The following is a 111004-nucleotide window of genomic DNA, read 5'->3' as shown; positions in this document are numbered from 1 at the left end:
GATACAGGCGGCTACGAGCGGGCCAGGGCCATTTGCAGACGTGACCATCTCAAGCCTGACATGGTGCACACCACCGGCACTGCCCCCCACACGCGCATCCAGATTTGGATCAAGCTCGACCAGCCGATCGCTGAGATTGCCAAGCTGGAGAAGACGACCACCGCGCTACGCGACCTCTTCGACGGCGACAAGGTGCAGAATGGGGATCGCATCATGCGCATCCCGGGAGCATTCAACTATCCCTCGCCGGAGAAGGTCAACAACGGCTATGCCGTCGAACTGACGACGCTGCACATCAACGCTACGGCGCCTTCCTATTCGGCGGAGAGATTGTGCGCCCTGCACCGAGCGGACCCGAAGTCGGCGGCCTCTGGCGCTGGCAAGAGTGACTCTGCTGGCGGGGGGCAGACTGATAACCACTTTGACCCCTTCCAGCGTTACGCGGACGAGCAGATGCGGGAAGCCGGCCGCCTGACCGATGGCGACATGCGAGCCCTGCTTGAGAAGCACCAGAATGGCAATGGAGAGGGCTGGCACAATGATCTGCTCGCCGTCACCTGGGAACTCCTCGTGCGCGGGTATGACCCGTTTGGCATTCAGATGATCATCGGCAGTGCCTGCAAGAAGGGGTTTGATGACCCCGACATCGGGCGGCTCGTCAACAAAAGGTGGGACGAGTTCCAGGCGCAGAGGCGGGAGGCGGACCGCAGCGAGGCTGAAGAGCGCACGGTCAACGCGTCGGTGCAGCAGAAGCGCTCCTCGATCATCGCGACGCCCTATGGCTGGACTGCACCGGAGGCAATCCCGCCGCGTGAGTTTCTCTATGGACGCAGGCTCATCCGCAAGTATGTGACCGCAACCATCGCGCCGGGCGGCGTTGGGAAAACCGCTTTGGAGGTTACCGAGGTTCTGTCGATGGTATCGGGCACGGCGCTGCTGGGGGTCCAGACTCCGCAGATGCGGGTCTGGCTCTGGAGCCTGGAGGACCCGCGCGAAGAAATGGCGCGCCGTATCCAGGCCACCGCCAAGCATTACAATCTGACGGCCGAGAATATCGGAGATCGCCTGTTCCTCGACAGCGGCCGGGAGCAGCCATTGGTGATTGCTGAGATGCAGCGCAATGGAGTGGTCATCTACCGCCCACTTGTCGACGCCCTGATTGCCCAGCTCAAGGCACGCGCGATTGATGTCCTGATCATCGACCCTTCGTCAGTTGCCATCGCGTGACTGAGAATGACAACAACGCCATTGACGCCGTCACGAAAGAGTGGGCTCGCGTCGCCGATGCCGCCAACTGCGCGGTCGAGTTGGTCCATCATGTTCGCAAGGGAGAACAGGAGATCACGGTCGAAAGCGCGCGCGGTGGCGGGTCGTTTGGCGACGCCTGCCGCATGGTGCGGGTGATCAATCGCATGACGGAGCAGCAGGCAAAGGACTCCGGCACCGACAACCGTCGTCTCTACTTTCGCACCTACCTGGACAAGAACAACCTCGCGCCACCCGCCGACAAGAGTGACTGGTACAAGCTGGCATCCGTCGACCTCGGCAATGGCCCCCTCGGCGATGCCGGTGGAGATAGCATCGGCGTGGTGACGAAGTGGAATTGGCCCGATGCGACCCAGGGATTGACGGGCCGCGACTTCGAGCTGGTTGCCGCCGCAATTCGGGCGGGCAACTGGCGGGCTGATCCTCAAGCCAAGCAGTGGGTGGGGCGGGCAATCGCCAAGGCGCTCGGATACGACCTCGACAACAAGGCTGAGAAGGCCGCGGTCCGCCAGCTCATCGAGTACTGGATCAAAGCGGGGTCGCTGGTCGTGGTCGATGGAGAGACCGACAAGCGGGAGATCAAGAAGTTCGTCAGACTGGCGGAGATGGTCGAGTGAGACAACTTGTTCCTGATCTGCCGCAAATCATCATTGGAGAGTGAAGGATGGCAATCCCCAACGTCGTCGCGTTGAAGCAAGTGGTCGCGCAGCGCGAGACTGCTCCGCTCAAGGATGTCGCGAAGGCGATCAACATCAAGCTGCGGCTTGCAGACCAGAACGACAACGACGCGCGCAACCACCGCATCGAGGCGGGCGAGATGCTCGTCACGCTGCGCCAACGCGTCGAAGCTGACGGTCAGGATTGGTGGAAGTTCGCTTCGGACTATTTCGACCGCGAGCGCAAAGAGCTTGAAAAGCTGATGACCTACGTGCCTGCGCACAAGGTCGCGAAGGCCGCGATTGCAGCGCATCCGCAGAAATCGGATCGCGCCATCGCGGAAGAGATCGGAGTCGATCATAAGACTGTCGCGAAAGCCCGCGCGCGAACTGGGGATCATTCCCCAGTTGAAAAGCGCATCGGCAAGGACGGCAAGGCGCGCAAGATGCCTGAGCCGAAGCAGCAGCATGCCAACCCGGCGCAGCCGGAGCCGCGCAAGCTGCCGAAGCCGCCGAAGATCGACATGAACGTCATCAAGCAGGCGGGCGCGTTCCACACCGAGCTGCTAAACTACACCCTGGAATTCTGCGAGCGCATCAAGTCATGGCACGCCGAACACCCTGTCGATGAAGAGAGCCACGGCTGTGTCGTGCAGGCGCTGGAGACGGCGTCAATGCGTCTGCAACTGATGGCCCAAGAAATCGATGATCGCTGATCCAAATCGCAACACAGAGAAACAGCGCCGGTGACGACACCAAATATCCGCTTTGACAAGCCGCCCCGCGCCGAACTGCCGAACCCGAGGTTCGGCACGAGTGGGGCAGTAGGGCACAAGCCTTGCCGAACCCCCACCCCCCTCTTGAGGGGTGGGGGTGGTGGTAAGGCGCGGAGATCGAAAATAAGAGGTTCGGCAAAATCGGTCGGGTCCTTGGGAATGGCCCGCCGATGCGGGTCGGGCGACAGCGCCCGGGCTGCCTAGCGATGGAACTTTCCAAGGGCAACAACGACGACAGATGGAGTTCAACGTGAAGCTGGTTTCCGCGTTCGGCGCGGCTGACATGCTGGAGCTTGACCGGCAAACAGTCCGCCGCGCCTTGCGTAAAGCCGCCCTGGACGCTCTCTTTGAGCAGTTCGACAACGGCTGCAAGGGCCTCGGCCGCTTGCCGGACTTGGAGGCCCGGCGCCGTGAGGCACGCCGGCTGATGGCGGTGCTGGTCGAGCTGGACACGGCCATGCGGGCCGACGCGCGCGCCCGTCGTGAGGACGAGCTGCGGGCTTCTTTGCGTTGCGACCAACACCTCCGGCTCGCAATGCGCAACTTCGAAGGGCCGTGTGAATGGAGCCAGGAAGAGTGCTGGGCCGTCCTGGCGGAGGAGGCGGAGCAATGACCGAGGAGCAAAAGGCGCTCGCCGCCGAACTTGATTGTCTCTCCGCCGACGCGGCTCGTCTCTCCGTCGACGCGGCTCGTCTTGCAGACTGCGTGCGGCGGCTCGGCAGGTCTGGCGATCCGATCGATGATCTGCGCGAGGGCCTCTTCTTGACAGTCGAGCAGGCCGCGACCGTTTGCACGGTCGCCGATCAGGCGATCTACAACTGGATTGATGTTGCGGCTCGGATGCGCCGTCCGATCGCCGAGAAACGCGCGAGGGTGTGGATCATCGATACGGCGCGGCTGCTCGCTTACGTTGAGAAGCATCGCGGCCGCTTGCCCGCGCGCGTGAAGGCCGAGAACCGACTGAAGGAATTCTGGCCGATTTGGTCGGGGCCGCAGGAGCTGCGCCGGATGTGAAAGAGCGTGCGGGCTGGCTGAGAGAGCCTGTGCAATCGGGTACCAAAATGCCTCTAATGGCGGCTCAACTATTTCTTGTAGCCGACGTAGTAGATGCCGATTTCGGCGCCCGAACTGTCCTTGATCGGTTCATACCCGGTCATGTAGGGCGTCCCCAGTATAGGCACCTCGCCGTAATAGCTTTTCCCCGCCTTCATCGCTTCAAGCGCCGGCCCGGCTAGAACGGTGCCAACTGCTCGGCCGCTTCCGTCGGGTTTGGGCACGCTTGTGGATACTCGGACGTATTCGCCTCCATCTTTGGCGAACAGCGTGGCGGTCATCCCTTTGCCGTCTTCTTTTCCAATCGCGTCGACGATGTCAAAGTGATTATTGATCTTAGTCGTGCCGAAATACAAGGCGGGGGCGTCTTTACCCCAACGGCTTCTCTCCCTTCGAGCTTGGGAGCTCCCAATTTCGCCGTCATGGCCCTCAATGTTTCCATCGATTTCGTCACTCTCGGATCATCCGCTTGGGCGTGCCCGGTGCTTGGCACTAGTGTGGACGTTGCAACAAGGCATGCGGCGGCCAAACTGGTGACGAGAAACGTTTTCCGATCCATCGTAACCTCCTGATATGAGATTTCGGAATGTCGCTTCACGCGTCCTCACGCGATGTGAGGGTTGTCTCGGTTTTCGACTGCGATGAGCAGACCAGAGATTACAGGTCTAGGAATTTGCCTGCCGACGGCATCATCACTGCCGCTGAAAACATGGGACGTCGGCGCGTCCTAATGGCAGCTCGCGAGAGAAGCTACACCACTTCTGCCTCAGTGCAAAGCGCTGTGAGTGTCGGCTGCAATGCCAGCTTCCAAGGACAAAGCGGACACCGCCTGTGTGAAGCTGAAGCGACAGCTTTAGAGCCCAATAATCCGCCGAGCCCACGCTCCGAAAATGCGAAAATGTGGAGGGCGCCACAGCAAACAGCTCGGGGCGTGGAGCGCACCACGCTCCGGCTCTACGCAAATCACATTGCGGCGGCATACACTTGCCGCATGAAAAATCCTTTCCGAAAATCTCCGATGACGCAACTCGAAACCACCGTCGTCTCGCTCACCACGCGCGGCGAACAGCTCGCCGCCAAGCGCGCCGCCGCGCAGGACGCCTTGGAGAAGGCGACCACCGCCCGCCAACAGACGCTTCTGTCGGGCGATCTCGATGATCAGCGCACTCTCGACAAGTTGCAGGGCGCGGTGGACACGGCGGCATCCGCGTTAGCGGGCATCGACGATGTGCTCGCCGTCCTGGCGCAACAGAAGGCGGAAGCCGAGCGCCAGCTCGCTGCCGAACGCGAGGGCATCGAGCGTGCTGCGGCGGCGGACAGGCTGCATAAGCAGGTCGCTGCGATTGAGACGGCGCTGCCGGACTATCTCGCGCAGTCGCGCGCGCTTGCGGACGCGCTGTCCGAGATCAGCCACTTTCATTTTGAGTCCCATCAGATGGCCGGCTTCCTCCAGAACACCATGGGCCAGATCGAAATTGCCGCGAACTTCGCGCTGGCAGAGCTGAAGAGCATGCCCGATGCGTCAGGCAGGGCCGGCAGGCGATCCCGTGCGAGCCGGCGACCGCGCCGGTCGTGGAAACCGAACCGGCGCCGGAGGCGACCCGGCCGGCGGCCATCACGCCCGCGGCCCGCGATCCCATTGCGTCGGCCGAATTCCAGGTGATTGACCGCAGCGCCGAGACGCGCACGCTCACGATCGAGGTGCAGCGCCTGTGACCAAGAAAGCCGCACCGCCCGATTGGGCTCCCCACGAGATCACGCATCGCGTTGACGGCTGGATCATCGACCCCGAAAATAAGGATCGCATCCCGGCCGCCGTTGCCGAGATGATCGCCCGCGCGATGCCGCAGCTCGGCGATGACACCGTCGCTGCGATCTACGTGCGCATGGTCGCGAGGCACAGGAAGGTGTTGGGCGATGTCTAAAGAGAACCCGGCCGAGGAAGGCAATGCGCAACCTGCGACTTCTCTCGGCGGGTCGGAGGCCGCTGCCGGCGTCGGAGGCACGACCGACAACGGCGGCGGCCTCGATGAGGAGATCGATGAATACGACGAACTCCTCGCTTCGCTCGGTCGCACTTACGACGAGGATGTGCGGATCGCGGTCCATGAAACGGGGCACGCCGTCTGTGCGCGCCTGCTCGGGCGTGAAGTTGGAGGCATGACCATGAACCCGAACCCGGTCCGTGGTTACGAGGGCTTGTGCTGGGGTGTCGGACATACCGAGGCGTTCGCGGAAGGTCGCGGGGATGCCTCCGACGTTCGGAAAGCCATTGCTCCGCTGATGCCCAAGGCCGGCGAGGATCACGGCTCGGTCGCTGATGTCTTTGCCAGCGTATATAATCAGTGCATCGAGCTGATGGCCGGCCGGGCTGCCGAAGCAATGCTGCTGAGCGACCGCGATCCTGAACCGCCGGCCGATGATCTGCGGCAGGCGCGTGAGCTGGCCCTGCTGTTCTGCAAGAGCGAGGAAGCGATCGAGACATTCATCGCGCATTGCGATGTCGCTGCGCGTGATTTGTTGTTGCCCTACGGCGATGTCGTGATCGTGCTGTCCACCGTGCTGCGCATCAAGCGCACGCTGGACGGCGTCGAGATCGATCGGATCATCTGGGATGTGGAGGCGCGTAAGGCGTTGGCGGCTGAGCACCGGCGGCGCGCAGACTGGCGTAAGGCGGAGGTGGAGGCCGAGCGGTTTCGTGCGCAATGTGTTCATATCGCTGCCGCAGCCTTGTCACGGTCTGCACCAGATCGGATGCGGTAATCGGCGACATCTGGATCGGAAGGCGCGGCGGACGTACCCGAGCCTGATGATCTTGAAGGCCCCGGCGTGGAGTACGTCGGGGCCATTTGTTTGGAATGACCGATCAAACCCATCTGCTCGCTATTGTTATTCGCTACGTCGGCGCTATCGTGCGCAAGCGGCGAAGCCGCGATAGCTACCAAGAGTAATTGAAGGGAGACTCGCATGAAATTCATCAGTAGCTGGTCTGTACCTCAAGGCACTTTCAATGCAGCGGTCGCGCGTTTCTTAGAAACTGGTGGTGCACCGCCCGAGGGTGTCAAATTGTTGGGGCGTTGGCATGGCATGGACGGTAAGGGATTTGCGATCTCTGAGTCGAATGATCCAAAGGCGATGTATGGTTGGGTCGCCCAATGGGCCGACCTACTCCCGCTGACCGTCACTCCCTGTCTGGAGGACGGAGACGCCGGCGAAGTCATGGCGTCGCTACCGAGGCGTTGACCTTCAATCTGAAATCACAGCCACCGCGGCCAATAGTGTGGCCGCGGCGGCATCCAATCCCTACGCTGCCCTCCACGACGAATGTCTGTTTATTAGGGTAGACCGGAAGAGACCGGCCGAGCACCAAAACGGCGCTTTTGACTGCGGTCATTCAGCCTGCGCGTCTCTGTCGCATGCTGCGGAGGTATTTTGGAACCAATACCTCGGTGGTGTGGTGTTTCTTGCGGACTCTTTGTGCGATATGTTTCTTTGCTCAAGCCAGCTGCTCATGCGTTCAGCACGATGTACAGCCATGGCCGAGGCCATCTCGCTAAGAAAGTAAGCTGCGCTCTTGTCTGGCAACAGGAAAGGGGCGCAGCTGTGCGCGTGTCACGCATGTAGTAGCCTCCGCAAAAAGCGGCCGTCGCGGCTTGAAGACTGCCGCTCGGTAGGAGGTGCCAATGACCCGCTTCAAAATAAGCCTACTCTCAACAGTGGAAACGGCTCTTGTTTGCGCAGTCCTCGCGGCCCTTGTGCCTGGAGCGGCTGGGGCACAAACTTCGGAAAAGAAGGGGACAACGCCTTATGTGACACATTTCATCTTCCGCCCGATCATGAGCATTGACATCCCCGGTCTTGGCACCGCCACCAACCTGGAAGCTGTCGGGACTACGCAAAACATGAAGGGAGAAAAGATGTTCGACAAGATGTCGGCACATTGCGCGGCGCTGAGCATTGCATCAGGCGATAAGAAATACATTGACGGAGCTTGCGTGCTGGCTGACAGCGACGGTGACAAAGTTTTCTCGACGTTTGATACTCGCGACGTCGACAAGTCGCAGCCAGAAATGAAGTGCGGCACGCATATCATCACCGGCGGTACCGGCAAGTACAAAGGCATAACTGGGACCGAGCCATTTGCATGCATAGCGATGCCGGCCCTCGCTGGCCCAGGTGGCTATACCGCGATGGATATCCCGCATAACACGGCGTGGGAGATCAAGTGACGGTAGGCGCGCTTCGCTCTCGTCTTCGCTTGTCGGTATGCTACGCGTGAATGCGGTCGCCCTGCGTTCACGACCGGATTGAAGATACTACGGACCTGGGAAGGATAAGCCGGCGGCAAAATCTGGCACAAGTTCGTCCTGTTGTTGTTTTGGTACCCCCTGGCGCGGTTGGCATAAGGCGAGACTTCCGCTTATGGCCCCAAGGCGAAGTAGTTCAATCGGCCGTTGAGGTCCGCTGTTAGTGCAGATCGGACTTGCCTTCAGGCGACCTCCTACCGACGCTTTTAGGGGGGCGTAGGCTGGCGATGCTGATCTTCCAGCAGCGCGGAAGCGAGCGCGAGCAAGCTCTGCCGGTCATAGCTCGCGCTCCATCGCTGGATGCTTGCGGTTCTTCACTTTGATCCAATAGCGACAGCGACCGCCCTCATAAGGACGGTCCCGCCGCTTGGACACCAGTCCCTCAAGCCCCATGTTGCAGGCCGCTCGAAACAGATCAGGCCCAAGCTCACCGCGTTCGAAGGGATTGACGAAAACGCCTTCAGGTCGGCGCGCCGTACGCATACGACGAAGACCGCCTGATTGAGACATGCGCGCGGGCACGGCGAGCTCTATGATGGCGTTGCGTGAAGGTCAGGCGGCCTGCTGATCGGCGGGCTTGTCGGCTTGGCGCAGGAGCTTCCATTCCCAGGGCAGCAGTTCGTGCAGACGCGACGCGGGAAGATCGGCGATACGGGCGAGGACGTCGGCGAGCCAGGCCTTGGGATCGACGTCGTTGAGGCGACAGGTCGTGATCATCGTCAGCATGATGGCGGCACGGTCGGCACCGCGCTGGCTGCCGGCGAAGGTCCAGTTGCGCCTTCCCAATGCGATGCCCCTCAATGCGCGCTCAGCACAATTGTTGGTCAAGCAGATCCTGCCATCGTCGAGGAAGCGGGCGAAGTCGTCCCAGCGCCTGAGCATGTAGTTCATAGGCTTCAGGACCTCGGAGGAGCGCGAGAGGGTTTCGCGCTCGCGGAGCAACCAGGCGTGCATGTCGTCGAGAAGTGGTTTGCTCCTCTCCTGGCGCACGGCACGCCGCTCGTCGGCGCTGCGGCCATTGATGGCGCGTTCGATCTCGAACAACGCATCGAGGCGTCTGACCGCCTCCAGTGCGATCGGGGAGATGGGTTTGCCCTTCTGGCCTTCCCGGGCGTTTTTCTCGATGTCGGCCAGCTCGAAGAAGCCCCGCCGCGCATGGGCCAGGCAAAACGCCGGTGTGATCGGCATCGCTTTCTTTTGCGGATCGAACAACGGCTCGAAGCCGCTGTAGCAATCCGCTTGCAGGATGCCGGCGAAGGCGGCCAGATGCTTCTGCGGGTGCTCACCTCGCCGGTCGCTCGAGGCGTAATAGACCGCCGCCGGCGGCGCAGGCCCGGCGAAGGGCCGGTCATCGCGCACATAAGTCCAGATCCGCCCGGTTGTGCACTTGCTCTTGGCCAGGATGCGGATGGTGGTGTCGTCGCCATGCAGGCGCTCGGCCGCGAGTACATGGCGCTCGATCAGGTGGAAGAGCGGCATCACGGCGAAGGTCCCGTGACCGACCTGATCGGCCAGGGTCGACAACGGCAAGTCGATCCCCTCGCACTTAAAGCGCGCACTCTGGCGATTGAGCGGGATATGCATACCGAACTTGTCGAACAGGATCGTCGCCAGCAATTGCGGGCCGATGAAGCCGCGCGGCGTGGCATGGAACGGCGCCGGCGGCTGGCTGATCTTCTCGCAATCGCGGCAGGTGAACTTCTCGCGTACCGTCTCGATGACCTTGAAGCAGCGCGGGATCTCCTCCAGCGTCTTGGTCACATCCTCACCGATCTTCGCCAGCCGCGATCCACCGCAGCAGGCGCAGCTCGTTGGAGCCTCAATGACGACGCGCTCGCGTTCGATGTCATCCGGCCATGGCTTGCGCACCGGCCGCTTGCGCGTGAAGGCGCGTACGCTCTGCGCCTTTGCCGCCGCGGCCTGCGCGGCGAGCTCATCCTCGCTCGCCGTGGTGACGAGTTCTTCAAGTTCCAATTCCAACTGCTCGATCAGCCGCGCCGTGCGCTCGGAACGCGGCCCGTACAGTTCGCGTTTGAGCTTCTCGATCCGCAGCTCGAGATGCGCGATCAGCGCCTCATTGTCCGACAGCTTCGCCCGCGCGTTGGCCGCTTCGGCTTGCCAATTGATGGCTTCGGCCTGTATCCGGCTGACCTTCGCCGCGGCCGCATCGCGTTCGACCTCGACCCTCAGCCGCGCGTCGCGTTCAGCCCGCAACGCCTCACGTTCGATCAACAGCGCCGCCTGGGCGCTGGCGAGATCCGAAGGAAGGTCATCCGGCTTCAAACTCATGAAGCCAGTGAATCAGATTTCCCGGTAGGTTCAATCGCAGAATGCTATCCAACTCGCGTTGGACGCAAAGTTTCTTGAGGATTCCGCCAGTCGATCCCAGATAGCAGGTAAGAAAGCTGCGCCGGAGAGATCGTCACGGCTTCACCGGCAGCCGAAGGCCAGATGAATCTTCCTCTTTCGAGTCTTTTTGTAAACAGGCACGCTCCCTGAGAATCGTGCCAGATGATTTTTATCAGATCTGAACGGCGCCCCCTGAAGCAAAACAAATGACCCCCCAGTGGGTCATGCTTCAAGACCTCCTGCACCTGCAAAGCCAGGCTCGGAAAGCCGCGCCGCATATCGGTATGGCCCGTCGCCAGCCATACCCGCACGCCAGAGGGGATCGGAATCATCGCAGCGCCTTCAACACCGCCGACACCAGCAAGGGCGGCGCCGACCCGCAAATCCTGATCCGTCCGCTCCCCGTCAATTCCACCACGATCACTTCACCGGACGGTGCCGCTTCCTTGATCGGCTCCGCTTCCATCGCCGCTTCCACAAAGCCCTGGTCAGCAAGGTCCTGGCGAAGCCGACGCCGCCAGGTGTAAATCAGCCCCGTTGAAATATCGTGATCCCGCGCAACCTGCGCCACACACGATCCCGGCGCAAAGGCCTCCGCAACGATCCGGCACCGCTCATCCTCGCTCCAACGCCGCCGGCGTTCCGGCCCCGTCAGCACCGAAATCTGACCCATCAATCGCTCTTAAGCTCGCTCTTAAACACGTGCTTATGAGTGCTCAATCCGCCTCTCAGAACAAGGCGGCCTTCATCGTGGGCGTACGGCGCGCCAGCAGGCGATCCAAGTTCGCCTTCCGCATCGACAAGGGGAGCATGCGGAGGTCGTCACCGCCTTCGGCGAGGATATCGAAGGCGCAGAACTGCACTTCGTGATCGTGCTTGCGCGAGTGCAGCGCGTTGAAATCTGAGACGCCATCGACGCCGAGCACGACCGCCTCGCCATCGAGCACGAATTGTCTCTGCCTGATCTTGCGCGCAGCCTCGACGATCCAGGGATAGCGGCGGGTCCAATTGTAACCGCCGCGCGTAATCAGGCGGACGCGGGCACCATCGTGCTCCAGGCGGAGGCGATAGCCGTCGTATTTCACTTCGTGGAGCCGGTCGGCACTGCTTGCACGCAAGCAGACCTAGTGGGCAGAAAAGGCCATGCCGCGCAGACCAGCATTCGCCTGCGGAATTTCGCTGGCCATCATGATTTGCGGGGCGCTACGGCTCCTGCTTATCAGCGAGTTCTCGTGCAGCCAAACTAAGCTCCAGCTCTCTGAGCTGCTCGATCAGCCGCTCTACAATCTGCTCGTAGTCAGATGGCGTCAGTGAATGCACGCCGCGCAACGTCAGTTGGTTCTGGAGGATCGTCGCCATCATGGCTTTAACGCTCATGGGGACCTCGACTGAAAACTGGATCGTCATAAAATCAATCTGAAGTAGATGCTAAAGATTGCGGACGCACAATGTCCGTAAGATTACGGACAACGGGAGGCGGCAAAAACTTTTGCGCCGCACACGCGTGCGTTTTCCCTCTCACCTGGCCCTATTCCGGTAACTCATCGCCGAACTAGGCGAGTTGCTCCGATGAAAGTCCGGCCGCACGTCAGCACCGCGCCCGCCGCACGCCGAGCAGACGAAGCGCGGCTCGATGTCCGACAGCCTCGCCTCATCGGGCCAGCGGTCGGCGCTCAGGGCCGCGAAATGGCTACAGTGGTAGTCGGCGCAATAGATCAAGACGCCGTGCACGCCCATCTGGCGCATGTCCTTGAAGGTGATCTTTTGGGGCCGCATGCGGCGTATCCAAGCGCCGCGCTCAGCCCGTTGCAAATTGTCAATCTCGGGGGCGCGATCGGCGCCGGGCTACTGGGCGTCGTGGGTGCGGAAAGGTCCGCTGTCGCGGGTAAACCGGACCTGCCATATGCGAGCGCCGAACCGCTGCTTTTGACCCGGACCTAACGGACGAGCGCTGCACATGTCCGCCCCCTGGCCCACATCACCAGTGCGCTTTCAGCACCGCGTCCACGGACGTCACTCCCGCAATCATTGAGCCGGCAATCGCGACCAGCGCGGGCACGCCGCGCGGTAATTCGAGGTTGGTCAGCGAGGCCATGAAGATCGCAGCCACGGGCAGGGCGATGACGAAGTAACGTCCTTGAACGCCCAAGACATGGGGCGAAGCGACAGGCGTGTAGGTGAGGAAAAAAATCAGATAAACCAACACAAAGTAGCTGAGGACGGCAAAGCCTGTCACGATCGCCACGCGCGCACGCGTTCCACCCAGCGCCAGTTTTTGCAGCGGGACAAGCAGGAGGAGGGCCGTGAGCACGATATAAGTCCAGGGCCGAAGCACAATGTCCTGCCAGCCCAGGATGCCAATGAGTTCCGGCCACAGCGGGGCGCCCCATTCGCGCAGAGCCGTCCATGTCGCCAGCGGGAAATGAAATGGATGCTCCCACATATAAGCGAGTTTCCACAACGGATCAAACTGCTCTACTGGATAGTCGTGTCCCTCGCGGACACGCCACGCCGCTACATCCGCTGAGACTCCGATCACCCACAGCGGCGAGAGGATAACGCCCGGCAGTACCACGATCGCAATGCTCTTCCACCGGCCAAGGAGCTCTCTAAGCCGGCCTGACATCAACTCCAACAGTACGAAAACAATCTGCGGCTGTTTGGCGAGTACACATAGCGTCATCCATAGCGAGCGCTCCCAGACTCGCCCGCCAGAGGGATTCAATGCGGCTCTGAAACAGAGCGCGGTGATCACCAGCGCATAGCTGAGCGCCGCACCGTCCGCACTAAGAACAACGCGGTTATAGAGCGATGCCGGCAGCATCGCGATCAACACGAACGCCCATGGGAGGGCCGGAGTGACCGCGATGGCGTAGGCTGTTAGCGCCGTGAAAACGACCAGGCCGAGGAAGCGCATCAGGAACAGCAGTTCGGGTAAATCGAGGCTGAGCAGACGTCCGATAGCTGCCGCCAGTATATAAGGAGCATAGGCGACCGGACTGTAGCCCTCTGTGCCGGCAAACGGCGCGAACACAGGCGTTTGTGCGGCCCCATCATCTCTCGCGCCGATGATGTTATGATACTCGGCCATGACCTGGCCGTAGCGGAATCCCACATCTCTATACCTGGCGAACCGTTCCCCTGAGTCCTTGAAGAAATGTAGCCGTTGGTAGAGCACGGGCTCCACAAAGATTCCCCTGCGGCCATTGATCTCGGTGACGGGCAGAGGCTCGCCTCGTGTGTACGAATAAATACGCAGAAAATGCGATATCTCGTCCGGCCCGCGTAGTGGCGGATTGACAACGATGATGGCCGATCCGAAGGAAAGCGAGAGCAAGGCAAAGACGATTGCCGGCCAACTCCCAAATCGCCTCCCGATGCGTGACAGCGCGCTCGGGGCGGCATCAGGCTCGTGCACGGAGGCGCCTTGCAGCATCTCATCACCCAATCATGAAATAGCGCGCTTCGAAATCCCGGCCGCCCGCCGAGATCGATAAGATCATCCGGGAGTTTACGGCGCAAAAGACGCTGGCGGCTGAACGGCGGCGGCCGCTGAGTGGCGCAAGGCCGAGCTGGCGGCCGAGCGCTTTCGAGCCCAATGTGTCACGACGATGGTTCGTCGTTCTCGGCGATCTCTCGCGGCGTCATGAGCGTGCGCTCAACGACGCCGAAGAAATGCGCCTCGATCAGGTCAATCATTGCCTTCAGCCTGAACCTGCGGCTTCTGCGCGCCCTGCACGTTCTGGCTCAGCGACGCCAGAGCGTTCTTCAGCTCGTCCGAAACGGATGCGATGCCGTTAACATCTTCGAAGCATTCAGAGACGCGCTCATTCGCCGATTTCGTGAACGGTTCGAAGCCGTCAGAGATGCGCGTTCCACCGCCAAGAACGATCGCAGCCGCGATTGGCACCAGCAGAAGAGCTGCGGCCCAGATGTCGATTTTCCGGTTGTCTTTGCCCTGCTGAAGGACGGGCGGTGGCTGCACGAGGTGGTTGTTCGCCATTGTCGTAGCTCTCGGCGATCAGTGCCTGCATGATGCCGATACTCGCGAACAAACGACAGGCCGCGCGACTGCTATTAAGGGGTAACCCAACGATTGCCCCTTTTCTTATCCCGCCAATCAGGGATGCGCATTCGCATCATCCGAACAGCCGCCAGGCGCGCCGCCTGCTCGGACGCACGCACGATACAGCCACGGCTCGAGGTAGCTGCCGCCCCACATCCCGCGTCCGGCATGCTCGGCATCGCGCTGGGCCGCAGCGTACTTGCCTTTGGAATACTGCGGCCAGTCGAGCGCAAGGCCGCTGCGGACCAGCCATTCCCCGAGGTCGGCATCGCCCACTGTACAGATCGCGACGGTCCGTCCGTATTGATCCATCGAGATCGGAATGCATGAGACCGGCCGTCTCCCGATGAAGGCGTCGAGATCGTTCGCGGATTTTGTGCCGCAGCGATACTGCAAGCTGTCCGCTCTCCGGCAGAGCTGGCTGCTCTCGGGCGAGTCAATGCCCCAGAGGCGAATGCGCGTGCCGTGAATTTCGAGCGTGTCGCCGTCGATGATGCTGGCTTGGCCGATTAAGTCGGCAGCCAATCCGGTGGCGATTGGAGCGAGCACCAAGAGAGAAGCAAGAGCTGCCAACGTTCGAAATCGTGCTAGAGAACGCGGATCACACACTGCAATAGAATGACCGTTTCACTCTTCGTAAAGGGCAAGTTATAGTAAATTGTGCTTTGATTTTCGTCGGTGAGCACAGGCGAACTGCGTTTTCGGTCCGCATCAATGTAGGATTTTGCCCTATCGCTTTGGTCTCCCAAACCCGAGAGGACAACGACGAGATATCTGGCCAAGTCGCGCCCGGTAGCGGAACGAGCTGCCGTCAGGTTTTGAATTACAACTTTTGCATCGTCATGGAACTGCAAGGCTGCAAAGTAGCGTCGGCGCTACCTCCACCGCTAGCCCCGGGATGTCAGGCTTGCTTGCAAGTTTTGTTTGCTGCCAAACGAATCCGCTGGCAGCGATCACTAGACCAAAAGCGATGAGATAATTTGGCGAAACAAATGACATCGGCTGCGCCCATATGACCATGCAAACGACCGCAAAGAGTCCCGACGACCAAAAGATTGATCTAGCAATCCAAGCATGCTCCGGGTTTGGCCATATCAGAGGGGCCACCCCAGCAGCGATCTGGACCGCGAATAGAAAGAGCGTAAGGAAGAGTGCGGTATCCATCGCTCGATCTTAGACGAAGGTTCGCGCGCGGCGCGAGGTGCGCTGATTGTTCATCCCCAGATTACCAAGGAGTTTACAGAATGCGGCGGTGCCTGCGCGCCAGGCGTCAATATTTTTCGGGCTAAGACGCCAACGCGGATCGGGACACAGACGAGGACACAACAGCCTCATCCTATTGAATTACCTTTGTTTTTGGCATGTATATTCTCCCTGCGCAGTGGCTTTACGGCTTATGTCGTGATCTCCCCGGGGAGCGATGCACTATTGCCCCCGTCGCCTTGCGGATGGCTGACGTGCGGACCCGGTCGGGCACACACATCACCGCAAGACTTGGCGCACAGACTCCGGGCGCCAGGACCACACGATTTTGCCGTACGCTGACAGCACCGGTCGTGTTCGCTCACGGAGTCACCCGCCCTGCAAACCACCTTCGCGCCGACGCCGCCCGCGTCCACCACGTCCCATCCCGCGTGTCGTGACGATCGCGATGCGCCCCTCGGCCGGGTTGGGATGGCCTCCTATACGATAATCCGAAGTTCTGATAAAGAGAATTCTTTTTGCCTGATGTCGTTGACCTTCACGTGGGGTATTTCGCCCGCCGGGCAGCGCAACAGATTGTGGGTCGCGCAATCGTTCCGCCGCAACGGCGCCACGAACCGGTCTCCCCTCGGCCCCAAAATGCGCTACGATGATCGCAGCGCGCCTCAAGTCGCGCAGATTCAAGGGTGAGGACACGATATGAGGATGACGATCGGAACGGCGATCGCCGGGGTGGCGGCGCTGGCGGTGGCTGGGATGGCGTTGACAGCGGCGTGGGCGCACGGGCCGACCCGGCAGAAGGTGCGGGAATCCATCGAGATCAACGCAGCCCCGGCCAAGGTGTGGGCGGCGATCGGCAATTTCCAGGACATCAACTGGCTTCCGCCCGTCACCAAGACCGAAGGCGAGAAAGGCAATGAGATCGGCGCCACGCGGCGGCTGACGTTGACGGGAGGCGCGACCGTCGACGAGGAGCTCTACAAGTTCGACGCCACCGCAATGACCTATTCCTACCGGATCACCGCCGTCGACGTGAAGGCGTTGCCGGTCACCAATTATTCCTCCACGCTCACGGTGGCGCCGAGCGCCGACGGCAAGGGCTCGACGCTGGAATGGGCCGGCGCGTTCTACCGTGGCTTTCCCAACAACGATCCGCCGCCGGAGCTGAGCGACGAGGCTGCGGTCAAGGCGGTGAAGGGACTTTATCAGGCCGGCCTCGAGGCGCTGAAGAAGAAGATCGAGAGTGGAAGCTGACCGTGCGGATCCTGGTTCTGGCGGCGCTCGCCGCCAGCATCGCGCACGCGTCCGCCGAAGAAGCGTTCGTCACCAACCAGCTCAGCGACGACCTGATGGTCGTGGACCTCGCCACCTTGCGCGCGGTCGCGACGGTTCCGATCGGCGGCAAACCGGCCGGCGTGGCCGTCACCGCGGACGGCCGCTTTGCCTATGTGACGAGCCCTGACGCCAAGTCCGTGACGGTGGTCGATGCCGCGCAGCGGCAGGTCGTCGGCCGGATCGAGGTCGGCGGCGGGCCGCTCGGCATTGCCGTCGCCCCGGATGGCAGGACGATCTATGTCGCGGACTGGTATGCGGCGGCGGTGCGGGTGATCGATGCGGCGACGCGCAGCGTCACAGCCAGCATCGCGGTCGGCGCCTCGCCGTCGGGGCTCGCGGTGACGCCGGACGGCCGGCTGCTGCTGTCGGCCGACCGCGACGACGACAGCGTCTCGGTGGTGGACACCGCGACGCGCGAGCGGACTGCGACGATCAAGGTCGGCACGCGTCCGTTCGGCGTCACCATCGATGCCGAAGGCGGGCGCGCCTACACCGCCAATGTCGGCTCCAACGACGTCTCCGTGATCGACATCGCCGAGGCGCGCGAGATCGGTCGCGTGGCGGTCGGCATGCGCCCCTATGCCGTGGCGCTGGCGCAAGGCCGCGGCTTCGTCACCGACCAATATGGCGGCACCGTCAGCGTGTTCGATCTCGCGACATTGAAGCCGGTGAAGCGCATCACCGTCGGCGACTATCCCGAAGGGATCGCCGCGACCGCGGACGGCAAGCGCATCATCGTGGCCAATTGGGAGAGCAACACGCTTGATATCATCGATGCGGTCGAGCTGAAGGTCGTGGGCGAGGTCAAGACCGGCGACGGCCCGCGCGCGTTCGGGGCGTTCTTGCGGCGGACGGAGTAGGGCATTATTTTCCCGTAGCCCGCATGAGCGAAGCGACATGCGGGAGCCGTTTCGTACGCTGACGCCCCGGATATCGCTGCGCTCATCCGGGCGACCGCATTCAGCCTATTTCGATCCGGCAAACGCCTTCAGCTTCAGGAAAAAGTCCTTCAGGATCGGGTTGCGATCCACGTAGGTCACGTAGCGGATCGCGTGCCGTCTGCGATCGATGCTCCACGTCATCTGCTCGGTCACGATCGGGGCCGGAATGATGACGCTCGGCGCCCAATCGGGATTGAGGAGCCAGCCGACGGGTGCCATGTCCCAGATTTCCTTCGCCCAACCCAGATGATCGGATGAATACTCCTTGAATCTCTGAGCGAGGAACGCGCCGATGCTGCCGTGCGGTTCGACGTAGCGCTCGATCTCCGGCACCGTGCTGTGAAGGTGCGAGGTGACGCCCTTGCACGGCACGAGAACGAGCGGCACGCCGCTGTCGAGCAGCACTTGCGCGCCGCCGACGTCCTGCTTGAGATTGAACTCGATCGTGTGCGGCCATTCGAGCGCATGGCCGCCAAGCCAGACCACCACGGTGCGGTCGATGATGTCGGGGGCCTTGAGAAGCGCCGAGGCGACGTTGCTGATGGCGCCGATGGCAACGACGTAGAGCGGATTGTCAGGGGAGCCTGCGCGCGCGCGGGCGACGAGGTCGTCTACGGCGGGTGCAGCCTGCGCCGTCTTGCCGCGGCCAACATAGTCGGTGACGCCGCGATGTACCAGGCCTTCGGCTGCGATATTCAGCCGCTCCAGCAGACGCAGGATTTCCTGATAGCTCAGCTCCATGCCGTGGCCGGGACCGTCCGCGCGTGTGTTGAAAAACGGTGCGGCATAGATCGCTTCGACGTCGAAGCGGTCCTTCGACAGCAGCATCTGGACGAGCGCAAACTGATCGTCGATCTCGTTGTAAGTATCAGTGTCCAGCACCACGCGCACCTTACCGACTGGCGGCTCCAGGAGTTTGAGGCGAGCTGTGTCCGTGAGTGTCATCACCGTCTCCCTGGGCCGGGCGTGTCGATTGCGGATCAGGCCTTGCGGAATCCGGCAAACGATGTCCGCAATCTCATCCATCTGCGTGAACATGTGATCAGGCGCAAGCGCCTGCAACGCCGCCGGTGCGGCATAGCCCCAACTGACAGCGCCGCAGGCAATGCCGACAGCCCGCGCCGCCTCGATGTCGCGGACCTCGTCGCCGATCGCGATGACCTCTGCCGGGGCCACGCCGGCGCGCCGGATCACGCGGCGGAATTTCGCTGGCTTACCGAACACCGAGGCGGCGCAGTCGAAATGCGAGAACAGAGCCGCTGCATCGCCGAGTTTTTCGCGTGCATTGGCCTCGCTGTCGGACGTCACCAGTGCCAATTGCACGCCGTGCTCGGCGAGTTCGCGCAGCATCGTCTCGACGCCGACAAACAGAGAGATCTCGGCCGCAGCCCCAGCCTTCAGTCGCCGCGCATGCTGCGCGATCGCCGGCAGCTTCCACAAGGGCACCTCGAGCTGGTTGAGGATCTCGCGGGTCGAGGCATGCCGCAGCCCCTCGACATCCTCATCCACGACACGGCGGAAGCCGAAGCGGTCGGCGACGCCGTTGATGGTGCGCAGGAACCACGGGAAGCTGTCGGCCAGCGTGCCGTCGAGGTCGAAGATGGCGAGGGAGTAGGGCATAAAAGGGGGAATTTGAGACCCACTGACAGACGAGCTTGATTATCCTATCGTCCGACAGCCTTCGAGGACAGCCATGCGGCACGAGCGGATTGAAATCAACCCGGCGATCATGGACGGCAAGCCTGTGATCCGCGGGACGCGTGTACCGGTTGAGCTGGTGCTGCGCGGGCTCGGCGCCGGTATGACAACCGAAGCCGTCATCTCGGAGCACCCGCGGCTCACGCCGGAAGACGTTCGTGCTGCACAGGCCTTTGCGGCCGACTATTTGGCCGACGAAGATATCATTTATCGTTGACGCGTGCGCTGGCTGGCGGACGAGTGCGTCACAGTATCTCTGGTTCGAGAGCTGCGCAGCGCTGGCCACGACGTGCTTTATATCGCCGAGTTTGCTGCCAGCCTGAGTGATGTGGAAGTCATCGCATTGGCATCCCGGGAAGCGCCTTCTTTTTACGGTCGACAAAGATTTCGGCGAGCTTGTTTTCCGTCGCGGGCAAGCCGTTCCGGGCCTGGTACTGCTGCGCATCGATCCGGAAAATGGGCAATTTGTGAGGGCGCGCTTGCTAGAGGCCGTGGACCAGTTCGGCCAGCAACTGTTCGGGCGTTATGTGGTGATTGACGAGGTCCGCTTCCGATCTCGCCCCTTGTAGCGCGTCAGATCACGCGCCGGAGGGGCGCGGCTCACCGCAACTTGCGCACGTGAACATTGATGTCGAGATCGATGTTGCTGACGCAGGTCTGAGTAGTTCGGTGAGAGCCGCCCTCGTGCCAGCGGCCAACGCGCGCGCGGGCATCACTGACATTGGCCAGCTTCAGGCATCGCCATTGTGGCAGTGGACCGCTGCTCTCACCGCCAAATTGCCAGGCCAGCACGGCTTCCTCACCGCTTTTGTTGGTCCCGATGATATGCGGGCAGAGCTCGCGATAGCGACTCTCATAGATGCAGGTCACCTGCTGCTCGGCAAGGATGGCGCTGCGAAAGAGCGTGTAGGTTCGGCTGGGCATCGCGGACGCTCACTCGCATGTTCTCCGAAAGCCCTCCGGGACGAGGCGGAGCGATCCTACTCCGCCGCCTCGCTCGCCGCACGCCCCCGCTTCGGCTTCCGCGCCTTCTTCAGCACCGGCTCCAGAAACTTGCCCGTATAGCTGCGCGGTGCCTTCGCGATGTCTTCCGGCGGGCCCCAGGCGACGATCTCGCCGCCGCCGTCGCCGCCTTCGGGGCCGAGGTCGATCACCCAGTCTGCCGTCTTGATGACTTCGAGATTGTGCTCGATGACGACGACGGTGTTGCCCTGCGCGACCAGCTCGTGCAGCACCTCCAGCAGCTTCTTGACGTCATGGAAGTGCAGGCCGGTGGTCGGTTCGTCCAGGATGTAGAGCGTGCGGCCGGTGGCGCGCTTTGACAGTTCCTTTGCCAGCTTGACGCGCTGGGCTTCGCCGCCGGACAGCGTGGTGGCCTGCTGGCCGACATGGATGTAGTCGAGCCCGACGCGGTGCAGGGTCTGGAAGGTCTCGCGCACGCGCGGCACCGCCTTGAAGAAGTCGGCGGCTTCCTCGACGGTCATGTCGAGCACATCGGCGATGCTCTTGCCCTTGAACAGCACCTCCAGCGTCTCGCGGTTGTAGCGCTTGCCCTTGCAGACGTCGCAGGTGACGTAGACGTCCGGCAAAAAGTGCATCTCAATCTTGATGACGCCGTCGCCCTGGCAGGCCTCGCAGCGGCCGCCCTTGACGTTGAAGGAGAAGCGGCCTGGCTCGTATCCGCGCGCCTTGGATTCGGGCAGGCCTGCAAACCACTCGCGGATCGGCGTGAAGGCGCCGGTATAGGTCGCAGGATTCGAGCGCGGGGTGCGGCCGATCGGCGACTGGTCGATGTCGATGATCTTGTCGATGTGCTCGAGGCCCTCGATGCGGTCATGCGGCGCGGCGCCCTCGCTTGCATTGTTGAGCTTGCGGGCGATCGCCTTGTAGACGGTGTCGATGAGCAGCGTCGACTTGCCGCCGCCGGAGACGCCGGTGACGCAGGTGAACAGGCCGAGCGGAATCTCGGCGGTGACATTCTTGAGATTATTGCCGCGCGCGTTCACCACCTTGATGGTGCGGCGATGGTTCGGCGGGCGCCGATCCGGCACCTCGACCTCGAGTTCGCCGGTGAGATATTTGCCGGTCAGCGATTTCGGATTGCGCATGATCTCGGCGGGCGTGCCCTCGGCGATGATGTGGCCGCCATGCATGCCGGCGCCGGGGCCGATGTCGAGGACGTAGTCAGCCAAACGGATCGCGTCCTCGTCATGCTCGACCACGATCACGGTGTTGCCGAGGTCGCGCAATCGCTTCAGCGTATCGAGCAGGCGGGCGTTGTCGCGCTGGTGCAGGCCGATCGAGGGTTCGTCCAGCACGTAGAGCACGCCTGTCAGGCCAGAGCCGATCTGCGAGGCCAGGCGAATGCGCTGGCTCTCGCCGCCACTCAGCGTGCCCGAGGAGCGCGACAGGGTCAGGTAGTTGAGGCCGACGTCGAGCAGGAACGAGAGTCGCTCGCGTATCTCCTTGAGGATGCGGCCGGCGATCTCGTTCTGCTGCGCGTTCAGCGCCTCCGGCACGGTCTCGAACCACGCGCCGGCGCCCTTGACTGAGAGCTCCGAGATATCACCGATATGCTTGCCGCCGATCTTGACGCAGAGCGCCTCGGGCTTCAGCCGAAAGCCCTTGCAGGCTTCGCAGGGCACGTCATGGAAATACTTGGCCAGCTCCTCGCGCGCCCACTCGCTCTCAGTCTCGCGATAGCGGCGGTTGATGTTGGTGATGACGCCCTCGAACGGCTTTTTGGTATCGTAGGAGCGGACGCCGTCCTCGTAGGAGAACTTGATCTCGTCCTCGCCGGAGCCATAGAGGATCGCGTCTTTCGTCTTCTTCGCGAGATCCTTCCACTTGGTGTCGAGCGTGAACTTGTAGTGCTTGCCGAGCGCGGTCAGCGTCTGCACATAGTAGGGCGATGACGATTTGGCCCAGGGCGCGATCGCGCCCTTGCGCAAAGTCACGTCCTTGTCCGGGATGACGAGATCCTCGTCGACATGCTGCTCGACGCCGAGGCCGCCGCAGGCGGGACAGGCGCCATAGGGATTGTTGAAGGAAAAGAGTCTGGGCTCGATCTCCGGAATGGTGAAGCCGGAAACCGGGCAGGCGAACTTTTCCGAGAACAGGATGCGCTCGGGTCCGCTCTTGTCGTGGATCTTCGCGGTCTTCTTTTTCTCTTCGGCAGGCGCCGCCGCCGGCGCGTCGGCGAATTCCACCACCGCCAGGCCCTCGGCGAGCTTCAGCGCGGTCTCAAAGCTTTCGGCAAGGCGCTGGCCGATATCGGGCCGCACCACGATGCGGTCGACGACGACGTCGATGTCGTGCGGGAATTTCTTGTCGAGCGTCGGCGCCTCCGCGAGCTCATGGAAGGTGCCGTCGATCTTGACGCGCTGAAAGCCCTTCTTGAGCCATTCGGCGAGCTCCTTCCTGTACTCGCCCTTGCGGCCGCGCACGACCGGGGCGAGCAGATAAAGGCGGGTGCTCTCGGGCAGCGCCAGCACGCGGTCGACCATTTGCGACACCGTCTGGCTCTCGATCGGCAGGCCCGTGGCCGGCGAATAGGGCACGCCGACGCGCGCCCACAACAGGCGCATGTAGTCGTAGATCTCGGTGACCGTGCCGACGGTGGAGCGCGGGTTCTTCGACGTCGTCTTCTGCTCAATCGAGATCGCCGGCGACAGGCCGTCGATCTGGTCGACGTCCGGCTTCTGCATCATCTCCAGGAACTGACGCGCATAGGCCGAAAGCGACTCGACGTAGCGGCGCTGGCCCTCGGCATAGATCGTGTCGAACGCGAGTGAGGATTTGCCGGAGCCGGACAGCCCGGTGAACACCACGAGCTTGTCGCGGGGAATCTCGACGTCGACGTTCTTGAGGTTGTGCTCGCGCGCGCCACGGATCGTAATTGCGCGCAGGCTGGAGCCCGCGTTCGGCTGTTGGCGCTTCGCCTTGATCACTTCATCCATCCTGGTGGTCCTCAAGGAATCCCAAAGGCGCGCGATCGCGCCAACGTAAAAGGCGCGCTTCGCCCGGAACCGGGATCGGCGCCGATGGGTATGTCAGCGAACGTAGGAAGAACGGGGACGGATTTCCAGTGCGAGTTGCGAATCGTCAACGGATTGTTGGTGCGCTGGCGGCATCTGGCAGCAGGAGGGGCTTGCGGAACGGCGCGGGAACGTGCCGTCAAAACAAAAAGGCCGGCGCGAGGCCGGCCTTTCGTAACGCGATAGCGTCGGAGACGAAGATCAGTACTTCGCGACGATCGGGCCGTTGAAGTGATAGTTCACGCCGACCTGCACGGTGTGGAAGTTGAGCGTGCCGGTGGGCAGGGCGCCCGAGAAATAGGTCTCGCCGCCGAGGCTGCGATAGAGGTACTCGCCCTTGACCGACCACTGCGGCGCGAAGAACGCTTCGACGCCGGCACCAACGGTCCAGCCGGAGTGCCACTTGCTGTCCGACGCGGTCACGCCGAGTGCGGAGAGGGTGATCTTGTTGTCGATCCAGGCGTAGCCGCCGGTGCCGTAGAACAGGACCTGATTGACGGCGTAGCCGATGCGGCCGCGCACGGTGCCCATCGCATCGGTCTTCGAGCTCGCCGTCGCGGTAACAACACCGAAGCCGGGGACAACGGTGGCGCCAGTCGCCGAAGCGCTGACGTCAGCCCAGGCGCCATCAGCCTCGAGGCCGAACACGACATTGCCGGTCTGCCAGTTGTAACCGGCGGTGCCGCCGACGAAGCCGCCCTTCATCTTCGGGTCGCCCGAACCGTTTTCCCAGGCGCCGCCTCCGACGATACCGAGGTAGAAGCCGGTCCAGTTGTAGACCGAGGCCACAGCCACCGGAGCCTTAGTGTAGGGGCGCGCCGCGAGATCGGCCGCCGAAGCGGGGGCGGCGAGAGCGAACAAACAGGCCGAAGCCAACAAAACCTTCTTCATTTCAACCTAATCCCAGTCCCAGTTTCTGTTGTTGCCTTCCGCGAGCGGAAAGACATCGGACGCTGTGGTCCAACTGATGTCGTATCTACACCAGTGAAGCCGCAAGTTGTGTACCCGAAAAGCCACAGCTAGCTTGAAAGGTAGCAGTGACTGGCCTATTGTCCCGCCTGTGCGCAGCAAAAAGGCCGGCGCGAGGCCGGCCTTTGATCTCCCAGTGATATCAGACGGATATCAGTATCTTGCGATCAACGGGCCGCCCCAGCGGTAGTTCACCCGGATGAGGCCGATATCGACGTCCTGGCCGATTCGATCGCTCCCGAACGCCACGCCCGCGGGCGTGGTGAAGCCGATCGTGCGATGGCCCAGGAAGATGTGATCGTACTCAACGCCCACCGACCAGTTCGGCGCGAAGCCGAATTCCAGACCGGCACCGACCGCCCCGCCCCAGCGAGTTTCACGTGCCGAAGCCAGCAGCGCGCCCGCGCCGGGCGTACCTGCGGCGGCATAGACGTCGTACTTGTCACCGACCACGGCGCCGCCGCCCTTCACAGCACGTTGTTCCAGGCGTAACCAACCTGACCAGTGATCAGGCCGAAAGAATCGATGCGAGAACGGTTGCGATCACCGGTGACCAGTGCGCTACCAGGGAAGAGGGTGCTCACGTTGTCGCCCCGGAAGTCGGCCCAGTTGCCTTGGCCTTCGAGGCCGAACACCCAGTTAGCCGACTGCCAGCGATAGCCGATCTGGCCGCCGACAGTGCCGCCTGTCGCGTTGTGACAGCCTTCGCCTACCAGAACGCCGGTCACCGGCGCAACGAAGTCCCAGCACTTGTGGCTCGACCCGCCGCCGCCGTTGATGCCGATGTAGAAGCCGCTCCAGTCATAGATGGTCGCGACCATCGGCGCCGGAGCCTTCGTGTAGGGACGCGCCGCCATATCCGCCGCGCTTGCGGGAGCCGACAGGCCCAACGCCACTGCACCGATTGCACCAAATAAAAGCTTATTCATTGCCAGTCTCCCCAGGTTCGTCCGCTTCTTGTTATCCCCGAAGCGGCTGATCAGGCGTGACGCCCATATGAATTAAGTCCAAGGCAACCGTAGCCCAAGCAATGGGCAGAGTCCGTCTCCGAAATGCAACACTCGCGGGGCAATGGAGGCGCCTCTAACTTGATGAATGTTAAGTAGTTTTCCTGCTTTGCGGGAACCCAAAAAGGTTCCACCGGGCACCTTGCATTTTCGCTGCGCATTTGTGCGTCCCGCCCGCAGATTCAGCGGCAGGACTTCCTAAGAACAAATCTGGAACAAAATTCAGGTCAATGCTATATTTGGGGATAACCTGAGGCGTAACGGCCTGATCGGCCCTCGCAAGCGTATAGGGTCGGCAACAGGGGGCCGAGGACCGCGGGCGCGCGGCCCGGCCTTGTGAGATTCAGTGGCATTCGGAGTGGAGAGCGGAGATGGCGGGAAGCGTCAACAAGGTCATTCTGGTTGGAAATCTCGGCAAGGATCCGGAAATCCGCCGCACCCAGGACGGGCGGCCGATTGCGAATTTGAGCATTGCCACCTCGGAGACCTGGCGCGACAAGGCGACCGGCGAGCGTAAGGAAAAGACCGAATGGCACCGCGTCGTGATCTTCAATGAAGGGCTCTGCAAGGTTGCCGAGCAGTATCTGAAGAAGGGCGCCAAGATTTACATCGAGGGCGCGCTCCAGACCCGCAAATGGACCGACCAGAGCGGTGTGGAGAAGTACTCCACCGAGGTGGTGCTTCAGGGCTTCAACTCGACCCTCACGATGCTCGATGGCCGTAGCGGCGGGGCAGGCGGCAACTTCGGCGACGAGCCGGGCGGCGATTTCGGCTCCTCTGGTCCCGTCAGCAGCGCGCCGCGCCGTCCCGTTGCCGCCGCCGGCGGTGGCCGCAACAGCGACATGGACGACGATATCCCGTTCTGAGAACGCGGATCGCACGACGAGGACGCGCCGGCTGGATGGGGCGGCGCTTCACACGTCGTGTCAGCAAATCTTGCTAGTCGGCAGGAAGGGCTCGGGATTTCCGGGCCCGCTTCATGTTTGGGTTGAGCTCGGATTACGTCACGGCAAACGGGCTCACTCGCCGCACAGTTTTCCACGTGTTACAGGCGGTTTTGGAAAGCCTGTTCCGGGCCCTTCCCAAGCGCTGCTCGTAAGGCCCTAAGTTATTGGAAAAATAAGCGGAAAAAGGACTTCCCGAGAGCCCGCAAGGGTGGTTATCAGGGGCCCGATGCGCTATATGATTCCCAGATAAAAACTCACCGGATTCCCCCTTGGCTGACGACGACAACAAGCCCGGCGACCAGCCGGCGCAACCCTCGGACATTCGCCCCGTCTCGATCTTCGAGGAGATGAAGAAGTCCTACCTCGATTACGCCATGAGCGTGATCGTGGCGCGTGCGTTGCCTGATGCCCGCGACGGACTGAAGCCGGTGCACCGCCGCATCCTGTACTCGATGCACGAGCAGGGCCACACGCCCGACAAGAAGTACGTGAAGTCCGCCCGCGTGGTCGGCGACGTCATCGGTAAGTATCATCCGCACGGCGACCAATCGATCTACGACGCCATGGTCCGCATGGCGCAGGACTTCTCGATGCGCGTGCCGTTGATCGACGGTCAGGGCAATTTCGGCTCGGTCGATGGCGATCCGCCTGCCGCTTATCGTTATACCGAAGCGCGACTGACCAAGTCGGCGCTGGCCCTGCTGGCCGATATCGACAAGGACACCGTCGATTTCCAGCCGAACTACGACAACAACGAGACAGAGCCGTCGGTTCTTCCGGCCAAATTCCCCAATCTCCTGGTCAACGGCGCCGGCGGCATCGCCGTCGGCATGGCCACGAACATTCCGCCGCACAATCTTGGCGAAGTCATCGATGCCTGCGTGGCGCTGATCGACAATCCCGCGCTCACCATCGACGAGCTGATCAACATCGTTCCCGGACCGGATTTTCCAACCGGCGGCATCATTCTCGGACGGGCGGGCATCCGCGCCGGCTACCATCTGGGCCGTGGCTCGGTCGTGATGCGCGGCAAGGTCACGATCGACACCATCCGCAAGGAGCGCGAGGCGCTCATCATCACCGAGATTCCGTACCAGGTGAACAAGGCGACGATGGTCGAGCGCATCGCCGAACTGGTCAAGGAGAAGAAGATCGAGGGCATCGCCGATCTGCGCGATGAATCCGACCGCGACGGCTTCCGCGTCGTCATCGAGCTGAAGCGCGACGCCGTGCCCGATGTGGTGCTGAACCAGCTCTACAGGTTCACGCCGCTGCAGACGAGCTTCGGTGTCAATATGGTGGCGCTCGACAGTGGTCGGCCGCGGATCATGCATCTGAAAGACTTGCTCGCCATCTTCGTCGACTTCCGTGAGCGGGTCGTCACGCGGCGGACCAAGTTCTTGTTGGGCAAGGCGCGCGACCGCGCGCATATTTTGGTCGGTCTCGCCATCGCCGTTGCCAATATCGACGAGATCATTCGCGTCATTCGTACCTCACCCGACCCGACCACCGCGCGCGACGCCCTGATGTCGCGCGACTGGGCGGCACGGGACGTCGAGGATATGCTGACGTTGATCGACGATCCTCGCCACCGCATCAGCGATGACGGCACCATCCGGCTGTCGATGGAGCAGGCCAGGGCCATTCTCGACCTGCGTCTTCAGCGCCTCACCGCGCTCGGCCGCGACGAAATCCGCGAAGAACTCGACAAGCTCGCCAGCGAGATCGGCGATTATCTCGACATCCTGCGCTCGCGCGCCCGCGTGCTGGACATCGTCAAGACCGAACTCGCCGAGGTGAAGGCCGAGTTCGCCACCCCGCGCCGCACCGTGATCATCGAGCAGGAGGGCGAGGTCGAGGACGAGGACCTGATCCAGCGCGAGGAAATGGTCGTCACCGTCTCGCACGCCGGTTACGTCAAGCGCGTGCCTCTGTCGGCTTATCGGGCCCAGCGCCGCGGCGGCAAGGGCCGCGCCGGCATGCAGACCCGCGACGAGGATTTTGTCAGCCGCCTGTTCGTCGCCTCCACGCACACGCCCATGCTGTTCTTCTCGTCGCGTGGCCAGGTCTACAAGGTGAAGGTCTGGCGCCTGCCGATGGCCGCGCCGAACGCGCGCGGCAAGGCGCTGATCAACATCCTGCCGCTGGAGCAGGGCGAGCGCATCACCACCATCATGCCGCTGCCGGAGGATGAATCGACCTGGGGCCAGCTCGACGTGATGTTCGCGACCACCGGCGGCAATGTCCGGCGCAACAAGCTGTCCGACTTCGTCGACGTCCGCCGCTCCGGCATCATCGCCATGAAGCTCGACGACAATGAAGCGATCGTCGACGTGCAGATCTGCACCGAACGCGACGACGTGCTGCTCACCGGCGCCGGCGGCCAGTGCATCCGCTTCCCCGTCACCGACGTGCGCGTGTTCACCGGGCGCACCTCGATGGGCGTGCGCGGTATTGCGCTTGCGGACGGCGACAAGGTGATTTCGCTGGCGATCCTGCGCCATGTCGAGACCACCTCGGACGAACGCTCGGCGTACCTGAAGATGCGCCGCGCGGTGGTGGGCGAGGCTGCGGCCGAGGAACCCGCCGCGGATGCCGAGGCCGAGGAGACCTCCGGCAGCTTCCAGCTCGCCCAGGAACGCTACATCGAGATGTCCGCGCATGAGCAGGTGGTGTTGACGGTGTCCGTCAACGGCTTCGGCAAGCGGACCTCGTCCTACGAGTACCGCACCACCGGCCGCGGCGGCAAAGGCATCGTCGCCATGAGCGTCAACAACCGCAACGGCAACCTTGTGGCGTCCTTCCCGGTGGAAGAAGCCGACCAGATCATGCTTGTCACCGACAAGGGCCAGCTGATCCGCTGTCCTGTCGAAGGCATCCGCATCGCCGGCCGCTCGACCCAGGGTGTGATCGTGTTCGATACCGCCGAGGACGAGCACGTCGTCTCGGTCGAGCACATCACGGAAGAGGCGGAGAGCAACGGCGCGAATGGGGAGTAGCGAGTGGCGAATAGGTAGGCTGCTCTATTCGCCATTCGCCATTCACCGTTCGCTAAACCGAAGTTTGCGCTTGGTTTGACCTGAAAGACGAATCCTTTCGGGCGGATGGGCGGAGAGTAGTTTGCAGTTTGTATCCATGTAACGGGGATTCCCAAATCAGTCGAGATGTGATTCGATTTGGGAATGTTCATCGAGACGATTCCCAATCGAGGCTCGCCGCCTGCGGTGCTGTTGCGGGAGGCGTATCGCGACGAGCATGGCCGCGCGCAGAAGCGGACCTTGGCCAATCTGAGCAAGCTGCCGGTGGATTTGATTGGCGGACTGAAGGCTCTGCTCAAGGGCGGCACGGTGATTGGCACCGGACCGGACGAGATTCAAATCGAGCGCTCACTGCCTCACGGCCATGTTGCAGCGGCGCTCGGGACGATCCGCAGAATTGCACTGGATCGGCTGATTTTAAGCACGACGAAGGATGAGGCATCGCGACGCCATTACGATCTGGTGGTAGCCATGATCGTTGATCGGTTGATTGCGCCACGCTCGAAGCTTGGCTTTGTACGGGCGGTGGATCAGGAGACGGCAATCTCCAGCCTCGGATCGGTTCTGCGCCTGGGCAAGGTGAAGGAGCGCGAGGCCTATGAGGCGCTCGATTGGCTGGTCGAGCGCCAGGCGCGGATCGAGACCGGCTTGGCGCGGCGACATCTCCAGGACGGCGTGCTGGTGCTCTACGACGTCAGCTCGTCCTACTTTGAGGGCCGCTGCTGTCCGCTGGCGCGCTATGGCCATAGCCGCGATCACCGGGGCGACCGGCCGCAGATTGTCTACGGGCTGCTCTGTACGCGTGAGGGGCTGCCGATTGCGGTTGAAGTCTTCGACGGCAACACGGCCGATCCGAAGACGCTGAGTTCTCAAGTCCAAAAGATCAAGGATCGCTTCGGGATCAGCCGTATGGTGTTGGTCGGGGATCGGGGAATGATCACCTCGGCACGCATCCGCGATGATCTCAAGCCGGCGGGCGTCGATTGGATCACCTGCCTGCGCGCGCCGGCGATCCAGGCTTTGGCGGCGGAGAACGGGCCGCTGCAGCTGTCGCTGTTCGATGACCGCGATCTCGCCGAAATCAGCGCCCCTGACCTGTTCCCAGGCGAGCGGCTGATCGTCTGTCGCAATCGCGATCTGGCAGCCGAACGAGCGCGCAAACGCGAGGATCTGCTGGCCGCGACCGAGCACGAACTTGCCCGCGTTCAAGCGCAGGTCCAGCGCAAACACTCTGCGTTGCGCAGTTCCGCCCAGATCGGCATCGCGGTTGGTGCGGTTTTGGACCGCAAGAAGATGGCCAAGCACTTCGACGTCGAAGTGGCCGATGGCTATCTCTCATGGCAGCGACGGATCGAGCAGATCGAGGAAGAGGCTCGCCTCGACGGCATCTACGTCATCCGAACCAGCATACCCGCTGGGCATCTCGACGCTGCAGAGGCGGTTCAGGCCTACAAGGACCTGTCGCGAGTCGAACGCAGCTTCCGGTCCATGAAAACCATCGATCTCGAAATACGGCCGATCCGCCACTGGACGGCACAGCACGTGCGGGCCCATGTCTTCCTGTGCATGCTGGCCTATCACGTCGAATGGCACCTGCGAGAAGCCTTGGCGCCGCTGTTGTTCCACGACACCGACCTTGAGGCCGCCCGGGGAGAACGGACCTCTCCCGTCGCCAAGACCGAACCATCTGAGGCGGCGAAGGCCAAGAAGGCAACAAAGCGATCAGCCGACGGCCATCACGTCATGAGCTTCGATGCGCTCATCGCCCATCTCGGCACGCTGGTCCGAAACACGATGCGCGTGCCCCTTCACACCAAGCATCGCTTCATGCTCCATTCCACACCAACCTCCGTCCAGGAGGCCGCGTTCAAGCTGCTCGATCTTGACCCGCTGCGTGTCCAGTAATTGAAAACACCGACCGTCAACTTATCGAGTCGGATCAATCCCTTGCACACTTCCCAAGCGAAAACTTCGGGCTAAATCTCCAGCTCGGTCCCGAACTCCACCACCTGCTTGGTCGGTACGCCGAAGAACGCAGCCGAGCGCTCGGCGTTGCGCTGGAGGAAGGCGAACAGGCTTTCTCGCCAGACCCACATGCCCGGCACATCCTCGCGCGGGATGATGGTCTCGCGGCCGACATAATAGGTGATGTCGGAGAGATCGATGCCGGGCAGCTTGCCCAGGCGGCAGGCGAGGGTCAGCCCGTCATAGATCGTCGGGTTCTGCATGAAGCCGTAATGCAGGACCACGCGGGTGATGCCGGGGATGATCTCGATCACCTCGGCGCGTTCCTCGTCGGTGATGTGCGGCGATTCCTCGATCAGGACCGTGACGAGGACGATACGCTCGTGCAGGACGTGGTTGTGCTTGACGAACTGCGTCAGCGCCAGCGGCACGCCTTTCGGCGCCGAGGCGAGGAACACCGCGGTCCCGGGCAGCCTCGCGCTGCATTTGTTGACTGCCGTCTCGATCAAATCCTCCTCAGGCTGGCGCAGCTTTCCACGCGCGGCCTCGACCAGCTTCACGCCGGCGCGCCAAGTCAGCATCAGGAAGGCGACGAGGGCGGCCAGCAGCAGCGGAAACCAGCCGCCTTCGAACAGCTTGATCGAATTGGCCGAGAAGAAGATCACGTCGATCACGAAGAAGAAGCCGTTGACGGCGACCACGAGCCACGGCGAATAGCCCCACTGGATCGCGACCAGCGCGGCAAGCAGCGTGGTGATCGCCATCAGCAGCGACACCGCGATGCCGTAGGCGCCGGCAAGCGCTTCCGAGGTGCCGAAGCTCAGGACCGCGCCGAGCGTTGCGGCGGCGAGCAGCCAGTTCACCAGCGGCACGTAGATCTGGCCGATCGCAGCGCTGGTGGTGTGGCGGATCTGCATGCGCGGCAGGAAGCCGAGCTGGATCGACTGCTGAGTTAGCGAGAACACGCCGGAGATGATCGCCTGCGAGGCGATCACGGTTGCGACCGCCGAGAAGGAGACCAGCAGGTAATGCAACGCGTCGGGGCAGAGTTGAAAGAAGGGATTCTCGATCATGCTGGGATCGGTGATCAGCAGCGCAGCCTGCCCAAAGTAGTTCAGCACCAGCGCGGGCAGGCAGACCGCGAACCAGGCCAGCCGGATCGGAAAGCGCCCGAAATGCCCCATGTCGGCATACATGGCCTCGCCGCCGGTCACCGCGAGGAAGGCCGCGCCGAGGATCGCGAAGGAGACGTGGAAATCCTGGTGGATCAGGAAGTCGAAGGCGTAGAGCGGGCTGAGCGCGACCAGCACCGCGGGCGCCTTGACGATGCCGTGGATGCCGAGCGCAGCGAGCACGATGAACCAGGCCATCATCACCGGCCCGAAGATGCGGCCGATGAAGCCGGTGCCCTGCTTCTGCATCATGAACAGCCCGACCAGGATGGCGATCGTCACGGGCACCACCGCCGGCGCAAGCGAAGGCGCGTCAACCTTGAGGCCTTCGATGGCGCTCAGCACCGAGATCGCAGGCGTGATCGCGCCATCGCCATAGAGCAGGGCGGCGCCGACGAGTCCGACGACCAGCAGGTGGGCGCGCCATGTGCCGGGCTGGGCATGGCGGGCGTGCAGCAGTGCCAGGAGCGCTACGATGCCGCCTTCGCCGCGGTTGTCCGCGCGCAGGATCAACAGCGCATATTTCAGTGAGATGATCAGGAGCAGCGCCCAGAGGATGAGAGATGCAATCCCCAGGACAGCTTCGGGAGCGAGAGTAGCCCCATGGGCGGCCGCCTTGGCGGCTTCCTTGAGGGCGTAGAGGGGGCTGGTGCCGATATCGCCATAGACCACCCCGAGGGCGCCCATGGTCATGGCAAGCGGCAGCGGATCAGGATGATGGCCGGAAGCGACTGCGGGCGTACTGGACAACGGCGACCCCCCAATGGGCTCGCGTCCGGCGGGCCATTCCGCGGGCGCGATCATCAGGCAGTCTGCGACGAGACGTCGCGAATATCCAAGAGATTTATATCCGGGTTTGTGTGACGCGAACCTTACAGACCCGACTACGGGGTGCGGTCGGCAGTCACGAGGCGAGCCTCGCGGATGTTGGCTTTGGTGCCGGCCTGGCGGAGGCACGATGCCTCAAAATTCGGCCAGGCCTGCTGCGAGCAGTCCTTGCCGATGGTGCGCATGTCGAGCCGGTCGGCCTTTGCGAGCGCCTGCGGCACGCTGGCTTCGACGGTTGGAGCAAACCCGGGCAGAAGGCTGAGTGCTGCGGCAACACACGCAGAGAGTGCGATCGCTGAAAGAGCCTTGATCATCGACGGTCCCCTGTGATGCGGCCGCTGCGCCTTGTGTGCGGCCCGTCATTCGTTGGGTGGATTAGTAACCATGGCCAGTTTCCGGACGTCTTCGCGGATACGGAAAATGGTTTCGTCCGCGATGGCTTTGTTTCGTGGCCACCCTCAGGACGAAACAAAGGCCGCCCCGCCGACAGCTCATCGGCTGATTTTTGAGCGGAACGGCCGGGAACCTGCCCGGCTTGCCGGGCCGGGCCGTCCGCGGTAGGAGGGAGCCATGCCGCGCATCGCCTTCTATCCAGGTTCCTTCGACCCCATCACCAACGGCCATCTGGACGTGGTCCGGCATGCCGTTCCGCTCTGTGACAGGTTGGTGGTCGCGATCGGGGTCCATCCCGGCAAGAAGCCATTGTTTTCGACCGATGAGCGCCTGAAGATGCTCCACGACGTCTGCGGGCCGGTGGCGGCAGCGGCCGGCTGCACCCTCGAGGCCACCACCTTTGACGACCTCTCCGTGACCGCCGCACGCAAGCATGGCGCGACCATCATGATTCGCGGTTTGCGCGACGGCACCGATCTCGACTACGAGATGCAGCTCGCCGGCATGAACGAGGCCATGGCGCCGGAGGTGCACACGGTCTTCCTGCCGGCCTCCCCCATGGTCCGCCCGATCACCGCCACACTGGTGCGCCAGATCGCAGCCATGGGCGGCGATATTTCGACGTTCGTGCCGCCGCTTGTCGCAGCACTGCTCAAGGCCAAATTCGCCGGATAACGGCGCACAACTTCATCTCACCTGATCCGGAGTTTTCATGATCCGCCGTCTCGCAATTCTTGCCACGATTTTTGCCGCGCTCGTCGGCGCGGTCCCGGCGGGCGCACAGACCCTGCCGGCGGGCCTCGACAAGGCCAATGCCATTGTCATCGACACCACCAAGGGCCGCATCGTCATCAAGCTGCGGACAGATCTTGCGCCCCAGCACGCCGAGCGCATCAAGCAGCTCGCGCGCGAGGGATATTACAACAACGTGCCGTTCCACCGCGTGATGGACGGCTTCATGGCGCAGACCGGCGACGGCCAGAACTTCAACGGCACCGGCGGCTCGAAATATCCGAACCTGAAGCAGGAATTCTCCAAGGTGCATTTCGCGCGCGACATCGTCGGCATGGCGCGGCGCGGCGACAGCGTCGATACCGCCAACTCGCAGTTCTTCATCATGTTCGCGGACGGCGGCAGCCTCGACAACCAATACACGGTGATTGGCGAGGTCGTGCAGGGCATGGACGTCGTCGACAAGCTGAAGAAGGCTCCTCCCGGCTCGGGCGGCGGCACCGTCACCGATCCCGACAAGATGGTGAAGGTGCAGGTCGCCTCCGACATCAAGTAGGAGAGGCGATGGCGCGTCGCGGCGACAGGCTCCTGGTAGCTGCCGCGGCGCTTTTCCTCGGCATCTCCGGCGCTGCCGCCGAGGACGCGAGGGTTAATACCATCCAGGAGATATTCCAGCATCTTCGCACCTGCTGGAAGCCGCCCCCGGCCGCCAGGGCCCGCCCCATCGACATCACCGTCGTCGTGAGCTTTAACCGGGCCGGAAACATTCTGGGCCATCCAAGGATTACCTATGAATCCGCGGAGGCCTCCGACGATGACCGGCTGCAATACCGGATCGCGGTGATGGAGGCATTGCAACGCTGCACGCCGATGCCATTTACCGATGCGATGGCCGGGGCCGCTGCGGGGCGTCCATTCGCGATCCAGTTTCGCAACCGGAAGACTTCACCCCCAACCGAAGAGAGACGAACATGAGCGCCACCGAAAACACCCTGATCCTCGAGACCACGCAGGGTCCCGTCACCATCGAGATGCGGCCCGACCTCGCCCCCGGCCACGTTGCTCGCATCAAGCAGCTCGTGCGCGAAGGCTTCTACGATGGCATCGTCTTTCACCGCGTCATTGAGGGCTTCATGGCGCAGACCGGCTGCCCGCACGGCACCGGCACCGGCGGCTCGGGCCAGAAGCTGAAGGCCGAGTTCAGCAAGGAGCCGCATGTGCGGGGCGTCACTTCGATGGCCCGTGCGGCGAGCCCTGATTCCGGCGACAGCCAGTTCTTCATCGTGTTCGACGACGCCCGCTTCCTCGACAACCAGTACACGGTGTGGGGCAAGGTCACCGAAGGCATGGAGAACGTCGACAAGATCAAGCGCGGCGAGCCGGTGCAGAACCCCGACAAGATCGTCAAGGCGCGGATGGCGGCGGACGCGGCGTAATTGCTGTCATGCCCCGCGAAGGCGGGGCATCCAGTAATCACCGGCTCTGATGACAACAAAGATCGTGAGTACTGGATCGCCCGCCCCAGTGCGCAAGTGCGCACAAGGCGGGCGATGACAGGTCCCGACTATGCGCACCGATCTCTTCGAATTCGATCTGCCGCCCGAGCGCATCGCATTGCGCCCGGCGCAGCCGCGCGACTCCGCGCGGATGCTGGTCGTGGAAGGCGGCGCGCTGCGCGATCAAACGATCTCCGACCTGTCGCAATGGCTGAAGGCGGGCGACCAGCTCGTCGTCAACGACACCAAGGTGATCGCGGCGCAGCTCAGGGGCCGCCGCATCGGCCGCGAGACTGAGCCGAAGATCGAGGCGACGCTGATCAAGCGCCTCGAGGGTTCGCGCTGGCAGGCGCTGGTGAAGCCTGCCAAGAAACTCGTCGCCGGCGACCGCATCCGCTTCGGCAACGAAGGCAAGGTCTGCCTGCTTGGCCATCTCGACGCCGAGGTCGAGGCCAAGGGCAGTGAAGGCGAGGTGACACTCTCATTTTCGTTTCACGGGCCGGCGCTCGACCAGGCGATTGCGGACCTCGGCAGTCCGCCGCTGCCGCCCTACATCGCCTCCAAGCGCACGCCGGACGACCAGGACCTCGCCGACTATCAGACCATGTTTGCGGCAGACGAAGGCGCCGTTGCCGCGCCGACCGCGGGCCTGCACTTCACCCCGGCGCTGGAGCAGGCGTTGCGCAACCGCGGCGTGGGCATCAACCGCGTCACGCTGCATGTCGGGGCAGGGACGTTTTTGCCGGTCAAGGCGGACGACACCGAAGGCCACAAGATGCACGCCGAGTGGGGGACGATCTCGGCCGACACGGCGGAGCGGCTGAACACCGCGCGCAAGAATGGCGGCCGCATCGTCGCCGTCGGCACCACGTCGCTGCGGGTCCTGGAAAGCGCCGCCGCCGAGGACGGCACCATCCAGCCGTTCGCGGCCGAGACGTCGATCTTCATCACCCCCGGCTATCGCTTCCGCGCCGTCGATGTTTTGCTGACCAATTTCCACCTGCCGCGCTCGACGCTGTTCATGCTGGTATCGGCGTTCTCCGGGCTGGAGACGATGAAGGCGGCCTACGCGCACGCGATCGCCGAAGGCTATCGGTTCTATTCGTACGGGGATGCGTGCCTATTGTTCCGGGCGAGGTGAATACCGGGTGGAACGCAGGTCGGTGTAGGCGCTGTTCCGGCTAGCCGCGATGTGATATGTTCATCGGTATCTTCTGAGATCGATTGATCCATGAACATCCGCTCTACCAAGGTCGACCAGCTTGCCCAACGTCTCTCCCGCCTGACAGGGGAGGATATCGAGACGGCCTTGGAACGCGCCATTGAGGAGCGGCTGTCCCGTCTGGAGCCTTCGGTGGCCCGCGATCGGAAGGCTACCCTCGACTCGTTTTTTGAGCGCGCCTTGCTCCTCCGCGTGCTGGACGCTCGGTCTTCCGATGAAATCGTCGAGTACGATCGCTTCGGGCTCCCGTCCTGATGGTCTTGGACACGTCGGCAATCATAGCGGCGATAACCAATGAGCCCGATGGTCCACGCTATCGCGCCGCAATGCGCGATGCCGACAATCTGCTGATCTCAGCCGTAGCAGTACTTGAAACCAGGATCGTTCTCTTCGCGCGGCTTGGACCACAAGCCGTTGAGCTTTTCGACGAATTGCTGCGGAGCACGACACTGGTCGTGGTGCCATTTGACGACGAAATGTCGAAAGGCGCGTTCGAGGCGTTTCGGCAGTACGGCAAGGGTAGCGGCCATCCCGCGCAGTTGAACATTGTTGATTGCGCCGTCTATGCGTTGGCCAAGTCGCGTTCGCAGCCGCTCCTCTTCAAGGGCGGCGACTTCGGCAGGACGGATATCGCGATCGCGCTGATCTGAAAAGAGGTGGGTTACGCTTCCATCTCTGCTCTTCGAGCTTCGGCGGATAAGTCGCAAACCCACCCCACGCACCTTCTTCGTTACGCCATCACCCGCTGCGGCAGCAGCTCCGCGATCTGCACCGCGTTCAGCGCTGCGCCCTTCAGCAGCTGATCCGCCGCCACGAACATCGAGATCGAATGGCCGCTAGCGTCGCTGAGGTCCTTGCGGATGCGGCCGACCAGGACGTCATCCTGGCCCGAGGCGTCGATCGGCATCGGGAAGTAATTCCTGGTGCGGTCGTCGACGACCTTGATGCCCGGTGCCTGCGCCATGATGGCACGGACCTGGTCCTCGCTGATCGTCTTCTCGCATTCGAAGGTGATGGCCTCGCAATGGGCGCGCAGCACCGGCACGCGGACGCAGGTGACGCCGATCGCGATCTTCTCGTCCTCGAAGATCTTGCGGGTTTCATTGATGACCTTGGTCTCTTCGTCGTTGTAGCCGGTCTCGGGATCGACCGCCGTGTTGTGGTTGAAGAGGTTGAAAGCGTAGGGGTGCGGCATCACCTTGGGCGTATAGACCTGCCCGTTGAGATTGGCGCGGGTGGATTCGACGAGCTCGTCCATCGCGGCAGCGCCGGCGCCGCTGGCGGCCTGGTAGGTCGAGATGATCACGCGCTTGATGCGGTTCTTCTGATGGATCGGCCACAGCGGCACCAGCGCCGTGATCGCGGCGCAGTTCGGGTTGGCGATGATGCCCTTGTGGTCGCGGATGCGGTTCGCGTTGATCTCGGGGATCACAAGCGGCACGTTCGGATCCATGCGGAAGGCGGAGGAGTTGTCGACGACGACGGCGCCCGCCTTGACCGCGATCGGGGCATACGTCTTCGAAATGCTGCCGCCGGCGGAGAACAGGGCGATGTCGACGCCATCGAAGGCGCGCTCGGTCAGTTCCTCGATGACGACGTCCTTGCCGCGGAACGATACTGTCTTGCCGGCCGAGCGGGCGCTGGCCAGAGCCTTGAGCTTGCCGACGCGAAAACCGCGCTTGTCCATGGTGGCGATGAACTCGGCGCCCACCGCACCGGTGACGCCGACAATCGCGACGACGGGATCGTTACTCACATTCTCCTCCATTGCATTTCAGTTGAGCATGATCTTGTCGGAAAACCGGATTCCACTTTTCCGGATCATGCTGTTGAGATTTAGACAACAAAAAAGCCCCGGACCATCGTGGGCGGGGCTTCGGTAGAGCTGATGCGTTTTAGTCGACGACTACGCGCGCACGCCTCCCCGGGCCCCGAAGGCCGTGATGGTTTTGCTCGTGCGTTTGGTGGTCGTGAACATGGCGGCGACTTATGCGGGAGAGTCTTACGCCCGTCAATGGCTTTTCGGCCGAATTGGGGTCGCTGCTATTTTGTCCGCGCCCCCGGCGGTTCGAGGATGACCTCCTTGAGATCGTCGCCGCTGATGACGACGATCGCGAAATTCAGCCGCCCGCGCTCGCGGACCAGTCCGCCGCTGATGGCCTTGCCGGACGCCGCATGCTCGGCGACGCGCACCGCATCGGCGAGGCGCTGCCGGATAGCACCGAGCGCTGCGAGATTGCTGCGATCGTCAAGGTCGAGCTCGGCCAGGGGCAGGGCGGCTTCCCCGCCGACGAGCTCGCCGGTCGAGGCGTTGATCGTGTGCCGCCAAAGGCGGTCGTTGTGCAGGGTTTTGACCCGGTAAACCGGCACGCCCGAGGCGCCGTCGAAGCTGACATCCGCGGTCGTGGCGCCGGCGTGCCGGGCCTCCGCAATCGCCATGGCCTGACGGATCGAGATGGTCGAGCTGCGGAAGCGCTCGATCTCGCGGCTGACGGCTTGGCGGTCGGCCTCGGCGTCACCATCTGTCTCGCCGTGAAGCGCGGTGGGTGTGCCGCCCGTCGCGACGATCGCCTGCGCTGGCGCTGCGATGAGCAGCCCCGACAAGGCGATCGCAATCAACTGCCAGGGGCGTGGTCGTGCTGCTTTCATACTCGAAACCCTCGGCCGGCGAGTGTGCCGGATGATCGTAAAGAAAGTTGCGGCCGACCATGGGCAGCGGCCGGCCGCCGACCGCTGCAACGGGCTGTACCCGTCATGGCGATCCTAGTTTGAAAGGCGGTCGGAACCCATTTTGGGGCTGGTGAAAAAACGGGTCCGAACCTGCTTCTAACGAAACCATACCGTATCGTTTTATTTTGGTCAACGGTGCGGCCGGGAACCCCTTGGGGATAGATCGCGAGCTCACGGAATTGTCAGCGGGACGGGCGGCGCCGCTGCGTGCTCTTGGTGCCTTGCTTGGTGTCTTGCTTGGTGTCTTGGACGCGGTCCGCAGGTCCCAGCGCGCCGGCCAGGAACAGCTTGATCGCCGCGCGCATCCGCTTTTCGGCGGACTTCAGCTCGAGGGCCGTTCCGAACGTCGCCATGCGGTGGGTGTGACCGACGACGACGTCGAGAAACACTTCCGCCGCGATCGTGGTATCTTCGACATCGAGCGCGTCCTGAGCCACCAGGTGGTCGAAGAAGCGTGCCGTGGTGGCGACGGCCTTCAGCCAGCCTTCCTCCTTGCCGAGCTTGGCGATGTCGGGAAAGTTGATGGCCTGCGACGTCATCATGCGGCTGAAGGCGACGGCATCGGGTCCGCAGGTGAATGTCAGCATCTCGTGCCCGATCTCAATCAGTCGTTGCTCGACCGAAATATCGGAGAGGCTGCTGAGCTGCGTCTCGGCCGCCGCGGATAGTGGTGCAAGCCAGCGCGCGATCTCGCGCCTCAGCACGGCGGCGAACAATCCGCGCTTGTCGCCGTAACGGGCATAGACGGTGGGCTTGCTCACCCGCGCCGCTTCCGCAACCGCATCGAGCGAAGTGGCGTCGAAGCCGCGATCCAGGAACAGGCGGGTGGCGACCTCAATCAGCCGCTGATCACGCTCGATCGCGGCACTCTTCGTCGGCCGGCCGCCGCGCGATTTCGGCACCTCGCGCCGTGGCGCTCCGGGTCTTGTCTTGGTCGCAGTCAATCCCATGCCCAATGATTCCTGCGCGTTCCTCACAGTCGTCATTGCTCTATAACGCGCAGCAGCCGGGGCGTCATCGCGAATCTGGCCGAATTGGCCGTATCGTCAACGGTCTCGGTAAGACGTCGTTCCTTTGCGTGGTCTCAAGGCAGCGTCGAGGTCCAGGCCTGGCCGGCCGCCGCTTTCTCGTATCCGTACTGATACAGCGCCCGCATATAGGCGGTATCGAACCCTTCCGAGGCGGGCGCCGGATAAGCGCGCTCGATATAGGAGAGATGGAAGCCCAGCCGGTTGCGCTTGGCGAAATCGTAGGTCGAGAAGATGATGGAGCGCGTCTGCGACTGGGTGATCGAGGACAGGCTGCGTGAGGCGACGTCGATGGTGCCGTTGGACACGAGCTCGAAGTTGCGCTCGATCTTCTTGTTGACGAGGATGTAAATGTTCATCTTCGCATTGCCGGGCAGGCGTCCCTGGAAGAGCAGGGCCTCCGGCAGCGTCAGCACCGGCGCCGTCACGCCGCCATCGACATGCATCTCCTGAAACCTGTGGCCTTGGCCTTCGGCTTCGATCAGGATCGGCGGAAATACCAGGGGAATGCTGGCGGAGGCCGCCATCACGTCGCGAAACAGCTTGAGCGCCTCGGGCGTGCCGACCGCGGCGATCTTGCCCATGTCCCAGATGGCGGTCCGCTGCGTGTCGAGGTCGGTCGTCACCACCAGCAGCCTTCGGCCCTTGGCATTTTCGCGCGCGACCTGTGCCAGGATCTCCGGCCCAACATAGCGCGCCACCAGCTCGCGCAGCCGCGTATTGCCGAACAGGCCGGATCCGAACAGCACACGCATGATGCTGGGATCATTCAGCAGACTTTCTGCGATGCCGCTGGTGTAGACCTCCTTCAGCGTGTCATCGTATTGGGGACCGAGAAACGCAAAAGGCGCGATCAGGCCGCCAGTGCTCACGCCCGAGACGACCGAGAACGTGGGACGGGTGCCGGCCGCGCTCCAACCATTCAGCACGCCGACGCCGTAAGCGCCATCGGCGCCGCCGCCCGAGAGCGCCAGATAGTTCCTGGTCGCGGTGCTGATGTCCTTCTCGAAGTTGAATTTCGTGACGGGTTCGTCGGTGTAGCGGCGCAAGCCGTCGATATCGAGCACGCGCGAGACGCTGGCGTCGGCCGCCGTATATGGCGTGCGCGGCAGGGAGGTGCAGGCGGCGAGCGCCAGGCTGCACGCCAGCACGAGCGACCTGATCAGGCGGGCGCCTGTCTGCTTTAGCCAGCCATGCAAGCGGCTGGACACTTCAGTCGAATATGATGGGAAGGGCATCGGTCGGCGGCTGGCGATCACGCTTATGCTGCCGCCGGCAACCTCGCCGCGGCATCTCGTCCAGCCCCGACATAAAACTACACGGTATCGTTTTATTTAACAAGCGGCAGCGGACATCAAGTCCACGTCAAAATATGTCCCGGTCTGAGCCACCGATCGACCCGAGCGGGTTGATCGGCCTCTCCCGGCACGTATAAGCACCGCATGACTCTTCCCAATCATTTCGAGCTGCTCGCCACCGATGGCGCGGCGCGTACCGGTCGCCTGACCACGCCGCATGGCGTGGTGCGCACGCCCGCCTTCATGCCGGTCGGCACCGCCGGCGCCATGAAGGGCATGCATTGGCGCGAGGTACGCGACGCCGGCGCCGACATTGTGCTCGGCAACACCTATCATTTGATGCTGCGTCCCGGCGCGGAGCGCATCGCGGCGCTCGGGGGATTGCAGAAATTCACCGGCTGGAACGGGCCGATGCTGACGGATTCCGGCGGCTTCCAGGTGATGTCGCTATCGGACCTGCGCAAGGTCAGCGAGCATGCCGTGACCTTCCGTTCGCATATCGACGGCGCCAAGGTCGAGCTGTCGCCGGAGCGCTCGATCGAGGTGCAGCGTTTCCTCGGCTCGGACATCGCCATGCAGATGGACGAATGCGTGCGGCTGCCGGCCGAACGCGAGGACATCGAGCGGGCGATGCGCTTGTCGCTGCGCTGGGCAGAGCGTTCCAAGCGCGCGTTCGAGAGCGCACCGGACGGTTACATGCTGTTCGGCATCGTGCAGGGCGGCGACGTGCCGCAGCTTCGCCACGCCAGCGCGCAAGGCCTGGTCGAGGTCGGCTTCCACGGCTATGCGATCGGCGGCCTCGCCGTCGGCGAGCCGCAGGCCGTGATGCTGGCGATGATCGACGAGACCGCGCCGGCGCTGCCGTCCGACCGGCCGCGCTATTTGATGGGCGTCGGCACGCCCGACGATATTCTCGAGGCGGTGAAGCGCGGCGTCGACATGTTCGATTGCGTGATGCCGACGCGCAATGGCCGCCATGGCGTCGCCTTCACGCGCTTTGGCCAGGTGAACCTCCGCAATGCGCGCCACGCCGACGATCCACGTCCTCTGGACGATGAGAGTTCATGGCCGTCGACGCGCAACTGCGCGCGCGCCTATCTGCACCATCTCGTCAAGGCGGGCGAGACGCTGGGGGCGATGCTGCTGTCCGAGATCAATATCGCTTACTACCAGTTCCTGATGCAGGGCATCAGGGACGCGATCGCACACGGAAGGTTCGAAGAATTCTATCAACGTACGCGCGAGGACTGGGCGAGGGGCGACATCGCCCCGCGCTAAAGCATGATCCGGAAAAGTGTGAAGCGGTTTTCCGAGAGGATTATGCTCAAGCAGTAAGGCTCAGTTGCAGACGAATCGTTGCTTGACAGCGTGTTTGGTCACGAAGCCATAGCCGCAGGTGTCGCAGGTCCAGAGATAGCTGATCACGTGGTCCGAGACGTAGGCAGATGCTTCGGCAGCGACCATGGAATCGGCGCAGACGGGACAGGTCGGCAACTCGCTGCAACGCGGATCGCGGCTCGGTACGACGGTCGACAACACTTCAGCAATCGCTGACATCGTGGTGACCTCTCTGCTTTAGAACATAAGTCTAACATAAGCAGAATCAGTTGACGAGGTCGCAACACAAATGCGTCGTTTTCTGATAATTGCAACTCACGCGGTTTTGCGATGCAGCGTATTTAACATGTGCCGCATTGTCGCTTGCGTGTCGTCACAAGCTGTCTGTAACTGCGCAAAAGCTGCGATCAGCGCGCAAATTGTTGCCACAGGGAGTTCATCATGGACGCATCGTCCAACACGGGTGCAGTGCACCAACCCGGCCGCGGCCGGATCTATGACTCGATCGTCGAGGCTTTTGGCGACACACCGATCGTTCGCCTGCAACGGCTGCCGGGCATGCACGGCGTGAACGCGACCATTTTGGCAAAACTTGAATATTTCAACCCGGCTGCAAGCGTGAAGGATCGCATCGGCGCGGCCATGATCATCGCCATGGAGAAGGCCGGCATCATCAAGCCGGATACCGTGCTGATCGAGCCGACTTCCGGCAATACCGGCATCGCGCTCGCGTTCGTAGCGGCTTCGCGCGGCTATCGGCTGAAGCTGGTGATGCCGGAATCCATGTCGATCGAGCGCCGCAAGATGCTGGCCTTCCTCGGCGCCGAGCTGGTGCTGACGCCGGCAGCGCAGGGCATGAAGGGCGCCATCGCCGCCGCCGAAGAGCTTCTGAAGACGACGCCGAACTCGGTGATGCCGCAGCAGTTCAAGAACCTCGCCAATCCCGAGGTGCATCGCCGCACCACCGCCGAGGAGATCTGGAACGACACCGGCGGCAACATCGATTTCTTCGTCGCCGGCGTCGGCACAGGCGGCACGATCACCGGCGTCGGCCAGGTGCTCAAGCCGCGCAAACCGTCCTTGCGGGTGGTGGCGGTCGAGCCGGAGGAAAGCCCGGTGCTCTCGGGCGGCCAGCACACGCCGCACAAGATCCAGGGCATCGGTGCGGGCTTCGTTCCAGAGATTCTCGACCGCTCCGTGATCGACGAGATCGTGAAGATCAACTCGACGACGGCGATCGAGATTTCGCGGGCGCTGGCGCGCCACGAGGGCATCCCAGGCGGCATCTCCTCGGGCGCCGCGATCGCTGCGGCACTCCAGATCGGCAAACGGCCAGAAGCTGCGGGAAAAACCATCCTGGTGGTGGTGCCGTCCTTCTCCGAGCGATATCTTTCGACGGCTCTGTTTGAGGGAATCTAGCACATGGCGGATCAACCGAGGCGGCCGCGGACATTGGGCGACGCGCGCAGCGAAGCTGAGGCAGCGTTCAAGAAGGTGACGGCCAAGGTCACCGAAGCGCCAGTGAAGAAGAACGTGACGCCGGGGATCAAGGAGCAGGTCAGCTTGCGGATCGATCAGGACGTGCTGGAGCATTTCCAGGCCGGCGGTCCCGGCTGGCAGGACCGGATCAACGACGCGCTACGCAAGGCGGCGGGGAAGTAGGATCTTACCGCCGGATCGGGGGCGTTCGAAAACCGATCCGCTCAGAAGCGAGTTTTAGACGGGATCCTTCCAGCTTGCTCAGAGGACCTGCGACAGAAACCGTTGCGTTCGCTCGTCTTTGGCCGCCGTAAACAATGTTTCCGGCGGCCCGTGCTCGACGATCACGCCGCGATCGGTGAAGTAGACGTGATCGGCGACCTCACGAGCGAAGTTCATTTCATGGGTGATGAGGAGGCACGTCATCCCATCCTCGGCTAGCTCACGGATCGTGACCAGGACCTCTTTGACCGTTTCCGGATCAAGGGCGGCCGTAACTTCGTCGAACAGCATGATGTCCGGCCGCATCGCCAGAGAACGGGCAATGGCCACTCGCTGCTGCTGTCCGCCGGAGAGTTCACCGGGATAGCTGTCCTCTTTCCCTGCGAGCCGCACTTTGGCGAGCAGCGCTCGGGCGCGCGCTTCGACCTCGGTACGTTTCTGACCGAGAAACATGGATCGGCGCCATCATCACGTTCTGAAGCGCAGTCTTGTGCGGGAAAAGGTTGTACTGCTGAAAGACCATCCCGACCTTGCGGCGAAGCGCCAGCGTGTCGAGCCTGGGATCGGAAACCTCGATGCCTTCGATTTGAATGCTTCCGGACGAGATCGGCTGGAGCGCATTGATACAGCGGATGAGTGTGGATTTCCCTGATCCCGACGGGCCGATGATACAGATCACCTCGCCCTTGCTCACCGACAGGCTGATGCCTTTCAGAACCTCGAGAGCTCCGAATGACTTTCTGACGTCAACGCATTGAACGATGGGCTGATCCGGAGTCCAGCTCGTGGTCATGCTCTGCTCCCTCAGCGTATGCGGAACCGACGCTCGAGGCGAGCCGTCCAAAGGTTGATCGGATAGCAGTAGAGAAAGAAACACAGCAGTGCGAAACCGTAGAGCGGCGCGAACAGTTCCGGCCTGCCGCCTTCGGCGGCGTGCACCTGCGCCGTCAGGGTAAGCATTTCCGAGACGCCCACGATCGATGCGAGGACCGTCGCCATAGCGACGAGCGCATAGATGTTCATCCAGGGTGGCAGCATTCGCTTGACGCATTGCGGTAGTATGATCAGCCACATCATCTGGCGTCGCGTGAATGATAGCGACTCAGCCGCTTCCCATTGCGTCGATGGAACGGAACGCACGGCTCCGCGCACGACCTCGGCGACGTTCGCCATGACGGGTAGGGCGAAGCCCACGGTCGCCTTGATCCAGTCCGGCAAAGGGATGGTTGTCTTGAAGATGGTGATCTGGAAGGGCACCAGAAACATGACGAAGAACAACAACACCAGCCAGGGCGCGTTGCGGAAAAATTGAGTCACGAACCAGCTGACGCCGGCGAGCAACCGGAACTGCGACAACAGGGCCAGACCCAGACCGAGACCGGCGACAGTGCCCAGCAGCATGGCCAGCAAGGAAATCAAGATATTGAAAGCGAATCCTCGCAGCAGGAGCGGCGACCACTTCAAGATGACCTGGAGCGGTGACAGCATCGTTGGTGCGGTCTGCGCCCACGCCGTGGATGCAACCATAATGGCGCAGAAACAGAGGATGGCGGCGGACCGCGGGCTGATCCGAATGGACATCCGGACCGGTACGATACGATACGGCAGAAGGACGGGAAGGCCGTGCGCGGGCTCGGCGGGTTTCATCGTCCGTACCCCGGAATGCGCATCGCGCGCTCCCAGCGATGCATCAGCCAGACGAGGACGCCGACGAGGATGCCGTAGGTCGCGAGCAGTACGATCATCATTTCGAAAACGTTTTGCGATTCCGACCAGATCTGCTTGACCGCATACAGCGTTTCGGGAACTGCGATCGCGTAGGCAAGCGTGGTCGTCTTGAGGAGGTTGACGAGGTTGTTGTTCAGTGCGGGAAGGCAGACGCGAATGGCCAGCGGAAGCACGATATGGATGTAGGCCCTCAGACGCGTGTATCCCAGCGCCTCCGCTGCCTCGATGGTTGTTCTCGGCACCGCCTCGATGCCGGAGCGGAAGATTTCCACGTTGAAGGCGGCCGCGAACAGTGACAGCGAAATGATCGCCCATTGGACGTTGCTCAGCAGTGGAACGCGCATGCCCGCCGTCTCGACGGCCGGAAGCATCGTGCCGAGGCCGAAATAGAAAAAGAAGATCTGTACAAGCGGTGGTGTGTTGCGGAACACCACGACGAAAGCATTGACGGCCAGCCGCAACAATCTGGATGGACTGCCCTGCATCAAGGCGCCCACCGCACCGATGACGAGGCTCAGCAGGATCGTCGTAACGCTCAGAAACAGCGTCATCTTGAGCCCGCCGAGATAACGATCCCAGTCGTATGCATCGTAGAGTACGGAGAAATTCAGCCCCGTCGTTTCATAGAGATTCTGAAACCAGTTGCCGATTGCCTGCATTTTGCGCGACACCGAATTGTTGAGGCAATCACCTCGGATCAGTGCATGGGGCTTGACCTCTTCGGAGCGCGAGATGGATCTGGCGCTCCGCTTCACACGTCTATTTGTTCTTGTATCGCTCGTGCATGAGGAGCGAATATTCGGTCGGACTAATGCCCCACTTCTTTTCTGTGTCCACGATGAAGCCGGTCTTCATCCAGTCCTTGGTCGCATCTTCGAGCAGCTTCTGAAGGCTGGCGTTATCGAGCGCGACGGCGATCATCCATGGTGAAGGCAAAACGCCTTTCAGGGGAAGGGCGTAGTCCGTCTTCCACTCATCCTCGAGCAACTTGCCTTGCAGGAAGGTCTGATCGTAGAGATAGCCGACGCAGTTGCCCTGCTTCATGGCAAACAGAGGCTTCTCTGAACCGTCAAACGCAACAATTTCGGGGCCGTAGGATTTGGCGACATCCTTGTTGTACCAGGCCCCCGACGTTGCGCATACGGGTTTTCCCTTGAGGTCAGCCCAGTCGTTGATGCCGGCCTTTTTGTTGAGAAGTATGTTCACATAGTCTGAATAATACAGAGGTTCGATGGCTTGAACGACGCGTCGGCGTTCCGGCCTGTCCGACATGGTCGCGATTAGCAGATCAACCTTTCCCTGCTGTAGAAACTCGATTCTATTCGAAGCCCCGACCGGAACGAGCTCGAGTTTGACTCCGAGGCGCTTGGCAATATCTGCGGCAAGATCCGGCTCGATGCCGACCACATTTCCGGTGGGGTCGCGGTATCCAAAGGGCTTGTAGTCTGCCTTGACGCCGACGTTCAACGTGCCGCGCTGCTTGATGGCATCGACGCCATCAGCCGCTTGAGCGCTGCCAAGCATCAGCAGCGCCGTGGCAGCCGTCATGATGGAACGAAGCACATTTCTCATCGGATGACACCTCCAAGGATTGAAATCACGACGCGCCCGACGCGCACTCTTTTCGTAGTACAAAGTTCGTGCCAAACGTCACAAAAAACGGGACACGGAGAATGGGGTAAGGTCGATCGAGCTTCGGCCATCGGCCATTATCTCAGCCACCACGTTTCCGATGCCGGCTGAGTGCTTGAAGCCGTGACCGGAGCACGCCGAGACGACAAAGACTCTGTCCTGGTCGGGATGCCGGTCGATGATGAAGCCCCGGTCGGGTGTCACCGTGTAGAAACAGGCGGCCGCTTGCGGGACGCGGGGCGTGGCGCCAGCGAGCCGCCCCTTGACGTGCTCCAGGTACATCTTGGCCGACTCCGCAGGATCGACGGTGCGATCGACGGTATCGGCCGTCGTGCTGGTCTCATACTGCTCGGTCGCCACCTTGAGGCGACGATCGCCTGGCAGTGGCGGGAAGCCGTAGAGGTAATCGACATCCGTCGCGCCATGCATCCAGATGAACGCTGGGGCGTTTGCGCGATACGCGCTTGTGTCCTCGAGCTCGTACCAGTGGAGCACCTGACGTTTCACCGTGAGTACGCGATCAAACGGCGCGCCCAGCAGGTGAGCATTCCAGCCGCCTGCCGACACGACCACCTGGCCGGCTTCGAAGCTGCCCGAGGACGTCTCCACCCGAACGACGGAACCTGTCTGCGCGATCGAGAGGACTTCGACCCCCGTGCGGATCACCGCACCGAGCTGCTCCGCGCGCGTCAGTTGCGCCTTGATGCAGCGCTCCGGGAGAACGTATCCCCCGCCGGGCTCGTAATAGGCCTTCTCGTTGCCCTGAAGGTTCAAGAACTGCGGAAAGCGATAAGCCACCTCTCGCCCGTCGATCACTTCATGCGCGATGCCGAAGTCACGCGCTGCCCCAATCGAACGTGCGACGAAATCCGGCTTGCCGTGGTGCGACGTCTCGCCAACGCCGGGCGCCATGACGATGACGCCACACGGGTTCAGGAGCTGGTCAGACGTCTCGGCTTCGAGCTCGCGCCAGATCCGGTGCGCATCCAGGACCAGGGGAACGTAATCGCGGCCTTCGCCGACGGCTTGCCGTGTGATGCGGGTTTCACCGTGGCTGGATCCCATCACGTGGGGAGGCGCAAAGCGATCGATGCCGACCGCCTTTACCCCTCGCTTGGCCAATTGATAGAGAGCCGCGCTGCCCATGGCACCGAGGCCGATCACCAGAATGTCCGCTCGGACGCTCATGACTTGAAGCTGCTCAATTATTAAGATGACGCAGAGATTGCCTTTCAAATCGGCTCTGTGACAAGGATAATTCATACAATTAAGCAAATTTGCACACCAGTATAACTTCTGCTTAATTCATGACATGACGTCCTCCATTCCAGACCTGCGAAGCTTGCAGATTGTCGCCGCCGTCGCGGACTCGGGCAGCATGCTCGAAGCGTCGCGCCAATTCGGGATGACGCAATCCGCGGTATCTCAGGCGGTGCGACGTGCCGAAGCCTCGGTCGGCGTCGCATTTTTCGACCGTAGCCGGAGGCCGCTCGTGCCGACCCGGGCGGGGCGCATCCTTGCAGGCCGCGTTCTCGATCTAAACCGTAACTTTGATGCGCTACTGAGCACGCTCCGGGCCGCGGCGGAACAGTCCGAACGTGTTGATCTGAGGCTCGGCCTCGTCGATTCCTATGCTGGCACGGTCGGCGCGCACCTTGTCAAAGAGCTGATGACGGGCGCGATCGCGCTAAGCCTGTCGGCCTGGTCGGGTCTCGCTCATTCTCATGCGGAGGCGTTGGTGCGTCGAATGATTGACGCGGCGATCACGTGCGATGCAATGGACGATCTGTGTGATGTCGAACGCTTCCCATTCTATCGCGAACCGTACCTGCTGGTGGTGCCACGCGGACTGGAAGCCGAATTTGCCGACCTTGATTTGCACGAAATCCTCGCCCGGCATCGTCTGGTCCGGCATAGTGAACGCTCCTACGTCGGTGCTCAGGTCGAGCGCCATCTGAGCCGTTTGGGTATTCGCCCGCCGCGGGCCTTTGAGTTTGACACCTCGGACAGCTTGGTCGCCATGGTAGCTACCGGGATGGGCGTCGCGATCACCACGCCGCTGTGTCTGTTGCAGGGGCTCGCTCACGCTGCCCAGGTAAGCGCTCTCCCTCTGCCGGGCCCTGGATTTTTTCGTGAACTGCTTCTGGTGACTCGCCGTGGAGATCTCTCATCACTGGCGCCGCGCATCGCAGAGATGGCTCGGTCGAGCATTACGATGCAGGCGATGCCGCGTATCCGGACGCTCGTGCCCTGGTTCACCCAGGATTATTAGCAAGAAAAAAGCCCGGCTCGAGCCGGGCTTTTTCATTGGGAGCTAAGCTTTGCGGCTCACCGGCGGAACATGCCGCCCATCATGCCGCCGACGACGCCGCCCACGAAGGCCGCGCCGGGATCGCCGCCGCCGCTGCGATGGGGCGCCGGTGCGCTGCTCTGGGCGGGGGCGCTGGCGCGCCGGGCCGGCTTCGCGCTGTCGTCGCTCGCCGTCGGCGTGGTCGCCACGATCTCGGAGAGCAGGGCCTTGTGCTGGAGCTTGTTGAGATAACCTGACGACGGATAGCCCCGTGCCGCCTGCCAGCGCTTGAGCACGATCCGGGTGTCGTCATTGAACGCGCCGGACACCTTGGTGTCGAAGCCGAGGCCGGTGAGGCGGCGCTGCACATCGCGGCGCTGACCCTTGTCGAGGCCGATCTGGTCCTCGGTGAGCTGGGTCGCATCGTCAGTGAAGGTCGCGGGATCAACACCGGCATTAAGGTTGCGGGTCGTGGTCGACGGTCCGCTCTTGATGGCCGCGAGCCGTGCCAGCGCCAGCGCCTTGAACTGACCGTTCGGATAGGCGGAGAGGTAGGCGTTGAGCTCCTCCGGCTTGTTGGACTCCTTCACAGAGCGCCAATACTCGAGCTCGACACCGTCCGAGCTGCCGGCGGTCGCAGCCGGCGGCACGCTGCCAGCCGCTGTCGGGGCCGCGTTGGCGACCTGGGTCGTCGGGGCCTGGTTGAGGTAGACGGCGCCGATCAGGTTGGTGTGGCCCCATGGCAGCTGGCCCTTGTGGGTTTCTTCGTTGACCTGGGCGCGCACCGACGTCATCGCCTGCTGGATCTCGATGCCGGGCTTGGTGATGTTGTCGATCAGCGCGCGGGTGAACGGGCTGTTGTTGCCCTCCTGGCCGTCGAGCGCGGTCTGGCCCGGGCCGGTGGCGAACGCGATCAGCGTGCCTTCGCCGGACTTCATCTCGGCGAGGCCGCTCTGCACGTTGACGCTGCGGGTCGCGGAGTTCGACTTGATCTTGGCGGCAAAGGGATTATCGCGGCAGGCGTCCAGGAACACCAGCTTGACCTTGGCATCGCCCATGGTCTGGTCGAGCGTCAGATCGATGTTGATGGCGGCGCCGAGCTTGACGTCCATCTCTGATTTGATGTCGGCGTCGACCGGCAGGAGATAGTTGGAGCCGCCGACGGCGATGCCGTGACCGGCATAATAGAACACCGCGACATCGGAGCCCTGCGCCTTGCGGCCGAAATCGAGCAGCTTCTCCGTCATCTGATCGCGCGAGAGGTTCGAACCTTCGATCACCTCGAAGCCGACATTGCGCAGCGTCGCCGCCATCGCCTTGGCGTCGATCGGCGGGTTCGGCAGTTGCGCAACGTTCTTGTAGGTGCCGTTGCCGACGACGAAAGCGACGCGGCGGTCGGCCTTCGCGGCGCTGACCGACAACGCCATGCACATCAGCGAGACGAGGAGGGTGAGAGTGCGCATCTGAAATCCCCAACAGAATCGAATAATGGGCAGCAACAAATTGGCGGTGAACCTACACGAAAACGCCCGGCTTCGCGCTAGCAAAACGACAGTTCGCCCAACCCATTGCTTTGCGGCCGAATGTGCACGATGGAATGCCCCTCCAACGTGATCCAAATCACGCTCGACCACTTTGTTTTGTCGCGCGAGGCGGCGCGTGGTTCACTGCGCGCGGGCGTGAACCGGCGGAGCCGGCTTCAAATTCAGGAGGTTGCCGAACAGGATCAGCGCCGCGCCGAGCACAGTCCAGGCGTCGAGCCGCTCTGAATACAGCAGCCAGCCTGCTGTGGCGGTAAGTGGGACCCGCAAGAAGTCCATGGGAACCACCACGGTCGCGTCCGCGTAGCGCATCGCGCTGGCGAGGCAATAATGCCCAAAAGTGCCGCAGACCGAGATCACGGCCACCCAACCCCAGACATAGGTGGGGGGCCAAGCCCAGACATAGAGCGTCGGCAGAAAGCCTGCGACCGACTGCACGACCAGCATCCAGAACAGAATCGCCAGCGCGCTCTCGGTGCGGGTGAGTGATTTGACCAATGCCATGGACACGCCGAAGCCGATCGCGGCGCCGAGCGCGATCAACTGGCCCTGATTGATCTCGCCGGTCGCGGGCCGCACGATGACGATCACGCCGACGAGACCGAGCACGATCGCGGCGATCTTCCACGATGTCATGCGCTCGGACAGGAAGCCGGCTGCGAGGATCGCGGTCCAGATCGGCATCGTGAACTCGATCGCCACCACCTGGCCGATCGGAATCAGCGTCAGCGCAAAGAACCAGCCGAGCTGCGAGACGTAGTGGATCAGGTTGCGCGCGATGTGCTGGGGCAGGCGCGTGGTCTTGAGCGTTCCGAAGCGCCGGCGCGCCGGATCATCGGATAGAGCATGCAGAGGCCGAGCAGCGAGCGTACCTCGATCACCTGGAAGACGTTCATCTCGCGCACAGCCTCGCGTCCTGCGACCGCCATCACCAGCGTCAGCGACAGCCAACCGGCCATCCACAGCGCAGCCATCGTTTTGGACGGTGTCGTGCTCACGGGGCGAGGTGCGGTGGGAGAATTCTGGGGAGGGCCGGTATCGGCGACATCGCCGCGGTTTGCAACGGCCAAATCTGCGGATGCAGCGATGCAGGGCGGCGTGCTAAGGCATCAGCGAACAACGAGAAAATCGGGAGACGTCGCTCATGCGCATCTTGCAGCCGGCCGAATGGTCGAAACCGCGCGGCTTTTCACATGGCGTGGTGGTGGAAGGGCCGGGGCGTTGGGTGGTGCTGGCCGGGCAGACCGGTGGCGACGAGACCGGCAACTACGCGCCGGATATGGCGGCCCAGGTCGCAACCGCGCTGAAGCGGATCATCAAGCTGCTTGCGGAGGCTGGCGCCGGCCCTGAGCACATCGTCCGCCTGACCTGGTATCTGACCAGCCGCAGCGAATACGTGGCCGCAGGCGCCGGCATCGGCGCGGCCTGGAAGGAGACGCTCGGGCGCAATTTCCCGCCCTCGACGCTGCTCTACATCGGCGGGCTGGTGGATGATCGTGCCAAGGTCGAGATCGAGGTGACGGCGTTCGTCCCAAACGCATAAAAAAATGACCCGGCGAGGTCGCCGGGTCGATTGTCGTATCGTCGTACTGGCTTAGCGCGACAGCGAGATGTTGGCGCCGCGAAACTGGCTGTCGGCGCGCAGTGTGACGGTCTGCTTGTTGCCGGTCGTTTTCAGCGCGATGTTGGCGTTGAAGCCGGCGGCGGAAGCGACCACCTCAAAGTTTCCGCCACCGCCGCGGCCCTGGAGCGAACCGCTGATGTTGCGGCTGGCCTCGCTCCAGCTCCCGGTGATGGCGCTGCCTTCCGAGCGGACGTTGGCCGCGAGGTTGAACTTGTAGGCGTCGCTGGCGCAGGTCAGCGACAGCTCCATGGTCGGACCGATCGGGGCGTATTTGGCCCGGCAGCGGATCCGCTCGGTGGAGCCGTCATCGAGGATGACAGTGCCGCCGCCGCTCCAGCTTCCGGCCATCGGGGCAAACGGGCCGGACTGGGCCTTGCTTTCGGTGTTCGCGATCGATGCCGCAAACAAAACGGCGGCCGCCATCAGCAGCCGCCGGTTCAGGGCGCTGATTCCGAATTGCTTATTGGCGCGATGCTTCCCACCGCCCGCTGCACGGTATGCCTGCAGATGCTCCATTCCACTTCCCCGATCCGGCGTTGCCGCTGAGTTGACCGTTGGCATATGCACCGTTGATCGAAACTTTCACAAGACCCTCGCGGCCGATGGTGCCGGAAACGTTAGCGCCGGGCGCTGTGATCTTGCCGTCGGCAACCGTCAGCATGGAGCTCGCGGTCGGCTCACAGGTGCCGCTCTTGGTGACGATGGTGACGTGCCAGTTGCCGTCATAGGGTGTCTGGGCGAAGGCGGGGGCGGCGAGGGTGCCGGCGAAAACTGAGGCGGCACAGAACACCGCAATGCGACCAAAACGCATGAATTCCGTCCTTGAATATGTCTAAATTGATGACGCTTATTCAGGCGAAATGTGACGGAAATTTGTTGCAGTGCCAAATCGAAAATTGTTCCTGTGGAAACAATAGTTTATTTGCATTTCTGGTGCCAATTTTTGAAGCAGAATCAACGCGGCTTCGCATTAAGGGTAAACATCAGGAAAGACTCGGCGCAGATGTCGCGAACTGCTCGTCCTGGATCTTGGCCGGAAGCGCCTTGTGGACCTTGGCGTAATCGATCACATCGGCAAGCAGCTTGAGCCCGAGCGGGGCGAGCGCACGCTCCCACAGCTCCCGCGCGGTCTCGCCCTTCTTGACGAAGCACCAGTCCTGGGCGGCGATGGCGCCGGCGTCCATACGGTCGGCGAGATGATAGATCGTGCCGCCGGCGATCGGATCGCCTTCCTTGATGGTCCATTCTACCGCGGCCTTGCCGCGATGGCGCGGCAGCAGCGACGGGTGATAGCCGATCCCGCCGAACCTGGCGGCGGCAAGCGCATCTCTGCCGATCCGGGCGTGGCTGTGCGCGGTGATGATCAGGTCGGTATCGGGGGCGATCTCGGAGGCTACCACCAGCTTCGGATTAGCCTGGACCACCACCTCGATGCCGGCGGCGTGGGCCGCCGCGGCGAGGCGATCCTCGGCATCGGTCACCACGACCCGCGCGATCGACACGCTATGCTCCCGGAGCATGTTCAGGGTGGTCACGCCGAAATGGCGGGAGCCGACGAGGGTAATGCGCATGGGTGTTTGATCCGTCTCGCAACTGCGTCATCCCCCGATAACACGCCAGGCCGCCGCCCTGTCACCATCCGTGGGGCGTTTGGGCCGGTTATCAACAATGCGCCTGAGGATTGCGCGGCGGGGCGTTCCGGTGCTTCCATGCGCGCATCCCATTGGCTCGGAGCGCCCGATGCGAAGTGCGTGGTTTTTGCTTCTTGCCGCGTTGATCTCGGCAGCTCCGGCCCACGCCGGCGGGCCTTATCCGGCGGTACCGCCCGAGATCGGCGTAGCGCCGTTGATCGGTCCGACCTGGGACACGTATCGTTGCGCCCAAGGTCCCGTCTTCAATTTCTATCACGGTGCCTATTACGGCGAGGAGCCGCCGGCGCTCTATCGCGGCTACGCCTATAGACCGTACTACCGCTACACCGCCTATCGCAGGCTGCCGCGGACGTATTTCTGCGTCACGGACTAGCGTTGCCGCGCTGCCACGGTCCGACGGCAATCGGTGGATACGCCGGTTCCTATGTCTCATTCCGAACGAGCGCGGGCTTGCCGCTAGAACTTGCCCGCACCGGGGCTGGTGACATTTCATTCCGGATCCGTTTTCGAACCCGGCTTTGGCCGCTGGCCTGATCGCCAGCGGCCTTTTCATGCCGCGCATGGCGAAATCGCCGGCCGGTAACACGTTTTCAACCAGGCTGTCGTATCGACGAATCCGTCGCGGATTTGTATTGCGTACCGCGACACCGAAAATGTCCCGCCGGCGTGGGTGCGCCGCGCGGGCTTTTTTGCCGGGACCGATTTCATGCCGAGCGCGATTGAGCAGATCGTCGACACCTATGTGCGACTGAAGAACAGGCGTGGCCTCGACGAACTGATGATGCACAGGCAGCGGCTCGCAGTCGACCTGAAGAGCAGGTCCGGCTTTGATTTCAGTCTGGCGATCAGCAAGATCGATGAGGAGATCGCGATCATCGAGGCGGGCCTCAGCCGGCTCAAGGCGGAAAATTCCACCGTAGCCGGCGCAAGCCGGTCGAATTGACGCGCTCAGTCGCGCCGGCCGCCGTCGATGACCGTGAACAGCGGCCGCGCCGGGGTTGGCTCGACCAGCAGTTCTTCCACCAGCGCAGTGGCCGCATCGACATATTTGCGCGTCGGCTTGTCCAGGGGACGTTTGGCCTCGTCGTCGAGTGCCACCTTTGCGGCTTCCACCAGCTTGCGCATCCGCGCCGCATGGTCGTCGCCCGCCGTCAGCGTCGCGCGCGCCAGCGAGCGCAGCACGAACAGCTCGCCTTCGAGGCGGAGCAGACGGTCGTTGAGCCTGGTGAGGACGGCGTTGAGGTCGGCCATGGCTGGTGTTCGGTGTGGCGGATCCATCCTGATCTAGCGGCGATCGGTGAACGGAGTCCCAACGCCATTGGTGCAATTGGGTCGATCTTCCGGCGCGAATGCCGCCGATGTGACCGATTGTGGCCTCGCGGACAAATGGCGCGGCCCGGTTCCCGCACCACATCAGGGCCGGGTGGACGTCTGGAGCACATATGATGCGGTCTGTCCTGGCCCTGGTTCTCTTCATCTCAGCTTGTGCGCCGGCTGTCGCAGCTTCGGCGCATCACGCCCGCCCGCGGCAGCATGCGGTCGTCCGTCCCGCCCAGGACGCGCCTGTCCCGCCCGGCTGGTACAAATTTCCCGGCCATCCGCCGATCCCGCCATCGGAGAACAGGAATCTCGACCCTTCCAATTTCGGCGGCGGCTAAACGCCGCTCGCGCCGCCGTCCTTTACGCCGCAGTTCTGGCGAGATAGTCGCGCGCGAATGCAAGATACCAGTCGAGGCAGGCGGGATTGGCCATCGCCTCCTTGTTGATGACCTTCTCGACGGGCTGGCCAAGCAGCAGCTTCTTGATCGGCAATTCCTGCTTCTTGCCGGACAGCGTGCGCGGGATCTCGGCGACGGCGAAAATCTCGTTCGGCAGAAATCGGCGCGACAGGCCGGCCTCGATCGCCTTGTTGATCTTCGCCTGCATCGCGCCGTCGAACGCGACGTCGTCGCGCAGCACCACGAACAGCGGCATGTAGCTGCCGCGGCCGAGATATTCGAGGTCGACCACGAGGGAATCGAGCACTTCGGGCAGCGCCTCGATCGCGGAATAGAGCTCGCTGGTGCCCATGCGCAGACCGTGCCGGTTGATAGTGGCATCGCTGCGGCCATAGATCACGCAAGAGCCGTCCGGATTGACCTTGAGCCAGTCGCCGTGCCGCCAAACCGGTCCGCGTCCGCTGCCGTCGAAATTGTCCGGATAGGTCTCGAAATAGCTCGAGCGATAGCGCGCATCACCCTTGTCGTTCCAGAAGTAGAGCGGCATCGACGGCATCGGCTCGGTGCAGACGAGCTCGCCGACCTCGTCGATGACGGCGCGGCCCTGTTCGCTGAAGGCTTCCACGGCTGCTCCCAGCAGCCGGCACTGCATCGCGCCGGGGGTCTGCGGCAGCTCGCGGTTGCCGCCGATGAAGGCGCCGGCGAAATCGGTGCCGCCGGAGATGTTCGCCCACCAGATATCGGCCTGCGCCTTGCTGCCGTTCGTCTTCGACAGCGCCGCAAAGCGCTCGTTGAACCAGGCTTGCGTGTCGGCGCTGAGCGGCGAGCCGGTCGAGCCGAGGCAGCGCAGATGTGAGAGGTCGCCGGCGGCGGTGAGGTCGATCTCGGACTTGGCGCAGTTGGCGAAGAACGCCGCGCCGGCGCCGAAGAAGGTCGATTTCGACCGGGCGACGAAGCGCCACAGCGTGGTCCAGTCCGGCTTGTCTTTCGCGCCTGCCGGGCTGCCGTCAAAGATGCAGCAGGTAGTGCCGCTGAGCAGGCCGCCGACTTGCGAATTCCACATGATCCAGCCGGTCGAGCTGTACCAGTGATAGCGTTCGCCGAAGGAATTGGCGTGGTAGGAGCAGCCAATGTCGTTGTGCAGTCCGAGCAGCGCCAACACCACGATGACAATGCCGCCATGGCCGTGCACGATCGGCTTGGGCAAACCGGTGGTGCCGCTGGAATAGACGATCCAGAGCGGATGATCGAACGGCAGCCAAACCGGCTCGAACGCGTCGATCGCAACGCTTGTCCTTGCAAGGATATCGGAGAGCAGGGCGTCCGGCGCTGCAGGCGCGCCGGCATCGCTGTGCAGGATGACGTGCTCGACGGTCGGCAGGGACCGCCGCAGCTCGCCGACGACGTCGCGCCGGTCATGCCGCCGGCCGGCATAGGTGACGGCGTCGCAGGCGATCAGCACCTTTGGCTCGATCTGCTTGAAACGGTCGATCACCGCAGGCGCGGCCATGTCGGGCGCGCACAGGCTCCAGATCGCGCCGATACTGGCGGTCGCGAGAAACGCGATGATGGTTTCGGGGATGTTGGGCAGATAGGCCGCGACGCGGTCGCCGGGCTTGATGCCCTTGTCCTTCAGATGCAGCGCGAGCGCGGCGGCCTTGCGCCGCAGTTCCGGCCAGCTCGTCTCGGTGAGCCTGCCGTCCTCGCCGCCGCTGACGATCGCGGGCAGACCGGCAGCATTCGCGGCCTCGACATGCCGGAACACCTGGCGGGCGTAGTTGACCTGCGCGCCGGGAAACCAGACCGCGCCGGGCATCTTGCGCTCGGTGATGACAGAGGCAAACGGCGTCGGCGATTGCAGATCGTAGTAGTCCCAGATGCTGCGCCAGAAGCCGTCGAGATCACGCACCGACCATTGCCGCATGTCCTCGTAGCTCGCGAAGGAAAGGCCGCACTGCTCGGCGAGCCAATTGCGATAGAGGGCGATCTGGGGAACCAAGGGCGCGGTCATGACGTGTCGACTTCAGTTGCGGCGGGCAGGGGAGTTTAACCGGTGTCGCGGCATAGCCGAAGCGATGGTTGTTCCAGACAATACTGACCGGTTAATGGGGCCCGACCTTCACCGAGAGCGCAACTGTTCCAACATCGTCATTGCTTCGCTGCGCTCGCAACCCGATGGATCACTCTGTCACCGGATCGGTCAAGAGTGCATCGAGGGCGATACCTCAGTCTACCCCCGCCCATCGCCTGCCGAACACGGGCGGCTTCGTCTTCACCGTTTCCCAGCTGAAGAAATGATGCTTGCCGGACCATGCATGCACCACGCCGCTGCAGATGCTGCATTTGAAGCGGCCGGCGTGCGGTTCGGTGTGCTCCTCGCGGGTCGCGCTGTAGTTCATACCGCAGCCAGGGCAGGTGAATTCTTCGATCGTCCAGATGCTGTTGGCCATTGCACCGATTGTTTTTGGGGCACTCCAGCCGAGCGTACGGGTGGGCCTTTGCATCGGCGTAAACCGGCCGGCGAAAATCCGGTTAATAGCCGTTAGGCAAACCCGATTTTGCGATAAGGGCGTCCATCTTCAGGAATGACGAGCGCCCGTCAGTCCAAGTCGCGCCGCCGGTTGGTCCAGCGCACCCTCGATTTCCCCATCGCCTCGGTCGGAAGGCGGGTCAGTTTGGGGAGAGGTCATGGGGAAGAAACTGGTTTTGACGGCTGCACTGCTGTCGCTGGCAACGCCGGCGTTTGCCGCTGACATCATCGAGCCCGCGCCGGTGAAGGCGCCGGCGCCGCCGGCTCCAATCTTCACATGGAACGGCTTCTATATCGGTGCCCATGGCGGCGGCGCGCCTGGAGCAAGTGGACTGGCATCGACCCGACTGATCCGTTAGCCGTCTGGAGCTCCGTCAACTCCAGCGGCGGCATCGTTGGCGGCCAGATCGGCGGCAACTACCAGATCAGCAATTTCGTGGTGGGCCTCGAGGGCACCGGCGCCTGGTCCAGCGTCACGCTCAATAGCGGTGGCCCGTTCGGCGGCGGCGCCGGCTTCACCTTGACGCTGAAGAACGACTACATCGCCACCGTGGCCGGACGGTTCGGCGTCGCCTTCGACCGCGTGCTGCTCTACGCCAAGGGCGGCGCGGCCTTCACCCGCGACAGATACAGCGCCAATAACGGCCTTGCCGGCGCGCTCGCCGGCTCAGCCTCGGGCAGCTTCAACCGCACCGGCTGGCTCGCCGGCGGCGGCGTCGAAGGGATGTTCATGCCGAACTGATCGGTGAAGGCGGAGTACCATTACATGGGCCTTGGCGCGATTAACGAGCAACCGGTGACAACCGGCAACCTTGCGGCGACGCCGGCGAACGTAAAGCTGAACATCCAGACCGGTACGGTGGGCGTGAACTATCATTTCTAACGGGGAGCGGGCGCCGGGGTGATGCAAGTTTCCCCGCTATGAGTTGTGCGACGCGCCGTCGCACGATCAGTATTTGGCGACGAGCGGGGCAAGCCCGGTGTTGAAGCGCCAGTTCACGCCGAGCATGACGGTTTGCATGTTCTGCCGGACGCTGACCGGGAAGAAGGGGGCGGCGGCGCATCCGGGATTGCCGGAGCAGTTGAGAGTGTAGCCGTTCGTTCCGAAGTCGAAATAATTATACTCGGCCTTCAACGACAGATTTGGCAGCAGGGCGAATTCAAGGCCGCCACCGACCACGAATCCAGTCACGTCGCGCGAGCCGTTGAAATTGAACGTCACGGCGGCGAAATCCGTCTGCGTCATCTGATGATTGAAGTGGGCGAAGGCGGCACCGCCCTTGGCGTAGAGCAGCACGCGATCGAAGGCGTAGCCGACGCGTCCCGTCGCGGTGGCAACGCGATCGAGCTGGGTCGTCAGCAGGAAGCCGACAGCGCCACCGGGGATCAGCGTCGCCGTGGTGTCTTTCATGTCGGCCCAGTCGAACTGGCCTTCGACGCCGACCACGAAGGAGCCGACCTGATAGTCGCAGCCGCCTTGCACGCCGGCGAGCCAGCCGCTGTTGTGGTCGGCATTGAAGGTTAGCCCGACGATAGGCTGCTGCTCGTTCACCCCGCGGCCGCCCCCGCCATTGCCGCCGACGTAGCATCCGGTCCAGGAGAATGCGGGCGCTGCGGGCGCGGCCTTGTAGGGCAGCGGTACGTCCGCCGCCATCGCGGAGGTGAACGTCGAAACGGCAAGGGCGAGGGCGCCGAAAAGCGTTTGGGGGGTCATGGCAGATGTGTCCTTCGGTTGATCTCAGCGCTGGGAGCGAGCAGAACGCCGGCCGGCGATTTGCTTCTCGTTACCGGCTGGACCGTATCCGGCAGGGCCCTCAACGGCTGTAACCACCCGGCCACATGGTGGTATTGCCGTACTGCCTCCGGCGTCGCTTCAATGCGACTTTTGCGACGGCGCTGGAGCGCTTCATGCGTGGGCAAGGGCTTAGGATGGCTTGCCGGCGGCGGCGCCGGAAGGATCGGTCCTCGGTCCGGCCGGCCCGCATGTCTCGATGCGCATCTGGACATACGGGCCGGCCGGACCGGGGCTCGGGCAACCCGGCCCGTCTTGACGCCTGATCCGTTGCTGGCAATAACGCAGGGCCGCGCAAGCGCTGGAACCCGCGTCGATGCCGCAAGGAAAGCCGTGCCCGTGAAAAGCCTGCGTCAGCTCCTGACCGGAGAGGACATCATCCAGCTCGTGATCCGGCTTGGCCTGCTGGCGCTGCTGATCATCTGGACATTCCTGATCATCCGCCCGTTCGTGCCGATCCTGGCCTGGAGCGCCGTGCTCGCGGTCGCGTTCTATCCGGCCTTCAGCTGGGTCGCAAAAATCCTCGGCGGCCGGCCCAAGACCGCGGCGGCGATCCTCACCTTGATTACGCTCGGCATCGTCATTGGTCCGGCGACCTGGCTGGGCCTGAGCGCGGTGGACGGCGCGCGGGAGCTGGCGCGCCAGCTCGGTACCGGCGACCTCGCGCTCCAGTCGGCGCCGGAGCAGATCAAGTCATGGCCGGTGATCGGCCCGACGCTCTACGATCTCTGGGAGCAGGCCTACAACAACATCCGCGCGGTGCTGCGCGAAGTCGCGCCCTATCTCCAGCCGCTGGCGGGACCGCTGTTGTCACTCGCGGGCGATGCCAGCCTGGGAACGCTCCAGTTTCTGGTCTCGGTGTTCGTGGCCGGCTTCCTGTTTCCGCACGGGCCGCGGTTGGTCGCTGCCGGGCGCGGCTTCCTGTTTCGTATCGTGCCCGAGCAGAGCGAGCATTTTCTCGGGCTTGCGGGCGCAACCATCCGCGCCGTAGCGCAAGGCGTGATCGGCGTCGCGATCGTGCAGGCGCTGCTTGCCGGCATCGGCTTCAAGCTCGCCGCCGTGCCGAGCGCCGGCTTGCTCGCTTTCATCGTGCTGCTGCTCTCGATCGTGCAGATCGGCGCCTTCCTCGTGCTCCTGCCCGTGATCATCTGGATCTGGACCGCCAAGGACGTCACCACGGCGCTGCTGCTCACGGTGTTTCTCGTCCTTGTCGGCTTCATCGACACCATGTTGAAGCCGCTGGTCATGGGACGCGGCCTGACCACACCCACGATCGTGATCTTCGTCGGCGTGATCGGCGGCACGCTGGCCCACGGCATTGTCGGCCTGTTCATCGGGCCGATCATCCTGTCGGTGGCGTGGGAAATGGCGGCGGCGTGGATCAGGACTGAGGACCGCGGGGAGGCGGCGGCGAGCAAAGGCTGACCGTGTCTTTGCAAGCGATCCGCCCGGCCTATTGCCAGGCTTGGCCTGTGATCAAGGCGCCGCCGAACTTGTCTATTGAAGTAGACAAGTTACCATTGGCACGATTCTGTTTGATTTGCGGCAGCAATGGCGAAGTCTTCCAAACTGGTTGCCGCGAAGCGCGGCAAGGTATTGTTGGTCAGACGCCGGTCGGACGGCCTGTGGATGTTCCCGGGCGGCCGCAAGCGCGCGCGCGAGTCCGAGAAGGACTGCCTGCGGCGGGAGATCAGGGAGGAGCTGCCTAAGCTGAAGCTCGGCAGGATCAGCCTCTGGAAGGAAGTGAAGGCCAGGAACAAGCGCTCTGGCCGCAAGATGAGCGACGCGATCTTCATTGCGAAGGCTGCCAGGGGCAGGCTGGCCATCGGTGACAAGAAGGAGATCGATCGCGCTGCCTGGCAGAAGCCCCGCGGGATCCGCCTGACCCCGACCTCGCGCTACATCCGCGATCGCCTGTTTCCGCGGAAGCAGCGGCGGCGCTGAGCTGGTCCGCATTCTCCGCCGCATGCATCCGACCTGGACAAGCAACCCCTATTGCTTGGCAGCCAGCGCGTCCAGGCAGTGGTTGAGATAGACGGTGCGATCCCTCGGCAGCACCTTCTCGAGATCCGCCTTGAGGGCGCACTCGCGCTGACGCATCTGCTCAGCCCGGCGCCTTTCGGCGGCCTCCCGATATTCGGGGGCAACCTTGTTGGGATCGACGAGGGCCTGCGACCAGGCGGGGGCTGAGCCAAGCAGTGCAACAGCCGCGACGATAATAACCTGTTTCAAATGAGCCTCCTGAAAAGGACTCACCATAGCGCGCGGCGTCTGGATGCTCAAACCGGCTGCAAGTCGAAGGTGCGCGCGACCCCGTTTCGGCGCGCCGTCGCGCGGGAAATGCAGCAAGTAAACAATTGCAAATTGTGTCTGTAGATGTCTATTTGTGTCCGAGGCCGATCGGATAAGGAACCATGCGCAATTTTCTCAAATCCATTCCGCACCTTCGAAGACTTCGATATCGCTCCATGCGGATCAAGCGGGGAACGAGAGGCGAGGCGGATGAAACCGATATCCTCAGCGAGCTCGTCGCGACATCCGGAGCACCGAAAACGTTCATCGAATTCGGTTTCCATCCGGTCAAATTCAATTGCGCTGCCTTCGCATACAGTCCGGATTGGCAGGGCCTTCTGATCGACGGTTCGGCCGAGCAGGTTGAAGATGCCAAGGCGCTGTTGCCGAGCCGTATCGACATCCGGAATTGCTTTCTCTCCCTGGATAACCTCGATTTCATTCGAGCCAAGTTCGAGCGCGTCGGTGTTCTCTCCATCGATGTCGACGGTAACGACTATTGGTTTCTGGAGAGGCTGATCGAAATCGAGCCCTCGATCATTTCGGTTGAGTACAATGCGAGCTTTGGACATGCGCCGGTGACGGTCCCGTATGACCCGTCTTTTGTTCGCGGCCAGAAGCACCCGACCGGTTGGTACCATGGGGCGTCATTGACCGCGCTTGCCAGGCTCTGTCAGCGTTCGGGGTATGGTCTGGCGACGGTCTCTTCTTATGGGGCCAATGCCTTCTTTACAAAATCCGGCAGTCTCGACCCCACGGCTGCATGGAAGCCGAACCGGGACCGCGACGAATGGTCTGGCACAACCACAGCCCAGCAGTGGGAAGTCATCAAGGCGCTGCCTTTGGTGACGGTTTGAGGGAATCGTCACGGGGCAGGCGAAGGCGAACGCGCGGCCCCTGACGAAGTTGTTACCTCTTGCCGCAGGTCGCAGCCGGTGGAACTTGACAAGCCATCACGCGTCTCAACGGCCCTCGACAAAATTCCGGTGCTCACCGAGAAAAGGGCGACCGATAGCGCAGCCTGTCCAAGCCACACTACGCGGGCCTATCGGCAGGATTAGTTCCGACGACAAGAATTTCGCCAGGTGAAGTCCGTCACTTCGAGGCGTGGTCGATCTTGTGGCCCAAATGCCCGGTATCGTGGTCGCGACGTAACTGGCTCAGCGACGTCTCGTTCAACCGAGGCAAGACCTCACTGATTTGGGTCGCATCCGGGTAACCGGCCGCAAAACCTTTCAATTACCCACATTTAGCCGAGTGGGCTGAGGGAGCGCATAAACTGTTGCATCGCAGGAATCGACCGTGATTCCTTGTCTGGCACCGATTCGCGGGGGCGGTGCCAATGGACGGAGAAGCAGGCGCATGGTTTGATCGTGAGCTCGCGGGCTGCAGCCTTGCCGACGAGCGCCTGAACAAGCGGCTCCGCAAACTGGTGGCGCAGATCGGGAGCGCCATGGGAGAAAGCATTCCGCTGGTTTGCCAGGATTGGGCCAACACAAAGGCTGCCTATCGTTTTTTCTCCAACGACCGGGTCAGTGAGGCGGACATTCTGGCAGGCCACTTTCAATCGACGCGTGAGCGCACGATTGCCACAGGCGGTGCTGTTCTGGTGCTCCATGATACAACCGAGTTCAGCTATCGAAGGGAGGACTCAGACGCGATCGGGATCACCAAGAGCATAAACAGCGGCCGGGACAAGGCCGGCCGCCTGAGATCGCACACGGTTTGCGGCATCCTGATGCACTCGAGCCTGGCGGTAACGACCGAGGGGCTGCCGCTTGGACTGACGGCCGTCAAATTCTGGACCCGAAAGAAATTCAAGGGGACTGCCGCGCTTAAAAAGAAGATCAACCCGACGCGCGTTCCCATCGAGAAGAAGGAGAGCGTCCGATGGCTGGATAATGTCCGGCAATCCACAGAGCTGCTGCGCGATCCGGGACGATGCATCCATATCGGTGATCGCGAGAGCGACATCTATGAGCTGTTCTGCGCGGCTCGCGAAGCTGGAACGCATTTCGTGATCAGGACTTGCGTTAATCGCTTGGCTGGGGATGGGGATCACACGATCGCCGACGAAATGGACGAGGTCGCCGTCAAAGGACTGCATCGCATCGACGTCAGAAACAACAACGGCGATCCCGATGAAGCCGTCCTTGAGATCAGATATCGCAAGATTCGCGTCCTGCCGCCAATTGGGAAGCAGAAGCGCTATCCTGCGCTGATCTTGACGGTGATCCATGCCGAAGAGCGCGTAACGCCGAAGAACAGAAAGAAGATCGAGTGGAAGCTGATTACAGATCTGCCTGTGGGCTCACGCGCCGACGCAATCGAGAAACTCGAATGGTATGCCTTAAGATGGAAAATCGAAGTCTTCCACAAGATCCTCAAATCGGGCTGCAAAGCTGAGGAATCGAAGCTCCGGACCGCCCAGCGTCTGACCAACCTGATCTCTGTCTTTTGCATCCTCAGTTGGCGGGTCTTCTGGATGACGATGCTCAATCGCGCAGCTCCAGGGGCGCTACCGACTCTTGCGTTGACCGCAACTGAAATCGCCCTGCTCGATCGACTCGTGAATGACAAACCGCAAGCTCGACGGAAAACCCTCTCACATTACCTGGCCAAGATCGCCAGGCTCGGCGGCTATCTCGCCCGCGCCCACGATCCTCCGCCCGGCAACACGGTCATGTGGCGCGGGCTATCGCGCCTGACCGACATCGCGCTGGGGGCCATAGTCGGTGCAGAAATTGTGGGTAATTGAAAGCCGCAAAACCCTTTCCATAGATCTTGCGCATCGTACCGACCAGCGTGTTGCCGTGCTTCTTGCTGATCGCGCCATCCTTGTCATGGCGGCCCTCCAGGCCCGGTTCCTTCATGTGTCTCTCCCTGCGGTGCGTCTAATGCGCCCGGACAGCGTGGGCCCAACGGAGTTAATTGGCAACGGCGTGGCGCGCGGGAGTTGAGGGGCTGGGTCGCACCACCACAAGAGCGTCGCCTTCGCGCTTCCCTCTCTCAGTCGTGAAGCCGTTTCAGATTGCGGCGGACGGTTGGCGCGCATCACATGTGCCGGGCAGTTGCTCGATTGGAACCGATACGATGCGCTCTGTTCTGGCGATGGGTCTGTTGATCGTTCTGTGCGCCGCCGCAAACGCTGCCACGACGCATCGCTCCCGCACGCATCATCCGCGCTCTCCCGCGGTCGATCGTTCCGGCGCGGACGTGAATCCTCGGGCGCGCTTCGCGGTCCCCGGCTGGAGCGATGAAGCAACGCAGCGGTGGCTGAATAGTGCCTCGTCCAATGTCGGCCGAGGGGGATAGCCACCGCGGATCGGTTGCGTTGTCAATAGCGGTGGCGACCATCCGGAGAGGCCGTCTGTCGGGAGCCACGGTCGGTCGTAGATATGGAAAAATCGGCCAAGTCGTGTGAACCAGTTCACAGCCGATCTCCGAGGCCGCTGCTATGAAGCCTCATTGCCTTACCGATTGATATTTTGAAAACGCCCCAGCGCTCCCTACCAGGCGCTGGGGTTTTCATTTGGATCACCGCAACGCCCGGAGTTCGCGAAGCGCGATCTGATGACCGTGTGGCTTCTGAGTAGCGAAGGCGGGGTGGCTACGCGGCCTGCTCCTCAAACCAGGAGTATACTCGGCCGGTTGGATCAACGATCTGAACGTCCCAGCACCCGTCCTCGACAAGCGCTCTGGCCTTCTTGAGGGCGGCCGCAAGTGACAGCCGCTTGAGGCTGACGGCGCCTGCCGTGTCGAAACCGCTGATTTCAAACATGCCGCTCCTCCTATTTCCTGAATCTTACACCCTTTGAGGGAGTTGTCTGCGGCTTGTAGCGCTTCGAAGCAGGCTGCCCATTTGTCTCCATCACATAGACCCCGTAATCGGCCGGGGGTGGCTGGGCCTGCCAGCAGCCAAGCCGCTAACGTGGAATTAATCCGAAAAGCCCACAATTTTAGGCAGTTGTAGATGGGTGCTGCGTAGAGGAGCCGTCGCGAGGACGTTCCGGCGTCGGCTTCCTCTTGCTCGCTCATTTGAGGTCAATGCACGTGACCACGACATCCGAAGCGCAAGGCCTCGTCGAACAATTCGACCCCGCAGCACTCGCGCTCGCCGCTGCAGCACCCGAACCCGCAGCCCCAGAAGCTCCAGTACGGATCAAGCGGTCCAGCCGGAAATCAGTCCTGGCACTGTCGGTATGTGCCCTGGCCATAAATGGCTCGGCGGCCATCTATACATTGCCGTCTGGTTTTCGCTCTCTGAATGTCAGCAGTTTGGCTGAACTGCTTCCGCGCCGGGAAGCTTCCGCGCCAAAACCGGATCCAGTTGTCGCTGCTTTGACGGATATTCAGTCGGCCCAGCAGCAACACACGGCTTCACTGCAGGAGAACAACCACGCATTGCAGCAAAATGCTGCTCTGCTGCAGCAGGATTCAATGGTGCTCCTTTCGCTGCGACAGAGCATCACGGACGAACGGGTCGATGCGAAGAAGGTATCTTCGCAGCTTTCCACGCTCATTGCGAAGGTCGACTCGCTGCAAAATGCGATGATGTCGGACGTCACGTCCTCCATTCGAAGAGCGCATGCTCGCTATGGACTGTCCGCAGCGATGCGCAAACGGATGGCTCGGCAGTCGAAATCTGTCGGGCCTGTTTCAGTTGGAGGAGCGCCCCTGAGTTTGCCAGTTGCGACGTCGGCTCCGGAAAGCTGAGGACTCGTCATACAAAGCGCGTGGGACTGTGTCCACGCTAGTGCGAATGGTTTAGGCTGCGCGATTTAGAAGCTATGGGCTGCGCGGCGAGGCAGTGGCACCATCGTCGCGGCAACAAAGCGATGGAGGCCCCTATGGCGAAGCAGAACGACCTGAGCAGATGCCTTGTCACATTTGAACAAGACGCGACAGTGATCGCCGTAATCGAGATCGGCCAGTCGAGTTGGCTGGTCGCCGGTATTGTGCCCGGTCTCGAACGCAATCCTTTGAAGAAGCTCAGCCCAGACCAGGATGCGCTTCTGCAGCTTCTGCATCGTTGGCAGAAGGAAGCGGTGCAGGCTGGACGCACGATCAAACGGATCGTCGTCGCCTATGAGGCCGGCCGCGACGGCTTCTGGTTAGCACGCTGGCTGCGAGCGCGAGAGATCGAGGCCTACGTAATCCACCCGTCGAGCGTCCCGGTGTCGCGCGAGCACCGGCGGGCGAAGACAGATCGGCTTGACACTGAGCTGCTCAAACGCGCCTTTCTTGGCTGGCTGCGCGGCGAACCCAAGCATTGCAGCATGGCGGCGATCCCAACCCTCGTGGACGAGGATGCAAAACGGCCGGGCCGCGAGCGCCAGAGCTTGGTCGGGGAACGCACACGCATTATCAATCGCCTGAAGGCCAACCTCGCCCGCCTCGGCATTCGCAGCTTCCGGCCAAACCTGGCTCAGGCATCGAATCGGCTGGAGGCCTTGCGCACGCCGGAGGGCTCGGCCGTTCCAGCGAACACACAGGCCGAAATGCAGCGCGACATGAACCACCTGCGCTTCATCAAGCAGCAGATCAAGGAGATCGAGACGAGCCGTGCCAAACGCCTGGCGGCAGCGCCCAACGAGCAACGCCATGCCATGGTACGCCTGCTCGCGCGGGTCGTCGGCGTCGGCATTGATACCGCGGACATGCTCGTGCAGGAGGTGTTCTCGCGCAACATGCGGGACCGTAAAGCCCTCGCGCGCTATGCCGGCCTGACCGGCGCCCCCGACGAGAGCGGCAAAAAACGACGCGAGCGAGGGCTTGCCAAAGCGGGCAATGCCCGCGTGCGCCGCGGGATGATCGAGCTCGCCTGGGGTCATCTGGTACACCAGAAGGACAGCGCACTGACCGCGTGGTATCGGAAGCGAACTTCCGACGCCCGCGGCGGCACGCGCAAGACGATGATCGTGGCGCTCGCGCGCAAGCTTCTCATTGCGCTGTGGCGGCTCGTGACAACCGGCGAAACGCCGGCAGGTCTGCTGCTGCGACCGGCCGCATAAGTACGACTGAGTTGCTGCAGCCCAGCGCCTTATCGATGCCGTGCTGCAGCTGATGAACCGAGGTGGCGGCAACCCGATGTTGGACTATGGTCCTTGCACCGCGGTTTAGAATGGGCCCGCCTTCTCGGAGCTTCGCCGCCGATGCGCATGACTGCATCGTGGTTGCGATCCTCACGGGTCGGCCGAATACAAGTTCGTGGCGCGCAATCTGCGCGCACGATGGCGAGCTCCCCCTCGGTATCGTCTCAGTAGCTAACGGGGCCGGAATACGCCCCGATCGCGCAAGTCTGCCGCTGTGCTCGCGGCCGTCAAGGGCAAGTCGCTCCGCGATGGCCTTCGGCCACCCTTGACCGCCGCTGCGCGCAGCAGCCTAGCGAAAAGCAGGTCGGGACGAGGAGATGTCGCAGCCCGGCCGAACAAGGAGATGGCCCATAACGAATAGACTTGACACAAATCGCCCCATACAAGTGCACTGGCACCGGAATTCTAAAGACCGACAAACTCGTCAAGTACGCCAGGCACTGGATTCCCGAGACGCCATTTGTCGCGGCTCAGCTACCGCCTGAGCGAGCACGGCGCGGACCCGCGCGAGCGCGGCACTCAGCAGTTCAGCTTCAGCCTGAACTGACCTGAGGGTGACCGATAGCAGCCTGTCCGAGCCACATTACTGGGGCCTATCGGCAGGATTAGTTCCGACGACAAGAATTTGGCCGGGTGAAGTCCGTCACTTCGAGGCGTGGTCGATCTTGTGGCCCAAATGCCCGGTGTCGTGGTCGCGACGCAACTGGCTCAGCGACGTCTCGTTCAACTGAGGCAAGACCTCACTGAGTTGGGTCGCATCCGGGTAACCGGCCGCAAAACCCTTTCCATAGATCTTGCGCAGCGTACCGACCAGCGTGTTGCCGTGCTTCTTGCTGATCGCGCCATCCTTGTCATGGCGGCCATCCAGGCCCGGTTCCTTCATGTTTCTCTCCCTGCGGTGCGTCTTAAGCGCCCGGACAGCGTGCGCCGATCGGAGTTGATTGGCAACGGAGTGGCGCGTGGGAGTTGATCAAGCGTGCTGAAGAGGGTGGTGGCGTTCTGCCTGTGGCCCGCAAGCTTGGGATATCGCGCAAGCTTCTGCATGACTGGATCAAGGCGTGGAAGGCGCACGGCCCCGAGGGGCTGAACCGCAAGCGTGGGCCGAAGCCTGGCCCCCGCAAGCTCAAGCCGCTGCAGACGGACGATAAGAAGCACTTCAGCTGCGCTTTGCGAATCTGTTCCTCAGTGCCTCGCCGCTCTCTCCAGGAATTCCAGCATGGAGGGTGCCACGTCCTCGAACTCGACGAAGCGACGGCGCAGCTCATCCGCGATATCCGCGGTCACATCGCGCGACCATCCCTCGGTCGTGTTGAAGGCCACGATGCGAGCGGGACGAATGTAATGGCCTTCGATCAGGTGCCGCAGCAGAGTCGCACGATTGCCGTCCTCTTCTGCCGTTTCGGACCAGGCCCGCCCGAGACGGCCGCCAAAGTCCTCAAGCACAATATAGACATCGTGGTTTGCCGCACTCTGCGGCACGATGGATGGAGACTGACCCATGAGAACGCCGCTGACTAGAGTTCCCTTCAGGATCGAACCTGACCCCAAACGGTCGAAAAGGCTATGGCAAAAAAGGATTAGGCCGCGTGACTGGCCCCGGCCGGGCCGTATCCGCCTTCATGGCGCCTTCGCGCTGCCGCAGTTGCCGCCCGCCGTTCGCGCATGACGTGGTTGCGATGACACGGACGGGCCAAGCAGCTTGACGCGCAAGGGTGGGTGGGAATTCAGTGCACTGGCCTCCGCAATACAAGGCAAACAAGCCCCCGGGCCGTGAGAAAACTTCCACACAAAGGCTGGCGACCTCAGTGGCCCCGCGCTTAGTCTAGGTCGTTCGCTTGGCACAACAACTCGTGTGAACCAGTTCACAAGCGTTCACAGAGTTTGCTGCTATCTGCACGTCATTGCTTGACCAATTCATATTTTGAACGAAACGCCCCAGTGCCGCTCCAAGCGCTGGGGTTTTTCGTGCTTGCGAGCCAGACCGTAGCGGGACACGCCTGCAGCTCTTTGCAAAGAGATGCGCTACTTCTTCGTCGAACGGTTTAGATCTGCTTGGTGAGCGCGCTGGGGCTCGAACCCAGGACCCCGTGATTAAAAGTCACGTGCTCTACCGGCTGAGCTACGCGCTCCCATGGCCGCTGATGGCACTATAGATCGATCGCCATCGTCTTCGGTCATTTCGAGAAGCATGTCTTGCCGCTACGTTTCAATCGCGTCGCGGGGAAAGCCGGTGAGGCTGTTTCCGGATCATGCTTTCGGCCCGCGCTGTGTAGGGGGATGGGGCGCTGAGGTCAATAGCGGGAGTGATTGCCGAAGTTCGTGGCAGAAGCGGGGATTCGTCCGGCGTTTCCGTAGCTTACCAGGGGATTTTCAACCCGGTTGGCGGTCGTCATCCACGCCGAACATCGAGACGCCTTGCGGGCGCAGGGGTCTCGCCCCGCGCCTCGACCTGCGCCCTGGCCGAGGCGCAGTTAGTTCGTCTCCCGCCGGACCTCGTTCGGCAGCGGCTGCGACGTGCCGGCGGATGTCGGCAGCGCGACTGGGCGCAGGCCGATCAGCTCGGCGGAGCGGATCGCGCTGTCGCGCCAGAACTGGAACGAGTTGATGCGGCTGAGCTCGAGGATGGCGATCGCGACCGCGGCCAGGAACGGCAGGCTTTGCAGCACCAGCACGCCGGCGAAGATGTAGATCTCGGTGATCTGCCGATAGCTGTTGGAGGCGATCAGCACGCCGGCGCCGATCAGCAGCAGCGCGCCGATCACCGCCTCCCAGAACGCCTGGAACTCGATCGACATCCGCGATAGGCCGCCCTTGGAGGTGCGCGCGAACGCAATGTGCTCGGTGATCAGGCCCTGCGCGACCGCGCGCGACACCGTCCACTGCACGCTCATCGCAGCGATCATGGCACCCAGCATCTGGCCGGGTTTGATCGCGACGCGCGCACGGTACATCGACAGGAAGTGCGCGAGCGAGACGACGAACGCGCCAATGATCGGCAGCGTCAGGATCTTGTCTGGGATCGCGATGTCGGCAAAAGCGACGATCGGCACCCAGACGAGGTTGAGCAGCGCCACGACCACGCCGAGGCTTTCGGCCCCAAGCCAGTTCAGCCAGCCCAAACCGTATTCGCGCTTCTGGTCGGGCGTCAGTCGGCTCCTTCCGGGCAGGAAGTGCCGCCAGTGCTTCTTCACGATCTGAAGGCCGCCATAGGCCCAGCGGTGACGCTGCTTCTTGAAGGCTTCGTAGGTGTCGGGGAGCAGGCCCTGGCCGTAGCGGTGATTGGTGTAGTGCGTGACCCAGCCGAGCTCCTGGATCGCGAGGCCGAGATCGCTGTCCTCACAGATCGTATCGGACGACCAGCCGCCGGCCATGTCCATCGCGGCGCGGCGGATCAGGCACATCGTGCCGTGCACGATGATGGCGCTGACCTCGTTGCGCTGGACCATGCCGATGTCGAAGAAGCCGGCATATTCGCCGTTCATGATGTAGTGCATGATCGACAGGTCGCCGTCGCGATGCTCCTGCGGTGCCTGCACGAGACCGACGCGCGGATCGGCGAAGGCCGGCACCAGGTCCTTCAGCCAGTCGGGATCGACGACATAGTCGGCATCGAGGATGCCGATGATTTCGGCATCCGCAGCGGTGCGGTCCATTGCGATGCGCAGCGCGCCGGCCTTGAAACCCTGCACCTTCTCGGCGTTGATGAACTTGAAGCGTTCACCGAGCGCGCGGCAGTGATCCTGGATCGGCTGCCAGAAGGCGGGATCGGGCGTGTTGTTGATGATGACGACGCATTCGTAGTTCGGGTAGTTCAGCCGCGACAGCGCATCGAGCGTCTGCTTCAGCATCTCGACCGGCTCGAAATACGCCGGAATGTGGATCGAGACCTTCGGGTAGTAATTCTCGGGCACGTCGGCGACCGGCTTGTCCTTGCTGAGCAGCCGCTGCGGCGGCCGGCCAAAGGCGACCGCCGCGATTTCGTCGATCCGCGCCATCGCGATCAGCACGAGCGGAACAAGGAGGATCATGCCGAGCGTCAGCGCGAAGGCCGAGCCGAAGATGAAATAGTGCCCGTTCCAGAACGCGAATACGGTCGCGGCCCAGGCGCCGACACCGTTCGCGGTCGCCGACAGCAGGAAGGCCTGCCGCGCGGTTGGCTGCTGCAGCCGCAGGATCGGCAGCGACAGCAGGACGCCGACCAGCAGTGCGATCGTCATCAGCTTCCAATAGTCGGGATTTTCCACCGGGCCGGTCCAGGCGAATTTCGGCTCGCGGCTGGCGTTGAGGATGCCCCAATACGGGCCGACGCCGCCTTCGAAGTACTTCCAGGGCTGATCGATGGCTTCGACGATGTTGTATTCCATGCCGATGGCTTCGGCGCGGCCGACGAAGTTGCGCAGCGTCAGCGCCTGCTGGAACGGACCCGGATCGGCGTTGCGCAGATTGTAGCCCGCGCTCGGCCAGCCGAACTCGGCGATCACGATGCGCTTGCCGGGAAACAAATTGCGCAAAAGGTTGTAGCGGTCGACGGCCTGGTCGACCGCCTGGTCCGAGCGGAAGTTTTCCCAGTAGGGCAGCACGTGGGCGGCGATGAAATCGACGTTGGATGCGAGGTCCGGATTGTCGCGCCAGATGTTCCAAATCTCGCCGGTGGTCACCGGCACGCGGACCGCGCTCCTGACCCTCTTGATCATCTCGATGAGGTCTTCGACCTTTTGCTCGCCGCGATAGATCACCTCGTTGCCGACAACGACGCCGTTCACGTTGCTGTTCTTGCGGGCGAGCTCGATGGCGGCCTTGATCTCGCGCTCGTTGCGATCCTTGTCCCTGTCGATCCAGGCGCCAACGGTGACCTTGAGGCCGAACTCGGCGGCGATCGGCGGCACCAGTTCCACGCCGCCCGTGGACGAATAGAGGCGGATCGCGCGCGTCATGGTGGACAGCGTCTTCAAGTCGGCGCGGATTTTCTCGACGGTCGGGGTGTTGTCGATGTCGGGGTGGGCCGCGCCCTCAAACGGTGCGTAGGACACGCTGGGCAACAGGCCCCTGAAGTCGGGCGCTGGTTCCCTGTCGCGCAAGACTCCCCAGAGGCCGGCGTGGAGCGCGGACACGAGCAACAGGACGGCGGCGACAACGCGCATCGCGGCTAAACCAAAAGGGGCTGAGGTGGCAGGGCAGCGGATCCGCCCCCGAGATCCGACCGAGTCCGCGGCAAATGGAGCATACCTCTGCCGCGCGGTTTCACAACTGTCATGGCCTCATGACCGTATAAGGGCATGGCCCATTTCGGAATACGCGGCAGTGCCAATCGCTTCTATCGCCAATCGTTCCTGAACGGAGGCTGAAACGATCGCGGCTATTTCGGGGGCGCCGGTGACGGGCTTGCCGCCGGCGAGGGGCTCGCGGCTGGCTGCGGCTGCGCATTGCCGGCGGTCGGCGCGGCCGGCTGCGAGGCGGTGGCCGCCGCCTGCTGCGGCTGCGACGCCGGGTTGATCCAGCAGGCGTGCACACGGCTATCCAGGGTCTCGGCGACCTTGGGGTCGATCTGTCCGCCGAACCGGGTCAGGCAGCGGAAGGCGGCCTGGATATGGCCGCCGGGGCAGCCGAAGCGATCGTAGAGGTCGAGATGGCGGAACGCGGTATCGAGGTCATCCCGCCACATCAGCCGCACCACGCGTCGGCCGAGCCAGACGCATTCGGGGTTGCCGGCGGGGCCGCTGATGACTTGCGCTGCTTCCGCAAACTCGTCGGTGCGGCGCTGGTTCTGGGCCGTATCCTTGGCGGCATCGGCGGGCTGCGCGGCTGCCTTGCCCTGGTCAGGGGCGGGAGCGCCGCTCTGGGCGGAGGCGCCACCGAGACCGATCAGGATGACAAGGGAGGAGACGGCCAAGGTGGCGGCGAACTGCCGCAGGACCGCATTTCGTAACTCGAACACCCGTTGCCGCATGAATTCCCCAATATATCCGCTGACCGTCCGCGTAAGGACCTCGCGGACGCGCAGGTGATGGCGTCCAAATGGGTCTCCAATGCGGCGGAAAAGTCCCGCAAAATCCCATGGCCTGAATTTCGAATTTTGTCCAGCAAAGTCACGATGCTAGGCCCCGGTCGAACGGCCGCAGCCAAATTCCTCAGGGGAGGGACGGGTCGGCTCCGCGGTCACCCCCTTGGCAGATGGCGCGCGAGCAGGTAATCGACGGACCCTCGCGGAGGATGGAACCGATTTCTCTTCGTACGCCATTGGCGCTTCTGCTCGTTTCCCTGGGTGCGATTGCTGCCGTGTGGTGGTGGCTGGGCACGCCGATCACGCTCGCGCGCGCCCCGATCGATCCGGCCGACAAGGTCCAATGCGTGTCCTACGCGCCGTTCCGCGGCGAGCAGTCGCCGCTGAACGCATGGACCCATATCGAGGCCGATCAGATCGAGCAGGACTTGCGCCAGCTCAAGGAGATCACGGACTGCGTCCGTACCTATTCGATGGAGAACGGGCTCGACCAGGTGCCGGCGATCGCGGCCCGGATCGGCGGGCTGAAGGTGCTCCAGGGCATTTGGCTCTCGAGCAACCGCGCCAAGAATTTTGAGCAGGCTGCGCTTGCCGTCCGCCTCATCAAGGATTTCCCCGGAATCATCACCGCGGTCGTCGTCGGCAACGAGGTGCTGCTGCGCGGCGAGATGACAACCGGCGACCTCGTGTCCATCATCCGCTCGGTGAAGGCGCAGGTCAGCGTGCCCGTCACCTATGCCGACGTCTGGGAATTCTGGCTCAGGAATCGTGAGATCTATGACGCCGTCGACTTCGTCACGATTCACATCCTGCCCTATTGGGAAGACATTCCGGTGCGCGCGAAATTCGCGGCCGCCCATGTCGAACAGATCCGCGAACGGATGGCCGTGGCGTTTCCCGGCAAGGAGATCCTGATCGGCGAGACCGGCTGGCCGAGCGAGGGGCGCATGCGCGAGGGCGCGCTGCCGTCGCGCACCAACCAGGCGCGGGTGGTCTCGGAAATCCTGAGCCTTGCGAAAGCGCAAAAATTCCGCGTCAACCTGATCGAGTCCTACGACCAGCCGTGGAAGCGCAAGCTCGAAGGCACGGCCGGCGGCTATTGGGGCCTATTCGACTCCGTGCGCCGGCAGGTCAAATACCCGCCGGGCGAGCCGATCAGCAATTTCCCGTACTGGAAATGGTACATGGGCGCCGGCATGGGCTTGAGCGTGCTGGTGTTCGCGGTCGCCGGCCTCACGCTGCGCCGGCGGCCATGGACTCCTCGCTTCTCGGCCTGGCTCGGTGTCGGCATCTCGGCGACGTCAGCCGGCATCCTGCTTGGGATCGGCGCTGACAAGATGTACTATGAGAGCTACGGCGTCAGCGGCTGGCTGCACTGGGGCGCGCTGCTCCTGGCCGGCATCCTGTCGCCGATCTTCTGCGCGCAGGCGCTCGTCATCGGCCGCAGCCTGCCGACCTTCCTCGATCTGCTCGGCCCGAGCGAGGGGCGAAAATGGTCGAAGCTCACGGCCGTGCTCGGCCTGACGCTGGCCGTGACCGCGGTGATCGCGGCGGAGACCGCGCTCGGCTTCGTGTTCGACCCGCGCTACCACGATTTCCCCTACGCCTCGCTGACGATGGCGGTGGTGCCGTTCGCGGTGCTGATGCTGAACCGGCCGCAGATCGGCCAGCGTCCGATTGCGGAGTCCGTCTTCGCAGGCCTGCTCGCGCTGGCGGCGGCGTATATTCTCGTCAACGAAGGCCGCGAGAACTGGCAGTCGCTGTGGACCTGCGCGATCTACCTGCTGTTCGCGCTCACGCTGTGGCGGGCGCGGGCCGCGCAAATCCAAGGATGAGCAGGCCGATCGCAAGGCCCGACAGCACCACGTTGTAGAGCACGATGCCGAGGCCGGCGGCGATGATGCCGACGGTCAAGAGCACGATCGAGGGCCGCATCAGGTTCAGCGTCGCAACCACCAGCGCGACGATGCCGAACACCGAATTCTTGAACAGCACCGTCGAGACCGAGCGCGCCTTGCAGATCAGGGTCTGGAGCCCGGCGTCGCAGGCGAGCCCGACCTGCGAGTTTTCGATTCCGAGATAGCGCAGATAGAGCGCATAGCCGACGCTGGCGAAGCCGACGACGATCAGGAACTGCACCTGGTAGGGCGAGAGGCGGAAGGGCTTTTTTGTCATGGGGGCAATATGGTCGGGAAGGCCGACGCGAGCAACAGGGGGAGTAAAAGTTTCTCACGAGCTTGCGTGAGAACCTTCAGCCATTCCGCTGAAGAATTGCCGCTTTCGAGTTAAGCTACCGCCTGAAGAACGACGACAACGTAGATCCCGCTGACGCGGTCTCCGGCTTGGCCGGGGCAGCCGGTTGCGCTGCAGGTGCAGGTGCAGTCGCGGGCTCCTCGCGCTTCGAGCGTTTTGAGGAATAGCTGCGGCGGTGCTTGTCCGGCTTGGCGCTGGGCGCAGGCGTCGGCGCAATCTCGGCTTGCGGCACGGCGTCCTGGCTTTTCTCCGAGTTCTTCTCCGAACTCTTGTCTTGCCCCTTTTCCTGCCCGCGCATCGACAGGCGCTGGCCGTCGAACACCGTGGTCTCGCAGTGGCGGTCGTTCTCGGCGAGGCCGGCGCAGAGCTTTGCTGCTGCCGCGGCATTGATCAGCGGGCCGGCGCCGAGGCGAAGCTGCATGCCGAGACCGGCGTTGCCTTCCTTGATCATGATGATCGGCCGCAGCGCCGCGACCTCGGGATTAGATTTAGTCAGGCCGCGCCAGAGTGCGCGCAGGCCGTCGAGCGAGTTCGCGCCGCCGAGATCGATGGCGAAGCGCGTCTGCTGAACTGCGATTGAAGGGGCTTCGCTCTCGGCCGCTTCCGGCGGCATGGCCGGTGCGGCGGCGACTTCGGTGGGGGCGGGCGCCGGTTCGGGCTTCGTCTCGGTCGCCTCGGGCTGAATCAGTTTCGATGCAGCGGGATCAGGCGGCGCCATGATCGACTTGGATCGCACCAGCGGAAGCATCGGCAGTGCCGACGTCGTCAGCGGCACGAGCGAGGCTGCGGTTTGCGGCGGCAGGCTCGGCTGGTTCTTTGCAGCGTCCTTCACAGACTCCTTGGCGGGGTCTGCGCGAGGCTTGTCACTGGCCGGGGCGGCTATCGAGGCGACTGGTGCGACGCTGGGTGCTGCGGGCACAGGCTGCGCGGCGGCCACCGGCGTGTCCTGCGGCTTCGACGCGGATGCTTGCGGTGACGCGGCGTTCTGCTTGGCGATGGCGCCGGTGACGGAATCGAGCCCTTGCTCCAGCACGGTGACGCGCGAATAGAGCCGGTCGCGATCGGTGTTCAACGTCTCGATGGCTGAGGCCAGGCGACGGGCTTCGTTCTGGCTTTCCTTCGTCAGCATCTGGAGCCGCTCTGCCTGGCGCGAAAGATCGACGGAGGCGACCTGGTCGCGCCGCCAGCCGAGCTGGGCCTGATTGGCTATCACGGCAATCACGACGGCGCCGACGGCCGCCACGCCCCACGAGCCCAGTCGCCACATCGTACCGCGGTCGAACGTGCTTTCTTCGGCCAAAAGTCCGGAGAACAGTCCGCCGGTCTCTTTGGTGCCGAAGGCATCCGCCAGTGGGTCGGAATCCTTTGCCATGAACGTTAAGTGCCCAGCCCTGTCTGGCTTCCCCGAATCAATCAGGGAACATTAACAGGAAAAGTGTGCCGCACTTGAACTCCGGGCGTTTGCGGGGGTAGCAAGGCGATAGCTTATGACGGCATCGGCCCCGCCGACGCCAATCGATTCGGCCGTATTTGACAGGATTTTGATGACCGCCCGCTCAAGCCTCACGATCGTGCTCGCCGCCGGCGAAGGCACGCGCATGCGATCGAGCCTGCCAAAAGTGCTGCATCCCGTAGCACACCAGACGCTCCTCGCCCACGTGCTCGCCGCCGCGCCGCAGGGAACCGGCACCTCGCTCGCCGTCGTGATCGGCCCCGACCACCAGGCGGTCGCGGATGAGGCACGGCGGATCCGCCCTGACGCGCTCACCTGCGTGCAGGCCGAGCGGCTCGGCACCGCGCATGCCGTGCTGGCGGCGCGCGAGGCGATCGCGGCGGGCGCCGACGATCTCCTGATCGCGTTCGGCGATACGCCGCTGATTTCGGCCGAGACCTTTGCGCGGCTGCGCGCGCCGCTCGCCAAGGGCGCCGCGATTGCCGCGCTCGGCTTCCGCGCCGCCGACCCCACTGGCTACGGCCGCTTCATCGTCGAGGGCGACCGCCTGGTCGCGATCCGCGAGCAGGCCGATGCCAGCGCCCAGGAGCGCAAGATCGATCTCTGCAATGCCGGCGTGATGGCGATCGACGGGCGCCGCGCGCTCGCAATCCTGGACAAGATCGGCAATGCGAATTCCAAGGGCGAATATTATCTGACGGACGCGGTCGGCATCGTCCGCGAACAGGGATGGGAGTCCGTGGTGATCGAGACCAGCGAGGACGAAGTGCGCGGCATCAACACCAAGGCGCAGCTTGCGGAAGCGGAAGCCGTCATGCAGGCGCGGCTGCGGAAAGCCGCGATGGAAGCCGGCGTCACGCTGATCGCGCCCGAGACCGTCTATCTCGCCGCCGACACCGTGTTCGGCAACGACGTGACGATCGAGCCGTTCGTGGTGATCGGCCCGGGCGTGTCGATCGCCGACGGCACGGTGATCCATTCCTTCTCGCACATCGTCCAGACCACGCTAGGCAAGAACGTCTCGATCGGTCCGTATGCGCGCTTAAGGCCCGGCACCTCGCTCGGCGACGGCGCGCGCATCGGCAATTTCGTGGAGACCAAGGCCGCGACGCTGGAGGCCGGCGTCAAGGTCAACCATCTCTCCTACATTGGGGACGCGACCATCGGCGCCAATTCCAACATCGGCGCCGGCACCATCACCTGCAACTACGACGGCTTCAAGAAGCACAAGACCACGATCGGGCAGGGCGCCTTCGTCGGCACGAACTCCTCGCTGGTCGCACCGGTCAAGATCGGCAACGGCGCCTATATCGGCTCGGGCTCGGTGATCACGCGCGACGTGCCCGACGACGCCATGGCGCTCGAGCGCAGCCCGCAGACCATCCGCGAAGGCGGCGCTGCGCGCTATCGCGAGATGAAGACGGGCGGGAAGAAGATCGAGAAGAAGCCGGAAAAATGAGCGGCGCTATTCGTCGTCGTCGAATTCCGAGAAGATCGCGCGCGTCAAGCGCCAGCCGCGCGCCTTGGCACGCTTCGCCGGTTCGCCGGCGGCGTGCTTGACGAAGACAGGCTTGCTTTCCTTGCCGCGCTGGGGCGGCGGCCAATGCGCAAGGTGCGTGCCCGTGGTCTCACTGGCGTGCACAGACATTGACGACAGGCCTTTGCGGTCGGACGAGCCTTTCATGGCCTTGATCTCCCGGTGGGAATGGTTGGCCAAACTTGTTGACAACAAGTTAATGCACGCGGTTTAAGGCCGGCCAATTCGACGCAGGCGAGGCGCGCCGCCGGCTGCCCTCACTGCAATCGATAATTTGCCAGCCGCGCCGGGCCACGCTTGATGGCGGGGTATCGCTAGCTGGGCAAAGACGGCCCCGGCCGTGGGGCTTTTGGGGAATGTGGGCCGGGGCCGCTGGAGGTGCTTGGACCTTGAGGAAGGCCAAGCGATTGGAGCCTACTCGAAGCTCAATGCGCTGTTCTGTTCGTTTCAGCACATTGGCGATACTGTTCCGGACAGGAACAGTGTCTGCGCCGGGTCACCCGCGCGCAAGATCGTGGCGCGCGCCGCCGACAAGGAGGACAAAGCCGCCGATCCGCGCGAGTGTAACCGCTCAGCCACAGTGCCAAAGCAGAAATGCGCGGGCGATCATCGAATGTCGGAATCCGGACCGACTGCCCGCAGGAAGTTTTCTCTAATCGGTCCATTGCTTTGGACCTACGATTTACTTCCGATCGGCCCGGCCCTCGTGCCGGGCTTTTCGTTAGGTGTCCTAATTTCCCGAAACGAGTGTCCTAATTAGGACAGTACCGATCGTCCGTTCAGTCTCGGCGAGCAAGAGACCATGAACGAGAACGCGGTCGGCGAGTGGGACGCGGTCGAGAAGCGCACGGCCAAGAAGGTCGCCAGCAAGCGGGCGGCGCTGGTCGTAGTGGGTTGACAGGCGAGGGCGGTCTGACGATGAAGGCGCCGCCTGCGGGCGGCCTCATTCTTTTTGGAAAATCCGGAATTGCGGGCATTTTCGATGGAACTGGGAAACTCTTCACCAATATCGCCAAAAACCACCGGGGAAACCGTTGAAATCACTGGAATGTACGACAAGGCAATAATTATTGAGTAACTGATTCCTTACGAACTTCGCTAGAAGCTGCACGCGTCGTTTGGATGATTTTTCGACGATTTGGGGGATATTGATCCGCATGTGCGGGATTGTCGGCATTCTCGGGCGCGAGCCGGTTGCAGAGCAATTGGTGGATTCGCTCAAACGTCTTGAATATCGCGGTTACGACTCCGCGGGCGTCGCCACCCTCGAAGGCAGGCATCTCGAGCGCCGTCGCGCCGAGGGCAAGCTGAAGAATCTGGAGGCGCGGCTGCGCGCCGAGCCGTTGAAGGGCACCACCGGCATCGGCCACACCCGCTGGGCCACCCACGGCAAGCCAACCGTGCACAATGCGCATCCGCATGCGACCGAACGCGTCGCCGTGGTCCACAACGGCATCATCGAGAATTTTCGCGAGCTGCGCGAGGAGTTGCAGAAGAAGGGCACGGTGTTCCACACCGAGACCGACACCGAGATCGTGCTGCATCTCGTCGACGATCTGCTTACGCGCGGCAACAAGCCCGTCGAAGCGGTGAAGCAGACGCTGGCACGGCTGCGCGGCGCCTTCGCGCTCGGCTTCATCTTCGCCGGCGAGGACGACCTGATGATCGGCGCCCGCAACGGGCCGCCGCTCGCGATCGGCTATGGCGACGGCGAGATGTATCTCGGCTCCGACGCCATCGCGCTTGGCCCGTTCACCGACACGATCAGCTATCTCGAGGACGGCGACTGGGTCGTGCTGACCCACAAGAGCGCTGCGATCTTCGACAAGGACAGCCACGCCGTCCAGCGCGACAAGATCAAGCACGCCGCCGCGACCTCGCTGGTCGACAAGGCCAACTACCGCCACTTCATGGCGAAGGAGATCCACGAGCAGCCCGAGGTGGTCGGCCACACCCTGGCGCGCTATGTCGACATGGCGACCGAGCGCGTCTCGCTGCCTGTCAAGCTTCCGTTCGACTTCAAGAACATCCAGCGCATCAACATCACCGCTTGCGGCACCGCGAGTTACGCCGGCTTCGTCGCAAAATACTGGTTCGAGCGTTTTGCGCGCGTGCCGGTCGAGGTCGATGTCGCCTCCGAATTCCGCTACCGCGAGGCGCCGCTTCGCAAGGGCGATCTCGCGATCGTCATTTCGCAGTCGGGCGAGACCGCCGACACGCTGGCCGCGCTGCGCTACGCCAAGGACCAGGGCGTGCACACGGTCGCCGTCGTCAACGTGCCGACCTCCACGATCGCGCGCGAGAGCGAGACCGTGCTGCAAACGCTGGCCGGGCCCGAGATCGGTGTCGCCTCGACCAAAGCCTTCACCTGCCAGCTTATGGTGCTGGCAAACCTTGCAATTGCAGCCGGCAAGGCGCGTGGCGAACTGTCCGACGAGGACGAGACCAAGCTCGTCCACGGCCTCGTCGAGATTCCGCGCCTCATGGCCGATGCGCTCACCACCGAGCTCCAGATCGAGAAGCTGGCGCGCGAGATCGCAAAATCCCGCGACGTGCTCTATCTCGGCCGCGGCACCAGCTTCCCGCTCGCGCTCGAAGGCGCACTGAAGCTGAAGGAGATCTCCTACATCCACGCCGAAGGCTATGCCGCAGGCGAGCTCAAGCACGGGCCGATCGCGCTGATCGACGAGACCATGCCGGTCGTCGTCATCGCGCCCTACGACCGGGTGTTCGAGAAGACGGTGTCGAACATGCAGGAGGTCGCCGCCCGCGGCGGCAACATCATCCTGATGACCGACGCCAAGGGCGCGGAGGAGGCGACCGTCGAATCCCTCGTCACCATCGTCATGCCCGACATGGCGGCGGCTTTCACGCCGATGGTCTATGCCATCCCCGTGCAGTTGCTCGCCTATCATACGGCTGTCGTAATGGGCACCGACGTCGACCAGCCGCGCAACCTCGCCAAGTCAGTGACCGTGGAATAGGCAGAAGGGATCGGGCCGGGACGCTTCGTGGTCTTCCAAAACCTGCTAGAAGACCCTAGCTTGAGTGAAGCGACCGACCTGGAACCCGAATGACCGCCCGCCACGATGTGCCTGCGCCTCTGCCTGATCCCATCCCGGAACCACATACCGGCCTGATGGGCCGCTTCCGCAACTATTTCCTCACCGGCCTCGTGGTGACGGGGCCAATTGCAATCACCCTGTATCTGGTCTGGTGGTTCGTCACCTGGGTCGACGGCGTGGTGCGGCCGTTCATACCGCTGGCGTATCGGCCCGAAACCTATATGCCCTACGTCGTCCCCGGCTGGGGACTGATTGTCGCGGTTTTCACGCTGACGCTGCTCGGCTTCCTGACCGCCAACTTGATCGGCCGCACCCTGGTCGATCTCGGCGAGACTTTTGTCGGTCGGATCCCGGCGGTGCGCGCGATCTACCGCGGCTTGAAACAGGTGTTCGAGACGCTGTTCTCGGGCAAGGGCTCGAGCTTCCGCAAGGTAGGCCTGGTCGAGTTTCCGTCGCCGGGCATGTGGTCGATCGTGCTGATCTCGCAATCGCCGAATGAAGACGTCGCCCGCAGTCTGCCGGGCCAGGAGGAGCACGTCTCGGTGTTCCTGCCGTGCTCGCCGAACCCGACCACCGGCTTCTTCTTCTACGTGCCCAAGAGCAAGATCATCGAAGTTGACTTGAGTGCCGAGGACGCCGCGACGCTGATCATGTCGGCCGGCGTGGTGCAGCCGGGCTCGGCGCCGGACCAGAAGAAGGCGGCCGCGCTCGCCGGCATGGCGAATGCCGCGCGCATCGCCAATGCGTCCACGCTCCAGCCCGAGCCTGCGAAGGTGGAGTAGGGCCATTCCCCTGCGGGATGGCCGCGGTCACGCAGGCGTTCGCATCCTCTGCTAGTCTTCCAGTCGAACCGAGCCCATCGCTCGGAATTCGAACTGGAGTGCACGATGTCCCCAACGATAGCGATCCTTGCACCGGGCGCCATGGGCAGCGCGGTGGCGCGTCGTCTCAGCGAGAATGGCGCGCGCGTGCTGACCTCGTTGAAGGGACGGAGCGAGGCGACGCTGAAACGGGCGGCTGACGCCGGCATGGTCGGCGCCGAGGATGATGCGATTGCGGAGGCCGACATCATCCTTTCGATCGTGCCTCCGGGCGAGGCCGTGGCGCTCGCGGAGCGGCTGGCCGCGCTGATCGTCAGGCGCGAGAAGAAGCCGGTCGTGGTCGATTGCAACGCCGTCAATGTCGACACCGTGCTGCGGATCGAGCAGATCATCGGTTCGGCACAGGCCCGCTTCGTCGATGCCGGCATCATCGGTTTCCCGCCGCAGCCCGGCGGCAAGAGCCCGGCCTTCTACCTGTCTGGCGAGCACGTCAAGGATGTCGCGATGCTCAAGCAGCTCGGCCTCGACGTGCGGATCGTCGAGGGCCCGGTCGGCGCGGCGTCGGCACTCAAGATGTCGTATGCCGGGATCGTCAAGGGTCTTGCCGGCATCGGCTCGGCGATGGTGGTCGCGGCAACGAAAGCCGGCGCGGCGGATGCGCTGCGCGACGAGCTCGCGCTGAGCCAGCCCGCGGTCTTGGCGCGGCTCGAAGTCGCGCTGCCGGACATGATCCCGAAAGCCTATCGCTGGGTCGCGGAGATGCGGGAGATTTCCGGCTTTCTCGGCCCGGATCATCCGGCCAGCCAGATCTACGAAGGTTTTGCGCGCTGGTTTGAGCATCTGGCCGAAGATGCGAAAGGCGAGGCGGCGGATGCGGCGCTGCTGAAGGCGTTCGCCGCGAGCATCGCGCAGAAAAAAGGCTCGGGTTAGGACCCGTGAACTGAACGAAGAACTCGGATGGCGACTTCGAGACCAGGACGGACCTCAATCAGCCGGTTGGCTCGCCGGTGTTAAGCGCCAATTGTGCGGCGAAGGCTCGCTTGTAGGCGGGCCGCGCTTCGCCGCGGGCGACATAGGCGGCCAGGTTCGGATAGGCGTCGAGAAGGCCGGATGGTTTCAGCCTGAGCAGTACAGACACCATCATCAGGTCGCCGGCGCTGAACCCGCCATCGAGCCAGTCTGCGCTGCCAAGGCGAGCGGAAAGTTGCTTCAACCGGTCGCGGATGCGATCCTCGACCAGAGGCAGGCGCTCCTTACTCCAGGGCTTATCGCCCTCCAGAAGCCTGGCGGTTACGAGTTCAAGGATCGCCGGCTCCACCGTGCTGAGCGCGGCAAACATCCATGTGATCGCGCGCGCCCGCGCATCGGCATCGTCCGGCAGCAGGCCCGCATGGCGCTCGGCGATATGGAAGACGATCGACCCTGTCTCGAACAGGGCGAGATCGCCTTCCTCGTAGGTCGGAATCTGGCCGAAAGGATGCAGCGCCAGATGCGCAGGCTCCTTCATCGCACGAAACGAAACCGGGCGAACCTCGTAGGGTTGGCCCACTTCTTCAAGTGCCCAGCGAACGCGCGTATCGCGGGCCAATCCCTTGCCGCCATCGGGTGACCGTTCAAAGGCGGTAATGGTGATGGTCATCGTGAGACGTCTCCCTGGCGAAAATCACCGGCTGCGCAGCTGGCAAGCTGTCGCCGCAAACCGCGTCACCGCGATTAATCACGCGCCGCGTGAACCTGTACTGAAACGGAATCCAGAAAATCCTCGATGTCCCGGTCGCTTCTCAGGCGCAGGACCGGGACGTCCGCGCCATACTGCACGCGCTCGGTCTCGATGACAGGCGCCCGTTCCGTGTCGTAGCGCCACGCCTCCCGCATCAATTTCCAGTCGAATTGCTCCGGAGACCCCTCTGGCAAGTCGGACCGCGTCTTGTCGCGATCGAAGGCCGAACGCCAGAGAATGCGCCACTGGCAGAGCCAGCGCGGGCGGTCGATGACGACCAGACTATCAGCGCGCGCGAGTGTGATATCGAAGGCCAGCCCCGAGAAGCTGCCGTCGACGATCCACGTTTCGCCCGCGATAGCCTCCGCGACGCGTGCCCGAAAGCTTGTCTTGTCGGATGGCTTCCAGCCCGGCCGCCAGTAGAGCACGTCGAGATGCACCACCGGCAGGGCGAGCTTTCGCCCGAGCTTCAGGGCGAGGCTGGTCTTTCCGCTTCCCTGGCAGCCAACAACGATGATCCGGCGCATGGTCGGAGGGTTTCATAAAATCAGCCTCAATGAAAGATTGCGTTGCCACGTGCACTCCCTCTCCCGTAAGAACGGGGCGAGGGAGCGTGCCGTCGGCGCGGCCGCAGATCAACCCGCCCCAATCAGCGGGATCGCCTCGTCCCGCTCGTAGAGATACAGCAGGCACCTTAGTGCTTCGCCGCGCTCGCCCTTCAGCTTCGGATCGTCCTTCATGATGCGCAGCGCCTCGTCGCGGGCCTGCGTGATGAGCTGGCCGTGCACCTCGGAACGCGCGATGCGGTAGCCGGGCAGGCCGCTCTGGCGTACGCCCAGCACGTCGCCTTCGCCGCGCAGCTTCAGGTCCTCCTCGGCGATACGAAAGCCGTCGGTGGTCTCACGGATCACCTTCAGCCGCGCTTTCGACATCTCACCGAGCGGCTCGCTGTAGAGCAGCAGGCAAGTGGAGGCTTCCGAGCCGCGCCCGATGCGGCCGCGCAACTGGTGCAGCTGCGCGAGACCAAAGCGCTCGGCGTTCTCGATCACCATGATGGTGGCGGCCGGCACGTCGACGCCGACCTCGACCACGGTGGTCGCAACCAGGAGTCCGATCTCGTGGGTGGCGAACTGGCCCATCACGCGGTCCTTTTCCGTGCCCTTCATCTGGCCGTGAACGAGCCCGACACGGTCGCCGAAACGTTTTTGCAAGCTCTCGAAACGTTTCGTCGCATTGGTCAGGTGCTCGGTGCCCTCGGCCTCGGATTCCTCGACCAGCGGACAGATCCAGTAGACCAGCTTGTCGGCGTGAAGCGCGCGGCCGATGCTGTCCGTGACCTCGTCGAGGCGGCTCATCGATATCGTGCGGGTTTCGATCGGCTGGCGACCCGCCGGCTTCTCGCGCAGTTCGCTGATGTCCATGTCGCCGAAATAGGTCAGCACCAGCGTGCGCGGGATCGGCGTCGCGCTCAGCACCAGCACGTCGACGGCTTCGCCCTTCGAGGTCAGCGCCAGGCGCTCGCGCACGCCAAAACGGTGCTGCTCGTCGACGATGGCGAGCGCGAGATCGCTGAAGATCACGTCGTCCTGGATCAGGGCGTGGGTGCCGACGAGCAGGTCGATCTCGCCCTCTGCAAGTTGCGTGATGATCTCGCGCCGCTCCTTGCCCTTTTCGCGGCCGGTGAGGATCGCGACCCGCATGCCGGCGCGCTCGGCGAGCGGGGCGATGGTCTTGATGTGCTGGCGCGCCAGGATTTCGGTTGGCGCCATCAGCGCGGCCTGCTTGCCGACCTCAGTGACGGCCGCGGCGGCGAGCAGCGCCACCACGGTCTTGCCGGAGCCGACGTCGCCCTGGAGCAGCCGCAGCATGCGCACCGGCTGCTTCAGATCGTCAGCGATCGCCGCGGCCGCGTCGCGCTGGGAGGGCGTCAATGAATAGGGCAGGGCGTCGATGATCTTGTTGCGGAGATGCCCGTCGCCGGCATTGCGCACGCCGGCCGGGCGGCGCAATTGCGCGCGGATCAAGGCAAGGGCGAGCTGTCCGGCCAGCAATTCGTCGAAGGCGAGGCGCGACCAGTAGGTTTTTTCGGGCAGGATGTCGGTGAGCTCGACCGGCTGGTGCACGCGGGTGAGCGCCTCAGTGACCGGTGGAAAATTGCAGCGGCGCAGCACGTCGGGGCTGATCCATTCCGGCAAGGCCGGCAGCTTTTGCAGCGCCTGCGCGACCGCGCGGCGGAGCGAGCCGAGCGCCAGCCCCTCAGTGAGCGGATAGACGGGATCGATGCCGGAGAGCTTTGCGATGGCCTCCTCATCCAGCACGCGGTCGGGATGCACGATCTGCGGAGTGCCGTCATACATCTGGAGCGTGCCGGAGACGAAGCGCTTCTCGCCCACCGGCAGCAGCTTTTCGACATAGCCGGGCTTTGCGCGAAAGAACGTCAGCACGACGTCGCCGGTGTCGTCGCCGGCATAGACCAGATACGGCGCGCGTGCATTGCGCGGCGGGGGCGGACGGTGGCGGTCGACGGTGACCTCGAGCGTCACCATGGTTCCCTGGACGGCGTCGCGAATCTTCGGCCGCGCGCGGCGGTCGATGACCTGGCTCGGCAGGTGCAGCAGCAAATCGACCAGCCGGGGTGTCTCATCGCGGCTGAGCAGATAGCGCAGCAGCCTGTCCTGCTTCGGACCGACGCCGGGAAGGCTGGTCACGGGAGCAAACAGCGGATTGAGCAGGCTGGGGCGCATGACAGGAATCTAGGACTGTTTCCGCCCGTCATGCCCGGCTTTATGCCGGGCATCCACGTCTTTTTTCACGGCTCCGCGTGGGGAGCCGGGAGAAGGTGCGGCCATGAGGAAACGAGGGCTTGAACTGTCGCAACAAAGGGCTGACAGCGGCGGTTCGAGTGGCTATATCACCCCGGCCCGGCACGTCCGGGCTTTTGGCGTTTGACTGGAATCGAGACATGACGGGAACGACACGATCGAGCGACGGCCTGGACGAGCGCCGCAAGCGGATTCTGTTCCGCTGCTGGCATCGGGGCACCCGCGAGATGGACCTGATCCTCGGCCGCTTCGCGGATGCCGAGATCGGCAACCTCTCCGATGACGAGCTGACCGAGCTCGAGCGCCTGCTCGAGGTCAACGATCCCGACCTCTATGCCGCCATCACGGGCGACAGGGTGCTCTCGGCTGACGTCACGGGCGCGCTATTTGCCCGCATCAAGGCGTATCCGATCGCGGACGGCAACGCATGAAACAGCCGTCGAAATCGCCGGCCGAGCTGCTCACGCCCGGCCGCGCGCTGACGCTTGCCAATGTCGCCGAAGGCGCCGAGGGCCTGGTCATCTCGGATCTCGCGCGCGCCATCGCCGCCCGGCCGAAGAAGCCGGCTGTCAGCCTTGCGGTCATCTGCCGCGATGGCCCGCGCATGCAGCAGCTCGAACGCGCGCTGCAATTCTTCGCGCCCGATCTGCCGGTGCTCCAGTTCCCGGCCTGGGACTGCCAGCCCTATGACCGCGTCTCGCCCCATGGCGGCATCCTGGCGCAGCGCCTGACCACGCTGGCCCGGCTTGCCTCGCTGACCGGCAGCGACAAGCCGCTGATCGTGCTGACCACGGTGAATGCCATCGTGCAGCACGTGCCGACGCGCGATCTGGTCGCGGCGCAGGCGCTGTCGGTCGCGCCCGGCAACGTCGTGCCGATGGACACCATCGTCGCCTGGCTCGAGCACAACGGCTACAACCGTTCCTCGACCGTGCGCGAGCCCGGCGAATATGCCGTGCGCGGCGGTATCCTCGATCTCTTCCCGGCGGGCCTCGATCAGCCCGTCCGCTTCGACTTTTTCGGCGACAGCCTGGAATCGATCCGCTCCTTCGACGCCGAGACCCAGCGCACGCTGCTCGACATGCGCTCGCTCGATCTGGTGCCGATCTCCGAATTCCAGCTCGTCACCGACACCATCCGCCGCTTTCGCATGGGCTATGTCGCCGAGTTCGGCGCGCCCGAGCGTGACGATGCGCTTTATGAGGCCGTCAGCGAAGGCCGCCGCCATCCCGGCATGGAGCACTGGCTACCGCTATTCCAGGACCGGATGGACACGCTGTTCGACTATCTGCAAGGCGCGGCTGTCGCGATCGAGCCGCAGGCCGAGGACGCCGTGCGCGAGCGCTTCAAGCAGATCGTCGACTACTACCAGGCCCGGCGCGATGCGATGGAGCATCCGGGCGGCGGCGCCATCTACAAGCCGTTGCCGCCGGACCGGCTCTATCTGACCGAAGACGAGTGGGGCAAGCGGCTTGGCGACGTCCCGCTGGCGCGGCTGACGCAGTTCTCCGTGCCGGCCGACGGCGCGAGTGTCGTCGATGCCGGCGCACGCAAGGGCCGCGACTTCGCGCCGGAGCGCAACGACACCACCGTGAATGTGTTCGAGACCGTCGTCGCGCATGTGATGGCGTTGCATGCCCAGCGCAAGAAGGTTGTGATCACGCTGTGGACCGAAGGTTCGCGCGACCGCATGACTTCGATGCTGCGCGACCACAAGCTGACCCACACCACCAGTGTCAACAGCTGGCGGACGGTGCAGGCCACCCCGCGCAACGAGACCATGCTCGCCGTGCTCGGCCTTGAAAGCGGTTTCGAGACCGACGAGATCGCGCTGATCAGCGAGCAGGACATCCTCGGCGACCGCCTGGTGCGGCCGCGCAAGGCGAGCCGCAAGCTCGACAATTTCATCTCGGAAATCACGAGTCTGGCGGCCGGCGACATCGTCGTGCACGTCGACCACGGCATCGGCCGCTTCATCGGCCTCCAGACCCTCGACGTCGCCGGCGCGCCGCATGACTGCCTCGAGCTGCACTATGCCGCCGAGACCAAGCTGTTCCTGCCGGTCGAGAACATCGAGCTGTTGTCGCGCTACGGCTCCGACCAGACCACGGTCGAGCTCGACCGTCTCGGCGGTTCTGGCTGGCAGACCCGCAAGGCCAAGCTGAAGAACCGCATCCGCGAGATCGCGGGCGAGTTGATCAAGATCGCCGCCGAGCGCCATTTGCACGAGGCGCCAAAGCTGCCGGTGCAGCCGGGCCTCTATGACGAGTTCTGTGCGCGCTTCCCCTATGACGAGACCGAGGACCAGCTGGGGGCGATCGAATCCACGCTGAAGGATCTCGAACTCGGCCGTCCCATGGATCGGCTGATCTGCGGCGACGTCGGCTTCGGCAAGACCGAGGTGGCATTGCGCGCAGCCTTTGCGGTCGCGCTCGAAGGCAAGCAGGTTGCGGTGGTCGTCCCGACCACGCTGCTCGCGCGCCAGCATCACAAGACCTTCATCGACCGCTTCCGCGGCTTCCCGGTGCAGGTGGAGCAGGCCTCGCGCCTGATCCCGGCCAAGCAGCTCAACCAGGTCAAGAAGGGCATCACCGACGGTTCGGTCGACATCGTCGTCGGCACCCATGCGCTGCTCGGCAAGGCGATCAAGTTCCGCGACCTCGGCCTCGTCATCGTCGACGAGGAGCAGCATTTTGGCGTCACCCACAAGGAGCGGCTGAAGCAGCTGCGCGCCGAGGTGCATGTGCTGACGCTCTCGGCGACGCCAATCCCGCGCACGCTTCAGTTGGCGCTCACCGGCGTCCGCGAGCTTTCGATCATTGCATCGCCTCCAGTCGATCGCCTGGCGGTCCGCACCTTCGTCGCCCCGCACGATCCCCTGATGATCCGCGAGGCGCTCTTGCGCGAGCGCTATCGCGGTGGCCAGGCGTTCTACGTGGTGCCGCGCATCGACGACCTCGCCGAGGTCAAGGATTTCCTCGACAAGAACGTGCCGGAGATGAAGGTCGCGGTCGCGCACGGGCAGATGCCGCCCGCGGTGATCGAGGACATCATGACCGCGTTCTACGACGGCAAGTTTGACCTCCTGGTCTCGACCACCATCGTGGAGTCCGGCCTCGACATCCCGAACGCCAACACCTTGATCGTGCATCGCGCCGACATGTTCGGCCTGGCCCAGCTCTATCAGCTCCGCGGCCGCGTCGGCCGCTCCAAGCTGCGCGCCTATGCGCTGTTCACGCTGCCGTCGCAGCAGAAGATCACGGCGCAGGCCGAGCGCCGCCTCACCGTGCTGCAATCGCTGGAGACGCTCGGCGCGGGCTTCCAGCTCGCCTCGCACGACCTCGACATCCGCGGCGCCGGCAATATCCTGGGCGAGCAGCAGTCCGGCCACATCAAGGAGGTCGGCTTCGAGCTCTATCAGTCGATGCTGGAGGAGGCGATCGTCAACCTCAAGGCCGGCGTCTCCGAGCCCGCGGCGGACCGCTGGTCGCCGTCGATCACCATCGGCATGCCGGTGCTGATTCCGGAGGATTACGTCGGCGACCTCTCGGTGCGGCTGTCGCTCTACCGGCGCCTCGCCGATCTCGACAGCGAGGAGGAGATCGAGAATTTTGGCGCCGAAATGCGCGACCGTTTTGGCGTGCTGCCGGACGAGGTGCGCTACCTCTTCAAGGTCGCCGCGATCAAGGCGTTCTGCCGCCAGGCCAATGTCGGGAAGATCGATGCCGGCCCGAAGGGCGCCGTGATCGCCTTCCGCGACAGTTCATTCGCGCATCCCGATCGCCTGGTGTCGTTCATCCGCAGCCACGGCCAGGCTGCGAAGGTGCGGCCCGACATGAAGGTGGTATTCTTCCAGGACTGGGAGACACCGGAAGAGCGGCTCGCCGGCACCACCGAGATCATGCGCCAGCTGGCGCAGCTCGCGCAAAGCAAGAAGGCGGCGTAGGGCGCGCGAGGCCAAGCGAGGTGCCGTAGCGTGGGCAAAGCGAAGCGTGCCCACTACTTGTCGTTGTTGCGGAAAGATGGTGGGCACGGCGCAAGTGCGCCTTTGCCCACCCTACAGGATCGGGGATTGCGGGATCGAAGGCGAAGCAGGCTCCATCCGGCGCCTAAGACCGAGACCGCCCCAGGGGGCCCCCTTCAATTTTGGTCCGCGAGAAGGACAAATTCAGAAGCCTGCTCGATAAGTCCATACGAATTTCGCCATCTAATCGCATGGCGACCGACCGCTTATGACAGCCTGCCAAGGGCAATCACCCCGATCGGTGCCCGGGTGTCCGGGATGAAATTGCCGCGTACAGGAGATCGCTCATGAAACTGCAAGCCGCGGTTATCGCATTGCTTTCGCTGATGGCCATGCCATCGGCCCGCACGGAGGAGACTGCCGCCATGACCGGATCAAAGCCCGCGCTAACGTATGCGGATGTTCGGAAAGTCGCCCCGGCGTTGGAGGCCTACACGCAGAACCGTCTCCTCGGCGACGTGTGGAAACGGCCCGGCCTTGCGCCGCGCGACCGCAGCATTGTCACATTGGCCGCGCTGATCGCGCGCAATCAAACGATCGAGATGCCACATCATTTCAATCTTGCGCTCGATAATGGGGTGAAGCCGCGGGAGATTTCGGAGATCATCACTCATCTGGCCTTCTACGCGGGCTGGGCCAATGCGATGTCGGCGGTCGCCGTTGTCAAGGACGTTTTTACCGCCCGCGACATCGGCGCCGGGCAGCTTCCGGCCGTCTCGGTGACGCCATTGCCGCTCGACGAGGCTGCCGAGGCGCAGCGCGCGGCGTACGTCCAGGAACAATTCGGCGCGTCCTTTCCGGGCGTCGTGCAGTACACGACCGACGTGCTGTTTCGTGACCTGTGGCTGCGCCCGGACCTTGCGCCCAGGGACCGCAGTCTCGTCACCGTCAGCGCGCTGATTGCCAACGGGCAGACCGCGCAGCTCACGCCGCACCTCAACAGGGCGATGGATAACGGCCTGACCCAGATGGAGGCTTCCGAGGCGATCACGCAGCTGGCCTTCTATGTCGGCTGGCCCAACGTCTTTTCGGCGATGCCCGTCGCGAAGGATGTGTTCGCAAAGCGGCCACATTAGCCGGAGGCTGACTTGAGTATCTCGCAACTTCTTCTGATGGGTGCGTCCGTGCTGATGGCGGCCATTTCCGGATCCGCTGCCGCCGCCGATCTGCAGCCGCTATACGTGCAGGAAGCCGAGATAGAGATCGATCCTGCGCAGCTTGAATCCTACAAGGCTGCGGTGAGCGAGCATATCGAGACCGCGACGCGCGCTGAGCCCGGTGTCATCGCGCTCTATGCCGTCTCCGAAAACGACAACCCCGCACGCGTCAGGGTGTTCGAGATCTACCGGAATCAGGATGCTTACCGGTCTCACCTGGAAACCGTCCATTTCAAGAAGTACAAGGCGACCGTGGAGAAGATGGTCCAGTCGCTCAAGCTGATCCGAACCACGCCCATTGCCTTTGGCGCCTTGCCGAAGTGACAGCTCAGTCCCGCTGGCGGAGCGCCTCGACAAGGAGTGCAAAGGCCGCGGAGGGCTGGCGCCGGCTTGGATAGTAGAGGTGGTAGCCTGGATAGGGAGGGCACCAGTCCTCGAGCACCCTCCGGAGGCGCCCCTTGTTGATGTGTGGTTGCACCAAGCCCTCCGGCAAATAAGCCAGGCCCAGGCCGGCAAGCGCCGCATGTAGCATTTGGGTCGTGGTGTTGAAGTACAATTGGCCATCGACCCGAACCTTGAGTTCCCGCGAGCTCTTTTCGAACTCCCAGGAGTACAATCCGCCATGGGTCGGCAGGCGCAGATTGATGCAATTGTGCTCTACCAATTGCGACGGCTTCTTCGGCTCTGACCGGCTCCGGAAATAGGACGGAGCCCCGACGACAGCCATGCGCGAGTCGGGCCCGATTCGTACCGCAATCATGTCCCGCGCGACTTGCTCGCCATCCCGCACGCCGGCATCGAAACGCTGCGCGACGATGTCCGTCAGGCCGTAATCGCTGACGATCTCGACCTTGATGTCCGGATACTCACGCAAGAGCTTCGCAAGTTTCGGCAGAAGGACGGCGTCGGTGGCATATTCGGTCGCCGTGATGCGAATGGTACCGGAGGGCTTTTCGCGAAGCTCGGTCAAGGCGGCGAGTTCCGTCTCGATCTCCGCCATCCGTGGACCCACGTTGCGCAGGAGACGCTCGCCGGCGGCCGTCGGCGACACGCTGCGCGTGGTGCGCGTCAACAGGCGCAGCTTCAGTCGGGCTTCAAGCTCCTTGATGGTGTAGCTGAGCGCGGACTGTGAAATGCCGAGCTTGGCCGCCGCTCTCGTAAAGCTTCCCTCGCGGGCGACGATCAGGAAGGCCGAGAGGTCGTCGAGATTTCCGCGCTGCATTTATCGATCCTGCTTATAAGCCCATGCCGATTATAGTGGCTAGTCTGCATAGCTGCACGCATTAGATCTGGCGCAGTCCCGCGAGGTAAGGCGAGTTCGGCATATGGATCGATCGGACGTTCCCTTCCGGCACTGCGAGAGCAATGCAGTGGAAGTGCAGTGCGTGCTGACGCGACGGAGCATGCTCACAGACGCTGCCGGATTGGCCATGCTGGCATCGCTGCCTGCGGGGTTCGCGAGGGCTTCGGAAGAGACTGGCCCGACAACGGGAAGGCGTGGAACAATGGACGTCAAACGCAACGGCTCACGAGCCTCTGGCAAAGGTCCCGAAGCATGGTTCACGGGCACAGTCCGCGTCGATCCGATGTTTCAGGTGGGTGACCCGGCTCGCCTGAGCGGTGGTCACGTGACGTTCGAACCCGGTGCACGGACCATGTGGCACACCCATCCGCTTGGCCAAACGCTGATCGTCACGTCCGGCTTGGGCTGGGTGCAAAGCGAGGCGGACCGATTGAGGAAATCCGTCCCGGCGATGTCGTCTGGTTTCCGCCCGGCGAGAAACACTGGCACGGCGCGACCGCGACGACCGCGATGACGCATATCGCCATAACGGAATCGCTCAACGGCAAGAATGTCGACTGGATGGAAAAGGTCAGCGACGAACAGTACCGCAAGTGATTTCGCACCTTGGCGAATTGAAATGACCAGCCCGCGCGTGCGGCAGTTGAACGCAAAGCCGACATCCGCCCGTTGATAGCAGCCAAGCGTGAGATCGTCACCTTTTGCGCCCGTGGAATGCGCATTGGAGCGTCGGGCACGATCGGCGGACCGAGGAGATTGAAAATGCAGATGCGTAAGCTTGGCAATAGCGGCCTCACGGTGTCGGCCATTGGTCTCGGTTGCATGGGCCTGAACTATCATCGTGGCCTGGCGCCGGAGCGTAAGGAGATGATCGCGTTGGTCCGGGCGGCGGTCCAGCGCGGTGTCACCTTCTTCGACACCGCCGAGGTCTACGGCCCGTTCACCAATGAAGAGCTCGTGGGCGAAGCGTTGGAGCCGCTCCGGAAAGACGTCGTCATCGCCACCAAGTTTGGTCACGACCTCGGTCCCGCCGACTCTCGTGGGTCTGGTGGCGGGCTCGACAGCCGCCCCGAGCGCATCCGGCAGGCAGCCGAAGGCTCGTTGAAGCGGTTGCGGGTCGAGGCGATCGACCTGCTCTACCAGCACCGCGTCGATCCCAATGTCCCGATCGAGGACGTCGCCGGTGCGGTGAAGGATCTGATCGCCCAGGGCAAGGTCAAGCACTTCGGCCTCAGCGAGGCCGGCGCCTCAACCATCCGCCGTGCGCACGCGGTCCAGCCGGTCGCGGCGATCCAGAGCGAATACTCCCTCTGGTGGCGTCAGCCTGAGACGGAGGTGTTGCCGGTTTGCGAGGAGCTGGGGATCGGCTTCGTGCCCTTCAGTCCCCTGGGCAGGGGATTCCTCACCGGCAAGATCGACGAGACCACCAGCTTCGGCGGTAATGACAACCGCGCCGGCTTGCCGCGCTTTACGCCCGAGGCCCGCAAGGCGAACAGGCCGGTCGTGGACCTGCTGGCTCAGATCGGCGCTCGGAAGCGTGCCACGCCAGCGCAGGTCGCATTGGCCTGGCTGCTGGCGCAGAAGCCTTGGATCGTCCCGATCCCCGGCACGACCAAACTCGGCCGCCTTGACGAAAACATCGCCGCCGCCACGATCGCGCTCACACGCGACGATATCAGGCACACCGACGCTTCCGCTGCGCGGATCACAATCGCAGGCGACCGTTACCCCCAAGCGGAGGCCGAGCGTACACAGCGCTGACCGCGCGTACGCCGACCCGGCAAATCTACAGGAGAGATATTCATGAACATTTCATTTGAGGGACAAGTCGCGCTGGTGACGGGCGCGGCGTCCGGGCTGGGCCTCGCCACGGCAAAGGCTTTTGCGGAATCCGGAGCGTCCGTTGCGCTGGCAGACTGGAACGAGGACGCGGTGCGTGCCGCGGCTGGTGAGTTGACCACCCGAGGCCATAAGGCCATCGCCATCCGCTGCGACGTCTCCGATGACCCGCAGGTCGAGGCGATGGTCGCGCAGACGGTCGCCGCCTTCGGCAGGCTCGATGCCGCCTATAACAACGCGGGCGTCCAGAATGTCCTCGCAGAGACCGCAGACACCACCCGCGAGGATTACGACCGCGTCATGGGGGTCAATCTCCGCGGCGAATGGAGCTGCATGAAATTCGAGCTGCAATACATGCGCAAACAGGGAAGCGGCGCGATCGTCAATTGTTCGTCTCTCGGGGGGCTTGTGGGAGGTGCCGAGCGCGGCATCTATCATGCCGCCAAGCACGGAGTCCTTGGGTTCACCAAGAGTGCGGCTCTCGAATATGCGGCACGCGGCATCCGTATCAATGCCATATGCCCCGGTCTCATCTGGACACCGATGGCCGACCAAATGGTTGCCGCCGGCCAGGGCGATGCTCTCAGGGCAATGGAGAAGAGCGTGCCGATGGGACGGGTCGGCCGCCCTGAGGAGATTGCGAACGCGGTGCTGTGGCTCTGCAGCGACGCAGCCAGCTACGTGACCGGCCAATCCATCTCGGTGGACGGCGGCTTTATCATGCGCTGAAGAGGATAACTACGACGCCGCGCGCGGGGCTTCCGCCGAAAGACGCCCGAGCAGCGACCGCGCCGTGTCCGACGGCGAGAGCGAATCCACGCTGACCACGGGATCGCTGCGCATCTCGTGCTTGCCGTTCGAGGTGTGCCGCATCACCGCGGAGAGGCGGCGTGCGATCATGTGGGCGGTGCGGAAGTCGGTTTCGGCGAATACGACGATGACAGAGCCATCCTTCTGTGCTGCGCCAAAGTCCATCTGCCGCATCAGGCGGCTCAGGATCCGCGCGGCGTCGAGTTGCGCACGGGGATTGCCGGGATCGAAGGCGAATCGCGCCACCGACAGGCCGCCGCCGCGGGCGAGCGTCTGCTCCACAGCCTTGGAAAAATCACGGGCGAAGGCGTCCGTCGTCAAGAGCCCGCTGCGCGGATCGAGCCAGCCGCCGGCGTCGATTGAGCGCAGCGTGCGGCTCAGTTGAGCTTCCATCGCGTGCTGACGGATCAGCGGCAGCGCATTGGCGGCGACTTTCGCCGGCTCGCCCGGGATGAGTTCGAGATTGGGCAGGTCGTAGGTTTGCGTGAGCTGGTGTGCGGTGAGGACCACGGGCAGGCTGCGGAAGCGGGCGTCCTCGGCCAACACCGTGAGGAAGGCGTCGGCGACGCGCGGGGTAAATCCTTCGGCAAGCACGACGCCGTCGATGTCGCGGCTGTTGAGATGTTTTGCGGCGGCCTCGATCGAGAGCGCGCCGATGACGCCGACGCGTTCGCCAAGCGCGACGGAGAGCGCGGGATAGGCTGCGCCGCGGCCGATCAGGAGCACGGTGGCATCGCGCGCGGGATCGGCCTCCGGCAGCGCGACCTTCACTTCCGGCAGCCGGCGCAGCACCGTTGCATGGAGGGTGCGCACGCGGAGCGCGGCACGGAGCCGCGCGATCAGGCGATCGGGGTTACCGCCGTGCGAGGCGAAGGGCAGCGCGTTGTGGGGCAGCGAACCCTGCGCGTCCAGCGCGACCAGCGGCAGGTACAGCGATTGGTCGGCAACCTTCTTCGCGAGCGCCGCCATATGCGGCTCGTGTCCACCATGCATGGCGGTGAGAACCACGGCAGGCTGCACCTGTTCGACGGCGCGCGCGGCGCTGGCCCAATCGCTGTCGACGATGGGAAACAGACGTGCCTCGTCCAGCTTCGCAATGAAGGCCGGCCGCTCGGCATTGGACACAAACAGGATCGGGCCCGCCTGGGACATCGCAAACTCTGATCACGCAATCGATGCTGCGCAATCTAGTTTGCCCGCCTTAATGCAGCGTCAACGGATGGGCCGAAAGTGCGCTCAAACCGGCCCGGAGCGGTCGCGAAAAGCCTCGACCATCAGGGGGTTAAGCCCGAGTTCGCTGAGCGCCTCGCGGGCGCGGGCATTGTCCTGGGCCCGGCCGGCCAACCGGTGACCGCTGAGCCGGTCGGGCAGCGCGGTGAGGAGCGCGCCCTGGCCGAGCCGGCGCGCCCATTCCTGGAGGTCGTTGGAGAGGAAGCGGTAGCCGCCGACGGCCATGATTCCGGAAGGCGGCGCGGTGATGCAGATCGCGCCGCTGGGACGGTCGATCCGCGCGGCATAGCCGGTATCGACATAGTCGCGCGGCGGCTGCGCCATCAGGGTGTCACCGACCGGCTGCGGAGGGGCGTAGGCCGCGATCGGCACCATCGGTCCGCGCAGGCCGAGCGTGCCCTTCGGCGTCAGCAGGATCTCGCCGGCGATCGACGAGCCCGACTGCTCGCGGGGCGCGCCGTGCGGCCCCGGCATCACCGCCACCGGCATGCCGTCCTCGCCGCGCCGGGCGCCGAACAGTCCGGCCTCGCCAAACAGGTAGACGTCGGTGAGCGGCGCATGCGGCGCGATCCAGGCTTCGCTCGCCGCCACCTGCTCGGGCGCGCGCCACAGGCCGATGACGTTGCGCAAGGTCGGCATCCGCGCGGCGAGGTCGGAATCGCCGAGCCGCAAGGCGAGCTGTGCCGGCGCGATCAGCACCTCGCACGCGTGCTCGTTGATCTGCTGCTCCAGCACGTCGTTCTCAAAGGGATGATGCAGCGCCAGCGTTCCACCCGAGAGCAGCCACACCGCGAGCGAGGAGGCGAGGCCTGCGAACGACATCGGCGTGAACGCCGTCATCACCGTCGCGCCCTGCCGGATGTCGGCTTCCAGCGACATTGCAAGGCCGCCGGCGATCAGGCTGAAATGCGGGCGCGGCACCGGGCGAAAACCCTCCGCGGTGACGTCGAACGAGATCATCGCCGCCTTGCGGCCGTCCTGGATCACAGCGCGCGTGGTCCCGGGCGGGCGGGCCAGCACCTCGTCGAGCGAAGCCATGCCTTCCGGAAGGTCGGTGCCGAAACCGCAGACATGACGGATCGAGAAAGCCTCGGCCGCGGCGTGCATCGCGAGGTCGGAATAGCTGACGCCGTCGACCTTGCTCATGGTGACGATGGCGCGCGCCGCGGTGCGGTTGAGCGCGGCGGTCAATTCCGCATGCCGCCACAGCAGCGGCAGCACGGCGACAACGAGCCCGGCGCGATGGGCGGCGAGCACGGTCAGCACGAACTCGACCGTGTTCGGCAACTGGATCGCGATGACGGAATTGGCCGGCAGGCCTGATTCGACGAAATAGGCCGACAGCGCTTCGATCGCCGTGTCGGCCTCGGCATAGGTCAGCCGCCGCGGCTGGTGTCCGGTCACGCGGGCCTTGTTGAGGGGATCGAGCAGGGCCAAAGCGTGCGGCTGCCGCGTCAGCGTGCGCTGGAACAGCGTGTCGAGCGTCGGCGATACGGCTGGCTGGTTCACGGCGTCATTTCGCTTGAGGCTCACCCTTGGACCACCAGGTTTCCGGCTGATAGCCGGAAAGCGCGGTAGCCTTGGGCCGTTCTATCCGATTCCAGCGCGCGATCCATTGTTCGGATACGTTAAACAGGGGGATTGTGTAGAAGCCGGAGATCAGCGCCCTGTCGAGCGCCCGCACCGCCGAGACGAAGGCCGTATGATCACGGGCCTCGAGCAGGGCGGCGATCATGGCATCGACCGCCGGATCCCTGGCGCCCATGTAGTTGCGGGTCCCAGGATTGTCGGCGGCCGAGCTGCCCCAGTAGAAATATTGCTCGTTGCCGGGCGAGAGCGACTGGTCCCAGCGGTTCTGGATCATGTCGAACTCGTAGGCGAGCCGGCGCTGGTCGAACTGTACGGGATCGACCGATCGCACGCTCGGTTCGATGCCGGCGCGCTTGAGGTCGCGCTGGAATGCGAGCGCGACGCGCTCCTGGTCGCGGGTCGTCACCAGCATCTCGAACGTGAAGGGGGCCTTGGTCGCGCGGTTGCGCAGCACGGTGCCATCGAGGTCGTAGCCGGCCTCCGACAGAAGCCTGAGCGCCGCGCGCAGCGTCGTGCGGTCGCGTCCTGAGCCGTCGGTCACCGGCAGGCGGTAGCTGCCGTCCAGGATGTCCGTTGGGATCCGCGCGGCAAACGGCTTTAGCAGCTCGCGCTCGCGTGCGTCCGCAGGCCGACCATAGGCTGACAGGTCCGAGCCGGCGAAATAACCTGCGACGCGCGAATAAAGCCCGAAGAAGTAGTTGCGGTTGACGAGCTCGAAGTCGAACAAGAGCGTCAGTGCCTGGCGCACGCGGATGTCGGCGAAGATCGGACGCCGCGTGTTGAACACCAGGAATTCCGAGGGCTGCGGCACGCCGGGCTTGATGGCGTCGCGGATGACCTCGCCGCTCTTCGCTGCCGGAAAATCGTAGCCGTCGTGCCAGCGCAACGGCTCGTTCTCGACGCGGAAATCATAGAGGCCGCGCTTGAAGGCTTCGAACTGGCCGTTGGCCTCGCGAAAATAGTCGAGCCTGATCTCGTCGAAATTGTAGAGACCGCGATTGACCGGCAGGTCGCGGCCCCAATAGTCGGGATTGCGCGCCAGCGTCACGCTGGCGCCCGGCTTCACCGCCGTGACCCGGTATGGACCCGAGCCGACGGGGCCCGTCAATGTCGTCTCCTCGAAGGTCGCGACGTCGACCGCGTGCTTGGGCAGGACCGGCATCAGGCCGAGGATCAGCGGCAATTCCCGGTCATTGGCGCCGGTGAGGTCGAAGCGGACAGTGAGGGGATCGAGCGCCTCGGCCTTGGCGACCTTGGCATAGTATTGCCGATGGTTGGGGCGGCCGTGGTCGCGCAAGAGCTGCCAGGAGAACAGCACGTCCTCGGCAAGCACCGGCTTGCCGTCGGAGAAGCGGGCGCGGGGATCGAGGCGGAACGCGACGTAGCTTCGCTCGTTGTCGGTCTCGACTGATTTGGCAAGGAGGCCGTAAAGCGTGAACGGCTCGTCGTAGCCGCGCGCAAGCAGGCTTTCAACCACGTAGCTCCGCGTTTGCTGCACGGCCAATCCCTTCACGATGAAGGGATTGAGGCTGTCGAAGGTGCCGAGGATACCCCAAGTCAGCCGGCCGCCCTTGGGGGCGTTGGGATTGGCGTAGGGCATATGGGTGAAATCAGCCGGTATCGCCGGCTTGCCGTGCATGGCGATGGCATGCGCTTCCTCGGCCTGTGCGCCACCGGCCGACAGCGCGACGGCCAGTGCAAACGCAAGACCGCAAAGATGGACGCCGAGGCCCTCGAAAAGGCGCTGGAACATGAACATCGCCACACGTTGATTCGAGGACCGGCGGGCCTGAATCTTATCACAGGGAATTTCACGGGGCGCAGGCTCGGATGCGGCCAAAGACGGTTGCCGGCATTGATCTTTCCGTCGGCCACGCTAAGAAGGCGGGCAATCGCGCAACAGCGTCGAGCCCGTCACTTATCCGCCTCATTTGGCGGGGAGAGAGCCGCGCCCAAGGCGGCCAGGTTCGGCGCTTCGGAGCGGTTCGGGCACTTCCCGTTCAGAAAGGGTTTTCCGCAATGAATTTCCGTTACTTGGCCGCGTCCGTCCGGCCGCGCGGGCGCTTCCTCGCCCTGTTGACGGCGACGGCGTTGGCCGTTCCGTTTGCCGCAGGGGCCCAGACCCCGGCGCCGGCCCCGGGTGCGCCCAAGGCGGCTCCGGCTCCGAAAGCCGCGCCGAAGGCTGCCCCCAAGGCTCCGGCACCCGCCCAGACGCCCCAGGCCCAGCAGGCTCCCGCTCAAGGCGCTCCGGCGCAGCAGGGCGGCCAGCCGGCGGATCAGCAGATCCAGCTCATCTATGCCCCCTGGACCAAGTTCTGCCTCAAGGGTCAGGACGCCAACGCCAAGCAGGTCTGCTTTACCGGCAAGGACGGCCGCATCGAGTCGGGCCAGCCGGTCATCGCGGCTGTGATCATCGAGCCGGAAGGCGAGCCGAAGAAGATCCTGCGCGTGACGCTGCCGCTGGGCATGCAGCTCGTGCACGGCACCCGTATCATCGTGGACAGCAATGCTCCGTTGCAGAGCCCATATGTGATCTGCTTCCAGAACGGCTGCATGTCTGACTACGAGGCGACGCCTGAGCTCATCAACAGCATGAAGAAGGGCCAGAATCTCGTTGTTCAGGCGATCAATGCCAACGGTGCGCCGCTGACTCTGCCGCTGCCGCTCTCCGGCGAATTCCAGAAGGCCTATGACGGTCCGCCGACCGATCCGAAGGTGTTCGAGGAAACCCAGAAGAAGCTCCAGGAAGAGCTTCAGAAAAAGGCTGACGAACAGCGCAAGAAGCTCGAGCAGAGCGGTACTGCGCCCGGCGCGGCTCCGGCCGGTCAGAAATAATCGGGGCTCAAATTCCGGACATGAAAAAGGCGCTCGGTTCGAGCGCCTTTTTTGCTGGCGGCTTGGCGACGAAACTCAATTCAGCGAGGGGTTGCGCTGGCGATATCCGCCGCCCTTGTCCTTGATGAAGATCTCGGCGACCTGGGAATGACGGATCGGCTCGCCGGAATCGTCCGGCAGCAGGTTCTGCTCGGAGACGTAGGCGACATATTCCGACTCCGCGTTCTCTGCGAGCAGGTGATAGAACGGCTGGTCCTTGTGGGGCCGCACCTCCTCGGGGATCGACAGCCACCACTCCTCGGTGTTGTTGAATTCCGGATCGATGTCGAAGACCACGCCCCGGAACGAGAAGATCCGGTGGCGAACGACCTGTCCGATCTGGAATTTGGCGGTCCGCGTTTTAATCATTCCCGTCGATAGACCAGGATTGTGGCCGATGCTAGTGCCCTCATTTCGAATTAACCCGCCGTTAAGGGGCAGATAGCCCCCAAGCCTTCAGAAAACACTTCATCAATGCTCGATATCCTCAATTTGGCCCTACCTTATTTCGGCCTGATCTTTGTCGGTTTTGCCTGCGGCAAGACCAAGTCGCTGCCGGAATCAGGCCTCACCTGGATGAACTTCTTCCTGCTCTACGTGTCGCTGCCGGCGCTGCTGTTTGCGATCATGTCGAAGACGCCGTTTTCGGAGCTGAACAACCCGCCGTTCCTGGTCGCGACCACGCTGTCGACGGTTGCTGCGTTCACCCTTGCGCTCGTCGTCGGCAAGGTTCTCGGCCGGCTGTCGTTGCGCGAGGCGACGCTCGCCGGCCTCTCCGGCGGCTACGGCAATATCGGCTACATGGGGCCGGGGCTGGCGCTCGCCGTGCTCGGAACGAAGGCGTCGGCGCCGACCGCGCTGATCTTCTGCTGCGACAGCATTTTCCTGTTCACGATCGTGCCGCTCCTGATCGAGCTCTCCGACCGCGACCATCCCTCGCTCGTGCACGCCTTCGGCGTCGTGCTGAAGCAGATCGTGCTCAATCCCCTGATCATGTCGGCCTGTTTCGGCGCGGCGGTCGCGGCATTGCGTATCGAGCTGCCGGTCGCGCTCGACCGCACCATCACCTTCCTCCAGAACGCGGCGGCTCCGACTGCGCTGTTCGTGCTTGGCGTGACGGTGGCGCTGCGCCCGTTCGATCGTGTGCCGTGGGAGGTGCCGGGCGTGATCGCGGTCAAGCTCCTGATCCATCCGCTCACGGCGTTCGGCTTGATGCTGGCGTTCGGCCCGTTCGCGCAGCCCTGGGCTGCGACCGCGGTGCTGATGGCTTCGCTGCCGCCGGCCCTGAACGTGTTCGTGATCGCCCGGCAGAATGATGCCTGGATCGAATCCGCCTCCGTCGCAGTGCTGCTCGGCACCTTCGCGTCCGTGGTCACGCTGACCAGCGTGATGTGGTTGCTCCAGACCGGTCGGCTGGCATTCCCCTGAGCGGCGGCTATCGCCGCCAAACTACCGTCGCCAGGTCGGCGTCAGTCCTTCGCGCATGGCGAAGCGCCGCAGCGGGCCGATGGCGCCGAGCAGGTGCATGCCGACCGCACGGACCGGCTGGAGCGGCAGGAAATCGTTGAGCAGGGCGCGGTTGGCGATATCGATCGCAAACGTCCGGCTCAGGACGTCCGGACGCCGCGCCCGGTCGTAGCGCTTGAGTACCTCGGGCGTGCCGGGATCGGTACCGGCGGCGATGGCTTCGCCTGCGAGTCTCGCGATGTCGGCGGCATCCCGAAGGCCGAGGTTGAGGCCTTGGGCGCCGATCGGGGGAACCACATGGGCGGCTTCGCCGACCAGCGCGATGCGGTCTTGGGCGAAGGATTTGGGCCGCTCGATCGCCAGCGGGAACAGGTGGCGGCCGGGCTCGACCGTCATGCGTCCCAAAATGGAATGCGACTGCTTCTCGATCGCGGCGGACAGTTCCTCGTCGCTTAAGCCGCGAAGCCGTTCGGCCTCCGCGGGAGCTGCGACCCAGACGACGCTGGAGCGGTCGCCGGGCAGGGGCACGAACACGCACGGCCCGTGCGGTGTGTGGAACTCGGTCGAGACGTTGCGATGCGGCCGCGCGTGGCCGACGTTGAAGGTCAGCGCGGTCTGTGTCAGGTCGCGCCGCGTCACCGCAATGCCGGCGGCCTCGCGGCACAGCGAATGCCGGCCGTCGGCACCGACCACGAGCCGGGCTGAGAGGAACTGCGCGGACGCCGTGCGGATTGCGACGTCATCGGCTTCGATCACGACGTTCTCAGCCTCGTCGTCGAAACGGACGAGGTCGGGCAATTCAGCCGCGCGCTCTTCCAGCGCCAGCATCAGCGAGCGGTTGTCGATGTTGTAGCCGAAGGCGTCGAGAGCGATTTCGTGACAGGAGAACCGGACCTCCGGCGCACGGAACAGCCGGCCGGTGTCGTCGACCAGGCGCATGATTTCGAGCGCGGCCGCCTTGTCCTTGCAACGCGGCCAGACGTCGAGCGTCTCCAGCAGATCGACCGAGGCGCCGAGCAGGGCAGTGGTGCGATTGTCGGCATACGGCACGCGCCGCGCCACCAGCGCGGTCCGGGCACCGGCTTGCGCCAGCGCGATGGCCGCCGCAAGTCCCGCCGGCCCGCCGCCGATGACGGCTGCGTCAAAGAGTGTCGATGCGTCTGTCATGGAACGACAATTGACATGCTCCACGGCAAATTCAAGCCCGCTGATTTTGCCTGCTTTTATGACGAACTGCGCGGCCGAACGCCGCAATGGCGGATGTGCAAATCGGTCTCATTCTGGTAGCAGAAGCCATGGATAGCCAAGAGGATTCCTTGAAGCCGACGCCTGCGATCCGCGCCGCGGCCTTCTCGGTGCACATCTTCACCGCATTCGGCGCGGCCGTCGCGCTGCTGGCGATGCTGGAGGCTGTGCGCGAGCACTGGGCGGCGATGTTTCAATGGCTGGGCGTAGCCCTGATCATCGACGCGATCGATGGCCCGATCGCGCGCCGGCTCGACGTCAAGAATGTGCAGCCGAACTGGTCCGGCGACGTGCTCGATCTCGTGGTCGATTTCGTCACCTATGTCTTCGTGCCGGCCTACGCGATTGTGGCGAGCGGCTTGCTGTTGCCGGTCGCAGCTCCCTTGCTCGGCGTCGCCATCATCGTCACCAGCGCATTATATTTCGCCGACCTGCGCATGAAGGCGGACGACAATCATTTTCGCGGTTTTCCGGCGCTGTGGAACGCCGCTGCGTTCTACCTGTTCCTGCTGCATTGGCCGCCGCTGCTGTCGACGCTGCTGGTCGCAGCCCTGGTGGTGCTGACCTTCGTGCCGTTCCACGTGCTGCATCCGGTCCGCGTCGTGCGGCTGCGCTGGCTGACGATGTCGCTGATCGCGATCTGGGCGCTGCTCGGGCTCTATGTGCTGAAGATGGACTTTCGCGTCGGCACGGGCGTGACCGTCGTTCTCTGTGCGATCGCACTCTGGATCGTGTTCAGTGACGCAGTGATCCGGCTCGCAAGATCCTTCGCATGATGCGCCTCCTCACCAGCCCCGAAGCCTGGGCCGCGCTGCTCACTTTGACCTCGCTCGAGATCGTGCTCGGCATCGACAACGTCATCTTCCTGTCGGTGATCGTCTCGCGCATCCCCGAGAAGCAGGCCCGCCGCGCCCGCCAGATCGGGCTCGCGCTGGCGCTGATATTCCGCATCATCCTGCTCAGCCTCTTGGTCTGGCTGATCGGCCTGACCGCGCCGGTGTTCTCGATAAAGGGTTACGACTTCTCCTGGCGCGATCTCATCCTGATCGGCGGCGGCCTGTTCCTGATCGCGAAGGCGACGCATGAGATCCATGCCGAGGTCGAAGCCGACGACGGCGAGGGCGATCAGGACTCCGGCCGCAACGCCTTCTTCTGGGTGATCGTCCAGATCATCGTCATCGACATCGTGTTCTCGCTGGACTCGATCATCACCGCGATCGGCATGGCGCAGGACATCGAGATCATGATCGCGGCCGTCGTGATCGCCTGCCTGATCATGTACATTTCGTCGGGACCGGTGTCGCGATTCGTCGCGCAGCATCCGACCACCAAGATGCTGGCGCTGGCATTCCTGGTGCTGATCGGCGTCGCGCTGGTCGCGGACGGATTCCAATTCCACATTCCGCGCGGCTACATTTATTTCGCAATTGCGTTCTCGGCGGCGGTCGAGTTCTTCAACGTGTTGGCGAAGCGCAACCGCAGGAAGGCCGGCAGGCCGTCCGTTTAGTCGTTCCAACCTGCGTCGAGTTGACAAGGCAGGCGCGATGTCTTTCGCTCATCCGCGAAGACCGAGAGCAGGAAGAACGAGGAGCCCAGGCGATGACCAAAGCCGTCCGTGTGCACAAGGTCGGAGGCCCCGAAGCCCTGGTCTATGAGAGCGTCGAAGTGCCGGCGCCTGCTACCGGCGAGGTGCACATCCGCCAGCACGCGGTCGGGCTGAACTTCATCGACGTCTATTTCCGCACCGGCCTCTACAAGGCGCCGGGGCTGCCCTTCATCGCCGGCAACGAGGCCTCCGGCGAGGTCGTCACGGTCGGACCGGGCGTCACGAATTTCCATCCCGGCGACCGCGTCGCCTACTATCACAATCTCGGCGCCTACACCGGCGAGCGCAACATCCCCTGGGAGCGGCTGGTCAAGCTGCCCGACCACATCACCTACGAGCAGGGCGCCGTGCTGATGCTGAAGGGGCTGACGGTCTGGTATCTCCTGCACAAGACCTTCAAGGTCGAGCCGCATCATCGTGTGCTGATCCACGCCGCAGCCGGCGGCATCGGTCTTCTAGCTTGCCAATGGGCGAGGGCGATGGGCGCCCATGTCATCGGGACGGTCGGCTCGCGCGAGAAGGCCGAGCTTGCCGAGGCCAATGGCTGCGATCACGTCATCCTCTACAACGAGGAGGACTTTGTCGCGCGCGTGAAGCAGATCAGCCGCAACGAGGGTTGCGACGTCGTCTATGACGGCGTCGGCAAGGCAACCTTTCCGGGTTCGCTGTCCTGCCTGAAGCCGCGCGGCATGTTCGTCTCCTTCGGCAATGCCTCAGGGCCGGTGCCGCCGTTCTCGATCGCCGAGCTCAACACTCACGGCTCGCTGTTTGCGACGAGGCCTAAGCTCAACGACTACATCGGCACGCGCTCGGAGCTCTTGGAAGGCGCCGATACGCTGTTCGCGGCCGTCATCAACGGCAAGCTGCACGTGCCGATCAACCACGCCTACGCGCTGAAGGACGCCGCGAAGGCGCATATCGATCTCGAAGCCCGCAAGACGACGGGCGCGTCGATCCTGAAGCCGTAGACATTGTGCGGCGAGGAACGTCATGCCCGGGCTTGTCCCGGGCATCCACGTTCTTCGTGCCGTGCGTCAAGTCGTGGATGGCCGGGACAAGCCCACGGCTGTCCGGTTCAGGCTTCGGCGTCAAAAAGCGAGTCGCTAGAGTCAATTAATGGCGTCGGGGCATAGCTGCGAATACTTGTTGTTCGCGAGAACACCGCAAATTTTCTTCATTGCGGACCTCAGCATACTCCGCTGCGGGTCGCTCGGCTAAAACGAGAGCGCAAAAATCGTGAGTCATATCAATGAATTTTGCGCTCATTACGAGTCGATGCGTCTCGTTGCAACCGTTTTGCCTGAACCGGACAGCCGTGGGACAAGCCCGGCCATGACGCAAGAGTAAGGCAGTGTTTACGCCACCCGCCGTGCCGCGCCGGCTTTGGTCAAGATCCCGTCCAGGCAATCGATCATCTCGGCGATCTCAGCCCGCGTGACGTTCAGCGCCGGCATGAAGCGCAGCGCGTCGACCTGCGGCGCATTGAGGAGCACGCCGGCCTCGAACGCCTGTGCGACGATGCCGGGGGCGATCGGCAGCTTGAGGTCGAGCGCCAGCAACAGGCCGCGGCCGCGTACCTCGCCGAGGCCATGCCGGGCCGAGACTTTCTGCAACTCGCTTTCGAGCAGCAGGCCGGTCTCCACGACCGCCTTCAGAAAGTCCGGTTGGCTGATCTGCTCCAGCACCGCAAGCCCCGCCGCGCACATGATCGGGTTGCCGTTGAACGTGCCGCCCTGATCGCC

At 63.4% G+C, this 111004-nt stretch carries 106 protein-coding genes, 1 tRNA gene and 8 pseudogenes (2 of these 115 running past the window's edge); 58 read left to right on the top strand and 57 right to left on the bottom strand.

The window, feature by feature from the left end; genetic code table 11:
- From IVB18_RS26240 to IVB18_RS26220, 5 genes are all read left to right on the top strand, one after another.
- Positions 1-1227, top strand: the 3' portion of a protein-coding gene (locus IVB18_RS26240; protein WP_247983317.1) for an AAA family ATPase. It extends 321 nt beyond the left edge of the window; 1227 of the gene's 1548 nt are visible here — the last part of the coding sequence; its start codon lies beyond the left edge, outside the window; the stop codon is at positions 1225-1227.
- Entirely contained in the window at positions 1224-1883 is a 660-nt protein-coding gene (locus tag IVB18_RS26235) for a helicase RepA family protein (RefSeq protein WP_247983316.1), read from the top strand. Before IVB18_RS26240 ends, IVB18_RS26235 begins: the two co-directional genes overlap by 4 nt.
- A gap of 47 nt (positions 1884-1930) precedes the next feature.
- Complete coding sequence (locus IVB18_RS26230) at positions 1931-2638, top strand: hypothetical protein (RefSeq protein ID WP_247983315.1); 708 nt, start codon at positions 1931-1933, stop codon at positions 2636-2638.
- A gap of 310 nt (positions 2639-2948) precedes the next feature.
- The gene (locus IVB18_RS26225; RefSeq protein ID WP_247983314.1) at positions 2949-3311 is read left to right on the top strand and encodes a hypothetical protein; all 363 of its coding nucleotides are present in this window, start codon (positions 2949-2951) and stop codon (positions 3309-3311) included.
- Positions 3308-3712, top strand: coding sequence for a hypothetical protein (locus tag IVB18_RS26220; RefSeq protein ID WP_247983313.1), 405 nt, complete (start codon positions 3308-3310; stop codon positions 3710-3712). Before IVB18_RS26225 ends, IVB18_RS26220 begins: the two co-directional genes overlap by 4 nt.
- Positions 3713-3780: 68 nt before the next feature.
- Here the strand turns inward: IVB18_RS26220 and IVB18_RS26215 are convergent, their stop codons facing one another.
- Positions 3781-4107, bottom strand: coding sequence for a Cache 3/Cache 2 fusion domain-containing protein (locus IVB18_RS26215; RefSeq protein ID WP_247983312.1), 327 nt, complete (start codon positions 4105-4107; stop codon positions 3781-3783).
- 662 nt (positions 4108-4769) lie between these two features.
- On the opposite strand from IVB18_RS26215, the gene IVB18_RS26210 reads away from it, so the two are divergent.
- The 5 genes from IVB18_RS26210 (at position 4770) to IVB18_RS26190 (ending at position 7980) form a co-directional block, all read left to right on the top strand.
- Positions 4770-5414: a hypothetical protein gene (locus tag IVB18_RS26210; protein ID WP_247983311.1), complete on the top strand. Its 645-nt coding sequence runs from the start codon at positions 4770-4772 to the stop codon at positions 5412-5414.
- A 49-nt stretch (positions 5415-5463) separates the two neighbouring features.
- Complete coding sequence (locus IVB18_RS26205) at positions 5464-5676, top strand: hypothetical protein (RefSeq protein WP_247983310.1); 213 nt, start codon at positions 5464-5466, stop codon at positions 5674-5676.
- Positions 5669-6514, top strand: a complete 846-nt coding sequence (locus IVB18_RS26200) for a hypothetical protein (RefSeq protein WP_247983309.1) — start codon at positions 5669-5671, stop codon at positions 6512-6514. Before IVB18_RS26205 ends, IVB18_RS26200 begins: the two co-directional genes overlap by 8 nt.
- 204 nt (positions 6515-6718) lie before the next feature.
- The gene (locus IVB18_RS26195) at positions 6719-6994 is read left to right on the top strand and encodes a DUF3303 family protein (RefSeq protein WP_247983308.1); all 276 of its coding nucleotides are present in this window, start codon (positions 6719-6721) and stop codon (positions 6992-6994) included.
- Between the two features lie 440 nt (positions 6995-7434).
- Positions 7435-7980, top strand: coding sequence for a hypothetical protein (locus IVB18_RS26190; protein ID WP_247983307.1), 546 nt, complete (start codon positions 7435-7437; stop codon positions 7978-7980).
- Positions 7981-8610: 630 nt separating this feature from the next.
- Here IVB18_RS26190 and IVB18_RS26185 read toward each other — a convergent pair.
- The 9 genes from IVB18_RS26185 to IVB18_RS26145 form a co-directional block, all read right to left on the bottom strand.
- On the bottom strand, positions 8611-10347 hold the full coding sequence (locus IVB18_RS26185) for an IS66 family transposase (protein WP_247983306.1): 1737 nt from the start codon (positions 10345-10347) through the stop codon (positions 8611-8613).
- Positions 10348-10391: 44 nt separating this feature from the next.
- Positions 10392-10739, bottom strand: coding sequence for an IS66 family insertion sequence element accessory protein TnpB (tnpB, locus tag IVB18_RS26180; RefSeq protein ID WP_082758020.1), 348 nt, complete (start codon positions 10737-10739; stop codon positions 10392-10394).
- Positions 10736-11080, bottom strand: coding sequence for a transposase (locus IVB18_RS26175; protein ID WP_188106852.1), 345 nt, complete (start codon positions 11078-11080; stop codon positions 10736-10738). Before IVB18_RS26175 ends, tnpB begins: the two co-directional genes overlap by 4 nt.
- A gap of 55 nt (positions 11081-11135) precedes the next feature.
- Positions 11136-11525: a hypothetical protein gene (locus IVB18_RS26170; RefSeq protein ID WP_247983305.1), complete on the bottom strand. Its 390-nt coding sequence runs from the start codon at positions 11523-11525 to the stop codon at positions 11136-11138.
- 85 nt (positions 11526-11610) lie between these two features.
- A complete protein-coding gene (locus tag IVB18_RS26165) occupies positions 11611-11784 on the bottom strand; it encodes a hypothetical protein (RefSeq protein WP_247983304.1) in 174 nt (57 codons plus the stop codon).
- A 141-nt stretch (positions 11785-11925) separates the two neighbouring features.
- The gene (locus IVB18_RS26160) at positions 11926-12183 is read right to left on the bottom strand and encodes a hypothetical protein (RefSeq protein ID WP_247983303.1); all 258 of its coding nucleotides are present in this window, start codon (positions 12181-12183) and stop codon (positions 11926-11928) included.
- Positions 12184-12385: 202 nt separating this feature from the next.
- Complete coding sequence (locus IVB18_RS26155; RefSeq protein WP_247983302.1) at positions 12386-13843, bottom strand: DUF2142 domain-containing protein; 1458 nt, start codon at positions 13841-13843, stop codon at positions 12386-12388.
- A gap of 255 nt (positions 13844-14098) precedes the next feature.
- Positions 14099-14410, bottom strand: coding sequence for a hypothetical protein (locus IVB18_RS26150; protein WP_247983301.1), 312 nt, complete (start codon positions 14408-14410; stop codon positions 14099-14101).
- 117 nt (positions 14411-14527) lie between these two features.
- The gene (locus tag IVB18_RS26145) at positions 14528-15046 is read right to left on the bottom strand and encodes a thermonuclease family protein (protein WP_247983300.1); all 519 of its coding nucleotides are present in this window, start codon (positions 15044-15046) and stop codon (positions 14528-14530) included.
- 1329 nt (positions 15047-16375) lie between these two features.
- On the opposite strand from IVB18_RS26145, the gene IVB18_RS26140 reads away from it, so the two are divergent.
- On the top strand, positions 16376-16930 hold the full coding sequence (locus IVB18_RS26140) for an SRPBCC family protein (RefSeq protein ID WP_247983299.1): 555 nt from the start codon (positions 16376-16378) through the stop codon (positions 16928-16930).
- A 2-nt stretch (positions 16931-16932) separates the two neighbouring features.
- A complete protein-coding gene (locus IVB18_RS26135) occupies positions 16933-17871 on the top strand; it encodes a cytochrome D1 domain-containing protein (RefSeq protein WP_247983298.1) in 939 nt (312 codons plus the stop codon).
- A gap of 105 nt (positions 17872-17976) precedes the next feature.
- Here the strand turns inward: IVB18_RS26135 and IVB18_RS26130 are convergent.
- Together IVB18_RS26130 and IVB18_RS26125 are read right to left on the bottom strand one after the other, a co-directional pair.
- A pseudogene (locus IVB18_RS26130) lies at positions 17977-18828 on the bottom strand (nucleoside hydrolase); the annotation flags it as partial.
- Positions 18829-18954: 126 nt separating this feature from the next.
- Positions 18955-19572: pseudogene (locus tag IVB18_RS26125) on the bottom strand (HAD-IA family hydrolase); the annotation flags it as partial.
- Positions 19573-19645: 73 nt separating this feature from the next.
- On the opposite strand from IVB18_RS26125, the gene IVB18_RS26120 reads away from it, so the two are divergent.
- Both IVB18_RS26120 and IVB18_RS26110 read left to right on the top strand, forming a co-directional pair.
- Positions 19646-19867 (top strand): DUF433 domain-containing protein, encoded by a 222-nt coding sequence (locus tag IVB18_RS26120; protein ID WP_247983297.1) that lies wholly within the window; start codon positions 19646-19648, stop codon positions 19865-19867.
- 3 nt (positions 19868-19870) lie between these two features.
- Positions 19871-20219: pseudogene (locus IVB18_RS26110) on the top strand (DUF5615 family PIN-like protein).
- Positions 20220-20250: 31 nt separating this feature from the next.
- On the opposite strand, the gene IVB18_RS26105 reads toward IVB18_RS26110, so the two are convergent.
- From IVB18_RS26105 to IVB18_RS26090, 4 genes and pseudogenes are all read right to left on the bottom strand, one after another.
- A complete protein-coding gene (locus tag IVB18_RS26105) occupies positions 20251-20574 on the bottom strand; it encodes a hypothetical protein (protein WP_247983296.1) in 324 nt (107 codons plus the stop codon).
- Positions 20575-20630: 56 nt separating this feature from the next.
- On the bottom strand, positions 20631-23609 hold the full coding sequence (gene uvrA / locus IVB18_RS26100; RefSeq protein WP_247983295.1) for an excinuclease ABC subunit UvrA: 2979 nt from the start codon (positions 23607-23609) through the stop codon (positions 20631-20633).
- A gap of 279 nt (positions 23610-23888) precedes the next feature.
- Positions 23889-24578: an outer membrane protein gene (locus IVB18_RS26095; RefSeq protein ID WP_247983294.1), complete on the bottom strand. Its 690-nt coding sequence runs from the start codon at positions 24576-24578 to the stop codon at positions 23889-23891.
- A 231-nt stretch (positions 24579-24809) separates the two neighbouring features.
- Positions 24810-25585, bottom strand: a pseudogene (locus IVB18_RS26090) (outer membrane beta-barrel protein).
- 449 nt (positions 25586-26034) lie between these two features.
- Between IVB18_RS26090 and IVB18_RS26085 the strand changes: the two are divergent.
- The 3 genes from IVB18_RS26085 to IVB18_RS26075 all read left to right on the top strand — a co-directional run bounded on the left by IVB18_RS26085 (position 26035) and on the right by IVB18_RS26075 (position 31553).
- The gene (locus tag IVB18_RS26085) at positions 26035-26529 is read left to right on the top strand and encodes a single-stranded DNA-binding protein (RefSeq protein ID WP_247983293.1); all 495 of its coding nucleotides are present in this window, start codon (positions 26035-26037) and stop codon (positions 26527-26529) included.
- Between the two features lie 350 nt (positions 26530-26879).
- Entirely contained in the window at positions 26880-29609 is a 2730-nt protein-coding gene (gyrA, locus tag IVB18_RS26080; protein ID WP_247983292.1) for a DNA gyrase subunit A, read from the top strand.
- Between the two features lie 183 nt (positions 29610-29792).
- Positions 29793-31553: an IS1634 family transposase gene (locus IVB18_RS26075; protein ID WP_247983291.1), complete on the top strand. Its 1761-nt coding sequence runs from the start codon at positions 29793-29795 to the stop codon at positions 31551-31553.
- Between the two features lie 71 nt (positions 31554-31624).
- Here the strand turns inward: IVB18_RS26075 and IVB18_RS26070 are convergent, their stop codons facing one another.
- Both IVB18_RS26070 and IVB18_RS26065 read right to left on the bottom strand, forming a co-directional pair.
- Positions 31625-33478 (bottom strand): KUP/HAK/KT family potassium transporter, encoded by a 1854-nt coding sequence (locus IVB18_RS26070; protein WP_247991735.1) that lies wholly within the window; start codon positions 33476-33478, stop codon positions 31625-31627.
- A gap of 191 nt (positions 33479-33669) precedes the next feature.
- A complete protein-coding gene (locus IVB18_RS26065) occupies positions 33670-33927 on the bottom strand; it encodes a hypothetical protein (RefSeq protein WP_247983290.1) in 258 nt (85 codons plus the stop codon).
- A gap of 256 nt (positions 33928-34183) precedes the next feature.
- On the opposite strand from IVB18_RS26065, the gene coaD reads away from it, so the two are divergent.
- The 7 genes from coaD (at position 34184) to IVB18_RS26030 (ending at position 38106) form a co-directional block, all read left to right on the top strand.
- Positions 34184-34681 (top strand): pantetheine-phosphate adenylyltransferase, encoded by a 498-nt coding sequence (gene coaD, locus IVB18_RS26060; RefSeq protein ID WP_247983289.1) that lies wholly within the window; start codon positions 34184-34186, stop codon positions 34679-34681.
- A 37-nt stretch (positions 34682-34718) separates the two neighbouring features.
- Entirely contained in the window at positions 34719-35294 is a 576-nt protein-coding gene (locus IVB18_RS26055) for a peptidylprolyl isomerase (RefSeq protein ID WP_247983288.1), read from the top strand.
- A gap of 8 nt (positions 35295-35302) precedes the next feature.
- Positions 35303-35713 (top strand): hypothetical protein, encoded by a 411-nt coding sequence (locus tag IVB18_RS26050; protein ID WP_247983287.1) that lies wholly within the window; start codon positions 35303-35305, stop codon positions 35711-35713.
- Positions 35710-36174 carry a peptidylprolyl isomerase gene (locus IVB18_RS26045; protein WP_247983286.1) on the top strand — a complete coding sequence of 155 codons (465 nt, stop codon included), beginning with the start codon at positions 35710-35712 and terminating at the stop codon, positions 36172-36174. The genes IVB18_RS26050 and IVB18_RS26045 overlap by 4 nt, the downstream gene beginning before the upstream one ends.
- A 130-nt stretch (positions 36175-36304) precedes the next feature.
- Positions 36305-37375: a tRNA preQ1(34) S-adenosylmethionine ribosyltransferase-isomerase QueA gene (queA, locus tag IVB18_RS26040; protein ID WP_247983285.1), complete on the top strand. Its 1071-nt coding sequence runs from the start codon at positions 36305-36307 to the stop codon at positions 37373-37375.
- Positions 37376-37465: 90 nt separating this feature from the next.
- Positions 37466-37711: a type II toxin-antitoxin system VapB family antitoxin gene (locus tag IVB18_RS26035; RefSeq protein ID WP_247983284.1), complete on the top strand. Its 246-nt coding sequence runs from the start codon at positions 37466-37468 to the stop codon at positions 37709-37711.
- Entirely contained in the window at positions 37711-38106 is a 396-nt protein-coding gene (locus IVB18_RS26030; RefSeq protein ID WP_247983283.1) for a type II toxin-antitoxin system VapC family toxin, read from the top strand. The genes IVB18_RS26035 and IVB18_RS26030 overlap by 1 nt, the downstream gene beginning before the upstream one ends.
- A gap of 80 nt (positions 38107-38186) precedes the next feature.
- On the opposite strand, the gene IVB18_RS26025 is transcribed toward IVB18_RS26030, so the two are convergent.
- From IVB18_RS26025 to IVB18_RS26010, 4 genes are all read right to left on the bottom strand, one after another.
- Entirely contained in the window at positions 38187-39224 is a 1038-nt protein-coding gene (locus tag IVB18_RS26025; RefSeq protein ID WP_247983282.1) for an aspartate-semialdehyde dehydrogenase, read from the bottom strand.
- A 275-nt stretch (positions 39225-39499) separates the two neighbouring features.
- Positions 39500-40105: a PepSY domain-containing protein gene (locus tag IVB18_RS26020; RefSeq protein WP_247983281.1), complete on the bottom strand. Its 606-nt coding sequence runs from the start codon at positions 40103-40105 to the stop codon at positions 39500-39502.
- Positions 40106-40368: 263 nt separating this feature from the next.
- Positions 40369-41136 (bottom strand): TetR/AcrR family transcriptional regulator, encoded by a 768-nt coding sequence (locus IVB18_RS26015; RefSeq protein ID WP_247983280.1) that lies wholly within the window; start codon positions 41134-41136, stop codon positions 40369-40371.
- A 134-nt stretch (positions 41137-41270) separates the two neighbouring features.
- Complete coding sequence (locus IVB18_RS26010) at positions 41271-42452, bottom strand: patatin-like phospholipase family protein (RefSeq protein WP_247983279.1); 1182 nt, start codon at positions 42450-42452, stop codon at positions 41271-41273.
- A gap of 204 nt (positions 42453-42656) precedes the next feature.
- Between IVB18_RS26010 and tgt the strand changes: the two genes are divergently transcribed.
- Positions 42657-43790: a tRNA guanosine(34) transglycosylase Tgt gene (gene tgt / locus IVB18_RS26005; RefSeq protein ID WP_247983278.1), complete on the top strand. Its 1134-nt coding sequence runs from the start codon at positions 42657-42659 to the stop codon at positions 43788-43790.
- Between the two features lie 60 nt (positions 43791-43850).
- On the opposite strand, the gene IVB18_RS26000 is transcribed toward tgt, so the two are convergent.
- On the bottom strand, positions 43851-44069 hold the full coding sequence (locus IVB18_RS26000; RefSeq protein ID WP_247983277.1) for a hypothetical protein: 219 nt from the start codon (positions 44067-44069) through the stop codon (positions 43851-43853).
- A gap of 222 nt (positions 44070-44291) precedes the next feature.
- Here IVB18_RS26000 and cysK point away from each other — a divergent pair, with 222 nt between their 5' ends.
- Together cysK and IVB18_RS25990 are read left to right on the top strand one after the other, a co-directional pair.
- Positions 44292-45269: a cysteine synthase A gene (gene cysK / locus IVB18_RS25995; protein ID WP_247983276.1), complete on the top strand. Its 978-nt coding sequence runs from the start codon at positions 44292-44294 to the stop codon at positions 45267-45269.
- Between the two features lie 3 nt (positions 45270-45272).
- Positions 45273-45512, top strand: a complete 240-nt coding sequence (locus IVB18_RS25990; protein ID WP_247983275.1) for a BrnA antitoxin family protein — start codon at positions 45273-45275, stop codon at positions 45510-45512.
- Between the two features lie 78 nt (positions 45513-45590).
- Here the strand turns inward: IVB18_RS25990 and IVB18_RS25985 are convergent.
- The 5 genes and pseudogenes from IVB18_RS25985 to solA all read right to left on the bottom strand — a co-directional run bounded on the left by IVB18_RS25985 (position 45591) and on the right by solA (position 50099).
- Positions 45591-46344, bottom strand: a pseudogene (locus tag IVB18_RS25985) (amino acid ABC transporter ATP-binding protein).
- Between the two features lie 11 nt (positions 46345-46355).
- Positions 46356-47198 carry an amino acid ABC transporter permease gene (locus IVB18_RS25980; RefSeq protein WP_247983274.1) on the bottom strand — a complete coding sequence of 281 codons (843 nt, stop codon included), beginning with the start codon at positions 47196-47198 and terminating at the stop codon, positions 46356-46358.
- Positions 47195-47938, bottom strand: a complete 744-nt coding sequence (locus IVB18_RS25975) for an amino acid ABC transporter permease (RefSeq protein WP_247983273.1) — start codon at positions 47936-47938, stop codon at positions 47195-47197. Before IVB18_RS25975 ends, IVB18_RS25980 begins: the two co-directional genes overlap by 4 nt.
- A 100-nt stretch (positions 47939-48038) precedes the next feature.
- Positions 48039-48851, bottom strand: coding sequence for a transporter substrate-binding domain-containing protein (locus IVB18_RS25970; RefSeq protein WP_247983272.1), 813 nt, complete (start codon positions 48849-48851; stop codon positions 48039-48041).
- A gap of 78 nt (positions 48852-48929) precedes the next feature.
- On the bottom strand, positions 48930-50099 hold the full coding sequence (solA, locus tag IVB18_RS25965) for an N-methyl-L-tryptophan oxidase (protein ID WP_247983271.1): 1170 nt from the start codon (positions 50097-50099) through the stop codon (positions 48930-48932).
- A 124-nt stretch (positions 50100-50223) separates the two neighbouring features.
- Here solA and IVB18_RS25960 point away from each other — a divergent pair, with 124 nt between their 5' ends.
- Entirely contained in the window at positions 50224-51183 is a 960-nt protein-coding gene (locus IVB18_RS25960; protein WP_247983270.1) for a LysR family transcriptional regulator, read from the top strand.
- Between the two features lie 56 nt (positions 51184-51239).
- Here IVB18_RS25960 and IVB18_RS25955 read toward each other — a convergent pair whose 3' ends face one another.
- Both IVB18_RS25955 and IVB18_RS25950 read right to left on the bottom strand, forming a co-directional pair.
- Positions 51240-52664: a caspase family protein gene (locus IVB18_RS25955; protein WP_247983269.1), complete on the bottom strand. Its 1425-nt coding sequence runs from the start codon at positions 52662-52664 to the stop codon at positions 51240-51242.
- A gap of 201 nt (positions 52665-52865) precedes the next feature.
- Positions 52866-53740 (bottom strand): annotated as a pseudogene (locus tag IVB18_RS25950) (DMT family transporter).
- Between the two features lie 146 nt (positions 53741-53886).
- Here IVB18_RS25950 and IVB18_RS25945 point away from each other — a divergent pair.
- Positions 53887-54285, top strand: a complete 399-nt coding sequence (locus IVB18_RS25945) for a RidA family protein (RefSeq protein ID WP_247983268.1) — start codon at positions 53887-53889, stop codon at positions 54283-54285.
- A 51-nt stretch (positions 54286-54336) separates the two neighbouring features.
- Here the strand turns inward: IVB18_RS25945 and IVB18_RS25940 are convergent, their stop codons facing one another.
- The 3 genes from IVB18_RS25940 to IVB18_RS25930 form a co-directional block, all read right to left on the bottom strand.
- On the bottom strand, positions 54337-54882 hold the full coding sequence (locus IVB18_RS25940; protein WP_247983267.1) for a hypothetical protein: 546 nt from the start codon (positions 54880-54882) through the stop codon (positions 54337-54339).
- Positions 54827-55177 carry a hypothetical protein gene (locus tag IVB18_RS25935; RefSeq protein ID WP_247983266.1) on the bottom strand — a complete coding sequence of 117 codons (351 nt, stop codon included), beginning with the start codon at positions 55175-55177 and terminating at the stop codon, positions 54827-54829. Before IVB18_RS25935 ends, IVB18_RS25940 begins: the two co-directional genes overlap by 56 nt.
- A gap of 172 nt (positions 55178-55349) precedes the next feature.
- The gene (locus IVB18_RS25930; RefSeq protein WP_247983265.1) at positions 55350-55937 is read right to left on the bottom strand and encodes a formyltransferase family protein; all 588 of its coding nucleotides are present in this window, start codon (positions 55935-55937) and stop codon (positions 55350-55352) included.
- Positions 55938-56106: 169 nt separating this feature from the next.
- Here IVB18_RS25930 and IVB18_RS25925 point away from each other — a divergent pair, with 169 nt between their 5' ends.
- On the top strand, positions 56107-56391 hold the full coding sequence (locus IVB18_RS25925) for a hypothetical protein (RefSeq protein ID WP_247983264.1): 285 nt from the start codon (positions 56107-56109) through the stop codon (positions 56389-56391).
- 333 nt (positions 56392-56724) lie between these two features.
- Positions 56725-56961 (top strand): hypothetical protein, encoded by a 237-nt coding sequence (locus IVB18_RS25920; RefSeq protein WP_247983263.1) that lies wholly within the window; start codon positions 56725-56727, stop codon positions 56959-56961.
- A gap of 5 nt (positions 56962-56966) precedes the next feature.
- Here the strand turns inward: IVB18_RS25920 and IVB18_RS25915 are convergent, their stop codons facing one another.
- Positions 56967-57269: a hypothetical protein gene (locus IVB18_RS25915; RefSeq protein WP_027575377.1), complete on the bottom strand. Its 303-nt coding sequence runs from the start codon at positions 57267-57269 to the stop codon at positions 56967-56969.
- A 194-nt stretch (positions 57270-57463) separates the two neighbouring features.
- Between IVB18_RS25915 and IVB18_RS25910 the strand changes: the two genes are divergently transcribed.
- Positions 57464-57676: a hypothetical protein gene (locus tag IVB18_RS25910; protein WP_247983262.1), complete on the top strand. Its 213-nt coding sequence runs from the start codon at positions 57464-57466 to the stop codon at positions 57674-57676.
- Positions 57677-57698: 22 nt separating this feature from the next.
- On the opposite strand, the gene IVB18_RS25905 is transcribed toward IVB18_RS25910, so the two are convergent.
- Complete coding sequence (locus IVB18_RS25905) at positions 57699-59747, bottom strand: acetoacetate--CoA ligase (protein ID WP_247983261.1); 2049 nt, start codon at positions 59745-59747, stop codon at positions 57699-57701.
- A gap of 214 nt (positions 59748-59961) precedes the next feature.
- Positions 59962-60186: a hypothetical protein gene (locus IVB18_RS25900; protein ID WP_247983260.1), complete on the bottom strand. Its 225-nt coding sequence runs from the start codon at positions 60184-60186 to the stop codon at positions 59962-59964.
- Positions 60187-60424: 238 nt separating this feature from the next.
- Here IVB18_RS25900 and IVB18_RS25895 point away from each other — a divergent pair, with 238 nt between their 5' ends.
- Complete coding sequence (locus tag IVB18_RS25895; RefSeq protein WP_247983259.1) at positions 60425-60625, top strand: hypothetical protein; 201 nt, start codon at positions 60425-60427, stop codon at positions 60623-60625.
- Positions 60544-61008 carry a hypothetical protein gene (locus IVB18_RS25890; protein ID WP_247983258.1) on the top strand — a complete coding sequence of 155 codons (465 nt, stop codon included), beginning with the start codon at positions 60544-60546 and terminating at the stop codon, positions 61006-61008. The genes IVB18_RS25895 and IVB18_RS25890 overlap by 82 nt, the downstream gene beginning before the upstream one ends.
- A 207-nt stretch (positions 61009-61215) precedes the next feature.
- Here the strand turns inward: IVB18_RS25890 and IVB18_RS25885 are convergent, their stop codons facing one another.
- On the bottom strand, positions 61216-61980 hold the full coding sequence (locus tag IVB18_RS25885) for an outer membrane beta-barrel protein (protein ID WP_247983257.1): 765 nt from the start codon (positions 61978-61980) through the stop codon (positions 61216-61218).
- 411 nt (positions 61981-62391) lie between these two features.
- Between IVB18_RS25885 and IVB18_RS25880 the strand changes: the two genes are divergently transcribed.
- Together IVB18_RS25880 and IVB18_RS25875 are read left to right on the top strand one after the other, a co-directional pair.
- The gene (locus tag IVB18_RS25880) at positions 62392-63483 is read left to right on the top strand and encodes an AI-2E family transporter (protein WP_247983256.1); all 1092 of its coding nucleotides are present in this window, start codon (positions 62392-62394) and stop codon (positions 63481-63483) included.
- 126 nt (positions 63484-63609) lie between these two features.
- Complete coding sequence (locus tag IVB18_RS25875) at positions 63610-64002, top strand: NUDIX hydrolase (RefSeq protein WP_247983255.1); 393 nt, start codon at positions 63610-63612, stop codon at positions 64000-64002.
- A 48-nt stretch (positions 64003-64050) separates the two neighbouring features.
- On the opposite strand, the gene IVB18_RS25870 is transcribed toward IVB18_RS25875, so the two are convergent.
- Positions 64051-64290 carry a hypothetical protein gene (locus tag IVB18_RS25870; protein WP_247983254.1) on the bottom strand — a complete coding sequence of 80 codons (240 nt, stop codon included), beginning with the start codon at positions 64288-64290 and terminating at the stop codon, positions 64051-64053.
- Positions 64291-64472: 182 nt separating this feature from the next.
- On the opposite strand from IVB18_RS25870, the gene IVB18_RS25865 reads away from it, so the two are divergent.
- Together IVB18_RS25865 and IVB18_RS25860 are read left to right on the top strand one after the other, a co-directional pair.
- A complete protein-coding gene (locus IVB18_RS25865) occupies positions 64473-65207 on the top strand; it encodes a hypothetical protein (RefSeq protein ID WP_247983253.1) in 735 nt (244 codons plus the stop codon).
- Positions 65208-65692: 485 nt separating this feature from the next.
- Positions 65693-67108, top strand: a complete 1416-nt coding sequence (locus IVB18_RS25860) for an IS4 family transposase (RefSeq protein ID WP_247983252.1) — start codon at positions 65693-65695, stop codon at positions 67106-67108.
- Between the two features lie 852 nt (positions 67109-67960).
- Here the strand turns inward: IVB18_RS25860 and IVB18_RS25855 are convergent.
- Positions 67961-68131, bottom strand: a complete 171-nt coding sequence (locus IVB18_RS25855) for a hypothetical protein (protein WP_247983251.1) — start codon at positions 68129-68131, stop codon at positions 67961-67963.
- Between the two features lie 266 nt (positions 68132-68397).
- On the opposite strand from IVB18_RS25855, the gene IVB18_RS25850 reads away from it, so the two are divergent.
- Entirely contained in the window at positions 68398-69066 is a 669-nt protein-coding gene (locus IVB18_RS25850; protein WP_247983250.1) for a hypothetical protein, read from the top strand.
- Positions 69067-69200: 134 nt separating this feature from the next.
- Entirely contained in the window at positions 69201-70364 is a 1164-nt protein-coding gene (locus IVB18_RS25845) for an IS110 family transposase (RefSeq protein ID WP_247983249.1), read from the top strand.
- Positions 70365-71088: 724 nt separating this feature from the next.
- Here the strand turns inward: IVB18_RS25845 and IVB18_RS25840 are convergent.
- Positions 71089-71328: a hypothetical protein gene (locus tag IVB18_RS25840; RefSeq protein WP_247983248.1), complete on the bottom strand. Its 240-nt coding sequence runs from the start codon at positions 71326-71328 to the stop codon at positions 71089-71091.
- A gap of 83 nt (positions 71329-71411) precedes the next feature.
- Between IVB18_RS25840 and IVB18_RS51680 the strand changes: the two are divergent.
- Positions 71412-71573, top strand: a pseudogene (locus IVB18_RS51680) (helix-turn-helix domain-containing protein); the annotation flags it as partial.
- Between the two features lie 54 nt (positions 71574-71627).
- Here the strand turns inward: IVB18_RS51680 and IVB18_RS25830 are convergent.
- From IVB18_RS25830 to IVB18_RS25815, 4 genes are all read right to left on the bottom strand, one after another.
- Complete coding sequence (locus IVB18_RS25830; protein WP_247983247.1) at positions 71628-71945, bottom strand: hypothetical protein; 318 nt, start codon at positions 71943-71945, stop codon at positions 71628-71630.
- Positions 71946-72498: 553 nt separating this feature from the next.
- Positions 72499-72574: transfer RNA gene (locus tag IVB18_RS25825), tRNA-Lys, on the bottom strand.
- Between the two features lie 342 nt (positions 72575-72916).
- The gene (locus IVB18_RS25820) at positions 72917-75586 is read right to left on the bottom strand and encodes a glycosyltransferase (protein ID WP_247983246.1); all 2670 of its coding nucleotides are present in this window, start codon (positions 75584-75586) and stop codon (positions 72917-72919) included.
- 215 nt (positions 75587-75801) lie between these two features.
- A complete protein-coding gene (locus IVB18_RS25815) occupies positions 75802-76392 on the bottom strand; it encodes a beta-1-3, beta-1-6-glucan biosynthesis protein (RefSeq protein ID WP_247983245.1) in 591 nt (196 codons plus the stop codon).
- 224 nt (positions 76393-76616) lie between these two features.
- Between IVB18_RS25815 and IVB18_RS25810 the strand changes: the two genes are divergently transcribed.
- Positions 76617-78281 carry a beta-(1-6) glucans synthase gene (locus IVB18_RS25810; protein WP_247983244.1) on the top strand — a complete coding sequence of 555 codons (1665 nt, stop codon included), beginning with the start codon at positions 76617-76619 and terminating at the stop codon, positions 78279-78281.
- On the opposite strand, the gene IVB18_RS25805 is transcribed toward IVB18_RS25810, so the two are convergent.
- Positions 78241-78621 (bottom strand): hypothetical protein, encoded by a 381-nt coding sequence (locus IVB18_RS25805; RefSeq protein WP_247983243.1) that lies wholly within the window; start codon positions 78619-78621, stop codon positions 78241-78243. The two genes, IVB18_RS25810 and IVB18_RS25805, sit on opposite strands and share 41 nt — an antisense overlap.
- 115 nt (positions 78622-78736) lie before the next feature.
- Complete coding sequence (locus IVB18_RS25800; RefSeq protein ID WP_247983242.1) at positions 78737-80071, bottom strand: hypothetical protein; 1335 nt, start codon at positions 80069-80071, stop codon at positions 78737-78739.
- Positions 80072-80243: 172 nt separating this feature from the next.
- Here IVB18_RS25800 and glmU point away from each other — a divergent pair, with 172 nt between their 5' ends.
- The gene (gene glmU / locus IVB18_RS25795) at positions 80244-81611 is read left to right on the top strand and encodes a bifunctional UDP-N-acetylglucosamine diphosphorylase/glucosamine-1-phosphate N-acetyltransferase GlmU (protein ID WP_247983241.1); all 1368 of its coding nucleotides are present in this window, start codon (positions 80244-80246) and stop codon (positions 81609-81611) included.
- Between the two features lie 6 nt (positions 81612-81617).
- Here glmU and IVB18_RS25790 read toward each other — a convergent pair whose 3' ends face one another.
- Positions 81618-81836 carry a hypothetical protein gene (locus tag IVB18_RS25790; protein WP_247983240.1) on the bottom strand — a complete coding sequence of 73 codons (219 nt, stop codon included), beginning with the start codon at positions 81834-81836 and terminating at the stop codon, positions 81618-81620.
- Positions 81837-82846: 1010 nt separating this feature from the next.
- Here IVB18_RS25790 and glmS point away from each other — a divergent pair.
- The 3 genes from glmS to IVB18_RS25775 all read left to right on the top strand — a co-directional run bounded on the left by glmS (position 82847) and on the right by IVB18_RS25775 (position 86505).
- Positions 82847-84673, top strand: coding sequence for a glutamine--fructose-6-phosphate transaminase (isomerizing) (gene glmS / locus IVB18_RS25785; RefSeq protein WP_247983239.1), 1827 nt, complete (start codon positions 82847-82849; stop codon positions 84671-84673).
- An 89-nt stretch (positions 84674-84762) separates the two neighbouring features.
- Positions 84763-85536, top strand: coding sequence for a DUF502 domain-containing protein (locus IVB18_RS25780; protein WP_247983238.1), 774 nt, complete (start codon positions 84763-84765; stop codon positions 85534-85536).
- 105 nt (positions 85537-85641) lie between these two features.
- Complete coding sequence (locus IVB18_RS25775; RefSeq protein ID WP_247983237.1) at positions 85642-86505, top strand: NAD(P)-dependent oxidoreductase; 864 nt, start codon at positions 85642-85644, stop codon at positions 86503-86505.
- A gap of 58 nt (positions 86506-86563) precedes the next feature.
- Here IVB18_RS25775 and IVB18_RS25770 read toward each other — a convergent pair whose 3' ends face one another.
- The 3 genes from IVB18_RS25770 to recG form a co-directional block, all read right to left on the bottom strand.
- Positions 86564-87214 carry a glutathione S-transferase family protein gene (locus tag IVB18_RS25770; protein WP_247983236.1) on the bottom strand — a complete coding sequence of 217 codons (651 nt, stop codon included), beginning with the start codon at positions 87212-87214 and terminating at the stop codon, positions 86564-86566.
- Positions 87215-87288: 74 nt separating this feature from the next.
- The gene (locus IVB18_RS25765) at positions 87289-87822 is read right to left on the bottom strand and encodes an AAA family ATPase (protein ID WP_247983235.1); all 534 of its coding nucleotides are present in this window, start codon (positions 87820-87822) and stop codon (positions 87289-87291) included.
- A gap of 108 nt (positions 87823-87930) precedes the next feature.
- Positions 87931-90039, bottom strand: coding sequence for an ATP-dependent DNA helicase RecG (recG, locus tag IVB18_RS25760; protein ID WP_247983234.1), 2109 nt, complete (start codon positions 90037-90039; stop codon positions 87931-87933).
- A 218-nt stretch (positions 90040-90257) separates the two neighbouring features.
- Between recG and IVB18_RS25755 the strand changes: the two genes are divergently transcribed.
- The 4 genes from IVB18_RS25755 to IVB18_RS25740 all read left to right on the top strand — a co-directional run bounded on the left by IVB18_RS25755 (position 90258) and on the right by IVB18_RS25740 (position 95622).
- A complete protein-coding gene (locus IVB18_RS25755; protein WP_247983233.1) occupies positions 90258-90548 on the top strand; it encodes a succinate dehydrogenase assembly factor 2 in 291 nt (96 codons plus the stop codon).
- Positions 90545-94063, top strand: a complete 3519-nt coding sequence (gene mfd / locus IVB18_RS25750; protein ID WP_247983232.1) for a transcription-repair coupling factor — start codon at positions 90545-90547, stop codon at positions 94061-94063. Before IVB18_RS25755 ends, mfd begins: the two co-directional genes overlap by 4 nt.
- A 404-nt stretch (positions 94064-94467) precedes the next feature.
- A complete protein-coding gene (locus IVB18_RS25745; protein ID WP_346732677.1) occupies positions 94468-95217 on the top strand; it encodes a carboxymuconolactone decarboxylase family protein in 750 nt (249 codons plus the stop codon).
- A 54-nt stretch (positions 95218-95271) separates the two neighbouring features.
- The gene (locus tag IVB18_RS25740) at positions 95272-95622 is read left to right on the top strand and encodes a putative quinol monooxygenase (RefSeq protein ID WP_247991734.1); all 351 of its coding nucleotides are present in this window, start codon (positions 95272-95274) and stop codon (positions 95620-95622) included.
- A 4-nt stretch (positions 95623-95626) separates the two neighbouring features.
- Here IVB18_RS25740 and IVB18_RS25735 read toward each other — a convergent pair whose 3' ends face one another.
- Positions 95627-96520, bottom strand: a complete 894-nt coding sequence (locus IVB18_RS25735) for a LysR family transcriptional regulator (RefSeq protein WP_247983230.1) — start codon at positions 96518-96520, stop codon at positions 95627-95629.
- Between the two features lie 283 nt (positions 96521-96803).
- Between IVB18_RS25735 and IVB18_RS25730 the strand changes: the two are divergent.
- From IVB18_RS25730 to IVB18_RS25720, 3 genes and pseudogenes are all read left to right on the top strand, one after another.
- Positions 96804-97198: pseudogene (locus IVB18_RS25730) on the top strand (cupin domain-containing protein).
- Positions 97199-97363: 165 nt separating this feature from the next.
- On the top strand, positions 97364-98362 hold the full coding sequence (locus IVB18_RS25725; protein ID WP_247983229.1) for an aldo/keto reductase: 999 nt from the start codon (positions 97364-97366) through the stop codon (positions 98360-98362).
- A gap of 42 nt (positions 98363-98404) precedes the next feature.
- Positions 98405-99169, top strand: a complete 765-nt coding sequence (locus tag IVB18_RS25720) for an SDR family oxidoreductase (RefSeq protein WP_247983228.1) — start codon at positions 98405-98407, stop codon at positions 99167-99169.
- Between the two features lie 9 nt (positions 99170-99178).
- Here IVB18_RS25720 and IVB18_RS25715 read toward each other — a convergent pair whose 3' ends face one another.
- From IVB18_RS25715 to IVB18_RS25705, 3 genes are all read right to left on the bottom strand, one after another.
- On the bottom strand, positions 99179-100402 hold the full coding sequence (locus tag IVB18_RS25715) for a GGDEF domain-containing protein (protein ID WP_247983227.1): 1224 nt from the start codon (positions 100400-100402) through the stop codon (positions 99179-99181).
- Between the two features lie 84 nt (positions 100403-100486).
- Positions 100487-101989 carry a class I adenylate-forming enzyme family protein gene (locus IVB18_RS25710; protein ID WP_247983226.1) on the bottom strand — a complete coding sequence of 501 codons (1503 nt, stop codon included), beginning with the start codon at positions 101987-101989 and terminating at the stop codon, positions 100487-100489.
- 4 nt (positions 101990-101993) lie between these two features.
- On the bottom strand, positions 101994-103829 hold the full coding sequence (locus IVB18_RS25705; RefSeq protein ID WP_247991733.1) for an extracellular solute-binding protein: 1836 nt from the start codon (positions 103827-103829) through the stop codon (positions 101994-101996).
- A gap of 260 nt (positions 103830-104089) precedes the next feature.
- Here IVB18_RS25705 and IVB18_RS25700 point away from each other — a divergent pair, with 260 nt between their 5' ends.
- Positions 104090-104905, top strand: a complete 816-nt coding sequence (locus IVB18_RS25700; RefSeq protein WP_247983225.1) for an invasion associated locus B family protein — start codon at positions 104090-104092, stop codon at positions 104903-104905.
- A 75-nt stretch (positions 104906-104980) separates the two neighbouring features.
- Here IVB18_RS25700 and hspQ read toward each other — a convergent pair whose 3' ends face one another.
- Positions 104981-105313, bottom strand: a complete 333-nt coding sequence (hspQ, locus tag IVB18_RS25695; RefSeq protein ID WP_247983224.1) for a heat shock protein HspQ — start codon at positions 105311-105313, stop codon at positions 104981-104983.
- A gap of 105 nt (positions 105314-105418) precedes the next feature.
- On the opposite strand from hspQ, the gene IVB18_RS25690 reads away from it, so the two are divergent.
- Entirely contained in the window at positions 105419-106372 is a 954-nt protein-coding gene (locus IVB18_RS25690) for an AEC family transporter (RefSeq protein WP_247983223.1), read from the top strand.
- Between the two features lie 21 nt (positions 106373-106393).
- On the opposite strand, the gene IVB18_RS25685 is transcribed toward IVB18_RS25690, so the two are convergent.
- Positions 106394-107578 carry a UbiH/UbiF family hydroxylase gene (locus IVB18_RS25685; RefSeq protein WP_247983222.1) on the bottom strand — a complete coding sequence of 395 codons (1185 nt, stop codon included), beginning with the start codon at positions 107576-107578 and terminating at the stop codon, positions 106394-106396.
- A gap of 86 nt (positions 107579-107664) precedes the next feature.
- On the opposite strand from IVB18_RS25685, the gene pcsA reads away from it, so the two are divergent.
- From pcsA to IVB18_RS25670, 3 genes are all read left to right on the top strand, one after another.
- Entirely contained in the window at positions 107665-108432 is a 768-nt protein-coding gene (pcsA, locus tag IVB18_RS25680) for a phosphatidylcholine synthase (RefSeq protein WP_247983221.1), read from the top strand.
- A complete protein-coding gene (locus IVB18_RS25675; RefSeq protein WP_247983220.1) occupies positions 108429-109163 on the top strand; it encodes a TerC family protein in 735 nt (244 codons plus the stop codon). The genes pcsA and IVB18_RS25675 overlap by 4 nt, the downstream gene beginning before the upstream one ends.
- A 92-nt stretch (positions 109164-109255) precedes the next feature.
- Complete coding sequence (locus tag IVB18_RS25670; protein WP_247983219.1) at positions 109256-110230, top strand: quinone oxidoreductase; 975 nt, start codon at positions 109256-109258, stop codon at positions 110228-110230.
- Positions 110231-110617: 387 nt separating this feature from the next.
- Here the strand turns inward: IVB18_RS25670 and IVB18_RS25665 are convergent, their stop codons facing one another.
- Positions 110618-111004: the end of an acetylornithine transaminase gene (locus tag IVB18_RS25665; protein ID WP_247983218.1), read on the bottom strand. It continues 810 nt past the right edge of the window; 387 of the gene's 1197 nt are visible here — the last part of the coding sequence; its start codon lies beyond the right edge, outside the window — the gene reads right to left on this strand; its stop codon occupies positions 110618-110620.

It is taken from the genome of Bradyrhizobium sp. 186 (genome assembly GCF_023101685.1).
GTDB lineage: Bacteria > Pseudomonadota > Alphaproteobacteria > Rhizobiales > Xanthobacteraceae > Bradyrhizobium.
This window is presented reverse-complemented; position numbering and strand designations above follow the sequence as displayed.

What these genes read in the sequence shown, in the direction of transcription:
- IVB18_RS26230 (WP_247983315.1), top strand. Translation starts at nt 1,931, where the DNA reads ATGGCAATCCCCAACGTCGTCGCGTTGAAGCAAGTGGTCGCGCAGCGC.
- IVB18_RS26220 (WP_247983313.1), top strand. Translation starts at nt 3,308, where the DNA reads ATGACCGAGGAGCAAAAGGCGCTCGCCGCCGAACTTGATTGTCTCTCC.
- IVB18_RS26210 (WP_247983311.1), top strand. Translation starts at nt 4,770, where the DNA reads ATGACGCAACTCGAAACCACCGTCGTCTCGCTCACCACGCGCGGCGAA.
- IVB18_RS26200 (WP_247983309.1), top strand. Translation starts at nt 5,669, where the DNA reads ATGTCTAAAGAGAACCCGGCCGAGGAAGGCAATGCGCAACCTGCGACT.
- IVB18_RS26195 (WP_247983308.1), top strand. Translation starts at nt 6,719, where the DNA reads ATGAAATTCATCAGTAGCTGGTCTGTACCTCAAGGCACTTTCAATGCA.
- IVB18_RS26190 (WP_247983307.1), top strand. Translation starts at nt 7,435, where the DNA reads ATGACCCGCTTCAAAATAAGCCTACTCTCAACAGTGGAAACGGCTCTT.
- IVB18_RS26185 (WP_247983306.1), bottom strand. Translation starts at nt 10,347, where the DNA reads ATGAGTTTGAAGCCGGATGACCTTCCTTCGGATCTCGCCAGCGCCCAG.
- tnpB (WP_082758020.1), bottom strand. Translation starts at nt 10,739, where the DNA reads ATGATTCCGATCCCCTCTGGCGTGCGGGTATGGCTGGCGACGGGCCAT.
- IVB18_RS26175 (WP_188106852.1), bottom strand. Translation starts at nt 11,080, where the DNA reads ATGGGTCAGATTTCGGTGCTGACGGGGCCGGAACGCCGGCGGCGTTGG.
- IVB18_RS26165 (WP_247983304.1), bottom strand. Translation starts at nt 11,784, where the DNA reads ATGAGCGTTAAAGCCATGATGGCGACGATCCTCCAGAACCAACTGACG.
- IVB18_RS26160 (WP_247983303.1), bottom strand. Translation starts at nt 12,183, where the DNA reads ATGCGGCCCCAAAAGATCACCTTCAAGGACATGCGCCAGATGGGCGTG.
- IVB18_RS26155 (WP_247983302.1), bottom strand. Translation starts at nt 13,843, where the DNA reads ATGCTGCAAGGCGCCTCCGTGCACGAGCCTGATGCCGCCCCGAGCGCG.
- IVB18_RS26150 (WP_247983301.1), bottom strand. Translation starts at nt 14,410, where the DNA reads ATGGCGAACAACCACCTCGTGCAGCCACCGCCCGTCCTTCAGCAGGGC.
- IVB18_RS26140 (WP_247983299.1), top strand. Translation starts at nt 16,376, where the DNA reads ATGAGGATGACGATCGGAACGGCGATCGCCGGGGTGGCGGCGCTGGCG.
- IVB18_RS26120 (WP_247983297.1), top strand. Translation starts at nt 19,646, where the DNA reads ATGCGGCACGAGCGGATTGAAATCAACCCGGCGATCATGGACGGCAAG.
- IVB18_RS26105 (WP_247983296.1), bottom strand. Translation starts at nt 20,574, where the DNA reads ATGCCCAGCCGAACCTACACGCTCTTTCGCAGCGCCATCCTTGCCGAG.
- uvrA (WP_247983295.1), bottom strand. Translation starts at nt 23,609, where the DNA reads ATGGATGAAGTGATCAAGGCGAAGCGCCAACAGCCGAACGCGGGCTCC.
- IVB18_RS26095 (WP_247983294.1), bottom strand. Translation starts at nt 24,578, where the DNA reads ATGAAGAAGGTTTTGTTGGCTTCGGCCTGTTTGTTCGCTCTCGCCGCC.
- IVB18_RS26085 (WP_247983293.1), top strand. Translation starts at nt 26,035, where the DNA reads ATGGCGGGAAGCGTCAACAAGGTCATTCTGGTTGGAAATCTCGGCAAG.
- IVB18_RS26075 (WP_247983291.1), top strand. Translation starts at nt 29,793, where the DNA reads ATGTTCATCGAGACGATTCCCAATCGAGGCTCGCCGCCTGCGGTGCTG.
- IVB18_RS26070 (WP_247991735.1), bottom strand. Translation starts at nt 33,478, where the DNA reads ATGACCATGGGCGCCCTCGGGGTGGTCTATGGCGATATCGGCACCAGC.
- IVB18_RS26065 (WP_247983290.1), bottom strand. Translation starts at nt 33,927, where the DNA reads ATGATCAAGGCTCTTTCAGCGATCGCACTCTCTGCGTGTGTTGCCGCA.
- coaD (WP_247983289.1), top strand. Translation starts at nt 34,184, where the DNA reads ATGCCGCGCATCGCCTTCTATCCAGGTTCCTTCGACCCCATCACCAAC.
- IVB18_RS26055 (WP_247983288.1), top strand. Translation starts at nt 34,719, where the DNA reads ATGATCCGCCGTCTCGCAATTCTTGCCACGATTTTTGCCGCGCTCGTC.
- IVB18_RS26050 (WP_247983287.1), top strand. Translation starts at nt 35,303, where the DNA reads ATGGCGCGTCGCGGCGACAGGCTCCTGGTAGCTGCCGCGGCGCTTTTC.
- IVB18_RS26045 (WP_247983286.1), top strand. Translation starts at nt 35,710, where the DNA reads ATGAGCGCCACCGAAAACACCCTGATCCTCGAGACCACGCAGGGTCCC.
- queA (WP_247983285.1), top strand. Translation starts at nt 36,305, where the DNA reads ATGCGCACCGATCTCTTCGAATTCGATCTGCCGCCCGAGCGCATCGCA.
- IVB18_RS26035 (WP_247983284.1), top strand. Translation starts at nt 37,466, where the DNA reads ATGAACATCCGCTCTACCAAGGTCGACCAGCTTGCCCAACGTCTCTCC.
- IVB18_RS26030 (WP_247983283.1), top strand. Translation starts at nt 37,711, where the DNA reads ATGGTCTTGGACACGTCGGCAATCATAGCGGCGATAACCAATGAGCCC.
- IVB18_RS26025 (WP_247983282.1), bottom strand. Translation starts at nt 39,224, where the DNA reads ATGGAGGAGAATGTGAGTAACGATCCCGTCGTCGCGATTGTCGGCGTC.
- IVB18_RS26020 (WP_247983281.1), bottom strand. Translation starts at nt 40,105, where the DNA reads ATGAAAGCAGCACGACCACGCCCCTGGCAGTTGATTGCGATCGCCTTG.
- IVB18_RS26015 (WP_247983280.1), bottom strand. Translation starts at nt 41,136, where the DNA reads ATGGGATTGACTGCGACCAAGACAAGACCCGGAGCGCCACGGCGCGAG.
- IVB18_RS26010 (WP_247983279.1), bottom strand. Translation starts at nt 42,452, where the DNA reads ATGCCCTTCCCATCATATTCGACTGAAGTGTCCAGCCGCTTGCATGGC.
- tgt (WP_247983278.1), top strand. Translation starts at nt 42,657, where the DNA reads ATGACTCTTCCCAATCATTTCGAGCTGCTCGCCACCGATGGCGCGGCG.
- IVB18_RS26000 (WP_247983277.1), bottom strand. Translation starts at nt 44,069, where the DNA reads ATGTCAGCGATTGCTGAAGTGTTGTCGACCGTCGTACCGAGCCGCGAT.
- cysK (WP_247983276.1), top strand. Translation starts at nt 44,292, where the DNA reads ATGGACGCATCGTCCAACACGGGTGCAGTGCACCAACCCGGCCGCGGC.
- IVB18_RS25990 (WP_247983275.1), top strand. Translation starts at nt 45,273, where the DNA reads ATGGCGGATCAACCGAGGCGGCCGCGGACATTGGGCGACGCGCGCAGC.
- IVB18_RS25980 (WP_247983274.1), bottom strand. Translation starts at nt 47,198, where the DNA reads ATGAAACCCGCCGAGCCCGCGCACGGCCTTCCCGTCCTTCTGCCGTAT.
- IVB18_RS25975 (WP_247983273.1), bottom strand. Translation starts at nt 47,938, where the DNA reads ATGCAGGCAATCGGCAACTGGTTTCAGAATCTCTATGAAACGACGGGG.
- IVB18_RS25970 (WP_247983272.1), bottom strand. Translation starts at nt 48,851, where the DNA reads ATGAGAAATGTGCTTCGTTCCATCATGACGGCTGCCACGGCGCTGCTG.
- solA (WP_247983271.1), bottom strand. Translation starts at nt 50,099, where the DNA reads ATGAGCGTCCGAGCGGACATTCTGGTGATCGGCCTCGGTGCCATGGGC.
- IVB18_RS25960 (WP_247983270.1), top strand. Translation starts at nt 50,224, where the DNA reads ATGACGTCCTCCATTCCAGACCTGCGAAGCTTGCAGATTGTCGCCGCC.
- IVB18_RS25955 (WP_247983269.1), bottom strand. Translation starts at nt 52,664, where the DNA reads ATGCGCACTCTCACCCTCCTCGTCTCGCTGATGTGCATGGCGTTGTCG.
- IVB18_RS25945 (WP_247983268.1), top strand. Translation starts at nt 53,887, where the DNA reads ATGCGCATCTTGCAGCCGGCCGAATGGTCGAAACCGCGCGGCTTTTCA.
- IVB18_RS25940 (WP_247983267.1), bottom strand. Translation starts at nt 54,882, where the DNA reads ATGGAGCATCTGCAGGCATACCGTGCAGCGGGCGGTGGGAAGCATCGC.
- IVB18_RS25935 (WP_247983266.1), bottom strand. Translation starts at nt 55,177, where the DNA reads ATGCGTTTTGGTCGCATTGCGGTGTTCTGTGCCGCCTCAGTTTTCGCC.
- IVB18_RS25930 (WP_247983265.1), bottom strand. Translation starts at nt 55,937, where the DNA reads ATGCGCATTACCCTCGTCGGCTCCCGCCATTTCGGCGTGACCACCCTG.
- IVB18_RS25925 (WP_247983264.1), top strand. Translation starts at nt 56,107, where the DNA reads ATGCGAAGTGCGTGGTTTTTGCTTCTTGCCGCGTTGATCTCGGCAGCT.
- IVB18_RS25920 (WP_247983263.1), top strand. Translation starts at nt 56,725, where the DNA reads ATGCCGAGCGCGATTGAGCAGATCGTCGACACCTATGTGCGACTGAAG.
- IVB18_RS25915 (WP_027575377.1), bottom strand. Translation starts at nt 57,269, where the DNA reads ATGGCCGACCTCAACGCCGTCCTCACCAGGCTCAACGACCGTCTGCTC.
- IVB18_RS25910 (WP_247983262.1), top strand. Translation starts at nt 57,464, where the DNA reads ATGCGGTCTGTCCTGGCCCTGGTTCTCTTCATCTCAGCTTGTGCGCCG.
- IVB18_RS25905 (WP_247983261.1), bottom strand. Translation starts at nt 59,747, where the DNA reads ATGACCGCGCCCTTGGTTCCCCAGATCGCCCTCTATCGCAATTGGCTC.
- IVB18_RS25900 (WP_247983260.1), bottom strand. Translation starts at nt 60,186, where the DNA reads ATGGCCAACAGCATCTGGACGATCGAAGAATTCACCTGCCCTGGCTGC.
- IVB18_RS25895 (WP_247983259.1), top strand. Translation starts at nt 60,425, where the DNA reads ATGGGGAAGAAACTGGTTTTGACGGCTGCACTGCTGTCGCTGGCAACG.
- IVB18_RS25890 (WP_247983258.1), top strand. Translation starts at nt 60,544, where the DNA reads ATGGAACGGCTTCTATATCGGTGCCCATGGCGGCGGCGCGCCTGGAGC.
- IVB18_RS25885 (WP_247983257.1), bottom strand. Translation starts at nt 61,980, where the DNA reads ATGACCCCCCAAACGCTTTTCGGCGCCCTCGCCCTTGCCGTTTCGACG.
- IVB18_RS25875 (WP_247983255.1), top strand. Translation starts at nt 63,610, where the DNA reads ATGGCGAAGTCTTCCAAACTGGTTGCCGCGAAGCGCGGCAAGGTATTG.
- IVB18_RS25865 (WP_247983253.1), top strand. Translation starts at nt 64,473, where the DNA reads ATGCGCAATTTTCTCAAATCCATTCCGCACCTTCGAAGACTTCGATAT.
- IVB18_RS25860 (WP_247983252.1), top strand. Translation starts at nt 65,693, where the DNA reads ATGGACGGAGAAGCAGGCGCATGGTTTGATCGTGAGCTCGCGGGCTGC.
- IVB18_RS25855 (WP_247983251.1), bottom strand. Translation starts at nt 68,131, where the DNA reads ATGTTTGAAATCAGCGGTTTCGACACGGCAGGCGCCGTCAGCCTCAAG.
- IVB18_RS25850 (WP_247983250.1), top strand. Translation starts at nt 68,398, where the DNA reads ATGCACGTGACCACGACATCCGAAGCGCAAGGCCTCGTCGAACAATTC.
- IVB18_RS25845 (WP_247983249.1), top strand. Translation starts at nt 69,201, where the DNA reads ATGGCGAAGCAGAACGACCTGAGCAGATGCCTTGTCACATTTGAACAA.
- IVB18_RS25840 (WP_247983248.1), bottom strand. Translation starts at nt 71,328, where the DNA reads ATGAAGGAACCGGGCCTGGATGGCCGCCATGACAAGGATGGCGCGATC.
- IVB18_RS25830 (WP_247983247.1), bottom strand. Translation starts at nt 71,945, where the DNA reads ATGGGTCAGTCTCCATCCATCGTGCCGCAGAGTGCGGCAAACCACGAT.
- IVB18_RS25820 (WP_247983246.1), bottom strand. Translation starts at nt 75,586, where the DNA reads ATGCGCGTTGTCGCCGCCGTCCTGTTGCTCGTGTCCGCGCTCCACGCC.
- IVB18_RS25815 (WP_247983245.1), bottom strand. Translation starts at nt 76,392, where the DNA reads ATGCGGCAACGGGTGTTCGAGTTACGAAATGCGGTCCTGCGGCAGTTC.
- IVB18_RS25810 (WP_247983244.1), top strand. Translation starts at nt 76,617, where the DNA reads ATGGCGCGCGAGCAGGTAATCGACGGACCCTCGCGGAGGATGGAACCG.
- IVB18_RS25805 (WP_247983243.1), bottom strand. Translation starts at nt 78,621, where the DNA reads ATGACAAAAAAGCCCTTCCGCCTCTCGCCCTACCAGGTGCAGTTCCTG.
- IVB18_RS25800 (WP_247983242.1), bottom strand. Translation starts at nt 80,071, where the DNA reads ATGGCAAAGGATTCCGACCCACTGGCGGATGCCTTCGGCACCAAAGAG.
- glmU (WP_247983241.1), top strand. Translation starts at nt 80,244, where the DNA reads ATGACCGCCCGCTCAAGCCTCACGATCGTGCTCGCCGCCGGCGAAGGC.
- IVB18_RS25790 (WP_247983240.1), bottom strand. Translation starts at nt 81,836, where the DNA reads ATGAAAGGCTCGTCCGACCGCAAAGGCCTGTCGTCAATGTCTGTGCAC.
- glmS (WP_247983239.1), top strand. Translation starts at nt 82,847, where the DNA reads ATGTGCGGGATTGTCGGCATTCTCGGGCGCGAGCCGGTTGCAGAGCAA.
- IVB18_RS25780 (WP_247983238.1), top strand. Translation starts at nt 84,763, where the DNA reads ATGACCGCCCGCCACGATGTGCCTGCGCCTCTGCCTGATCCCATCCCG.
- IVB18_RS25775 (WP_247983237.1), top strand. Translation starts at nt 85,642, where the DNA reads ATGTCCCCAACGATAGCGATCCTTGCACCGGGCGCCATGGGCAGCGCG.
- IVB18_RS25770 (WP_247983236.1), bottom strand. Translation starts at nt 87,214, where the DNA reads ATGACCATCACCATTACCGCCTTTGAACGGTCACCCGATGGCGGCAAG.
- IVB18_RS25765 (WP_247983235.1), bottom strand. Translation starts at nt 87,822, where the DNA reads ATGCGCCGGATCATCGTTGTTGGCTGCCAGGGAAGCGGAAAGACCAGC.
- recG (WP_247983234.1), bottom strand. Translation starts at nt 90,039, where the DNA reads ATGCGCCCCAGCCTGCTCAATCCGCTGTTTGCTCCCGTGACCAGCCTT.
- IVB18_RS25755 (WP_247983233.1), top strand. Translation starts at nt 90,258, where the DNA reads ATGACGGGAACGACACGATCGAGCGACGGCCTGGACGAGCGCCGCAAG.
- mfd (WP_247983232.1), top strand. Translation starts at nt 90,545, where the DNA reads ATGAAACAGCCGTCGAAATCGCCGGCCGAGCTGCTCACGCCCGGCCGC.
- IVB18_RS25745 (WP_346732677.1), top strand. Translation starts at nt 94,468, where the DNA reads ATGGCCATGCCATCGGCCCGCACGGAGGAGACTGCCGCCATGACCGGA.
- IVB18_RS25740 (WP_247991734.1), top strand. Translation starts at nt 95,272, where the DNA reads ATGGCGGCCATTTCCGGATCCGCTGCCGCCGCCGATCTGCAGCCGCTA.
- IVB18_RS25735 (WP_247983230.1), bottom strand. Translation starts at nt 96,520, where the DNA reads ATGCAGCGCGGAAATCTCGACGACCTCTCGGCCTTCCTGATCGTCGCC.
- IVB18_RS25725 (WP_247983229.1), top strand. Translation starts at nt 97,364, where the DNA reads ATGCAGATGCGTAAGCTTGGCAATAGCGGCCTCACGGTGTCGGCCATT.
- IVB18_RS25720 (WP_247983228.1), top strand. Translation starts at nt 98,405, where the DNA reads ATGAACATTTCATTTGAGGGACAAGTCGCGCTGGTGACGGGCGCGGCG.
- IVB18_RS25715 (WP_247983227.1), bottom strand. Translation starts at nt 100,402, where the DNA reads ATGTCCCAGGCGGGCCCGATCCTGTTTGTGTCCAATGCCGAGCGGCCG.
- IVB18_RS25705 (WP_247991733.1), bottom strand. Translation starts at nt 103,829, where the DNA reads ATGTTCATGTTCCAGCGCCTTTTCGAGGGCCTCGGCGTCCATCTTTGC.
- IVB18_RS25700 (WP_247983225.1), top strand. Translation starts at nt 104,090, where the DNA reads ATGAATTTCCGTTACTTGGCCGCGTCCGTCCGGCCGCGCGGGCGCTTC.
- hspQ (WP_247983224.1), bottom strand. Translation starts at nt 105,313, where the DNA reads ATGATTAAAACGCGGACCGCCAAATTCCAGATCGGACAGGTCGTTCGC.
- IVB18_RS25690 (WP_247983223.1), top strand. Translation starts at nt 105,419, where the DNA reads ATGCTCGATATCCTCAATTTGGCCCTACCTTATTTCGGCCTGATCTTT.
- IVB18_RS25685 (WP_247983222.1), bottom strand. Translation starts at nt 107,578, where the DNA reads ATGACAGACGCATCGACACTCTTTGACGCAGCCGTCATCGGCGGCGGG.
- pcsA (WP_247983221.1), top strand. Translation starts at nt 107,665, where the DNA reads ATGGCGGATGTGCAAATCGGTCTCATTCTGGTAGCAGAAGCCATGGAT.
- IVB18_RS25675 (WP_247983220.1), top strand. Translation starts at nt 108,429, where the DNA reads ATGATGCGCCTCCTCACCAGCCCCGAAGCCTGGGCCGCGCTGCTCACT.
- IVB18_RS25670 (WP_247983219.1), top strand. Translation starts at nt 109,256, where the DNA reads ATGACCAAAGCCGTCCGTGTGCACAAGGTCGGAGGCCCCGAAGCCCTG.